The 111,390-nt window shown below is 64.2% G+C and carries 110 protein-coding genes, 1 tRNA gene and 1 pseudogene (1 of these 112 running past the window's edge); 55 read left to right on the forward strand and 57 right to left on the reverse strand.

Going from position 1 to position 111,390, the window contains the following annotated elements; all coding sequences use genetic code 11:
- Positions 1-184 precede the first annotated feature (184 nt).
- From rpoN to GGD61_RS19530, 6 genes are all read right to left on the reverse strand, one after another.
- Positions 185-1,801, reverse strand: coding sequence for an RNA polymerase factor sigma-54 (rpoN, locus tag GGD61_RS19505; protein ID WP_092251417.1), 1,617 nt, complete (start codon positions 1,799-1,801; stop codon positions 185-187).
- An 89-nt stretch (positions 1,802-1,890) separates the two neighbouring features.
- The gene (lptB, locus tag GGD61_RS19510) at positions 1,891-2,895 is read right to left on the reverse strand and encodes an LPS export ABC transporter ATP-binding protein (RefSeq protein ID WP_092251416.1); all 1,005 of its coding nucleotides are present in this window, start codon (positions 2,893-2,895) and stop codon (positions 1,891-1,893) included.
- 223 nt (positions 2,896-3,118) lie between these two features.
- Positions 3,119-3,829, reverse strand: coding sequence for an LptA/OstA family protein (locus GGD61_RS19515; protein WP_183231017.1), 711 nt, complete (start codon positions 3,827-3,829; stop codon positions 3,119-3,121).
- A gap of 4 nt (positions 3,830-3,833) precedes the next feature.
- Positions 3,834-4,568, reverse strand: a complete 735-nt coding sequence (lptC, locus tag GGD61_RS19520; RefSeq protein WP_104465930.1) for an LPS export ABC transporter periplasmic protein LptC — start codon at positions 4,566-4,568, stop codon at positions 3,834-3,836.
- Positions 4,569-4,742: 174 nt separating this feature from the next.
- Positions 4,743-5,357 carry a ribonuclease D gene (locus GGD61_RS19525; RefSeq protein ID WP_018323452.1) on the reverse strand — a complete coding sequence of 205 codons (615 nt, stop codon included), beginning with the start codon at positions 5,355-5,357 and terminating at the stop codon, positions 4,743-4,745.
- 104 nt (positions 5,358-5,461) lie between these two features.
- Entirely contained in the window at positions 5,462-6,787 is a 1,326-nt protein-coding gene (locus GGD61_RS19530) for a UbiA family prenyltransferase (protein WP_183231018.1), read from the reverse strand.
- 262 nt (positions 6,788-7,049) lie between these two features.
- On the opposite strand from GGD61_RS19530, the gene GGD61_RS19535 reads away from it, so the two are divergent.
- Complete coding sequence (locus GGD61_RS19535) at positions 7,050-8,321, forward strand: MFS transporter (RefSeq protein ID WP_183231019.1); 1,272 nt, start codon at positions 7,050-7,052, stop codon at positions 8,319-8,321.
- 380 nt (positions 8,322-8,701) lie between these two features.
- Here GGD61_RS19535 and GGD61_RS19540 read toward each other — a convergent pair whose 3' ends face one another.
- Together GGD61_RS19540 and GGD61_RS19545 are read right to left on the reverse strand one after the other, a co-directional pair.
- Positions 8,702-10,147, reverse strand: coding sequence for an HD domain-containing protein (locus tag GGD61_RS19540; protein WP_183231020.1), 1,446 nt, complete (start codon positions 10,145-10,147; stop codon positions 8,702-8,704).
- Positions 10,148-10,152: 5 nt separating this feature from the next.
- Positions 10,153-10,638 (reverse strand): hypothetical protein, encoded by a 486-nt coding sequence (locus GGD61_RS19545; RefSeq protein ID WP_183231021.1) that lies wholly within the window; start codon positions 10,636-10,638, stop codon positions 10,153-10,155.
- 365 nt (positions 10,639-11,003) lie between these two features.
- Between GGD61_RS19545 and GGD61_RS19550 the strand changes: the two genes are divergently transcribed.
- Both GGD61_RS19550 and GGD61_RS19555 read left to right on the forward strand, forming a co-directional pair.
- The gene (locus GGD61_RS19550) at positions 11,004-11,642 is read left to right on the forward strand and encodes a recombinase family protein (RefSeq protein ID WP_183231022.1); all 639 of its coding nucleotides are present in this window, start codon (positions 11,004-11,006) and stop codon (positions 11,640-11,642) included.
- Between the two features lie 617 nt (positions 11,643-12,259).
- Positions 12,260-12,961 (forward strand): hypothetical protein, encoded by a 702-nt coding sequence (locus tag GGD61_RS19555; RefSeq protein WP_183231023.1) that lies wholly within the window; start codon positions 12,260-12,262, stop codon positions 12,959-12,961.
- A gap of 112 nt (positions 12,962-13,073) precedes the next feature.
- Here GGD61_RS19555 and GGD61_RS19560 read toward each other — a convergent pair whose 3' ends face one another.
- Entirely contained in the window at positions 13,074-13,310 is a 237-nt protein-coding gene (locus tag GGD61_RS19560; protein ID WP_183231024.1) for a helix-turn-helix domain-containing protein, read from the reverse strand.
- 114 nt (positions 13,311-13,424) lie between these two features.
- Between GGD61_RS19560 and GGD61_RS19565 the strand changes: the two genes are divergently transcribed.
- Positions 13,425-13,853: a hypothetical protein gene (locus GGD61_RS19565; protein ID WP_183231025.1), complete on the forward strand. Its 429-nt coding sequence runs from the start codon at positions 13,425-13,427 to the stop codon at positions 13,851-13,853.
- A gap of 28 nt (positions 13,854-13,881) precedes the next feature.
- On the opposite strand, the gene GGD61_RS19570 is transcribed toward GGD61_RS19565, so the two are convergent.
- Positions 13,882-14,550, reverse strand: coding sequence for a hypothetical protein (locus GGD61_RS19570; protein WP_183231026.1), 669 nt, complete (start codon positions 14,548-14,550; stop codon positions 13,882-13,884).
- 159 nt (positions 14,551-14,709) lie between these two features.
- Here GGD61_RS19570 and GGD61_RS19575 point away from each other — a divergent pair, with 159 nt between their 5' ends.
- The gene (locus tag GGD61_RS19575) at positions 14,710-15,597 is read left to right on the forward strand and encodes a hypothetical protein (RefSeq protein WP_183231027.1); all 888 of its coding nucleotides are present in this window, start codon (positions 14,710-14,712) and stop codon (positions 15,595-15,597) included.
- 71 nt (positions 15,598-15,668) lie between these two features.
- On the opposite strand, the gene GGD61_RS19580 is transcribed toward GGD61_RS19575, so the two are convergent.
- From GGD61_RS19580 to GGD61_RS19585, 3 genes and pseudogenes are all read right to left on the reverse strand, one after another.
- Entirely contained in the window at positions 15,669-16,964 is a 1,296-nt protein-coding gene (locus tag GGD61_RS19580; RefSeq protein ID WP_246785963.1) for a tyrosine-type recombinase/integrase, read from the reverse strand.
- A gap of 111 nt (positions 16,965-17,075) precedes the next feature.
- A pseudogene (locus GGD61_RS41435) lies at positions 17,076-17,303 on the reverse strand (DUF6538 domain-containing protein); the annotation flags it as partial.
- A gap of 112 nt (positions 17,304-17,415) precedes the next feature.
- A tRNA-Leu gene (locus GGD61_RS19585) sits at positions 17,416-17,502 on the reverse strand.
- A gap of 151 nt (positions 17,503-17,653) precedes the next feature.
- Between GGD61_RS19585 and GGD61_RS19590 the strand changes: the two genes are divergently transcribed.
- Entirely contained in the window at positions 17,654-18,619 is a 966-nt protein-coding gene (locus GGD61_RS19590; RefSeq protein WP_092251411.1) for a complex I NDUFA9 subunit family protein, read from the forward strand.
- Between the two features lie 153 nt (positions 18,620-18,772).
- Here GGD61_RS19590 and GGD61_RS19595 read toward each other — a convergent pair whose 3' ends face one another.
- The 3 genes from GGD61_RS19595 to GGD61_RS19605 form a co-directional block, all read right to left on the reverse strand.
- Entirely contained in the window at positions 18,773-19,513 is a 741-nt protein-coding gene (locus GGD61_RS19595; protein ID WP_092251410.1) for an SDR family oxidoreductase, read from the reverse strand.
- A gap of 3 nt (positions 19,514-19,516) precedes the next feature.
- Positions 19,517-20,842, reverse strand: coding sequence for an FAD-binding oxidoreductase (locus GGD61_RS19600; protein ID WP_092251409.1), 1,326 nt, complete (start codon positions 20,840-20,842; stop codon positions 19,517-19,519).
- A 186-nt stretch (positions 20,843-21,028) separates the two neighbouring features.
- On the reverse strand, positions 21,029-21,835 hold the full coding sequence (locus GGD61_RS19605; protein WP_092251408.1) for an undecaprenyl-diphosphate phosphatase: 807 nt from the start codon (positions 21,833-21,835) through the stop codon (positions 21,029-21,031).
- A gap of 169 nt (positions 21,836-22,004) precedes the next feature.
- On the opposite strand from GGD61_RS19605, the gene GGD61_RS19610 reads away from it, so the two are divergent.
- The 3 genes from GGD61_RS19610 (at position 22,005) to GGD61_RS19620 (ending at position 24,819) form a co-directional block, all read left to right on the forward strand.
- The gene (locus tag GGD61_RS19610) at positions 22,005-22,697 is read left to right on the forward strand and encodes a glutathione S-transferase family protein (protein ID WP_092251407.1); all 693 of its coding nucleotides are present in this window, start codon (positions 22,005-22,007) and stop codon (positions 22,695-22,697) included.
- Complete coding sequence (gene queG / locus GGD61_RS19615; protein WP_092251406.1) at positions 22,646-23,821, forward strand: tRNA epoxyqueuosine(34) reductase QueG; 1,176 nt, start codon at positions 22,646-22,648, stop codon at positions 23,819-23,821. Before GGD61_RS19610 ends, queG begins: the two co-directional genes overlap by 52 nt.
- 200 nt (positions 23,822-24,021) lie before the next feature.
- Entirely contained in the window at positions 24,022-24,819 is a 798-nt protein-coding gene (locus tag GGD61_RS19620) for an acyl-CoA thioesterase domain-containing protein (RefSeq protein WP_092251405.1), read from the forward strand.
- 102 nt (positions 24,820-24,921) lie between these two features.
- Here the strand turns inward: GGD61_RS19620 and GGD61_RS19625 are convergent, their stop codons facing one another.
- Entirely contained in the window at positions 24,922-25,389 is a 468-nt protein-coding gene (locus tag GGD61_RS19625) for a nuclear transport factor 2 family protein (protein WP_092251404.1), read from the reverse strand.
- Between the two features lie 28 nt (positions 25,390-25,417).
- On the reverse strand, positions 25,418-26,206 hold the full coding sequence (locus GGD61_RS19630) for a carboxylesterase (RefSeq protein ID WP_092251403.1): 789 nt from the start codon (positions 26,204-26,206) through the stop codon (positions 25,418-25,420).
- A gap of 246 nt (positions 26,207-26,452) precedes the next feature.
- On the opposite strand from GGD61_RS19630, the gene infC reads away from it, so the two are divergent.
- Positions 26,453-26,992, forward strand: a complete 540-nt coding sequence (gene infC / locus GGD61_RS19635; protein ID WP_080670072.1) for a translation initiation factor IF-3 — start codon at positions 26,453-26,455, stop codon at positions 26,990-26,992.
- Positions 26,993-27,104: 112 nt separating this feature from the next.
- Here the strand turns inward: infC and GGD61_RS19640 are convergent, their stop codons facing one another.
- Positions 27,105-27,509 carry a hypothetical protein gene (locus GGD61_RS19640; RefSeq protein ID WP_092251915.1) on the reverse strand — a complete coding sequence of 135 codons (405 nt, stop codon included), beginning with the start codon at positions 27,507-27,509 and terminating at the stop codon, positions 27,105-27,107.
- 269 nt (positions 27,510-27,778) lie between these two features.
- On the opposite strand from GGD61_RS19640, the gene rpmI reads away from it, so the two are divergent.
- Together rpmI and rplT are read left to right on the forward strand one after the other, a co-directional pair.
- Positions 27,779-27,979, forward strand: a complete 201-nt coding sequence (gene rpmI / locus GGD61_RS19645; protein ID WP_008143958.1) for a 50S ribosomal protein L35 — start codon at positions 27,779-27,781, stop codon at positions 27,977-27,979.
- An 80-nt stretch (positions 27,980-28,059) separates the two neighbouring features.
- Positions 28,060-28,419, forward strand: coding sequence for a 50S ribosomal protein L20 (gene rplT, locus GGD61_RS19650; protein ID WP_027561620.1), 360 nt, complete (start codon positions 28,060-28,062; stop codon positions 28,417-28,419).
- Between the two features lie 11 nt (positions 28,420-28,430).
- Here the strand turns inward: rplT and GGD61_RS19655 are convergent, their stop codons facing one another.
- Positions 28,431-28,925, reverse strand: a complete 495-nt coding sequence (locus GGD61_RS19655) for a hypothetical protein (RefSeq protein WP_312012688.1) — start codon at positions 28,923-28,925, stop codon at positions 28,431-28,433.
- A gap of 69 nt (positions 28,926-28,994) precedes the next feature.
- On the opposite strand from GGD61_RS19655, the gene pheS reads away from it, so the two are divergent.
- The 4 genes from pheS (at position 28,995) to GGD61_RS19675 (ending at position 33,974) form a co-directional block, all read left to right on the forward strand.
- Positions 28,995-30,077 (forward strand): phenylalanine--tRNA ligase subunit alpha, encoded by a 1,083-nt coding sequence (pheS, locus tag GGD61_RS19660; RefSeq protein ID WP_183231029.1) that lies wholly within the window; start codon positions 28,995-28,997, stop codon positions 30,075-30,077.
- Between the two features lie 221 nt (positions 30,078-30,298).
- A complete protein-coding gene (locus GGD61_RS19665; protein WP_092251909.1) occupies positions 30,299-30,745 on the forward strand; it encodes an endonuclease domain-containing protein in 447 nt (148 codons plus the stop codon).
- Positions 30,742-33,150, forward strand: a complete 2,409-nt coding sequence (pheT, locus tag GGD61_RS19670; RefSeq protein ID WP_092251402.1) for a phenylalanine--tRNA ligase subunit beta — start codon at positions 30,742-30,744, stop codon at positions 33,148-33,150. The genes GGD61_RS19665 and pheT overlap by 4 nt, the downstream gene beginning before the upstream one ends.
- Positions 33,151-33,203: 53 nt before the next feature.
- Positions 33,204-33,974 carry a sulfite exporter TauE/SafE family protein gene (locus tag GGD61_RS19675; RefSeq protein WP_092251400.1) on the forward strand — a complete coding sequence of 257 codons (771 nt, stop codon included), beginning with the start codon at positions 33,204-33,206 and terminating at the stop codon, positions 33,972-33,974.
- 179 nt (positions 33,975-34,153) lie between these two features.
- Here the strand turns inward: GGD61_RS19675 and GGD61_RS19680 are convergent, their stop codons facing one another.
- A complete protein-coding gene (locus tag GGD61_RS19680; RefSeq protein WP_092251398.1) occupies positions 34,154-35,539 on the reverse strand; it encodes an NAD(P)/FAD-dependent oxidoreductase in 1,386 nt (461 codons plus the stop codon).
- A 192-nt stretch (positions 35,540-35,731) separates the two neighbouring features.
- Between GGD61_RS19680 and GGD61_RS19685 the strand changes: the two genes are divergently transcribed.
- Entirely contained in the window at positions 35,732-36,709 is a 978-nt protein-coding gene (locus tag GGD61_RS19685; RefSeq protein WP_183231030.1) for a YiiX/YebB-like N1pC/P60 family cysteine hydrolase, read from the forward strand.
- A gap of 258 nt (positions 36,710-36,967) precedes the next feature.
- Here the strand turns inward: GGD61_RS19685 and GGD61_RS19690 are convergent, their stop codons facing one another.
- On the reverse strand, positions 36,968-37,243 hold the full coding sequence (locus GGD61_RS19690) for a metal-sensitive transcriptional regulator (RefSeq protein WP_007598521.1): 276 nt from the start codon (positions 37,241-37,243) through the stop codon (positions 36,968-36,970).
- 64 nt (positions 37,244-37,307) lie between these two features.
- Between GGD61_RS19690 and GGD61_RS19695 the strand changes: the two genes are divergently transcribed.
- The 3 genes from GGD61_RS19695 (at position 37,308) to GGD61_RS19705 (ending at position 41,328) form a co-directional block, all read left to right on the forward strand.
- Positions 37,308-39,770, forward strand: a complete 2,463-nt coding sequence (locus GGD61_RS19695; RefSeq protein ID WP_092251394.1) for a heavy metal translocating P-type ATPase — start codon at positions 37,308-37,310, stop codon at positions 39,768-39,770.
- Positions 39,771-39,906: 136 nt separating this feature from the next.
- The gene (gene nikR, locus GGD61_RS19700) at positions 39,907-40,353 is read left to right on the forward strand and encodes a nickel-responsive transcriptional regulator NikR (protein ID WP_092251392.1); all 447 of its coding nucleotides are present in this window, start codon (positions 39,907-39,909) and stop codon (positions 40,351-40,353) included.
- 234 nt (positions 40,354-40,587) lie between these two features.
- Entirely contained in the window at positions 40,588-41,328 is a 741-nt protein-coding gene (locus tag GGD61_RS19705) for a sulfate transporter family protein (protein WP_092251391.1), read from the forward strand.
- 6 nt (positions 41,329-41,334) lie between these two features.
- Here GGD61_RS19705 and GGD61_RS19710 read toward each other — a convergent pair whose 3' ends face one another.
- The 3 genes from GGD61_RS19710 to nth are packed head-to-tail and all read right to left on the reverse strand — an operon-like array spanning position 41,335 to position 44,873.
- Entirely contained in the window at positions 41,335-42,963 is a 1,629-nt protein-coding gene (locus GGD61_RS19710) for an MFS transporter (protein WP_092251390.1), read from the reverse strand.
- Entirely contained in the window at positions 42,950-44,086 is a 1,137-nt protein-coding gene (locus GGD61_RS19715; protein WP_092251387.1) for an HlyD family secretion protein, read from the reverse strand. The genes GGD61_RS19710 and GGD61_RS19715 overlap by 14 nt, the downstream gene beginning before the upstream one ends.
- Positions 44,087-44,120: 34 nt before the next feature.
- Positions 44,121-44,873 (reverse strand): endonuclease III, encoded by a 753-nt coding sequence (gene nth, locus GGD61_RS19720; RefSeq protein ID WP_177236838.1) that lies wholly within the window; start codon positions 44,871-44,873, stop codon positions 44,121-44,123.
- Between the two features lie 22 nt (positions 44,874-44,895).
- On the opposite strand from nth, the gene GGD61_RS19725 reads away from it, so the two are divergent.
- Both GGD61_RS19725 and GGD61_RS19730 read left to right on the forward strand, forming a co-directional pair.
- On the forward strand, positions 44,896-45,426 hold the full coding sequence (locus GGD61_RS19725; RefSeq protein WP_092251385.1) for a DUF2244 domain-containing protein: 531 nt from the start codon (positions 44,896-44,898) through the stop codon (positions 45,424-45,426).
- 54 nt (positions 45,427-45,480) lie between these two features.
- Entirely contained in the window at positions 45,481-46,377 is an 897-nt protein-coding gene (locus tag GGD61_RS19730) for a bifunctional helix-turn-helix domain-containing protein/methylated-DNA--[protein]-cysteine S-methyltransferase (protein ID WP_092251384.1), read from the forward strand.
- A 119-nt stretch (positions 46,378-46,496) separates the two neighbouring features.
- Here the strand turns inward: GGD61_RS19730 and GGD61_RS19735 are convergent, their stop codons facing one another.
- From GGD61_RS19735 to dnaK, 8 genes are all read right to left on the reverse strand, one after another.
- A complete protein-coding gene (locus GGD61_RS19735) occupies positions 46,497-47,120 on the reverse strand; it encodes a 2,3-bisphosphoglycerate-dependent phosphoglycerate mutase (RefSeq protein WP_092251382.1) in 624 nt (207 codons plus the stop codon).
- Positions 47,121-47,143: 23 nt separating this feature from the next.
- Complete coding sequence (gene dapB, locus GGD61_RS19740; RefSeq protein ID WP_026202940.1) at positions 47,144-47,959, reverse strand: 4-hydroxy-tetrahydrodipicolinate reductase; 816 nt, start codon at positions 47,957-47,959, stop codon at positions 47,144-47,146.
- Between the two features lie 284 nt (positions 47,960-48,243).
- Positions 48,244-48,555, reverse strand: a complete 312-nt coding sequence (locus GGD61_RS19745) for a DUF1330 domain-containing protein (RefSeq protein WP_092251380.1) — start codon at positions 48,553-48,555, stop codon at positions 48,244-48,246.
- A gap of 23 nt (positions 48,556-48,578) precedes the next feature.
- Complete coding sequence (gene pyrF, locus GGD61_RS19750; RefSeq protein ID WP_018323494.1) at positions 48,579-49,289, reverse strand: orotidine-5'-phosphate decarboxylase; 711 nt, start codon at positions 49,287-49,289, stop codon at positions 48,579-48,581.
- A 6-nt stretch (positions 49,290-49,295) separates the two neighbouring features.
- Positions 49,296-49,874 carry an NADPH-dependent FMN reductase gene (locus GGD61_RS19755; protein ID WP_092251379.1) on the reverse strand — a complete coding sequence of 193 codons (579 nt, stop codon included), beginning with the start codon at positions 49,872-49,874 and terminating at the stop codon, positions 49,296-49,298.
- A 57-nt stretch (positions 49,875-49,931) separates the two neighbouring features.
- Positions 49,932-50,531, reverse strand: a complete 600-nt coding sequence (locus tag GGD61_RS19760; RefSeq protein WP_018323496.1) for a class I SAM-dependent methyltransferase — start codon at positions 50,529-50,531, stop codon at positions 49,932-49,934.
- Between the two features lie 85 nt (positions 50,532-50,616).
- Positions 50,617-51,744, reverse strand: coding sequence for a molecular chaperone DnaJ (dnaJ, locus tag GGD61_RS19765; RefSeq protein WP_018323497.1), 1,128 nt, complete (start codon positions 51,742-51,744; stop codon positions 50,617-50,619).
- 245 nt (positions 51,745-51,989) lie between these two features.
- Positions 51,990-53,891, reverse strand: a complete 1,902-nt coding sequence (gene dnaK, locus GGD61_RS19770) for a molecular chaperone DnaK (protein WP_092251376.1) — start codon at positions 53,889-53,891, stop codon at positions 51,990-51,992.
- A 393-nt stretch (positions 53,892-54,284) separates the two neighbouring features.
- Here dnaK and GGD61_RS19775 point away from each other — a divergent pair, with 393 nt between their 5' ends.
- Both GGD61_RS19775 and pncA read left to right on the forward strand, forming a co-directional pair.
- The gene (locus tag GGD61_RS19775; protein WP_177236837.1) at positions 54,285-55,226 is read left to right on the forward strand and encodes a hypothetical protein; all 942 of its coding nucleotides are present in this window, start codon (positions 54,285-54,287) and stop codon (positions 55,224-55,226) included.
- A 263-nt stretch (positions 55,227-55,489) separates the two neighbouring features.
- A complete protein-coding gene (gene pncA, locus GGD61_RS19780; protein ID WP_092251374.1) occupies positions 55,490-56,212 on the forward strand; it encodes a bifunctional nicotinamidase/pyrazinamidase in 723 nt (240 codons plus the stop codon).
- Between the two features lie 148 nt (positions 56,213-56,360).
- Here pncA and grpE read toward each other — a convergent pair whose 3' ends face one another.
- A complete protein-coding gene (grpE, locus tag GGD61_RS19785) occupies positions 56,361-56,978 on the reverse strand; it encodes a nucleotide exchange factor GrpE (RefSeq protein WP_018323501.1) in 618 nt (205 codons plus the stop codon).
- 96 nt (positions 56,979-57,074) lie between these two features.
- The gene (gene hrcA, locus GGD61_RS19790) at positions 57,075-58,163 is read right to left on the reverse strand and encodes a heat-inducible transcriptional repressor HrcA (RefSeq protein WP_018323502.1); all 1,089 of its coding nucleotides are present in this window, start codon (positions 58,161-58,163) and stop codon (positions 57,075-57,077) included.
- Between the two features lie 182 nt (positions 58,164-58,345).
- Between hrcA and rph the strand changes: the two genes are divergently transcribed.
- From rph to hemW, 3 genes are read left to right on the forward strand one after another with little or no spacing between them, the layout of a single operon-like run.
- Positions 58,346-59,059, forward strand: coding sequence for a ribonuclease PH (gene rph / locus GGD61_RS19795; protein WP_018323503.1), 714 nt, complete (start codon positions 58,346-58,348; stop codon positions 59,057-59,059).
- Between the two features lie 11 nt (positions 59,060-59,070).
- Positions 59,071-59,706, forward strand: coding sequence for an RdgB/HAM1 family non-canonical purine NTP pyrophosphatase (rdgB, locus tag GGD61_RS19800; RefSeq protein WP_092251373.1), 636 nt, complete (start codon positions 59,071-59,073; stop codon positions 59,704-59,706).
- A 16-nt stretch (positions 59,707-59,722) separates the two neighbouring features.
- Positions 59,723-60,907, forward strand: coding sequence for a radical SAM family heme chaperone HemW (hemW, locus tag GGD61_RS19805; protein ID WP_092251371.1), 1,185 nt, complete (start codon positions 59,723-59,725; stop codon positions 60,905-60,907).
- Positions 60,908-61,025: 118 nt separating this feature from the next.
- Here hemW and GGD61_RS19810 read toward each other — a convergent pair whose 3' ends face one another.
- Positions 61,026-62,258, reverse strand: a complete 1,233-nt coding sequence (locus GGD61_RS19810; protein ID WP_177236836.1) for a penicillin-binding protein activator — start codon at positions 62,256-62,258, stop codon at positions 61,026-61,028.
- A gap of 339 nt (positions 62,259-62,597) precedes the next feature.
- Between GGD61_RS19810 and rsmI the strand changes: the two genes are divergently transcribed.
- The 7 genes from rsmI to GGD61_RS19845 all read left to right on the forward strand — a co-directional run bounded on the left by rsmI (position 62,598) and on the right by GGD61_RS19845 (position 69,787).
- The gene (gene rsmI / locus GGD61_RS19815; protein WP_092251369.1) at positions 62,598-63,548 is read left to right on the forward strand and encodes a 16S rRNA (cytidine(1402)-2'-O)-methyltransferase; all 951 of its coding nucleotides are present in this window, start codon (positions 62,598-62,600) and stop codon (positions 63,546-63,548) included.
- Complete coding sequence (locus tag GGD61_RS19820) at positions 63,535-63,936, forward strand: YraN family protein (RefSeq protein WP_092251366.1); 402 nt, start codon at positions 63,535-63,537, stop codon at positions 63,934-63,936. Before rsmI ends, GGD61_RS19820 begins: the two co-directional genes overlap by 14 nt.
- Before the next feature lie 10 nt (positions 63,937-63,946).
- Positions 63,947-64,891: a glutathione synthase gene (gene gshB, locus GGD61_RS19825; protein ID WP_092251365.1), complete on the forward strand. Its 945-nt coding sequence runs from the start codon at positions 63,947-63,949 to the stop codon at positions 64,889-64,891.
- Between the two features lie 467 nt (positions 64,892-65,358).
- Positions 65,359-66,180 carry a Flp pilus assembly protein CpaB gene (gene cpaB, locus GGD61_RS19830; RefSeq protein WP_018323511.1) on the forward strand — a complete coding sequence of 274 codons (822 nt, stop codon included), beginning with the start codon at positions 65,359-65,361 and terminating at the stop codon, positions 66,178-66,180.
- Between the two features lie 13 nt (positions 66,181-66,193).
- Positions 66,194-67,711 (forward strand): type II and III secretion system protein family protein, encoded by a 1,518-nt coding sequence (locus GGD61_RS19835; protein ID WP_092251361.1) that lies wholly within the window; start codon positions 66,194-66,196, stop codon positions 67,709-67,711.
- 55 nt (positions 67,712-67,766) lie between these two features.
- Complete coding sequence (locus tag GGD61_RS19840) at positions 67,767-68,501, forward strand: CpaD family pilus assembly protein (protein ID WP_092251359.1); 735 nt, start codon at positions 67,767-67,769, stop codon at positions 68,499-68,501.
- Positions 68,498-69,787, forward strand: coding sequence for an AAA family ATPase (locus GGD61_RS19845; protein ID WP_092251357.1), 1,290 nt, complete (start codon positions 68,498-68,500; stop codon positions 69,785-69,787). The genes GGD61_RS19840 and GGD61_RS19845 overlap by 4 nt, the downstream gene beginning before the upstream one ends.
- A gap of 21 nt (positions 69,788-69,808) precedes the next feature.
- Here the strand turns inward: GGD61_RS19845 and GGD61_RS19850 are convergent, their stop codons facing one another.
- Both GGD61_RS19850 and GGD61_RS19855 read right to left on the reverse strand, forming a co-directional pair.
- Positions 69,809-70,582, reverse strand: a complete 774-nt coding sequence (locus GGD61_RS19850; protein WP_092251356.1) for a tetratricopeptide repeat protein — start codon at positions 70,580-70,582, stop codon at positions 69,809-69,811.
- Positions 70,583-70,761: 179 nt separating this feature from the next.
- The gene (locus tag GGD61_RS19855) at positions 70,762-71,007 is read right to left on the reverse strand and encodes a PilZ domain-containing protein (RefSeq protein ID WP_011083489.1); all 246 of its coding nucleotides are present in this window, start codon (positions 71,005-71,007) and stop codon (positions 70,762-70,764) included.
- A 228-nt stretch (positions 71,008-71,235) separates the two neighbouring features.
- On the opposite strand from GGD61_RS19855, the gene GGD61_RS19860 reads away from it, so the two are divergent.
- From GGD61_RS19860 to GGD61_RS19880, 5 genes are all read left to right on the forward strand, one after another.
- The gene (locus tag GGD61_RS19860) at positions 71,236-72,774 is read left to right on the forward strand and encodes a YifB family Mg chelatase-like AAA ATPase (RefSeq protein ID WP_018323516.1); all 1,539 of its coding nucleotides are present in this window, start codon (positions 71,236-71,238) and stop codon (positions 72,772-72,774) included.
- A 96-nt stretch (positions 72,775-72,870) separates the two neighbouring features.
- The gene (locus tag GGD61_RS19865) at positions 72,871-73,344 is read left to right on the forward strand and encodes a hypothetical protein (RefSeq protein ID WP_092251340.1); all 474 of its coding nucleotides are present in this window, start codon (positions 72,871-72,873) and stop codon (positions 73,342-73,344) included.
- Positions 73,345-73,468: 124 nt separating this feature from the next.
- The gene (locus GGD61_RS19870) at positions 73,469-75,706 is read left to right on the forward strand and encodes a PAS domain-containing hybrid sensor histidine kinase/response regulator (RefSeq protein ID WP_183231031.1); all 2,238 of its coding nucleotides are present in this window, start codon (positions 73,469-73,471) and stop codon (positions 75,704-75,706) included.
- 104 nt (positions 75,707-75,810) lie between these two features.
- Positions 75,811-76,440, forward strand: coding sequence for a histidine phosphatase family protein (locus tag GGD61_RS19875; RefSeq protein WP_092251338.1), 630 nt, complete (start codon positions 75,811-75,813; stop codon positions 76,438-76,440).
- A 226-nt stretch (positions 76,441-76,666) separates the two neighbouring features.
- Positions 76,667-77,725 (forward strand): AI-2E family transporter, encoded by a 1,059-nt coding sequence (locus tag GGD61_RS19880; protein ID WP_092251336.1) that lies wholly within the window; start codon positions 76,667-76,669, stop codon positions 77,723-77,725.
- 4 nt (positions 77,726-77,729) lie between these two features.
- Here GGD61_RS19880 and GGD61_RS19885 read toward each other — a convergent pair whose 3' ends face one another.
- The 8 genes from GGD61_RS19885 to hisB form a co-directional block, all read right to left on the reverse strand.
- Positions 77,730-77,969, reverse strand: coding sequence for a hypothetical protein (locus GGD61_RS19885; RefSeq protein WP_092251335.1), 240 nt, complete (start codon positions 77,967-77,969; stop codon positions 77,730-77,732).
- 100 nt (positions 77,970-78,069) lie between these two features.
- Entirely contained in the window at positions 78,070-79,026 is a 957-nt protein-coding gene (gene coaA, locus GGD61_RS19890) for a type I pantothenate kinase (protein ID WP_018323521.1), read from the reverse strand.
- 27 nt (positions 79,027-79,053) lie between these two features.
- Positions 79,054-79,374 carry a phosphoribosyl-ATP diphosphatase gene (locus tag GGD61_RS19895; RefSeq protein ID WP_018323522.1) on the reverse strand — a complete coding sequence of 107 codons (321 nt, stop codon included), beginning with the start codon at positions 79,372-79,374 and terminating at the stop codon, positions 79,054-79,056.
- Positions 79,375-79,464: 90 nt separating this feature from the next.
- Positions 79,465-80,238 carry an imidazole glycerol phosphate synthase subunit HisF gene (gene hisF / locus GGD61_RS19900; protein ID WP_018323523.1) on the reverse strand — a complete coding sequence of 258 codons (774 nt, stop codon included), beginning with the start codon at positions 80,236-80,238 and terminating at the stop codon, positions 79,465-79,467.
- Positions 80,239-80,241: 3 nt separating this feature from the next.
- Positions 80,242-80,979 carry a 1-(5-phosphoribosyl)-5-[(5-phosphoribosylamino)methylideneamino]imidazole-4-carboxamide isomerase gene (hisA, locus tag GGD61_RS19905; RefSeq protein ID WP_092251334.1) on the reverse strand — a complete coding sequence of 246 codons (738 nt, stop codon included), beginning with the start codon at positions 80,977-80,979 and terminating at the stop codon, positions 80,242-80,244.
- 166 nt (positions 80,980-81,145) lie between these two features.
- Positions 81,146-81,796: an imidazole glycerol phosphate synthase subunit HisH gene (hisH, locus tag GGD61_RS19910; RefSeq protein WP_092251333.1), complete on the reverse strand. Its 651-nt coding sequence runs from the start codon at positions 81,794-81,796 to the stop codon at positions 81,146-81,148.
- Positions 81,793-82,323 carry a DUF2628 domain-containing protein gene (locus GGD61_RS19915; RefSeq protein WP_018323526.1) on the reverse strand — a complete coding sequence of 177 codons (531 nt, stop codon included), beginning with the start codon at positions 82,321-82,323 and terminating at the stop codon, positions 81,793-81,795. Before GGD61_RS19915 ends, hisH begins: the two co-directional genes overlap by 4 nt.
- A gap of 65 nt (positions 82,324-82,388) precedes the next feature.
- The gene (gene hisB / locus GGD61_RS19920) at positions 82,389-82,982 is read right to left on the reverse strand and encodes an imidazoleglycerol-phosphate dehydratase HisB (protein ID WP_092251332.1); all 594 of its coding nucleotides are present in this window, start codon (positions 82,980-82,982) and stop codon (positions 82,389-82,391) included.
- 191 nt (positions 82,983-83,173) lie between these two features.
- On the opposite strand from hisB, the gene hslV reads away from it, so the two are divergent.
- The 5 genes from hslV (at position 83,174) to GGD61_RS19945 (ending at position 87,525) form a co-directional block, all read left to right on the forward strand.
- Positions 83,174-83,734 (forward strand): ATP-dependent protease subunit HslV, encoded by a 561-nt coding sequence (hslV, locus tag GGD61_RS19925; RefSeq protein ID WP_092251331.1) that lies wholly within the window; start codon positions 83,174-83,176, stop codon positions 83,732-83,734.
- Positions 83,735-83,737: 3 nt separating this feature from the next.
- Positions 83,738-84,220, forward strand: a complete 483-nt coding sequence (locus tag GGD61_RS19930) for a GNAT family N-acetyltransferase (protein WP_092251330.1) — start codon at positions 83,738-83,740, stop codon at positions 84,218-84,220.
- Positions 84,217-84,834 (forward strand): DUF2585 domain-containing protein, encoded by a 618-nt coding sequence (locus GGD61_RS19935; RefSeq protein ID WP_092251329.1) that lies wholly within the window; start codon positions 84,217-84,219, stop codon positions 84,832-84,834. Before GGD61_RS19930 ends, GGD61_RS19935 begins: the two co-directional genes overlap by 4 nt.
- Before the next feature lie 49 nt (positions 84,835-84,883).
- Positions 84,884-86,188 (forward strand): ATP-dependent protease ATPase subunit HslU, encoded by a 1,305-nt coding sequence (gene hslU / locus GGD61_RS19940; protein ID WP_092251328.1) that lies wholly within the window; start codon positions 84,884-84,886, stop codon positions 86,186-86,188.
- Positions 86,189-86,400: 212 nt separating this feature from the next.
- Complete coding sequence (locus GGD61_RS19945) at positions 86,401-87,525, forward strand: hypothetical protein (protein WP_183231032.1); 1,125 nt, start codon at positions 86,401-86,403, stop codon at positions 87,523-87,525.
- Here the strand turns inward: GGD61_RS19945 and GGD61_RS19950 are convergent.
- From GGD61_RS19950 to GGD61_RS19960, 3 genes are read right to left on the reverse strand one after another with little or no spacing between them, the layout of a single operon-like run.
- The gene (locus GGD61_RS19950; RefSeq protein ID WP_183231033.1) at positions 87,522-88,112 is read right to left on the reverse strand and encodes a Smr/MutS family protein; all 591 of its coding nucleotides are present in this window, start codon (positions 88,110-88,112) and stop codon (positions 87,522-87,524) included. The genes GGD61_RS19945 and GGD61_RS19950 overlap by 4 nt on opposite strands.
- Positions 88,109-89,647 (reverse strand): murein transglycosylase A, encoded by a 1,539-nt coding sequence (locus GGD61_RS19955; protein ID WP_183231034.1) that lies wholly within the window; start codon positions 89,645-89,647, stop codon positions 88,109-88,111. Before GGD61_RS19955 ends, GGD61_RS19950 begins: the two co-directional genes overlap by 4 nt.
- Positions 89,625-90,332, reverse strand: a complete 708-nt coding sequence (locus GGD61_RS19960) for a Tim44/TimA family putative adaptor protein (protein WP_183231035.1) — start codon at positions 90,330-90,332, stop codon at positions 89,625-89,627. The genes GGD61_RS19955 and GGD61_RS19960 overlap by 23 nt, the downstream gene beginning before the upstream one ends.
- 411 nt (positions 90,333-90,743) lie before the next feature.
- Here GGD61_RS19960 and secB point away from each other — a divergent pair, with 411 nt between their 5' ends.
- Positions 90,744-91,226: a protein-export chaperone SecB gene (gene secB / locus GGD61_RS19965; RefSeq protein ID WP_018323536.1), complete on the forward strand. Its 483-nt coding sequence runs from the start codon at positions 90,744-90,746 to the stop codon at positions 91,224-91,226.
- Here secB and dnaQ read toward each other — a convergent pair.
- From dnaQ to GGD61_RS19985, 4 genes are read right to left on the reverse strand one after another with little or no spacing between them, the layout of a single operon-like run.
- A complete protein-coding gene (gene dnaQ, locus GGD61_RS19970; RefSeq protein ID WP_092251323.1) occupies positions 91,223-91,936 on the reverse strand; it encodes a DNA polymerase III subunit epsilon in 714 nt (237 codons plus the stop codon). The genes secB and dnaQ overlap by 4 nt on opposite strands.
- Before the next feature lie 55 nt (positions 91,937-91,991).
- Positions 91,992-92,591, reverse strand: coding sequence for a dephospho-CoA kinase (gene coaE / locus GGD61_RS19975; protein WP_018323538.1), 600 nt, complete (start codon positions 92,589-92,591; stop codon positions 91,992-91,994).
- A gap of 23 nt (positions 92,592-92,614) precedes the next feature.
- Complete coding sequence (locus GGD61_RS19980; RefSeq protein ID WP_018323539.1) at positions 92,615-93,223, reverse strand: nucleoside triphosphate pyrophosphatase; 609 nt, start codon at positions 93,221-93,223, stop codon at positions 92,615-92,617.
- Positions 93,224-93,231: 8 nt separating this feature from the next.
- Positions 93,232-94,071: a pyruvate, water dikinase regulatory protein gene (locus GGD61_RS19985; protein ID WP_183231036.1), complete on the reverse strand. Its 840-nt coding sequence runs from the start codon at positions 94,069-94,071 to the stop codon at positions 93,232-93,234.
- On the opposite strand from GGD61_RS19985, the gene GGD61_RS19990 reads away from it, so the two are divergent.
- From GGD61_RS19990 to GGD61_RS20025, 8 genes are all read left to right on the forward strand, one after another.
- Positions 94,045-94,353 carry a hypothetical protein gene (locus GGD61_RS19990; protein ID WP_245323710.1) on the forward strand — a complete coding sequence of 103 codons (309 nt, stop codon included), beginning with the start codon at positions 94,045-94,047 and terminating at the stop codon, positions 94,351-94,353. The genes GGD61_RS19985 and GGD61_RS19990 overlap by 27 nt on opposite strands.
- A 177-nt stretch (positions 94,354-94,530) precedes the next feature.
- Positions 94,531-94,965, forward strand: a complete 435-nt coding sequence (gene hemJ / locus GGD61_RS19995; protein WP_092251322.1) for a protoporphyrinogen oxidase HemJ — start codon at positions 94,531-94,533, stop codon at positions 94,963-94,965.
- 247 nt (positions 94,966-95,212) lie between these two features.
- Complete coding sequence (gene rho / locus GGD61_RS20000; RefSeq protein WP_008133567.1) at positions 95,213-96,478, forward strand: transcription termination factor Rho; 1,266 nt, start codon at positions 95,213-95,215, stop codon at positions 96,476-96,478.
- Between the two features lie 313 nt (positions 96,479-96,791).
- On the forward strand, positions 96,792-98,141 hold the full coding sequence (gene mnmE / locus GGD61_RS20005) for a tRNA uridine-5-carboxymethylaminomethyl(34) synthesis GTPase MnmE (protein ID WP_092251321.1): 1,350 nt from the start codon (positions 96,792-96,794) through the stop codon (positions 98,139-98,141).
- Positions 98,142-98,632: 491 nt separating this feature from the next.
- Positions 98,633-100,513, forward strand: coding sequence for a tRNA uridine-5-carboxymethylaminomethyl(34) synthesis enzyme MnmG (gene mnmG, locus GGD61_RS20010; protein ID WP_092251320.1), 1,881 nt, complete (start codon positions 98,633-98,635; stop codon positions 100,511-100,513).
- Positions 100,514-100,621: 108 nt separating this feature from the next.
- A complete protein-coding gene (gene rsmG, locus GGD61_RS20015; RefSeq protein WP_177236883.1) occupies positions 100,622-101,296 on the forward strand; it encodes a 16S rRNA (guanine(527)-N(7))-methyltransferase RsmG in 675 nt (224 codons plus the stop codon).
- A 31-nt stretch (positions 101,297-101,327) separates the two neighbouring features.
- A complete protein-coding gene (locus GGD61_RS20020) occupies positions 101,328-102,194 on the forward strand; it encodes a ParA family protein (protein ID WP_091965364.1) in 867 nt (288 codons plus the stop codon).
- A 144-nt stretch (positions 102,195-102,338) separates the two neighbouring features.
- Entirely contained in the window at positions 102,339-103,226 is an 888-nt protein-coding gene (locus tag GGD61_RS20025) for a ParB/RepB/Spo0J family partition protein (protein WP_177236834.1), read from the forward strand.
- Between the two features lie 150 nt (positions 103,227-103,376).
- Here the strand turns inward: GGD61_RS20025 and holA are convergent, their stop codons facing one another.
- The 3 genes from holA to leuS form a co-directional block, all read right to left on the reverse strand.
- The gene (holA, locus tag GGD61_RS20030; RefSeq protein ID WP_183231037.1) at positions 103,377-104,405 is read right to left on the reverse strand and encodes a DNA polymerase III subunit delta; all 1,029 of its coding nucleotides are present in this window, start codon (positions 104,403-104,405) and stop codon (positions 103,377-103,379) included.
- A 132-nt stretch (positions 104,406-104,537) separates the two neighbouring features.
- Positions 104,538-105,089 carry an LPS assembly lipoprotein LptE gene (gene lptE / locus GGD61_RS20035; protein ID WP_092251312.1) on the reverse strand — a complete coding sequence of 184 codons (552 nt, stop codon included), beginning with the start codon at positions 105,087-105,089 and terminating at the stop codon, positions 104,538-104,540.
- Positions 105,076-107,700 carry a leucine--tRNA ligase gene (gene leuS / locus GGD61_RS20040; protein ID WP_092251311.1) on the reverse strand — a complete coding sequence of 875 codons (2,625 nt, stop codon included), beginning with the start codon at positions 107,698-107,700 and terminating at the stop codon, positions 105,076-105,078. The genes lptE and leuS overlap by 14 nt, the downstream gene beginning before the upstream one ends.
- 191 nt (positions 107,701-107,891) lie before the next feature.
- Here leuS and GGD61_RS20045 point away from each other — a divergent pair, with 191 nt between their 5' ends.
- Positions 107,892-108,938, forward strand: a complete 1,047-nt coding sequence (locus GGD61_RS20045; protein ID WP_177236882.1) for a GGDEF domain-containing protein — start codon at positions 107,892-107,894, stop codon at positions 108,936-108,938.
- Here GGD61_RS20045 and GGD61_RS20050 read toward each other — a convergent pair.
- A complete protein-coding gene (locus GGD61_RS20050) occupies positions 108,935-110,638 on the reverse strand; it encodes a diguanylate cyclase domain-containing protein (protein WP_092251310.1) in 1,704 nt (567 codons plus the stop codon). The two genes, GGD61_RS20045 and GGD61_RS20050, sit on opposite strands and share 4 nt — an antisense overlap.
- A gap of 108 nt (positions 110,639-110,746) precedes the next feature.
- Here GGD61_RS20050 and GGD61_RS20055 point away from each other — a divergent pair, with 108 nt between their 5' ends.
- Positions 110,747-111,390 carry the 5' portion of a YggS family pyridoxal phosphate-dependent enzyme gene (locus tag GGD61_RS20055; protein ID WP_092251309.1) on the forward strand. The gene runs 46 nt beyond the window's last position, so the window shows 644 of its 690 coding nt (coding positions 1-644); the start codon lies at positions 110,747-110,749; its stop codon lies off the right edge, out of view.

The following is a 111,390-nucleotide window of genomic DNA, read 5'->3' on the forward strand; positions in this document are numbered from 1 at the left end:
CACGTGCTCGCGGTGCGATGCCACGTCATCGCACCTCTGGAAGATTCCCTGCGCATGATCTCCCCGCAAACGCCTTCGGCGTTTGTCGGGAAGGAAAACCGCTGGACACTTTTCCGGATCATGCGCCTGCTTGGATCCGTCTCGACGGGGGGGGCGAGAGTAGCGCGATTTCGCGCCAGCGCAATCAGGCCGGTTCGGTGTTGCGGGAGCGATCGGACAAGGCGGTGGTGAGGACGTTACCAAGAGCGCTCTGCTTGTCGCGGCGACGTTGCACCGAGGAAGGAATGCGCATGGCTTCGCGGTACTTCGCGACCGTGCGGCGGGCAATATCAATGCCCGAGGCGCGCAAGCGTTCCACGATGGTGTCGTCCGACAGGATCGCCGCGGGCTCCTCCGAATCGATCAGCTGCTTGATGTGGTGGCGGACGGCTTCGGCGGAATGCGCCTCGCCGCCGTCGGCCGAGGCGATCGAGGCCGTGAAGAAATATTTCAGCTCGAACGTGCCGCGATTGGTCGCCATGTACTTGTTGGCGGTGACACGCGACACCGTGGATTCATGCATCTGGATGGCATCGGCCACGGCCTTCAGATTGAGCGGCCGCAAATGCGCCACGCCATGGGTGAAGAAGCCGTCCTGCTGGCGCACGATCTCGGTTGCAACTTTCAGGATGGTGCGGGCGCGCTGGTCGAGCGCGCGCACCAGCCAGGTCGCGTTCTGCAGCGCGTCGGTGAAATAGGACTTGTCGCCGTCCTTGCCGATCTTCTTCGACAGCTCGGAATAGTAGGTCTGGTTGACCAGCACGCGCGGCAAGGTGTCGCTGTTGAGCTCGACATGCCAGCCGCCGTCGGGACCCGGGCGGACATAGACGTCGGGCACCATGGTCTGCAGACGCGCCGAGCCGAACTTCATGCCGGGCTTGGGATTGAGGCGGCGGATCTCGCCGATCATGTCGGCGATGTCCTCGTCATCGACGCCGCAGATCTTGCGCAGGGCCACGATGTCGCGCTTGGCCAGGAGATCGAGATGCTCGACCAGAGCCTGCATCGCGGGGTCGTAGCGGTCGAGCTCGCGGAGCTGGATCGCCAGGCATTCGCTCAAATTGCGCGCACAGACCCCGGGCGGATCGAATTTTTGCAGCACGGCAAGGACGCTCTCGACGTCGGCTTGCGTCGCGCCAAGGCGCTCGGCGGCCTGGCCGAGATCGCCCGGCAGATAGCCGGCCTCGTCGACGAGGTCGATCAAATACTGGCCGATCATGCGCTGGGCAGGCGCGGTGAAGGCCACCGAGAGCTGCTCGGCGAGATGGTCCGAGAGCGTCAACTCGGCCGCGACAAAGGCCTCGAGATTGTAGTCCTCGTCGCCGGAGGCGCCGCCGCCCCATTCCGTATAGGTGGTCGGCGCGGCATCCTGGGCGTTGCGCGCCGCGGCCTCGGCCGGTTCCTCGGAGAAGACGTTGTCGAGGCCCGTGTCGAGGGTCTGCTCGATCTCGGCGCGGGTGCCGAGATCCTTGCTCATCCATTCTTCCTGGCCCGGCTCGAAGGCGTCGCCGCCGCCAAAGCCGTCATCGCCCTGGCCGCCGGACTCCTCGCCATCGCTGTACTGGCCGGCCTCGGCCGGGGGCTCGCCCGCGGGGGCCTCGTCATTGGCCCGTTCCAGCAGGGGGTTACGCTCGAGCTCCTCTTCCACGAAGGTCGTGAGATCGAGATTGGACAGTTGCAGCAGCTTGATCGCCTGCATCAACTGCGGCGTCATGACCAGCGACTGCGACTGCCGGAACTCTAATCTCTGCGTGAGAGCCATGAAGCAAGAACCGTTCCCAAAAATTGGTCCGATTTTTGCTTATCTTAGTCCGAGCCCGATGTACACGTCTTGACGAACGCAAAAACGGGCTAGAGGCGGAATTCCTCGCCAAGGTAAAGGCGGCGCACGTCCGGATCGGCGACGATCTCATCCGGGCTCCCCTCGGTCAAGATTTCGCCGGCATAGACGATGTAGGCGCGGTCGGTGAGGCCGAGCGTCTCGCGGACATTGTGGTCGGTGATGAGGACGCCGATGCCGCGATTGGTGAGATGGCGGACGAGGTCCTGGATGTCGCCGACCGCGATCGGGTCGATGCCGGCGAAGGGCTCGTCGAGCAGCATGTAATTCGGCCGCGTCGCCAGGGCGCGCGCGATCTCGACGCGGCGGCGCTCGCCGCCCGACAGAGCGATTGAGGGCGATTTCCTGAGCCGCGTGATGTTGAACTCGTCGAGCAGCGAATCGAGCTGCTGCTCGCGCTTCTTGCGCGAGGGCTCCACCACTTCGAGCACGGCGCGGATGTTCTGCTCGACGGTGAGGCCGCGGAAGATCGAGGCTTCCTGCGGCAAATAGCCGATGCCGAGCCGCGCGCGCTGATACATCGGGAGCTTGGTGACGTCGTGGCCGTCGAGCTCGATGGCGCCGCGATCGGCCTTGATCAGGCCGGTGATCATGTAGAACACGGTGGTCTTGCCGGCGCCGTTCGGACCGAGCAGGCCGACTGCTTCGCCGCGGCGCACATAGATGCTGACACCGCGCACGACCTGGCGGCTGCCGAAGGCCTTTTCCACGCTATGCACAGCCAGAAAGCCGGGCCGCTTCAGGAGCTGCGGCCCACCGCCGTTCGGCTTGGCGGCGGCCCTGACGGGGTGAACTGCCGGCTGACGCGGCGCCTCGGCTTGATAGTCGCCTTGATAGTCACCCTGGAACTGATCGGGCGCATGGATCGCCTGGTCGCGGGCCATCGGCGCGTCCCGGATCGGGCTCGTCACGAGCCCGCCGACGCCGTCACCAAGCGCGGTGATGTCCTGACGCGCAAATCCTGGCCGGCCGCGCTTGGCGGGGCGCCGACGGAACATGCTGAAGAGATCGACCATCCCCGCCTTCTAAGCCTTTCGCGACGATCCTGCGCGAATTCGCGCGATCTGCCGCACCGGCCGTTCGACTGGCCGATGCAGCATGAGTGAAGGGATGTCTCATGCCCAGTGAAACACGCCCGAAAAGCGGCGGACCCCGCTTCGAAAGCCCTGCGCGCTAGATACAGTCTCACCGGCCAAGCTTCAACCTCGGTTCGGGAGCGTCCGATCCAAGTCGTTGAATTCATTTCGATTTAGTTCCGCCGGGCAATTGCAAAGGCGGCGCTCCGCCGGGCTTGCCCGAACCGCAATCGTTGCCGCCGCCCTGCGGCAGCAGGGCCTGAACCCGGCCGTTGTCGGATTCCACCCGCGACACGCCCGTCGTCATGTCGACCATCAAACGGTCGCCGCGCAGCACGTTCTTGCACTGCGTCAGGACGACCTGGCCGCCGCCGCCCAGCATGGTGATGAGATTGGTTCTGGTGTCGAACACGGCGGTCTCGCCGGTCACCACCTGGTCCTTCTGGGTGACCACGACATTGCCGCGCGCCTCCAGCCGTTTGATCGAGGAACTGCCGCCGGGGCCCGGCTGCGCCGACTGCATCGGCGCGCCCTTGGTCGCCTTGGCCGCAGGCTGGGGCGTGGCGGGCTTGTCGCCGCCCGATTCGTAGAACACCACCAGCGTCTTCGAGGTCATGGTGGTGTCGCCTTGGATGACCTTCACATTGCCGGCGAAGGTCGCCTCCTTCTTCTTGTCGCGCATCTCGAGCGAGGCCGCCTCGATCTGGATCGGCTGATCGCGGTTCTGCGAGAAACCCTGCATCGCGTTCGGCACGCCCTGCATCGTGCTCTGCGCAAAAGTGGCGCCGGTTGCCGCAAGCACGACAGTGGCGGCGAGCGCAGCTGCACTGACGATGGCATTGCGCGTGTGGTTGCGCGGAAAAAACCTGATCATGAAATCACTTTGAATTGGCAGATTTGTTCTTTGACTTGGCCGGCGGCGCCGCCGGCGCGGGCTCGGCCGGCGCAGGCTGAGCGGCGGCGGGGTCATCCAGCTTGTCCAGATGCATCACCACATTGCCCTCGAAGCGGATGACGTCGCCGCCTTCCGTGATGCGCAGCTTGTCCGCGGTCAGCGTGCCGTTGGTCAGCTTGACGTCGACACGCTCGTCCGAGGAGACCGTGCCCTTGCCCATGTCGACGAAGGCCGAGTTCAGCCGCGCCTCGTAGCCGGTCGAGGTGCGCAGGAAGATGTCCTTGTGCAGATCGAGCTGCTGCTGCTTGTTGTCGAAGCGGCCGGTGCGGGCATCGAGGAACAGGGTGGATTGATCCTCCATCAGCACCTTCGCGCGCAGGTCGGAGAGATCGACATGATCGGGATCGGTGATGTCCTGCGTCGCGGTCTTGGCCCAGAGCTCGTAGGGCCGCTGGTCCGGCGTGTAGCCCGCCAGATGCGGCGATTCCATCGTGATCTTGGTGCCCGACACCACCAGGTTTCCGGAATCGAGCGGCAGCTTCGGCATCAGCATGCGGAACGGATTGAAGACCGAGACGCCGACGATGGCGGCCATCGACAACAGCACTGCAGCCGGCACCGCGAGGCGCAGAATCCGCACCAGACGGCTGTGGCGCGCCGCGCTGGCAAACTTCGCCGCAAGCGCGGCGTCGTAGGTGGGATTATGGGCCGAATTCACCTGAGCTCCTGAGGTGCCGCTCGCCAGGCCGGGTCGCAGGCCGCTCCATTGTACCCGTCAGCGCCGCAATATGCAGCCTTGTACATATCAGCCTTGGACATATCAGGCTTGGACAGGCCGCACGAAAGTGTCCGAAACGGGGCGCAGCCCGAAGTCTAACCGGCGGTCGAGGGCTCAGGAATGCGCGAAAATGTCCTCCTCCGCCCAGCCCTGGAGGTCGAGCAGGGCGCGGGTCGGCAGGAAGTCGAAACAGGCTTTGGCCAGCGCGGTGCGGCCCTCCCGCACCAGCATTGCATCTAACCGTTCGCGCAAGGCATGCAGGTGCAGCACGTCCGAGGCGGCATAGGCGAGCTGCGGCTCGGTCAGGCTGTCGGAACCCCAATCGCTGGATTGCTGCTGCTTGGAGAGATCGACATTGAGCACCTCGCGCACGAGGTCTTTCAAGCCGTGGCGATCGGTGTAGGTACGGGTCAGGCGCGAGGCAATCTTGGTGCAATAAATCGGGCCGGTCATGACGCCGAAGGTCTGGTACAGCACCGCGACGTCGAACCGCGCGAAGTGGAAGATCTTGGTGATGGCGGGATTGGCCAGCAGCGCCTTCAGGTTCGGCGCGTCGGTGTGGCCCTTGGGGATCTGGACCACGTCGGCGCTGCCGTCGCCGGGCGAGAGCTGCACCACGCAGAGCCGGTCGCGGTGCGGATTCAGCCCCATGGTCTCGGTGTCGATCGCCACCGCTCCGGTGTAGCGGGACAGGTCGGGCAGGTCGCCGCGATGCAGGCGTACGGTCATGGCGTTTCAAAACCTCGGGTCTAATCGGTGCGTCGGCACAATAGCTAATTCGGATTGCCCGCGATGTAGCCATTGCCGGCGGGCCGCGCAAGCACGGGCTTCGCTCAGATCGCCGCCAGCATGATGCAGATCATGGCCGCAACCGCAATGCGGCTGGGGCCGTCGCGGAAAGCGTACAGAATCGGGTCGTCGGGCATCTCGCGGCGATGCGCCATCATCAGGGCGCGGCCGAACCAGTAGAGCAGCAGCGGATTGAGCAGCCACAGCATCCAGGGACGGCTGTACAGCGGCGTCACCGCGGTCGAGGAGACGTAGAGCGAGAACACGGTCACCGCGTTCATCGCGCTCGCCGCCGCCATCGCGGCGATGATTTGCAGGTCGGTGACGCGATAGTCGCGGTTGGAGGGATCGGCAAGGCCGGCGCTCTCGCGCATGCTGAGCTCGCTGAAGCGCTTGATCAGTGCCAGCGAGGTGAACACGAACAGCGAGAAGATCAGCAGCCATTCCGACAGCACCACGCCGACGCCGACCGCGCCGGCGACGATGCGAAGCGTGTAGAGACCGGCGAGCGTGACAATGTCGACCAGCATCTTGCGCTTCAGCGCGAGCGAGTAGGCGATGGTGGTGACGAGATAGGCGCCGAGCACGCCGAGAAACAGCGGCGAAATGCAGAGACCCGCCACGACCGCGAACAGCCACAACGCAGGAATCGCTGATAGCGCGGACGAGATCGGCAAATCTCCGGCCGCCAGCGCGCGATGGCGCTTGGTCGGATGCTGCCGGTCCGCTGCGAGATCCAGGAGATCATTCATCAGATAGGCGCCAGACGCACAGGCCGAGAACGCCAGGAACGCCAGCAGCGCGGAGCCGAAGCTGGCAAAATTCAGCTGATGCGCGGTGATGACAGGCACGAACACCAGCGTGTTCTTGGCGTATTGATAGACGCGCAGCGCCTTGGCCCAGATCTTGAGGCTCGCACGCTTGCTGCTGCGCGCGGCGATGCGCTCGATAGCGCCGGGATCGAACGGCAGCTTTTCGCCTGCAGCCAGATCAGCCGGCGCAACGACGCCGTCAAAGCCGAGATGTGCGGCAACGCCGGCGGCATGGTGGGTGAACCGGCCGGCCACCAGATAGATCTTCGCGCCCCGCGCCCGCGCCGCGAGAGCCCGGTTCAGCACGTCGGGCTCGTAGGGCAGATGGGCGTAGTCGATCTCGGCGCGCGCCAGGATATCCGTGAGTGCCGCCATGCCCGGACGTCCGCCAGCGCCGAAGCGGGCGAGCATACGGCCGGGGCTGGAGAACAGCGCCTCCATCAGCAGCTCGGACCGCAGCAGGCCGCCTTCGAGATCGATGACGAGCGTCCGCGTAGCCGCCGCCGTGACCAACGGCTCGGGCACGCCAGGATCATACTGCCGGTCAGGCTGCTCCATCCGAATACGCTCTGACTTGCCGCAAACTGACCGGCTCAGGGCCGGGGAGCAGGGAAATGGACGGTCATGACACTAGGGGAGCATTCGCTAAGGGCGGCTTAATCGGGCTGCCGGAAGCCGCGAGAACAGGGCTGTTGCACGGAACCCACAGCGGCGCGCGAACTGCCCGTTTCGGCGGAGCCTGTGGCGCGCGGCCCGTGGAAATCGTGCGGGCCCACCCCATCTGCCAGTTTCCCTCCCCGCGACCCATGAATCGAGATCCATGACCGAACAGACGCTCGCCGCGCCGATCGACAACCCGTCAGAACGCCAACGCGGCTTCTCGCGCTACCAGGCGCTTCTGATCGCGCTGCTCGCGTTCACGCAGTTCACGATCATCCTCGACTTCATCATCATGTCGCCGCTCGGCGCCATCCTGATGCCGGCACTCAACATCACGGCCGCCCAGTTTGGCGTGGCGGTGTCGGCCTACGCGTTCAGCGCGGGCATTTCGGGGGTGCTGGCCGCCGGCTTTGCCGATCGCTTCGATCGCAAACTCCTGCTGCTGTTCTTCTATGTCGGCTTCACGCTCGGGACCCTGCTCTGCGCGATCGCGCCGAATTATCACGTGCTGCTGATCGGCCGGATCGTGACCGGATTGTTCGGCGGCGTGATCGGCTCGGTGGTGCTCGCCATCGTCACCGATTTGTTCGCGCTGCATCTGCGCGGCCGCGTGATGGGCTTCATCCAGACCGCATTTGCAGCAAGCCAGGTGCTCGGCATTCCCGCCGGCCTGTTTCTCGCCAATCACTGGAGCTGGCACGTCTGCTTCATTGCGATCGTCGTGGTGTCGATCGCGGCGATCGCCATCATCGCCTTCGCCATGGAGCCGGTCGACGCGCATCTGAAGCGGAAACAGGACAAGAACCCGTTCCACCATCTGATCTCGACCGTCGGGCAGCCGCGCTACACGCTGGCCTTCTTCGTCACGACGCTGCTGGCGACCGGCGGCTACATGCTGATGCCGTTCTCCAGCGCCTTCACCGTGCACAATCTCGGCATCGACATCACGCATCTGCCGACGATCTATCTCGTCTCAGGCCTGTTCAGCATCGTCACGGGGCCGCTGGTCGGCAGGGCGAGCGATGCGTTCGGCAAATACCCGACCTTCGTGTTCGGCAGCGTGGTATCCGTCATCATGGTGCTGATCTACACCCATCTCGGCCACGTCGCGCTGACGACCGCGATCCTCGTCAACGTGCTGATGTTCGTCGGCATCTTCTCGCGCATGATCCCGTCGCAGGCGCTGATGTCGGCGATCCCCGATTCCGACCAGCGCGGCTCGTTCAGCGCAATCAGCGCCTCGCTGCAGCAGCTCTCCGGCGGCCTCGGCTCGGTGCTCGCGGGCGCGATCATCGCGGAAGGACCAGATGGCGCGCTGCTCCATTTCGACCGGATCGGCTACGTCGTCGTAGCATCGGCGATCGTCTCGCTGGTAGCTATGTATTTTGTGCAGAAGGCGGTGGCGGAGCGGACGGGGAAAAGGGTGGTGTAAGGGGAAACGGGACGAACTGGCGTACCGGGGGACCGTCGCGACGGCGATGCAGCAATCGCCGCTCCGCTATCTTCGCGGATCGGGAGCCGTCTTAATTTGCGTCCGAATTCCGCAAAATGGTGCCCAGGAAAGGATTGGCTGTCGCGTCGCCCTTGCTATTGAAAGTATGAGACTTTTCAGCCGCGTATCAAGGATGTTACACAGCTAAGTTACGGCTCAATCCGGCCTGATAGGCATCCTCTGCTTGCCGAAACTGCCTTGGAAGCGGCTCTTTGCTGGTCAACGGACAGGACAGGATAGCTCGACGATGGCCGACGCATTCACGACCCCGGAAGGCAAGGGTCTGGCCGACGGCAGGCGCGATTGTTTACCAAGGCCGCCTAATCGGAGAAGGGGAAGAACTGTAGGTCTGACTTGATCTTGCTGGTTATCTCCTGCCGTAGCTGCGCTGGGTTGGCGCAGTCCTCGGGCAAATGCACGTACAATCGCATTGAATACAGGCGGACGTCGGATAGCTGCTTCATCAATGCGAAGTCGTGCTCAATCAGTGGCTTGCTCTTGCTCGCTGGATCTTCTGGGTCGGTCGTCAGGATTCTGACAACCTGCTGACGTTCTTCTTCGAATTCGTCGTCAATCGTGCTGCCCGTCGAAACCGTCGAACCGATTTTGGTCAAGTTAAGTTTGGCTTTCCACAAATGCCAAAGACGCGGGTCAATCGAAAAGTGCTGTGCCCACTGAGCAACGCTCTTCTTTAGCTGATCGACGTTGTTTAGATAAGCGTGTTCCTCCGAGCGCGGCGCGATCCTCTCAGAAGAGGCGATGAGCTTCGGCGCCTCCCGGCGAAGAACGGATTTCAGCTTTCTGCTCAGGATTCTGTCTTGATCGCCCAGGTCGTTCAAGCAATTGCGCATCTCGCTAACAATCGCCTGATCGTCGAAGGCGCTGATTGAGCCATCACTGATCCTGCGACGCATCGCTGCGCTGGAACAATCAAGGCCTCTCGACACCAACCCCGAAATCACGTCCCGCAATACTTGCTCAAGGCCAACGACGGTCTTGTGGTAAGCAACTTGGGTATAATCATAATAGCGCGATACCAAGAAATGGTCCGCCGCCCGCAGTGCCTTCTTCGTGAGACATAGATGCCCCTCAGAATCGATGCACAACTGGGTTGTTAGATACTCGGCATCTACCCCGCCATAGGGAATTCCCGCCCCATGAGCGGTTCTCATTAGGTAGTCTAACCGATCGCAGTCTAGATCGGAGCTGACGAGGTTTGACAGCACCCCGGGCGTTTCACGACTAAAGACGGCCTTTATCTCCTCCCTGGTAAAGCTGTGCCGCTGGAGGACTTGACCAATTTGCTCATCAACTTCGATGATTTTCCGGCCTAGGGTTTCATGGTCGAATGCTGGCGGGTCTTCCGAGATCGCGCTCGTCTGAGGACCGAACGAATCATCGCTCAGAAACTGCGCCGCTTTGTAGTGATCTTGAAGTACGTGCTCCATCGCATGTGAGAACGGATAGTGGCCGATATCATGCAACAGGGCAGCGAGCCGATATAACTGTATCTGATGTTCGTCTAGCTGGTGCGCACAGTTATGTGCGATTGCCCTGACCATGCGCCCCGCCACATGGCAGGCACCGACCGAGTGAGCGAACCTAGAGTAGCCGGCCCCTGGATAAACTAAGTGGGCGAGGCCGAGCTGTTTTACATTATGGAGTCGCTGGAAGACGGGCGTCGATAAGATGTCCGATTCTAGTTCACTGATCCCAAAGGTGCCGTGGACCGGATCAGTTATGCGGCTGAAATGGAACGTATCCATATCATTCAGTCGATGAGGTGCTGGTCTCTCAGCACTGCCTCGGCTTGCGCAATGTACGGGACTAGATTTGGCTTGGATCGCTCCATCGTCTGGCGAGCATCCTGAGGTGTCATCCGGCTAACCTTGAGCAGGTAATGCCAGGACGCTAGGAGCTCATACCAAGACGATGCGTCAAGGTTCACACCGAAGGGAGTTGCGAAAAGATTCCTGATTGATTGCAGCTTGCCTACAATCTCAGGCTTCAGGAATTTATCTGCTGGCGCTACTTCTCCCGACTGCTGAGCAGCAGCGAGAGCGTAGTAGTCCTTAGTCAACGCTGTTGAGTACGGCCCCCGCACATACCAGCTGTAGCGATACCCGAGATCGACACCAGTCAGTTGGCCTAGGTAGACCGCCTTTTGGAAACGCTTACGACTGTCAATGCTGCTGATATCAGCAGGCTCTCCAAGCGCCTCAATGAAACGCTGAAGGACAAGAAGTCTGCCGTCCATAGTGGGAGTCCTTCTGGCAGCGAATAGCCGCCTTCTGATTCATGATTCGTTCTAACGTATAGTTAAGCCCGGCGTCAAATGCGCTTTTGGGTAGCTAACGTAAGAGGTGACTTCGTGGGGACAACTGGGCGACTTCCCCCCGTACCCTGTCCCTGCGAACCGTCCCAGCTTGGCGCCTCCTAGTTTCGAATTGTGATTATCGGACTTCGCCGCCGGCAGGGTCCGGCACCGTCTAGTGTCCGCTAAGGTATACCCTATCAGACATCCGGAAGGCCGCCCGGAAGGCGTCCGCTAGACTTGTTTTGAATCAACGGACATGATATTCAACGGACACCATCCTATCGGACAACAGGAGGCAGACCCCGATGGCCGTGATTTTCTATGCCCGTGTTTCATCCGCTGACCAAACAATCGAGCACCAGCGTCAGCACGCTGAGGCTGCCGGCTTTAAGATTGACCGGGTGGTGGCCGATCATGGGGTTTCGGGCATCAGCACGCGCCTCGCCGAAAGGCCTGAGGGAAAGCGCCTGTTCGACATTCTCCGTAGTGGTGACACGCTGGTGGTGCGCTGGGTTGATCGGCTTGGCCGCAACTACGGTGATGTATGCGACACTATCCGGCAGTTTATGCGGCAAGGCGTTGTCATTCGCACGGTCATTAACGGACTTACCTTCGATGGGGCGACAAAGGACCCGATGCAGCAAGCCGTCAGAGACGCGCTTATTGCCTTTATGGCGGCCACCGCTCAGGCGAATGCTGAAGCCTTGAAGGAGGCGCAGCGCAGTGGAATTGCTCTGGCTCGGTCAACAGATCGCGGGGGCAAGTACCGCGGCCGAAAGCCCAGCTTCAGCAAGGAGCAGTTCTCAACCGTCTGCGAAATGTTGGAGCTTTCAGCCGGGATCGGGGAAATCGCCAACGCAACGGGCCTGAGTCGGCAAACGATCTACCGGATCCGAGATGACCGGGCGATGGCGGCGAGTGCACTCCTGCGGTGGCAAGGTTGAGGGCATGCTCGTCCCCGGCTGCCGCTGCATTTGACATCGCGCCCGGGATCTCTCGTTGCGGATGCGAGTATACACAACTTTAAGCCGCCAAAAAATTGAAGATCGGGGCGAAAAAGCGCAACAATTCCATGGGGTTGATTACACGCCACTATGGAAGACCTCCCCCAGGGTATTACCGAAGCTTCGACCACCATGCTTGCGCCAAGCGGGTGACACCCCCCAGTACTTCAGAACGGCAATCGGAACCGAAATATCTCAGCAAATTCAGTGCCCTCTGGGTCGCTCTCTATTGACCCGGAGCATTTAACACAGCAGCCCTGGGGCAACCGGTAACGCCGAGCGAGACTCGGGGAATTCCTCAGTGCTTTCAATAAGCTGCGATATTCCCTCTATAGACCGGAGGGTATCGGGCGCCAGGGTCTCTTAGGCGGAATTGCGAGGCTAAATTCCTAAGCAATCGCAAAGGCCTGTGAGTACGCCTCTATAGAGCCCGGGAGCATTTGGAAGCCTCAGGGGTCCCGTGCGGCACCACCTCTGTCGTGCACTTCTCGAAAACACCCTCTACGGCCCCCTTAGGGGTCACCAAGCCACCCAAAATCAGCCAAAGGAGAACCACAATGGCGAAGCCCCCGTCAGACCGAACCCGCATGCCTGTCTATCCGCCCATGTCGAAGGAGGGATATGAGGCGCTGTGCACCTATCTCGACCAAGCGCAATCCCACCGGGAGAACCCATCAAAGCCCGAGCCTGACCTTTCCCTACTTTGGGTCGGAATACCGCAGGGCTCTGTCTTGGCGCTTACACCCGAGCTAGGGATTCAGGTGAAAGACACTGGCCCCGAAGGCGTCCTCCGTAGCCCCCGGTATGTTGACCCGGAGACCGTCGTCGCCCTGCGCCTGCTACTCCTCCCAGGAGGCTCAGTCGGGCTGAACCGCAAGAAGATGGATCAGCCCGGCCGGAGGGATTACCCGCATCTCCGGTGGTGTATCGATGGGCAGGACTACAAAGTGCCGTTGCTCCGTCTGATCGCGGATACCCAAGCTGGCTATCAGACCCCTAGCGGGGATAATCACTACTACCTGCGGAGGGCAGACATACCCGACCGCGAGGTGCATCCATCAAGCTCCGACCTTACGCAGTCAGGCAAGCCAACCAAGTCGCCCTACTTGGACCGGGACTACGCCATTGACCTCGCATGTCGGCTGCTTCGCCAGAACGCCGATAGGATCGACTTTAAGGTGACACCCGAGGAGCTACGGCGCCGAATAGCCCAGGCATTGGCTCTCCTCGACCGACGCCCCCTAAAGCGCTCCTCCTGAAGGGGCAATGAGGCGGGGACTGCGCATGCAGATCGGCCCAACTGAGGTTCACCATAAGGCCCGGGGGTCAGTGCTCAGTGTTACGTAGCACTCGCTCCGGCCAAGATTGCGACTACCCCCGGGTCTTCTTATGGGGGACCAGGAGTCGGTCCGGGGTAGTCTTCAGAGCACGCGCCAAGCGGGCCAGAACGATAATGGTGCAGTTGCGGGTCCCGCGCTCAACCTGACTGACATAGGTGCGGTCTAAGCCGGCCTCTAAGGCTAGATCCTCTTGGGACAGGCCCAGCCCTTTGCGGGCTCTCCGTACAGCCGCAGCCAACACGTCAATGATGCCTGTCTCGTCTTCCATCGCGGGAAGCAGGCCGTCTTGATGACTATTGGTCTACGGACTATGAGTCCCATTTTTTCATTGAGTCGTGATGACTATCGTCTACAATCGCCTCACGCCATGAGGTATTCAGGAATGACCGTGACCGGAAGCACCGCCGCTAAGTCGCACGACGACGACCCCATTAAGGTCATCTTCGACTTAGCAAGCTACTGGGCGACAGTCTGGGGATTCATCGCGCTTTGCCTCTGGCTCGAACATCAAGTTCTCAACCGGCTGGATATCGAGTCGGGCAGCATCCAAGTTGCCATCCTCCTCGTGAGCACACCGGCCATCTTCTTGGCGACGGTCACTCGCATTGAGAAGGACCCTAAGGCGCGGCTGATTTTGGAGCGGGCCCGTTACGTCGTGATCTTGGTCGCTGCGGCCTTGCTTGGGGCCTATCTTCACGCGAATCACAATGACAATTCGTATGAGAATGCCCTGCGCGATGGCGCCTTGCTGGCCTGCTCAAGGATCGAGGCTTGTAAAGCGGCGGCAACCGAATATGCCAACAGGCGCTAGGCTCGTCCTAGGGCGGCTCGTACAATTGCTATTTGGCGGTGGTCGCCTTTTCCTCGTATCTCGACTGCAATTTTTGCGAGCCAAGCTCGACCGAAATCCAGGCAAATGCGAGCGAGGAGAGCGCCGCCAATAAAATCGTAATCGCCGTTTTCCATCGATTGCGTCGATCCATCTTTTGGTACTGCTCTGCGGCTGTCGATATCTCAACCTCCGTGTCCGGCAGACGGCATGCGATCTCAAGGTTCGAAACGCCGCCGTTGTACAGAATCTTCAGGTGGAACCGTTCCCGCACATTGAAGTAGGGCAGTTTGACGAAGAACTCTGGAGAATCCTCGTCGGGGGCTACGCGGACAATTGCTACCTCGGAGGCAAGCGCCTTGTCGTCGCTAAAGCAGCTGGCCTTGGCGAACGGGTGGCGGCCTGGAAGCTTTACGCTGAAGAGCACATCGCTCAGCGAGCGGTTGCCCATGTTTCGTACGGATAGCGTAGAGAGAATCAGCTCGCTCGTGGTGTAACGGTTAAAGGTGAACTCAAAGTCCCCATGCTGCCGGAGGGTGGCAGATAGGTCCTCGGTCTCCATAGTAACGATGCGCAGGTGGCGCCGCTCGCGCTGGTAGCGGGCCAAAAAGTAGCCCCCGACTACGCCAATGATGGCCGCGATTACGCTTGCTGTTGCGGCTACCCAGTCCCCGTGCATCCCCGAATCCCCAGTTTCATCCCCATGGCAATTTGCACTGATTTCAACTTGTGGTTCAATAGGAGCGTTCGGATTGCCACGCTGGAAGGCGGTACGATGCGAGCACAGCACTTTATGAATTTGGCTCGCCCATATTCGGCTCTATTGGGGGAAGGGGCTATGGCCGTAAAACCACGTTTGGATGCTGACGCGCGTAAGGCTGCGAGCGAGTTTTTCGATAAGCAAGTTCGGAGGATTTACCTTGTTTGGGTGCTGGGCATTGCAGCCGGCGCTATCGAAGTGCAACTCGACAAGGTGTCCTATGCCGGCATTTCGTTTTCTATCAATAGCGTCGCGAAGCTCCAGGGCTTAATCTATTGCGTGGTTGTCCTGATGTATTTCGCCACGATCGGTATGGCTGCAGTCATGATGTTGCAGTTCATCACGCTCGAAAGGGATATGCTGCGACGGTGTGTTTATCGAGCCTTGGGAAAAAAGAAGACGCTTCTTGGCTTCACGCCAGCGCAACATAAGGCGGTTCGCGTGGGTGCGATCACTTACTTGATTGCGACGAGAATAATCCTTGGAATTGCCTTCGCGATCCCTCTCGCTCACATCGTTCTGTTGCAGCAGCCAACGCTGCTATCGGGTCTCGACCTTGTTTTTCATACACACTCGATCCTGCCTGACGGGAGGATCAATCTCGCATCGCCGGCCCTGTTTGGCATTACAGTCCTTCAGGTGACGCTTTGGACGATGGTACTGTACCGCCTTATCGGGCGGGACTATCCCGGAGTATGGAGCGCAGCCACCGGCGTTTCTATTCCCTCAATTGGATCGTTTGCGCTGATCGACAGCTACGCTCGTGGCATTCCCTTCAATGAAGCGATTGGACGGGTGATCCTCGCACAGATGCTGGTGTATATCCTCTGGGTTTTTCCCACAGCTATTGGGACTCCGTTCCTGCTATGGCAGGATGCGCGGTTAGCTTACTATCGATACAAGCTTAGGCGGATCAAGGAGAAGCAGGGAAAGTCCGGCGAGCAGGGCGATCAAGAATCATCGTAGTTCAGGTGGCTTCTGTAAGCTCTCTCCATGACCGGGAGTTTATTCAGCGTCGCATATGTCTGCATGGGCGCTCATCCGACCTCGATATCCGGAAACTTTGCGACGGCGTTGGCCTTCGCCTTGATGGTCACGTCTCCGTAACCCTCCGAGACATTGCGCGGCGCATGTCCCTGGATGGCATCCAGCACGCGCATCTCAACACCCTGATCGATGCCAACGGTCTTGAAGCGATGGCGCCAGCCGTGGCTAGGATCAACATTCTTGTCCATCACCACCTCACGGACGAACTCATTGACCTTGTTGCGCACCGTCTTCACCGCATTGCGGACCCCTAACTCACCAGCCTTGGGGTCAATGAACAGATAGCCTCCCTTCGACTTCTCAAAGAACCGCAAGAAGCCTTCTTCAACAATTTGCCGATGCAGCACGACATCACGCGCTTCATCCGTCTTCACGGGCCCCGCCTCAGGCGTGACATGCAGCACCCAGAGCTTGCCTTCGCGCCGGAGATCCTCCTTGCGAATCTGGATCATTTCACCCACACGGGCCCCCGTGAAGGCACATAGCCATGGCACCCACCGCTTGGCCGCTGCAAGCTTCGGGGCTTCCCGACCGGGCACGAACTCGCGGGCATGCTTCAGGATGGCGATAGCCTCCGAATCGTAGAAGCCCTTGGACCGGAGCTTTCGCGATTTTCCGACCTTGATGGTGATCCCCTCGGCCGGATTGCTCGGCAGACGACGATTGACCACCGCCCAACCGAACACCGTCTTCATCCCCGCGAGGTCGCTATCCTTCACGGTCTTGGGACTCACCCCGCTCTGCACGCGATAGTCCTTGAAGCGAACGATGTCCTCCGGCGTCACCCGGCTCGCCGTGTCGTGCTTGAGGAATGTCACGAGACGCGCCATCGAGTTGCGATAGCTTTCATAGGTGCTCTGCTTGCGGCCGGCCCGCTTGGCTTCCTTCCACCAATCCTCGACTAGCCCGGTGAGGGAATTCTTAGAGGCTCCCCGCTTTAGGTTCTCCTTCGGCGCACCTTCAGGCGCCTGCCAATCCGGAAAGCGGGCCGCCTTGGGGTCCGGCGCATAGTCCCCTCCGGCATTACGCTGACGGCTCACGAAGGCGTCTCGCAACGCCATCCAAAACGCGACGAGCAACATGGCGCGCGTTTCGCTGTCCGCGCGGCGGATGCCTCTGGTCAGCAAGAGGCGGTCCACGATGGGGCCAAGCGGCTTCTCCAATTGCTGATGGTCGCCGTCCTTGCCAACCTTCTCCCACATCGCCACGACGGCCGCCCAATGGGCTTCCTGCTCGTCCTGACTATCGGTGTCTGGCGCCCAGCCGACTCCGGGCGTGTGCACCATGGCGACGCTCCGGGCGCGGCTCTCGCTATCTGCCCAAATGCGATAAAGGTCGCCGGCAAGGGCCGTCGCCTGCCGATGCGAAAGACGCATTGGAACGTCGGTGCGGCATGCGTCCCAAACGGACTCTAGGAACGCCGCAGCAGCCGCGTGACGCCTCTTTGCTTCGCTGGGGTCTGCGGTGCCGAGCGAGAAACGAACCGCCTGAGCCCTCTCGCTGGGCGTTACAAAGGCGAAGCTATCTCCGAGTGGGATCGCGAGCGTCTTGCCGATAATCTGTGACCTGACATCGCGCGGAATGCGCTGCACGAATAGCAGAGAGCGAGACCCAACCCGGCGCATTGGCCGAACAACCCTATACAGCAATGTTACGCCCCATTGTTACACAGTCGGGGCCGGCGCAACACTCTGATGGGCTTTAACTATCTGGAATAGCTTGCTGTCCAGAAAAGCATGGTGCCCAGGAAAGGACTCGAACCTTCACGGCCGTTAAGCCACTGGCACCTGAAGCCAGCGCGTCTACCAATTCCACCACCTGGGCATGCCGTTTGGGGCACGGAGGCGGTTACTACGGTTCGGTGACGCCGTTGTCAATTCATGCGTGACCCGGGTTTGGGGATGCCGATTGCGCATCGCAAACCGGCCCGATACAAGCCTGACAAGACGCACTCTTTTCCGCAGGAACGGCTCCCATGGCATCGAATCTGGACACGCTCGTCACGGTTTTCGGCGGATCGGGGTTTTTGGGCCGGAATGTCGTCCGCGCGCTGTGCAAGCGGGATTACCGGGTCCGGGTCGCGGTGCGGCGGCCGGAACTCGCCGGATACCTCCAGCCCTCCGGCAAGGTCGGGCAGGTCCATACCGTGCAGGCGAATTTACGCTATCCGGCCTCGGTCGAGGCGGCGCTGCGTGATTCGCACGTCGTCATCAACCTCGTAGGCGTCCTGACCGAGAGCGGCGCGCAGACCTTTGACGCGGTCCAGGCCAAGGGCGCCGAAACCGTCGCCAAGGCGGCGGCCGCGGCCGGCGCCAGCCTGGTGCATGTCTCGGCGATCGGGGCCGATGCCGAATCGCCCTCGCGATATGCCAAGGCCAAGGCGGCCGGCGAAGCCGCGGTGAGGGCAGCGGTGCCGTCGGCGACGATCTTCCGCCCCTCCCTGATGTTCGGCCCCGAGGACCAGTTCACCAACCGTTTTGCCGCGCTGGCCCGGATGTCGCCGGTGCTGCCGCTGATCGGCGGCGAGACCAGGATGCAGCCGGTCTATGTTGGCGACGTCGCCACCGCGATCGCGGACGCCGTCGACGGCAAGGCCAAGGCGGGCGCGACCTACGAGCTCGGCGGGCCGGAAGTGCTGACCATGCGCGAGATCATCGAGGCCATCCTCGAGATCACCGCGCGCAAGCCGGCGCTGATCCCGCTGCCGTTCGGCCTCGCCCGCTTCCAGGCGAACTTCCTGCAATTCGCGCCGGGCGCCTTCAAGCTGACGCCGGACCAGGTCACGATGCTCGAGCGCGACAATGTGGTGTCGGACGCGGCCAAGGCCGCCGGGCTCACGCTTGAAGGGCTCGGCATTACGCCGGATTCGCTGGAAGCGATCGCCCCGCAATATCTCTGGCGCTTCCGCGCCGCCGGTCAGTTCCAGCGTATGAGCGTGTGAGGGTGGTGTCACCTCTCCCGCTTGCGGGAGAGGTCGGATTGCGAAGCAATCCGGGTGAGGGCTTTCTCCTCTTGGGGGTTCTCGCCCGCGGAGCTACCCCCTCCCCAGCCCCGCAAGCGGGAGAGGGAGTGCACCACCGGCGCGGCCGGCGACTTAGAACTTCAGCTTCTTGAATACCGCTTCCGGCAGCGTCTTAATGATCAGCATCACGAGGCGCCATTTGCCGCTGACATAGACGACGTCGGTCTTGTTCTCGACCGCCCGGAGAATGGCATCGCCGACGACCGGCGCTTCGACGGTGAGCGGGCCGATCAGCTTCATGCCATCAGTCATCTTGGTGCGGACGAAGCCAGGCTTGACCGTGACGACATGCACGCCGCCACGGCTGGCGCGGGCGCGCAGGCCCGACAGGAAGGCGGAGAAGCCAGCCTTGGCCGAGCCATAGACATAGTTCGAGGCACGGCCGCGGTCGCCGGCGACGGAGGACACGCCGACAAGCGTGCCGCTGCCGCGGCCCAAGAATTTTTCGGCGAACAGGCCGAGGATCAGCGACGGGCCCTCGTAGTTCGAGCGCATGATCGCGGTGGCGTGGGCGAGATCGCTCTCGGCATTTTGCTGCATACCGAGCAGGCCGACGATCGAGATGACGACGTCGGGCAATGCCGGCAGGCCGTTCACAAAGCTTTCGAACGTGGCGGTGTCGAGCACGTCGAACTTGTAGAGACCGACGTCGACATTGTAACGCGCGCGCAGATCGGCCGCGTCAGGCTCCAGCGCGGCGACGTCGCGGCCTGCGAGGCCGGCATCGTAGCCGGCTTTGGCAAAGGCACGCGCGGCGGCGCGGCCGATGTCGGAGGAGCCGCCGAGCACCAATACAGATTTGCGTGACGTCACGGCCTAGACCTCATCAAACAGACGCTGTGAAAGTTTCGAGCGGATGTTGCCGGCGGGATCGAGCGATTTGCGGATCGCGTTGAAACGCGGCACGGCAGGATAGCCCGCCGCGAAGGTCGCACGCGACTGGCGTGCGTCTTTCGCCAGATACAGCCGGCCGCCGGCGGCGACGACGAGCCGATCGATCTCGTCGAGGAAATTCAGGATGTCGCCCTTCACCGGGAAATCCAGCGCGAGCGTGTAGCCGGGCAGCGGGAACGACAGGATGCCGTCGCCCTGTCCGAGCTTCTTGAGCACGGCGAGGAAGGAGGCATCGCCGCGCCGTGCGACGCGATCGAGGATATCGCCGAGCACGGCGCGCGCGCCGGCTTGCGGGATCACGCATTGATGCTGCAGGAAGCCGCGCTTGCCATAGATGCGATTCCACTCACCGACGCTGTCGAGCGGAAAGAAATACGGATAGAGCGAGACCACGTGGCTGCCGCCGGCGCGCCGCGCGCCCATGCGATAGTAAAGCTCGTTGAAGGCGCGGACGCTGGTGCGGTTCAGCGCCATCGACGGCAGGTCGACCGGCACGCTGAGGCGAGACTCCTTGCCGACCGGAAATGCATCGACGCCTTCCGCCAGTTCGCCCCTGCCCGCGTGCTCGCCGAGATAGATCAGCGAACGGCCGAGATCGCGCCCGCGTGCCGCGCAATCGATCCAGGCCACCGAATAGGTCGCGGCATCCCCCGCCTCGAGCGCGCGCATCGCGGCATCGAGATCGGACGCGGAGATCACCCGCTCGCGGATCCACCCGGTCTCGACCCGGCGCAGCCGCATCGTCGCTTCGAGGATGATGCCGGTCAGGCCCATGCCGCCGACGCTCGCGAAGAAGGCGTCGGAGTTCTGTTCGCGCGAGGCCTCGATGACCTCGCCCTGCCCGGTGCGCAGCAGGAGGCTGTCGACATAGCGGCCGAAGCCGCCCTCGCAATGATGGTTCTTGCCGTGGACGTCGGCGGCAATGGCGCCGCCGATCGAGACGAAGCGGGTGCCGGGCACGACGAAGGGCAGGAAGCCGCGCGGGCCAAAGGTGTCGATCAGGTCCGACAGGAGAACCCCGGCTTCCAGGCGGATGCGCCCGGTTGCCGGATCGAACGACCTGACCCGGTCGAAGCCGGTCATCGTGACGGTCCTGACGGCGCCGATCGCGGCATCGCCATAGGCGCGGCCATTGCCGCGCGCGACGGTGCCGGCCGAGACAGCCTCGCCGACCGCCGCGAACGAGCGCGGGCGCAGCACGTCGCTATCGACGACCGGGAAACGGCCCCAGCCGCTGACGAGGGTCATGGCTCAGCTCCTGTGCCGGGCGCGCGCCGCCCGGCGTTGGAACTGACTACCGATCAAAAGCTTATTTTGCGTTGAAGGCCTGGTGGAGTCGTAGCCCGGATGGAGCGCAGCGCAATCCGGGGATCCTGCCACAAGGAACGCTGGCCCCGGATTACGCTGCGCTTCATCCGGGCTACAGGCCTACACCTACCGCCCCAGCGCCAGCGCGATCAGGCCGAGCGTGCCGACGATGACGCGCCACCAGGCGAACACCACGAAGCCGTGGCGGGTGACATATTCCAGGAACGACTTGACCACGATGATCGCGGTGATGAACGACACCACGAAGCCGATCGCGACGATGCCCATATGGTCCATCGTCATCTCGGAGCGGCTCTTGTAGAAGTCGTAGGCGAACGCACCGATCATGGTGGGGATGGCGAGGAAGAATGAGAACTCCGCCGCCGCGCGCTTGTCGGCGCCGAGGAACATCGCGGCTACGATGCTGGCGCCGGAACGCGACACGCCCGGGATCATCGCCACGCACTGCGCGATGCCGATATAGAGATACATCAGCAGCGGAAACCTCGTGGCGTCATGCTCGCGCGGCTTGAGATCGAGCTTGTCGACCCAGAGCAGGATGGCGCCGCCGACGATCAGCGTGAAGCACACGACCCAGGGATTGAACAGCACGCTCTTGATGTATTTGCCGGCGACGAGGCCGACGATCACAGCGGGCAGGAACGCGACCAGCACGCCGAGCACGAAGCGGCGCGAATAGGTGTCGCCCGTGAAGAAGCCGATCACGACATCCCAGAGCTTCTTGAAGTACAGCCCGACGATCGCGAGGATCGCACCCAGCTGGATCAAAACCGTAAACGAATCCCAGAAGGCGCCTTCGCCGAGATGGAAGAAGCGTTCCGCGAGCAGCAAATGGCCGGTCGAGGATACGGGAAGGAACTCGGTCACACCCTCGATGATGCCGAGGATCACTGCCCGTATTGCGTCTGACATATTTACGGTCCATTTCGGCTGGAAAAGCGGGGCCCTTCTCGCCTATTCGTCCCCATGCCGCAATCGCAAAATGCGAAATCACGCCCTTGCCTCGCGGTTTTGAAGGACTAGTGTGGCGCCGCACAAACATTGATGGAATCTTAAGCACCATCAAATAGTCAAAGGCTTCATGTTTACGCTGTTTCATCATCCGTTCTGTCCGCATTCGCGTTTCATCCGCCTGATCGCGGGCGAATACGGGCTCGACCTCAAGCTGGTCGAGGAGCGCAGCTGGGAGCGGCGCGAGGCGTTTCTGTTGCTCAATGCGGCAGGCACGACGCCTGTGATGGTGGACGACGAGCAGCCGCCGATCCCGGGCGCTGCGATCATCGCCGAATATGTCGACGAGACCTATGGCGCCGAGATGGGACCCAAGCGCCTGATGCCGGAATCCATCGGCGAGCGCGTCGAGGTTCGCCGGCTGATGGCCTGGTTCAACGAAAAATTTTTCGAGGAGGTCTCGCATCCTCTCGTCACCGAGCGCATCTACAAGCGCTTCATGAGCGAGGAGAACGGCGGCGGGCCGCCCTCGGCCGACGTAATGCGCGCCGCCAAGGCCAATGTGCGCTATCATCTGGCCTATATCGGCTGGCTGGCGCAGACCCGTAATTTCCTCGCCGGCGACCGGCTCACTTACGCGGATCTCGCCGCCGCGGCGCATCTCTCGGCGATCGACTATCTGGGCGACGTGCCATGGAGCGAGGACGACGCAGCAAAGGCGTGGTACGCGCGGGTGAAATCCCGCCCGTCGTTCCGTCCGCTGCTGAGCGAATGGCTGGCCGGCGTGCCGGCGTCGCGGACCTACGTGGACCTGGATTTCTGAACTCCGATCCGACTGAACTGAAGGCGGCGCTCACGCGCGAGGCGCGCGCGCTCGGCTTCGACTGCATCGGCATCACGATGCCAGGCACGATCGAGAGCGCCGGCAAATACTTTCTGGAATTCATTGCCTCCGGCGGTCATGGCGACATGGACTGGCTCGCAGCGCAGCCGGAGCGTCGTGTCGATCCGCGCGGGCTGTGGGCTGACGTGCGCTCGGTGATCATGCTCGGGGTCAATTACGGCCCGGACCAGGATCCGCTCGCGATTCTCGAGCAGCGCGCGCGCGCGGCGATCTCGGTTTATGCGCAGGGCGACGACTATCACGATCTCATCAAGAAGCGGCTGAAGGCGCTGGCGCGCTGGCTGGTCGCGACCGCGCCGTCAGACGTGAAGGTGTTCGTCGACACCGCCGCGGTGATGGAGAAGCCGCTGGCGCAGACCGCGGGTCTCGGCTGGCAGGGCAAGCACACCAACCTCGTCTCGCGCGAATTCGGCTCGTGGCTGTTCCTCGGCGCGATCTACACCACGCTGGAGCTGCCGCGCGACGCCGCCGAGATCGATCATTGCGGCTCGTGCCAGGCCTGTCTCGACATCTGCCCGACGGCGGCGTTTCCCGCGCCGTACAAGCTCGATGCGCGGCGCTGCATTTCCTATCTCACCATCGAGAACAAGGGACCGATCCCGCACGAGTTTCGCAAAGCCGTCGGCAACCGCATCTATGGTTGCGACGATTGCCTCGCTGCGTGTCCCTGGAACAAGTTCGCGCGGGAGGGGCGCGAAGCCAAGCTCGCCGCGCGCAGCGAATTGCGCGCGCCTGGACTCGCCGAGCTGGCACGCCTCGACGACGCCGCGTTCCGCGCGCTGTTCACGAAGTCGCCGGTGAAGCGGATTGGTCGCGATAGGTTCTTGCGGAATGTGCTGATTGCGATTGGTAACTCGGGCGAGGCGGCGCTGGCCGAGGAAGCGCGACGGTTGCTGGAGGATGCGAGCCCGCTGGTGCGTGGCGCTGCGGTGTGGGCGCTGGGGCAGTTGCTAGGACGGGAAGAGTTTGAGGCAATGAAGGTCGCTGCATTAGATCACGAACGCGACGACAGCGTGCGCGAGGAGTGGCAGACCGTCGCCTAATCCTCGGTGTCATTCCCCGCGAAGGCGGGGAATCCAGTACGCCGCGGCTTCTCGACTCAATCACCGCGGTCTCGGAGTACTGGATCGCCCGCCTTCGCGGGCGATGACACCTGTTGTTGTGGCGATAGCTTGCGCGGCCTGACTCTCACGACGGCACCACCACCCTTGATTTCCCCGCGCGTTTCTTCAATCTCGCGCGCATGACAAACTTGCCTTTCTTCACCCGCAACAGCGATACATTCCATCCGACGGAAGCCGCCAACGGTCCGTGGGATCCGAAATCGCTGCACGGGCGCGTCGTCGTCGGGCTGCTCGGCTTCGCCATCGAGGAGCGCCATTCGGGTCCCGAATTGGTGCCGGCGCGGCTCACCGTCGACATGTTTCGGCTGCCGACCATCGACAAGCCGATCGAGGTAACGACGCGCCTCGTGCGTGACGGCCTGCGCATCCGCGTGGTCGAAGCGGAATTCGTCTCCGGCGGCGTCAGCATGGCGCGGGCCTCGTGCCAGCTGCTGCGCAAGACGCAAAATCCTGATGGCAATGTCTGGTCGCCGCCGAACTGGGACGTGCCGAAGCCGGCCGACATTCCAAAACCCACCGATCCCAGGCTCGGCATGAACGGCAAATGGACGACGCGCCCCATTGTCGGTCATATGGGCTCGCTCGGTCCGCGAAAACTCTGGATGAGCGAGGTGCGCGAGCTCGTCGCTGGCGTGCCGATGACGCCGTTCGTCCACGTTGCCACCGGCGCCGATTTCGCCAGCCCCTTTGCCAACGCCGGCGACAACGGGCTCGGCTACATCAACAGCGACGTGACGATCTATCTGCACCGCCTGCCGGTGACGAACTGGATCGGCTTCGAGGTGGTGAACCATCACGCCACCGACGGCGTCGCGATCGGCGAATGCTGGCTTTATGACGAACAGGGTCCGATCGGCACCGCGACGGTGGCCGCGCTAGCGCAGCGCAAGCCGATGGCCAATCCTTCGAAGCGATAGGAGCTTGCCGTCATTCCGGGGCAGCCCGCAGGGCTGAACCCGGAATCTCGCGCAGCAAGCTCGAGATTCCGGGTTCGCGCTCCGCGCGCCCCGGAATGACGACTAGGCGAGATGCCGCTGCATCTCCGGCCGCGCCTTCAGCGCCGCGCCCTGCTTGGCGACGATCTTGGCAATCCGCTCGGGTGCGAACTTCAGGTCGATGAATGCCGGCGCGGTATTGGCGACCTCGTGATAGCTCACGATCTTGCCGCCGTTCAGCGTCATGATCGCAACGCCCTCGAACATCGCCCGCGCACCGCCAGCTTCCGGCAAGATCGAGCGATAGCTGAAGGTGTAGCGCGCATAGAGCGTGGTGCCGTCGGTGACGGGATCGTGCATGTCCCAGCGGAAATCGGTCGCCGTGCGATAGAACCAGTCGTCGATCAGCTCGGCGATCTTCTCGCGGCCTGCGAAGGCGCCGTAGAACACGTCGTGATAGACGCCGTCCTCGGTGAACAGCTCGGCGAACGCTTTGCCGTTGCGCTGCTCGACAGCATCGCAGAAGGCGCGCAGCATGGCGGTGGTGGTCATTGATTGCCTCCTGAAGGAAGAAGGCACTTCACCCGATCTCAGCCACCGCGGCAAGAATGCGCGCGATGTCTTGCGGGCGCGAGAGGCGGTGATCGCCGTCCTGGATCATGGTCAGCACGACGTCGTCGGCCGGCAGGCGATGCGTCAGCGCAAAAGCGTGCTGCCAGGGGACATCAGGATCCTTCGCACCTTGCAGGATGCGGACCGGGCAGCCGAGATCGATGGCGCTGCCGAGCACGAGATGATTGCGGCCTTCCTCGATCAGGTTCCGCGTGATCGGATAGGGCGAGCCGTCGCCATATTCGGATGGCCGCAGCCAGAGACCCTTGGTCTCGATCTCCTGCTTCACCGCTGGCGAAAAATTCTTCCACATCAGCTCTTCGGTGAAGTCCGGCGCCGGCGCGATCAGCACGAGGCCTGCCAGCGATCCCTTGCTGGATCGCTTCCTGATCTCGCGCGCGAGCAGCAACGCCATCCAGCCGCCCATGGAGGAGCCGATCAGGACCTGCGGGCCGTCGCAGAACCGTTCGAACACCGCCACGCACTCCTCCAGCCAGCGTCCGATGGTTCCATCGGCGAAATCGCCGCCGGATTCGCCGTGACCGGAATAGTCGAACCGGACCATGGCGCGGCCGTGGTCTCGGGCCCAGGCGTCCAGTGCCAGGGCCTTGCTGCCCTGCATGTCCGATTTGAATCCGCCGAGCCAGACCAGCCCGGGCCCCTGCCCGCGCCGGCTGCGCACCGCGATCCTGCGTGCTGACGGGCCCTCACCCACGTCGATGGTATCGAGTACGGCATCGGGAATTGCATGGCTCATGGAACGTTTAACCTGGCTGCGCGGTTTGAACTGTCGGGTCGTCTTCCGCAGCGCCGGAGACCGGCATTGTCCCTTTGGGACGCTTGCGGAACGGAAGCAAGGTGTCTATGTCGGTCAGCGTGCCCAGGCGTGGCCGAAATACCTCGCATTTGAGGGTTTTTCGTTTCGCGCAGGAGCGAATTGCTTGCCGGCAAACGCATCTTCCTGCAAAATAGCAGCCTCTTTCACAACTTTGGAGAACCACCCATTCGCCGTCCCAATAAAGCCCCGCCCGTCGCCAGCAAAGATGGGCCGCGCATCAATGATGATATTCGCAATGCGCAGATCCAGCTGATCGATCAGGCCGGTGACAACAAAGGCACGGTCGAGACCGTCATGGCCATCCGGATGGCCCAGGAAGCCGGCATGGATCTGGTCGAGATCTCGCCGAACGTCAGCCCTCCCGTCTGCAAGATCATGGACTACGGGAAGTATAAGTATTCGGCCCAGAAAAAAGCCGCCGAAGCCCGCAAGCGGCAGAAGATCGTCGAGATCAAGGAGATCAAGCTCCGCCCGATGATCGACGACCACGATTACGACGTGAAGATGCGCGCGATGCAGCGGTTCTTCGAAGAGGGCGACAAGGTCAAGATCACGCTGCGCTATCGCGGCCGCGAAATGGCGCACCAGGAGATCGGCACCAAGTTGCTCGACAAGATCAAGACCGACGTCGCCGAGCTCGCCAAGGTCGAGCAGGACGCCAGGTTCGAGGGCCGTCAGGTCGTCATGGTTCTGGCGCCGCGCTGACGCCGGTTGTTTGGAACTCAAGAGTTCAACGGCCCGTCCGGATCTCCGGCGGGCCGTTTTGTTTTCACCTCCCTGCAGGCAGGGAGGTGCGCAGCAGCTTTCCCGGCGACAGCTACGTCCGTGTCGCCTGCCAGGTGCCGCTGCACTGGTCACCGGAAATGACACCTCTCCACGAGCCGGCTCCGTTCACGCCGGCGAGCCGGCCGCCGCCGCTGGCATGGGACGCGCCGACCGAGACCTGGACCGCAACGGCACCGCCGCGATTGATCTTGCCGGAGACCCGGCCGCCGCCGGCGGACGACACCCGGCTGCCGGTCACCGTGAAGGGGACGCTGTAGCCGGAGCTGCAATTGCCCCGCGTGGTGGCGAAGGTGACATTCCAGACGCCGTCATAGCCGCCGACGCGGGCATCGGCCGTCGACGGCAGCGCGGCCGTGGCGAGCACGGCCAGAAGCGCCAGATGGCGCGGACGGGCGAAAGCAGGCAAAGAGGGAAGTGATCGGGAAAAATGGGCCATTTTGGTCCTGCTCCAGGCGACGGGCTTGGACATGAGGGTCGCAATTCCGAATAGTCGCCGGGCTGGTTCTGCCGGTTCATCGTTGCCAATCGGCCTGTCCTCTGTCATAAGCCCAGCCTTCATCGCCCGGCTGATTAAGGGCTGCCGTGGCGGTGTTTCGTGCGGGTTTGCGCTTGTTCGTAAAACCTGAGCACAATCAACGCTCTAACGAGCATTTTGACGGCCAGCCGCCTTCGCGGGCGGAACTCTGTGGCCATTAGGAGAGCCAAATGCCCAAGCTGAAGACCAAATCGGGCGCTAAAAAGCGCTTCAAGGTGACTGCCACCGGCAAAGTGATGTTCGCCCATCGCGGCAAGCGTCACGGCATGATCAAGCGGACGAAGAAGCAGATCCGTCAGCTGCGCGGCACCGCGGTGCTGTTCAAGACCGACGGCGACAACGTCAAGAAGTACTTCTTGCCGAACGCCTGATCGCGTCCACGATCATTGCCAACCGTGCCGCGTCTTGCGCGGCAATCCGATAACCAAAGTCACCTCTGAAGGATTTTGTCATGTCTCGCGTCAAACGCGGTGTGACCGCCCACGCCAAGCACAAGAAAGTCTACAAGGCCGCCAAGGGTTTCTACGGCCGCCGCAAGAACACCATCCGCGCCGCCAAGCCGGCCGTGGAAAAGGCCCAGCAGTACGCGTTCCGTGATCGCAAGCGCAAGAAGCGGACCTTCCGCGCGCTCTGGATCCAGCGCATCAACGCTGCCGTCCGTCCGTTCGGCCTGACCTACAGCCGATTTATCGACGGCATGGCCAAGTCCGGGATCACCGTGGACCGCAAGGTGCTGTCGGATCTCGCGATCAGCGAGCCCGCGGCGTTCCAGGCGATCGCCGAGAAGGCCAAGGCTGCGCTCGCCGCCTGAGCCCTGCGGCGCTAGCGGCCGGCTTTGCCGGCCTTCAGCGCATGTTGCGAGTAGCGCTGGGCGACCTCCGCCCGGCAGAAGGCCGTGGCCGAGATATACATGGTGCCGGACTTGCTCCGGTACTTCTGGTCGCAGACCCGCAACTCGCGTTGGTAGCTGAGCTTCTGTGGCGGCTGCAGCTGACCGATGAAATCGGCCTCGCACTTCTTCTCGACCACCTCACCGAACTGTACGTCGCCGCTGGCGCCGTATGCGCAGGCTTCGAACTGCTTCATGGCACGCTCGCAGCCCGGCGCCGCGTTCAGGGCCACGATGATGTCATCCATCGACGTGGATTTGGCCTGGCATTCTTCGGCGGCGAGAGCTGCGCCTCCCAGAAAGCCTTGCAAGAGAACCAGGGCCAGGCCGGCCACGCAGGATCGCAAACGCATCGTCCCCTCCTTCGCGTTCAGGTTGGTGCCAGCCATGCCTTTACGGTTCAAATGCCCCGCATTTACGACGTCCATTCGGCTTGACGTTCCGCCCCGGCTGCGGCCACAACCCGGCAGCCTTTTGCAAGTTTGAGGGATCCGACCGTGTCCGACCTCGCCAGTCTCGTTCAATCCATCCTCGCGCAGATCAGTGCTGCCGGCGACGAAGCGGCCCTCGAAGCCGTCCGCGTTGCCTCGCTCGGCAAGAAGGGCTCGATCTCAGCCTTGCTTGCAACGCTCGGCAAGATGTCGCCGGACGAGCGCAAGACGCAAGGCGCTGCGATCAACCAGGCCAAGGACGAGGTCACCCAGGCGCTCGCCGCCCGGCGCGACGTGCTGAAATCGGCCGCGCTCGATGCGCGGCTCGCCTCCGAGACCGTCGACGTCACACTGCCGCTGCGCGATGCGCCGACGGAAGCCGGCCGCATGCATCCGCTGAGCCAGGTCTGGGACGAGCTGACCACCATCTTCGCCGACATGGGATTCTCGGTTGCCGAAGGCCCCGACATCGAGACCGACGATTACAACTTCACCAAGCTGAATTTTCCGGAAGGCCATCCGGCGCGCGAGATGCACGACACCTTCTTCTTCCATCCGAAGGAGGACGGCTCGCGCATGCTGCTGCGAACCCACACCTCGCCGGTGCAGGTGCGCACGATGCTGAGCCAGAAGCCGCCGATCCGCGTGATCTGCCCGGGCCGCACCTACCGCATCGATTCGGACGCGACCCACACGCCGCAATTCCACCAGGTCGAAGGCCTCGTCATCGACAAGACTTCGCATCTCGGCCACCTCAAGTGGATCCTGCACGAGTTCTGCAAGGCGTTCTTCGAGGTCGACCACATCAACATGCGCTTCCGACCGTCGTTCTTCCCGTTCACCGAGCCGTCGCTGGAAGTCGACATCCAGTGCCGCCGCGACAAGGGCGAGATCCGCTTCGGCGAGGGCGAGGACTGGCTGGAGATTCTCGGCTGCGGCATGGTGCACCCGAACGTGCTGCGCGCCTGCGGCATCGACCCCGACGAGTATCAGGGCTTCGCCTGGGGCATGGGCATCGACCGCATCGCCATGCTGAAATACGGCATCGCCGACCTCCGCCAGCTGTTCGACAGCGACGTCCGCTGGCTGACCCACTACGGCTTCAAGCCGCTGGAGGTGCCGACGCTGGCTGGGGGGCTGAGCTCGTGATGCTCGCCCTCGCGCCAGAGCTTGCGAAGACTCTCTCCGTTCCCTCTGCGGAGACAGCCCTCTCCCTGCCCCTCCCCCGCAAGCGGGGGAGGGAATGGATAGAGCGAGTGTGTGGCGTTCGTCGTATGGGTACGTATTCTCCTGTCGCTCGACAGGTCGAGCTCCCTCCCCCGCTTGCGGGGGAGGGTTGGGGAGAGGGTTTCTCCGCAATGGGGCTGCCGATGGTTGATCCCAAGCATCCGGACTGGAAGATCTCGGCCAAGCTGCGAACCAATGCTCGTGCGCTCAGGCGCGACTCAACAGATGCAGAGCGAATCCTCTGGTCGGAGCTACGTGGCAACCGGCTGAATGGCGTGAGCTTTCGCCGCCAAGTGCCGATCGAGAATTACATCGCCGATTTCATCTGCCACGCAGCCAAGCTCGTCATCGAGCTCGACGGCGGCCAACACTTCTCGAATGATGGCGAGCGCGCCGACGCGCGTCGCTCTACCGCAATCGAAGCGATGGGCTTCAAGGTGCTCCGCTTCAGCAATCTCGATGTCATGACAAATCGTGGCGGCGTTCTCGAAACCATCGCGACCACCGTCGCGGAGAGAGCCCCCACCCCAACCCTCCCCCGCAAGCGGGAGAGGGAGCAGACCGTCTCCGTGGAGAAGAAACAGCCATGAAATTCACCCTCTCCTGGCTGAAGGATCATCTCGAGACCGACGAGCCGCTCGACAAGCTCGCCGAGAAGCTCACCATGATCGGGCTCGAGGTCGAGAACATCGAGGACAAGGCGAAGGCGCTGAAGCCTTTCACGATCGCGAAGGTGATCTCGGCCGAGCAGCATCCGAATGCGGATCGCCTGCGCGTCTGCATGGTCGATACCGGCGACGGCGGCGCGCCGGTGCAGGTCGTCTGCGGCGCGCCGAATGCGCGTGCGGGTCTCGTCAGCGTGTTCTCGCCGCCCGGCACCTACATTCCCGGCAAGGACATCACGCTGGGCGTCGGCACTATCCGCGGCGTCGAGAGCCGCGGCATGCTGTGCTCGGCGGCCGAGCTGCAGATCTCCAACGACCATGACGGCATCATGGAATTGCCGGCGGATGCGCCTGTTGGCGCCGGCTATGCCGACTGGGCCGCGCTCGGCGATCCCGTGGTCGAGATCAATCTGACGCCGAACCGGCAGGACTGCACCGGCGTGCACGGCATCGCGCGCGACCTTGCCGCCGCCGACATGGGCAAGTTCAGGGATCCCGCGATCAAGCTGATCAAGGGCGAATTCGCGTGCCCCGTGAAGGTTACGGTCGAGGATTCCACGCTGTGTCCGGGCTTCGCGCTCCGCCTCGTGCGTGGCGTCAAGAACGGTCCGTCGCCGGAATGGCTGCAGAAGCGGCTGACCGCGATCGGGCTGCGCCCGATCAACGCACTGGTCGACATCACCAACTTCATGACCTACGACCGCGCGCGGCCGCTACACGTGTTCGACGCCAGGAAGGTGAAGGGCAATCTGGTCGTGCGCCGCGCGCGTGAGGGCGAAACCCTGCTCGCGCTCGACGGCCGCACCTACAATCTCGATCCCGCCATTTGCGTGATCGCGGATGAGCACGGCGTCGAATCGCTCGCCGGCATTATGGGCGGCGAAGCCTCCGGCTGCGACGATGACACCACCGACGTGCTGATCGAATCGGCGCTGTGGAACGAGATCAACATCGCCCAGACCGGCCGCAAGCTCGGCATCAATTCAGACGCGCGCTACCGCTTCGAGCGTGGCGTCGATCCGGCCTTCATGGTGCCGGGTCTGGAGCTGGCGACCAAGCTGGTGATGGAGATGTGCGGCGGCACGCCGTCCGAGACCGTCGTGGTCGGCAAATCCTTCGGCGACGACCGCGTGATCGACTTCCCTGTGACGGAGGTCAAGCGCCTCTCCGGCATCGAGGTGCCGCAGGTCGAGATGAAGCGCATCCTGACCCATCTCGGCTTCATGATGGCGGGCCCCGGCCCCATCGTGAAGGTCGCGGTGCCCTCCTGGCGCTCGGACGTCCACGGCAAGGCCGACATCGTCGAGGAGATCGTCCGCATCTTCGGCGTCGACAAGGTGCCGATGACGCCGTTCGAGCGCGGCGAGGACGCGCGCAAACCGGTGCTGACGCCACTGCAGCTGCGCACCCGCCGCGCCAGGCGCGCGCTCGCGAGCCGCGGCATCATCGAGGCGGTGACCTGGTCGTTCATCACGAAGTCCGCGGCAAAATTGTTCGGCGGCGGCCAGCGCGAGCTCGAAGTCGCCAACCCGATCGCGTCTGATCTCTCCGACATGCGCCCGACGCTGCTCGCGGGCCTGATCGCGGCCGCACAAGCCAACGCCAATCGCGGCGTCAGCGATGTCGCGCTGTTTGAAGTCGGCCAAATTTTCAAGGGCGATCGCCCGCAGGATCAGTTCATGGCGGCGAGCGGCGTGCGCCGCGGCTTTGCCTCTTCTGAAGGTCTCGGACGGCACTGGTCGGGCTCGGCCCAGGCTGATGTGTTCGACGCCAAGGCGGACGCGCTGGCCGTGCTGGCTGCGGCCGGTGCGCCGATGCAGGCGCTGCAGATCGTCGCCGGCGGTCCGGCATGGTTGCATCCGGGCCGTTCCGGCACGATCCAGATCGGACCGCAGAACGTGCTCGGCCATTTCGGCGAGGTACATCCCAGAGCGCTCGAGGCGCTCGGCGCCGACGGCCCGCTGATGGTGTTCGAGGTGATCCTCGACCGTATTCCGGAAGCGAAGAAGAAGCCGACCCGCGCCAAGCCACTGATCGAGCTCTCGGCGTTCCAGCCGGTCTCGCGTGACTTCGCCTTCATCGTCGATCGCACCGTGAAGGCGGGCGACATCGTTCGCGCCGCGCAGGGTGTCGACAAGAAGCTGATCACCGGCGTGAACGTGTTCGACGTCTACGAGGGCAAGGGCATCGACGACGACAAGAAGTCGATCGCAATCGCGGTGACGATCCAGCCGCGCGAGAAGACGCTGACCGATCAGGAGATCGAGGCTGTCGCGGCGAAGGTCGTGGCCGAGGTCACGAAGAAGACCGGCGGCACGCTGAGAGCATGATGCCGAAAAGTGCGAAGCGGTTTTCGGACAACATCATGCTCCAGAAATAAAGCATGACCCTTGCGGACTTCCTTCCGAAGGACGTCAGCCTCACCATTGCGATGGCGCTTTGCGCCGTCGCCTTCGTTTCCGGCACTGCACGCGGCTTCTCGGGCTTCGGCTCGGCGCTGATCTTCATGCCGCTGGCAAGCAGCATTGCTGCGCCACGGCTCGTCGCCGCCTTGCTTCTGGTGATCGATTTCGTCGCGGCGGCGCCGCTGCTGCCGGACGCGTGGCGGAAGGCGGACCGCAAGGCGACCGCGGTGATTGTGCTGGGCGCGCTGGTCGGCGTGCCCGTCGGCACATACTTTCTCAGCGTACTCGAACCCGTCACCACGCGCTGGATCATCTCCTGCTTCGTCGCGGCGCTGTTGCTCCTGCTGCTGTCGGGCTGGCGCTATCGTGGCAAGGACCACACCTGGCTTTCGGTCGGCATCGGCGGCCTCTCCGGCTTCTGCAGCGGTCTCGCGCAGACCGGCGGCCCGCCGATCGTCGGCTATTGGCTCGGCCGTCCGATCGCGCCGATCGTCGCGCGCGCCAACATCGTGCTGTTCTTCGGCGCGTCTGACTTCTTCTCGATGATCAGCTACGCGGCCACGGGGCTGATCAGCCGCGAATCGCTCGCGCTCTCGCTGATCGTCGGCCCGGTCTATGCGATCGGCGTCGCATTCGGCGCCTCACTGTTCGGCCGCGCCAGCGAGCAGGTGTTTCGCAGCATCTGCTATGCGCTGATTGCGCTGGCGGTGATTGCAGGGCTGCCGGTGCTGGACGGGGTGTTGCGGTAATTACCGCTGTCGTCCCTGCGAACGCAGGGACCCATACCGCGTGATCTATCGATAAGACACAAGTGACAGTCCCGACGACGATCTCTCAACTGCGAGGCTTCGTCAAACGTCTCCCTGTGGTTATGGGTCCCTGCGTTCGCAGGGACGACGGCGGAGTGTTTGGCGGCTTGACTGCCTTACTACCTTGGCGCCCGCCGCTTCTTCGTCGACTGCGTCGGCACATCCGCCGAATCGTCCTTGAGCGCACCGATCTTGCGCAAGGCTGCGTCCGCGGCGCGCTCGCCGCTTTCCCAGGCGCCGTCGACGGTGCCCCACAGCGTCTCGTGCGTAGCTTCGCCGGCGAGGAACACATTGCCGATCGGCTCGCTCAGGATTTTTCGCGACAGCTGACCGCCGGGGGAAGCCGCCGACATCGCACCCAGGACGTAGGGCGAGGCGTTCCAGCGCGTGGCGCTGGTCTTCCCGACGGTAGCCGCAGCCTCGCTACCGAACAATTTCGTGATCCATTCCCTGGCGAAGGCGACCATTGCCTTCTCACCCTGCTCGGAGAGATCGCGGCCGAACGCGCCGCCGACGTCGATCGAGCACAGCGAAGAGCCGCCGATATTGGCGAACATCAGCGCCGTGCGTGTCGAATTGCTTTGCTCGATGAGGATATCGTCGCGCGACAGGCCGAGCGGATTGCCCGGCAATTGCAGCACGATGCGATCATAGCTGCCGAGGCCGAGCTTCGACGCCGCGTCTAACGTGCGTTTGGGAATGTCGGGCGTGAACTTGATCGCGCCCGATGTCAGCACGTTGGTCGAGACCGTGACGATGGCGGCGCGTGCGGCGATCTTGCCGGCTTGCGTTTCCACGCTGACGTCGCGGTTGCTCCAGCTGATGCGGCTCGCCGGCGTCGACAGCGCCACCGGCGCCTGCTCCCCGAGTTTGGTGATCAGCGTGCCCAGACCCTGACGGCAGGCGATCGCCGCGTTGCGATCCTGCGCGCGTCCCTTATCGATCGCGGACAGCTCCTTCAGGTCCTTGCCGGCAAAGCCCGCGCCCAGCATGAACTCGGCCGCGCCCGCCCAGTCGCCGAGATCCTTCGGCAGCACGGAGGCGCAAGAGGTATCCAGCTTAGCCCGCGAGGCATCGTCGATGGCGCGGTTGGCGCGCACCAGCGCCGCCAGGAATTGCTCGGTCTCGCCCGCGCGCGCGTTACGGCGGCCGATGCGCATCTTCTGGCCCGATGGCGCCGACAGCACGTCCAGCCCGACACTGCGCGCCAGCCGGATCATCGGATTGGTGTCGGGATTGTGCATCCAGCGTGCGCCGCGGTCGAACGGCACCTCGAAGGTTGTGCTGTCGGTGATACAGCGGCCGCCGACTTGCGATGCCGCTTCCATCACGACGACCTTGCGGCCCGTCGCCATGATGCGCCGCGCCGCAGCGATTCCCGCGGCTCCCGCACCGATCACGACGATGTCGGCCTCGCGCGGCAGAGGCGCGGCGGATGCGCGCAGGACCGGCATCGCGGCAAGGCCCGCCGACGCGACAAGAAAACCGCGGCGCGTGATTGTCATGTCATGGTTTCCGAGGACTTGCGGCGAACGGGAACAGTCAGCGAACCTTGCCGCATCTGATGTTGCACGGCAACCATCATGGTGAATCAATCGTGCTTGATGTCACGGAGTGATGAACCGAATTGCAACACGTTTCGACCATGATAGAGAAGGGAAAAAGACGGCCGCAAAAGGCCGTGGGGGGAGTTGGAAATGGGGACGGTCCTAGATTCAGTCGGCAAGCTGATTGCCGCGTACCTCTCCAAGGAGGTGCCGGGCTACGAGCCGTTCACGCCGAGCGACCCGGAGCACCTGCGCGGCGTGATCGAGCCAGGCGACGTGCTGCTGGTCGAGGGCAACAACCGCATCTCCGGCATCATCAAATATCTGACGCAGTCGACCTGGTCGCATGCCGCGCTCTATGTCGGCCCGGTCGAGGGCGCCGCGGAGCCTGACGGCGAACCGCATGTGCTGATCGAGGCCAATATCGGCGAAGGCGTCACCTCTGCGCCGCTGTCGAAATATTTGCCCTATCACACCCGCCTCTGCCGCCCGGTCGGGCTGTCCTACGAGGACCGCACCACCGTCTGCCGCTATGCGATCAACCGCATCGGCTTCGGCTACGACACCAAGAACATCGTCGACCTCATGCGCTTTCTGTTCCCGTTGCCGGTACCGCAGCGCTGGCGGCGACGCATGATCGCGATCGGCTCGGGCGATCCGACCAAGATCATCTGCTCGGCGCTGATCGCACAGGCGTTCGACGCGGTGCGCTATCCGATCCTGCCCAAGATCACCAAGGCCGGCAGCCGCGCCGCCCGCCGCGAGATCCTGCACATCCGCGATTCCTCGCTCTACATGCCCCGCGACTTCGACATCTCGCCCTATTTCGAAGTCGTCAAACCCACCATCGTGCACGGGTTCGACTACACCGCCCTGCACTGGGCCGACAAGCAGAAGCCGCTCGAGGAGGTAGCGGGCACATTCAGTGTGTTTCCAGAAACGATCAGTGCGCCGCCGCTCGTTCCTGAGGCGGTTGACCAAGAAGCGCCGGCTGAAATTCCGGCTGCGCAAATGAGTGAGTGCCTTGCGGGGACGTCTGAACGCGTTCCCGGGCATGTCCCGCTGCTGAAGAAGCTGGCGATGTACCGCCCGAGGCGCCGTGGCCGGGTGCGCGAGAGGGCGGCGTAACGGCTGTCGTCCCTGCGAAAGCAGGGACCTATACCGCGTGATCTATCGGCTGCGCACGGTAGAAATCCCGAACTCCCAGTCTTCGTCAAACCCTTCCCTGGGGTTATGGATCCTTGCGTTCGCGGGGACGACGCCTGTGAGTGTGGCGCGAGCACCTCAACGACCGTCATTGCGAGGAGCTCTTGCGACGAAGCAATCCAGACTACTTTCTCGGGGGACAGTCTGGATTGCTTCGCTCGCAAGGACGGGAGTAAAGACCTACCGCTCCGCCCGTCCGATCACCGCCATCAGCTCCGCGATCTTCTCGCGTTGGTCGGCCTTGTCGCCGCTCGCGATCGCGTGCTCGACGCAATGGGCGACGTGATCCTTCAGGACCTCTTCCTCGACCCGGCGCAGTGCGGCTCGCACCGCCGAGATCTGCGTCACGATGTCGATGCAGTAGCGGTCCTCCTCTACCATTTTCGAGAGGCCGCGAACCTGGCCCTCGATCCGGCCGAGGCGTTTTCCGACAGATGCCTTGATGTCCTTGCGCATGGGGTCTATATACCCCTACCGGGTATGGGTTGCAAGACCCAGGGTACAAGGCCGGAGCAAGGCAATGAACGAACACAGGCATCATCAGGGCGCGGACGGACATTCCGGATGCGGTTGCTCCACCAAATCGGAAGCGGCCAAGACGGAAGCGGCCGAGCCGGCGGCCTCATGCTGCGGCGGGCACGGCGATCATGCCGGCCACGACCATCATCACGCGCATGACCATGGCGATGCGGTCAGTAAGGTGCACGATCCCGTCTGCGGCATGATTGTCGATCCCACGACCTCGAAGCACCGCTTCGATCATCACGGCGAGACCTTCCATTTCTGCTCGGCCGGCTGCCGCACCAAGTTCGCCGCCGATCCCGCAAAATATCTCGCCAAGGACAAGGCGCCGGAGCCGGAGATGCCGGCTGGCACGATCTACACCTGCCCGATGCATCCGGAGATCCGCCAGGTCGGCCCCGGCAGCTGTCCGATCTGCGGCATGGCGCTGGAGCCGGAAGTGGCAAGCCTGGAGACCGGCCCCAACCCCGAGCTTGCCGACATGACGCGGCGGTTCTGGATCGGCGCCGCGCTGGCGCTGCCGGCCGTGGTGCTGGAGATGGGCGGCCATCTCGCGGGCCCGCACAGCTGGATCGATCAGACGCTGTCGAACTGGATCCAGCTCGCCTTCGCCACCCCCGTGGTGCTGTGGGCCGGCTGGCCGTTCTTCGTTCGCGGCTGGCAGTCGCTGCTGACGCGCAACCTCAACATGTTTACGCTGATCGCGATGGGCACGGGCGTTGCCTATGTCTACAGCATCATCGGCACCGTCGTGCCGCAGATCTTCCCCGCAACGTTCCGCGGCCATGAGGGTGCGGTCGCCGTCTATTTCGAGGCGGCTGCCGTCATCACCGTGCTGGTGCTGCTCGGCCAGGTGCTGGAGCTGCGCGCCCGTGACGCAACCTCCGGCGCGATCAAGGCGCTGCTTCAGCTTGCGCCGAAGACCGCGCGCCGCGTCGATGACGACGGCAGCGAGCACGAGGTCGAAATCGATGCGCTCCATGCCGGCGAACGTCTGCGCGTCCGTCCGGGCGAAAAGGTGCCGGTCGACGGCGTGATCCTCGAGGGCCGCTCCTCGCTCGACGAATCGCTCGTCACGGGCGAATCCATGCCCGTCACCAAGGAGAGCGGCGCGAAGGTGATCGCCGGCACGCTGAACCAGTCGGGCAGCTTCATCATGCGCGCCGACAAGGTCGGACGCGAGACGCTGCTGTCGCAGATCGTGCAGATGGTCGCAGACGCGCAGCGCTCGCGCGCGCCGATCCAGCGGCTGGCCGATCAGGTCGCGGGCTGGTTCGTGCCGATGGTGATCGTCGTCGCCCTCGCCGCCTTCGGCGCCTGGGCCTGGTTTGGTCCGGAACCGCGGCTGGCCTTCGGTCTCGTCGCCGCCGTCAGCGTGCTGATCATCGCCTGCCCCTGCGCGCTGGGCCTCGCAACCCCGATGTCGATCATGGTCGGCGTCGGCCGCGGTGCGCAAGGCGGCGTGCTGATCAAGAACGCCGAGGCGCTGGAGCGGATGGAGAAGATCGACACGCTGGTGGTCGACAAGACGGGCACGCTGACCGAGGGCAAGCCCAAGGTGGTCGCGATCGTGCCGGCGTCAGGCTTTGCGGAGGATGATATCGTCAAGCTTGCCGCCAGCATCGAGCGCGCCAGCGAGCATCCTTTGGCTGATGCCATCGTGCGCGCGGCCAAGGAGAGGCAACTGGCCCTCGGCCAGGTCGAGCACTTCGACTCGCCGACCGGCAAGGGCGCCACCGGCAAGGTCGACGGCAAGACCATCGTGCTCGGCAATGCCAGGTATCTGACGTCGATCGGGATCGACACCAAAACGCTCGACGCCGAGGCCGAGCGCCTGCGCGGCGATGGTGCCACCGTGATCAACATGGCCGTCGACGGCCGGCTCGCCGGCCTGTTCGCGATCGCCGATCCGGTCAAGGCCTCGACCCCGGAGGCACTGAAGGCGTTAGCTGCCGAAGGCATCAAGGTCATCATGCTGACGGGCGACAACCGCACCACGGCGGAAGCGGTGGCGCGCCGGCTCGGCATCGCCGAAGTCGAGGCCGAGGTGCTGCCGGATCAGAAGAGCGCGGTGGTGACGAAGCTGCAAAAGGCCGGCCGCAGCGTCGCCATGGCCGGTGACGGCGTCAACGACGCGCCGGCGCTGGCCGCCGCGGAAGTCGGCATCGCCATGGGCACCGGCACGGATGTGGCGATGGAGAGCGCCGGCGTGACCTTGCTCAAGGGCGACCTCGTCGGCATCGTCCGGGCGCGAAAGCTGTCGCAGGCGACGATGAGCAACATCCGGCAAAACCTGTTCTTCGCCTTCATCTACAACGCCGCCGGCATTCCGATCGCGGCCGGCATCCTTTATCCGGCGTTCGGTCTGTTGCTCTCGCCGATCATCGCCGCGGCGGCGATGGCACTGTCCTCGGTGAGCGTGGTCGGCAATGCGCTGCGGCTGCGGGCGACGCGGCTGTGAGGACACTGCGTAGCCCGGATGGAGCGCAAGCGAAATCCGGGGGTCCTGCCCGCAAATTGGCACCGTCCCGGATTGCGCTCCGCTACATCCGGGCTACGGTTCACGGGACACAGGCGAGGCACGCGGGGAATATCTGATGCAGCGAATTACCATCACGATCGAGGACGATCTGTTGGCCGAGATCGATGCGGCGGCGGAAGCGCGCGGCTACCAGAACCGCTCCGAGATCATCCGCGACCTCGCCCGCGCCGGCCTGCAGCAGAGCACCGAGGACACCGCCCAGACCGGCCAATGCGTGGCCGGTCTCGTCTATGTCTACGACCACGCCGCCCGCGATCTGTCAAAACGCCTGGTGCAGGAATTCCACGGTCATCACGACCTCGCGCTGGCGACCCTGCACGTCCATCTCGACGACAACAATTGCATGGAGATGACGGCGCTGCGGGGGTCGGCGGATGAGGTCAAGCATTTCGCCGACCATATCATCGCCGAACGCGGCGTCCGCTACGGCCGCGTGATGATGATCCCGACCGGCGAAGGCAAGGCGGTGAAGGCGCGAAAGCATGGGCACCGGCACGAGTAGGCTATTCTAGGAGAGCGTAGCGGCTCTTCCCCTCCCCTGGAGGGGGAGGGTCGATCGCGCGCAGCGCGAGCGGGGTGGGATGACGGTCTCTCCGCGTCGAACAGTGCCCGTGGGGAGGGTAAGCAAGGGCTCGCGCCGCGTTTGCGGCCGTCAGCAGCGCGGCAAGCCCGCCCTTGCCGAACCCGCATTGGGTGTCTACCTCTCGCGCAGTGTTTACCTCAGAGGGCCCCTCCGATGCTGGACGCCGCCGTGAAGGCGCTGTCGCAAATGATCTCGCCGCCGATGCGCTCGATCCTGTGGCGGTCGATCGGGCTTGCGCTCGTGCTGATCACCGCGCTGGCGATCGGCTTGCAGCGGCTGCTCAGCTGGTTTGCGACCCATGGCGAGGTCTGGTTGGAAGGCCTGCTCGGGCCGGGCTGGCACACCTCTCTCGAGGTCTTGTCCTGGATCGTCTCGATCGCGGCGGGCCTCGGCGTCGTGTTCGGCGGCGTCTTCCTGATGCCCGCGATCACCTCGCTGGTGGCGAGCCTGTTCGTCGACGACGTCGCCGACATCGTCGAGCGCGAGCATTATCCCGCCGAGCAGCCGGGGCTCGCGCTGCCGTTCAGCCAGGCCATCTTCGAGGGCATCAAGACCGCGCTCCTGACCATCCTGGTCTATCTGATCGCGTTGCCGTTGGTGCTTTTCGCCGGCGCAGGCTTCCTGATCTTCTTCATCGCCGCCGCTTGGCTGCTCGGCCGCGAATATTTCGAGCTCGCCGCGATGCGCTTCCGACCGCCGGAAGAGGCCAAGGCGATGCGGCGCGAAAATGCCGCCACGATCTTCACCGCCGGCCTCTTCATCGCCGCCTTCGTCTCGATCCCGATCGTGAATCTGGCGACGCCGATCTTCGGCATGGCCTTCATGGTCCACATGCACAAGCGGCTGTCGGGCCCGAGGCCCGAGCTGATCGAGCCGGCGCGGCAGATGCGGTAACGCGCTTCACGTCACCTGCATCCCGCACTTCCGCAGCACCGTCTTGGCGAAGCCGAATGGCGCCGGCGTGAACGGGCCGGCCGGCGCACGGGTGATCAACGCGAGGACACCGAGCGCGGCCACCGCGAGCCAGAAGCACAGCCAGAATCCGTCGATATAGGCGAGCACATTGGCCTCGCGCTGCACGATGCCCGCCAGCGTGCCGAGCGCGCGCGGCTGCGCCAGCCCGGCACCGTGGGCAGCGAAGTGATCGGCAAGCTGCTTCAGGACGCGGACCACATCGACGTCGCCGACGCCGAGGTTCTGGCCGAGATAGAAGGAATGGACCTGCTCGCGCACGCGCAGCCATGTTCCCATCAGCGCCACACCGATCTCGGCGCCGCCGAGCCGCATGATCTGGATATAGGCGGCAAAGGAAGTGGCGCGGCTCGGATCGGAGTTCGACAGCAGCGTGATGATCAGCGGCAGCAAGGTCAGCGACTGCCCGATCGCCTGGAGCAGCACGATGCCGACAAAGTCCTCGCGCGCCCAGTCATGGGTGAGCTGCGTGCCCCAGAGATTGGCGGCGGCGAAGCAGGCGAAACCCACGACAATCACGGTGCGCGTATCGAAATGCCTGAGCAGCCAGATCGAGAGCGGCACCAGCACGAACATCGGCAATGCGCCATAGGTGAGCAGCAGCAAGCCGCTCTGCTCCGGCCTGAGCAGCGCGATGGCGGCAAGGAAGTTCGGCACCAGCGAGGCGTTGGACAGGCTCGTCAACGTGTAGAGCAGGATCAGCACCAGCCCCAATCCGATATTGCGCGAAAACAAGACGTTCACATGCGCCCAGGGCTGCCGCACCAGCGACTCGTTGAGGAGGAAGCCTGCGAACAGCACCGCGCCACTGGCGAGCAGCGCCATCACCGTCCCCGAGCCGAGCCAGTCCAATCGATTGCCCTGATCAAGCCCGGCATAAATCATCGAAACGGATGCGCCGAGCAGCAGCATGCCGCCCCAATCGGCCTCGCGCAGCAGCGCGCGATTCACGGGCTCGTTCGGTGTGCCGAGATAGACCATCAGCCCCATCAGGGGCGCGATCACGACGCTCTGCCAGTACAGCCATTGCCAGCCGAGATGGTCGACATAGAAGCCGACCAGCGAGCTCGAGGTATCGAGCGCAAAGCCGACGCGGATCGAATAGATCGAGATCGCCGGCAGCCACCACCGGATCGGCAGATTGCGGAACACGATCATCAGCGTCGCCGGCACGAAGGTGCCGAGCAGGAGGCCATGCACGACGCTGAGCGCGAGCAGCGTTGGATAGTCGTGCACGAAGGGAACGATCAGCGAGACGACGGCATAGATCAGGCTCGGAATGCCAAGCACGCGGCGCAGCCCGAACACGGTCGCGAGCCATGCCACTGCGGGCGCGATGAAGATTTGCGAGCCGATGCCGGCGGTGGAGAGCCAGGCGCCTTCGTCGAAGCTGAGCGAGAACGCGCCGCGCAAATCGGGCAGGCCAACCGTGGTTAGCCGGCTGTCGAAATTGGCGAGGAAGGAGCCGAGCAGCACCGCCGCCACGGCGAACAGCGGCCGCGGCGCGACGCCGCCGCGCGAGAGCGGTCCGCGATCGGCGTCGTCATTTTCCGCCATTCGCAGCCTTGGTGTCGATACGGGTGACGACCGACATGCCCGGCACCAGCCGCGCCAGCAGCGGCTGGCCGTCGTCGAGCTGAATCCGCACGGGAATGCGCTGCACGACCTTGGTGAAATTGCCGGTGGCGTTATCAGGCGGTAGCAGCGCGACCTGTGATCCCGTCGCCGGCGCGATGCGCTCGACCTTGCCGCGCAGCGTCTCGCGCGGAAAGCTGTCGACGGTGATCTCGACCGGCTGGCCCGGCGCCACGTGCGTGAGCTGGGTCTCCTTGTAATTCGCGATCACATAGACCTGCGGCAGCGGCACCACGTTGATGAGGTTGGTGCCGATATTGACGTAGTCGCCAGGTTGCACCTGGCGCTCGCCGACGACGCCGTCGAACGGCGCCGATATTCTGGTGTAGCCGAGCTTGAGCTTCGCACCCGCCAGCGTTGCCTTGGCCGCTGCGACATCGGCGGCGCGCTGCTTCCGGGTGCCTTGCAGGACTTCGAGCTGGTGCTGCTGGGCGGCGATCACGGCGCGGCTCGCACGCACATCGGCCTGCGCCTTGGCGTAAGCAGCCACCGCCTGCTCGAGCCGCTGCCGCGTGCCGGATTCGGTCTGCGACAGCGATTGCTGACGCTCCTGCTCCTGCCGTGCCTCGACTTCCATGGCTTCCGCGGAAAGCCGCGCCGCCTGCGCCTGCGCGATCGTCGCATATTGCAGCTCGACCTGGTTGGCCAGATTGTCGAGCGCGGCCTGAGCGGCGGCGACCGAAGCTTCGGACTGCGCGACCTGGGCCTCGTAATCGGCGGGATCGATCTGGATCAGGAGATCACCGGCCTTGACCCGCTGGAAGTCGGTGACGGCGACGGTCAGCACTTCACCCGAGACGCGGCTCGAAAGCCGTGTCAGCTCGGCGCGCACATAGGCATCATTCGTGGTCTGGATCACGGCATTGCCGACCCATTCGTCGAAGCGCAGCGTCGCCAGCGCGACGAAGCCGAGCGCGACGATCACAGCGAATAGCGGGATCGCGAACCGGCTCCCCAGCGAAGTCGCTGGCCGCTGCGTCGGCTTCGGTGGTGGGACAGGCGTTGCAGCGGCAGCCGGGGGTGGGACTTGTTCCTGTTGACTCACGATTTTACCCCAAGACGCTCTGCTCTCACCGCCATCACACCGTCTTCTCCGGCCACCGGCACAGATCGTTGATCAGACAGACCTCACAGCGCGGCTTGCGCGCGAGGCAAGTATAGCGGCCATGGAGGATCAGCCAATGATGGGCATGCAGCATGAACTCGGCCGGGATCACCTTTTCGAGACCAAGCTCGACTTCGAGCGGCGTCTTGCCGGGCGCAAGTCCCGTGCGATTGCCGACGCGGAAGACATGCGTGTCGACCGCCATGGTGTGCTCGCCGAAGGCCATGTTGAGCACGACGTTGGCGGTCTTGCGGCCGGCGCCGGGCAACGACTCGATCCCGGCGCGCGTGCGCGGCACCTCGCCGCCGAACTCGCTGAGCACCTTGGCCGACAGCGCGATCACGTTCCTGGCCTTGGTGCGGTAGAGGCCGATCGTCTTGATGTACTCGCGTAAAGACTCCTCGCCGAGATCGAGCATCTTCTGCGGGGTGTCGGCGACCTCGAACAAGGCGCGCGTCGCCTTGTTGACGCCGGCATCGGTTGCCTGTGCCGACAGCACCACGGCGACCAGCAGCGTGAACGGATTGACGTGCTCGAGCTCGCCCTTCGGCTCCGGATTGGCCTTGCGGAAACGGCTGAAGACTTCATGGACCTCGGCGGGCGTCCAGCGCTTTATCGCCTTGAGCGTCTTTTTGGTGGGCGCGTTCGGCTTTGCGACGACCGCCTTTGCCTTCTTCTTCGGCACCGGCGCTTTGCGCGGAGCCGGCTTGCGGGTGATTTTCGCCATGATCGGGATATACTGAGGGACGATGAGCACAGGCAACGAAATTGACGGCAGCGATCCTGATCCGCGCGACGCGCAGATCTTCTCCGCGCTGCTGACGCCGCACCGCTCGCTGAACCGCACCGGCTTCCTCGCCGTGATGCTGTTCCTGAGCGTGGTCAGCTTCGTCACGGGCCTCGCCTTCCTGATGATGGGTGCCTGGCCGGTGTTCGGTTTCTTCGGCCTCGACGTTCTCGTGATCTGGTGGGCCTTCAAGGCCAATTTCCGCGCGGCGCGGGCCAGCGAGGAGATCGTGGTCACGCCGTCGGAGCTGCGCGTGCGCCGCGTCAGCCATCGCGGCCAGGTCTCGGAATGGACGTTCAATCCGCTCTGGGTCCGGATCGACCAGGAGGTCGACGAGGAATACGGCATCGAGCACCTCTATCTGATCTCGCGCGGCCGCCGGATTCTCATTGCCGGCTTTCTCGGGCCGGAGGAAAAAGCGAGTTTTTACAATGCTTTGGTCGGCGCCCTGAATGCCGCCCGGCGCGGCCCGACCTACAATCCGGTGACCTGAGCGCAGTCAGAAATCGGGTGGTTTCCCACCCGTCCCTCTCCTACATTTCCAGTCATGATGACACTCGCCATACATGACCAGCGCCTGGCCAGGCCGGGCACCCAGAACGCCGCGCTGCGCGACTATGATTCGGTGCGCCGGGCGATCGCCTTCATCTCGGAGAACTGGCGCGCGCAGCCGACCATCGAGGCGATGGCGGATGCGGCCGGGGTCACGCCGGATGAGCTGCACCATCTGTTCCGCCGCTGGGCCTCGATCACGCCGAAGGCTTTCATGCAAGCGCTGACGCTCGATCACGCCAAAGGCCTCTTGCGCGATTCCGCGAGCATTCTCGACGCCGCGCTCGACTCCGGGCTGTCAGGCCCGGGACGGCTGCACGATCTCTTCGTGACCCACGAAGCCATGTCGCCAGGCGAATGGAAGAACGGCGGCGCTGGCCTGACCCTGCGTTACGGCTTTCACCCCTCGCCGTTCGGCACCGCGATCGTGATCGCGACCGACCGCGGCCTGTCGGGGCTTGCCTTCGCCGATCACGGCGAGGAGAAGATTGCGCTCGCTGACATGACCCGGCGCTGGCCGAACGCCACCTATGTCGAGGATCACGAAGGCACGGCGCCGCTCGCTGCGCGCATCTTCGATACGAAGCTGTGGCGGCCGGACCAGCCGCTGCGCGTGGTGATGATCGGCACCGATTTCGAGGTCCGGGTGTGGGAGACGCTGCTGAAAATCCCGATGGGGCGCGCGGTGTCCTATTCCGACATCGCCTGCAACATCAACAGCCCGAAGGCCTCGCGTGCCGTCGGCGCGGCAGTCGGCAAGAACCCGGTCTCGTTCGTCGTGCCCTGCCACCGCGCGCTCGGCAAGAGCGGCACGCTCACCGGCTATCACTGGGGCATCACCCGCAAGCAGGCGATGCTGGGCTGGGAGGCCGGACAGCTGGGGATGCAGTAGGCACCGCAAGCACACTGCCGTAGGGTGGGCAAAGCGAAGCGTGCCCACCTTACGTCAGCTATCATGGAAAGATCGTGGGCACGGCGCTGTGCGCCTTTGCCCACCCTACGGGACCGTCCTTAACCCGCCAGATCGAGCTTCGAGGCCACGGTCGAATCCGCGTTGAGGCGGTAGATGATCGGCACACCCGTCGCCAGCTCGCGCTTCAAGATGCCTTCGGGCGAGAGCTTTTCCAGCACCATGATCAGCGCGCGCAGCGAATTGCCGTGGGCGGCGACGAGGGTACGCTTGCCGTTGAGCACGCCGGGCAGGATCTCCTGCACGTAATACGGCAGCGCGCGCGCGAGCGTATCCTTCAGGCTTTCGCCGCCGGGCGGCGGCACGTCGTAGGAGCGGCGCCAGATCAGCACCTGGTCCTCACCCCATTTCTTGCGCGCGTCGTCCTTGTTGAGGCCGGAGAGATCGCCGTAGTCGCGCTCGTTCAACGCGAGGTTCTTGGCCGTCGGCAAGCCCTCCTGGCCGAGCTCGCCGAGAATGAGGTCGAGCGTGTGCTGCGCGCGCGTGAGCACCGAAGTGTAGGCGACGTCGAACACGAGGCCCTGCGCCTTCAGCTTGCGGCCGGCTTCCGTGGCTTCTTTGACGCCGAGCTCGGTGAGGTCAGGGTCCTTCCAACCCGTGAACAGGTTCTTCAGATTCCATTCGCTCTGGCCGTGGCGCACGAGCACGAGAAGACGTTCGCTCATTGACTGCTTTCCGTTAAGTTCGATTAGATGTCGGACAGGCCGAGCACGTCGGCCATGGAGTAGTGCCCGGGCTTCTTGCCGTGTGCCCAGAGCGCCGCCTTCAGCGCGCCATGGGCGAACAGCATGCGGTCCTCGGCCTGATGCGACAGCGTCAGGCGCTCGAACGGGCCGAGGAAGGTGACGCTGTGATCGCCGGCGACGGTGCCGCCGCGCAACGAGGCGAAACCGATATTGCCCGGCCTGCGCGCGCCGGTGATGCCGTCACGGCCGCGCTCGGAATGGTCATCGAGGGTGACGCCGCGACCGCTGGCTGCGGCCTGCCCCAGCATCAGCGCGGTGCCGGATGGCGCGTCGACCTTCATGCGGTGATGGGTCTCGACGATCTCGATATCAAAACTCTGGTCGAGCGCCTTGGCGACGCGCTTGACCACGGCGGCCAGCAGATTGACGCCGAGGCTCATATTGCCTGATTGCACCACGACGGCGCGGTTGGTGACGCTCTTGATCACGGCGTTGTCGGAGCCGGACAACCCGGTCGTGCCGACGACATGCACGATCCCGCGCTGTGCCGCGATCGCGACATTGGCGATGGTCGCCGCCGGAACGGTGAAGTCGAGGATGCCGTCGGCCTCCTTCGACATCGCCCAGAGGTCAGCGGAGAGCTTGATGTCGTTGGCCGGCAGCCCTGCGAGCACACCGGCATCCTTGCCGAGCAGCTCCGAGCCGGGGGCCTCGAGCGCGCCGGCCAGCACCGCGCCTTTGCTCTCGGCAATCGCCCGCACCAGCGCGCGGCCCATCCGGCCACCGGCTCCAGCAACAATCAGGCGCATGTCGGACATGGTGTGATCCTCTCACGGCCGTTGTAGCGGGGGGACGCAGTTCCGGCAACCGAGGGGCAGGAACGCGCGGCATGCTTGCACCCTCCCCTGGGAGGGGTCCGAGACGAGCGTAGCTCGCTCGTGGGTCGCTGGGCATGCAGCGAAGCGGAATGCACAGCGGGGTGGGGTGACGGTCTCTCCCCGGCGCACAGTGCCCGAGTGGAGAGATCACCCCACCCCGCTCGCGCTGCGCGCGATCGACCCTCCCCCTCCAGGGGAGGGTAAGAGAGCGCCGCAGTCGAAATCTACGAGTCAGACGGCTGCGGACCGTCATAGCCCTCGATGATGATGAGATCGGCGACCGAGTGGGGCTGGCGCACCTTGATGTTGGCCTGGTACTCCGGCGAATTGTAGCAGGCGATCGCGGTCTCGTAGTCCGGGAATTCGATCACGACGTTGCGGGTGCGGCTAGCGCCTTCGACGGTGGTGAACTTGCCGGCGCGGACAACAAAGCGGCCACCCCACTTCTTGAAGATCGGACCATTGGCGACGGCATAGGGCTTGTAGCCCTCGTCACTGCTCACATCGACGCGCCCGATCCAGTAGCCTTTTGCCATTGTTCTTCTCCCTTGTTTGTTGATTAGCCGAGCGCTTGCGCGATCTCGGCCTGGATGGCTTCCGCAATCGCCTTCGGATCGGCGGCTTCGACGACCGGCCGTCCGACGACGAGATAATCGGCGCCGGCCGCGATCGCGCGGCCCGGCGTCATGATGCGCTTCTGGTCGCCGGTCGCCGAACCGACCGGCCGGATGCCGGGGGTGACGAGATGCATCTGGTGCCCGACGATCTTGCGCAAGGCCCCAACCTCCTCAGGCGAGGACACCAGTCCGTCGATGCCAAGCACCTGGGCCTGCTGCGCGCGGGCCTCGACCAGCTCGGAGACGCCGAGCCGATAGCCGGCCGCGTGCAGATCGTCCTCGTTGTAGGAGGTCAGCACCGTGACGGCGAGGATCTTCAGGCTGGAATTGCCGCGGCCTTCGACCGCGCCCTTCATGGTCTGCGGATAGGCGTGCACGGTGAGGAATGTGGCGCCAAGCCTGGTGATGCTTTCGACGCCTTGCATCACGGTGTTGCCGATGTCGTGCAGCTTGAGATCGAGAAAGACCTTCTTGCCCTTGTCGGCGAGCCTGCCGACCAGCGGCAATCCGCCGGCATAAGCGAGTCGGTAGCCGATCTTGTAGAAGCTGACGCTGTCGCCGAGGCGGTTGATCGTCGCCTCCGCGGCATCGACGCTGGGCAGATCGAGCGCGACGATCAGGCGGTCCTTGGGGGCGATCTCGGCTGGCGTCATGTCACCTCACATCATGCGTTGAGAAATGTCGATCAATCGCGCCACCAGCTCCTTCAACGCGGCGATGTCGCCCTCGTTCTTGAGCCTGTCCATATCGTCATAGGCCTGGTCGGCAAAGGCGAGCGTGAGCTGGCTGGCAATCACATTGGCGTGGCAGGAGGTCAGGATCAGCCGCAACGCCTGCAGCGCGCGAGCCGCACCGAGCCGGCTCTGCGAGGCGCCGGCGAGCGCGAAGGCGCGGTTGCGAAACACATCGCCGCGCGCCTCGTGCAGATCGTGCACGCGGCTGACCCAGTCGATCGCGTTCTTGAGCAGCGGCGGCACCGAGGCATTGTATTCGGGCGAGACGATCAGCACGCCATGATGCGCGCCGATCATGCGCTTGAGGTTGATCGCGTGCTTGGGCAGGCCGGACTTGGCCTGGAGATCGCCGTCATAGATCGGCAGCGGAAAATCGGCGAGCGAGATGCGGGTGACGTCGACGCCGGCCCGGGCGAATTCATAGGCTATGACGGCCGCCAGCTTCGCATTGTGCGAGCCGGTGCGCAGCGAGCCGGGAATGATCAGGATCTTGGGAGCTGACATTCAATCCAATGCGTTCGGCGAAACGAGCCCGCCGCGCAAAGAACCAAGCCGGCGGAATTAGTCCTTGCGATACACCCAGACGCGGGCCGGCGGAAGGTTCATCCAGATCCGTTCCGACGCCTCTGTGGACACGCCGGGCAGCGATTTCGGGATCGGCGGTACCACCGCATAGGTGAACTGGACGAAGGGCGCGCCCGGCGCGAGCGCCGTGAAGGCGTCGCGGATCAGCCGCAGCCGCGTCAGCATCGGTTTTGTCACGAGCGGCAGGCCGGAGACGACCGCGGAGGCCGGCGCGCTCAGGACGTTCCAGAGCGTGTCACGCAGGCGATAGGCGTCGCCCTGCACAACCTTGGCCTGCGGATAGCGGTCGCGCAGCAGCGCGCAGAAGCCGGGATTGTATTCGACGAGGACGAGACGTTTCTGGTCGACGCCGCGTTCGATCAGGGCTGAGGTGATGGCGCCGGTGCCAGGCCCGAGCTCGACCACGGGCGCGTCTGAATCGACATCGACATAATGGGCCATGGTCCGGGCCAGCAGCTTGCCCGACGGCATCACGGCGCCCATGTGCAGGGGCTTTTCGATCCATGATCTGAGGAAGCGCACCTCGTCATCGAGACGAGGCTTCTTCAACGCACGCGCGGACGATGGCAATGGCATGTCAGGACCGGACGGGACCGCGGGACCGCGTGTCAGAAAATGGTCATAAAGACGTATAGGCCGAAAGCGGTATGGTCAAGCCGGGTCAACTCGCCCGATTACCGAAGAAATCCTTGACCTTGGCGAAGAAGCCCTCGGATTCCGGTTGGGTGTTGCCGGAGGACAGCTTTTCGAACTCAGCCAGCAATTCCTGCTGCTTCTTGGTGAGGTTCTGCGGGGTCTCGACCACGACCTGAACATACATGTCGCCCATCTGGCGCGACCGCAGCACCGGCATGCCTTTTGATGCAATGCGGAACCGGCGGTTCGACTGGGTCCCGGCCGGCACCTTCACCTTGGCCTTGCTCTTCTCGATGGTCGGCACCTCGAATTCGCCGCCGAGCGCGGCCGTCACCATCGAGATCGGCACACGGCAATGCAGATCGGCGCCATCGCGCTGGAAGAACTGGTGCTGGGCCAGCGACAGGAAGATATAGAGGTCGCCGGGCGGACCACCGCGAACCCCGGCCTCGCCCTCGCCGGCGAGCCTGATCCTTGTGCCGTCCTCGACACCCGGGGGAATGTTGACCGAAAGATTCCGCTCGCGGGTCACGCGGCCTTGGCCCGAGCAGGACGGGCAGGCATCCTCGATCATCTGGCCGCGGCCCTGGCAGCCCGGACAGGTGCGCTCCAGCGTGAAGAAGCCCTGCGACTGCCGCACGCGGCCGGCGCCGCCGCAGCTCGAACAGGTCTTCGGCTTGGTTCCCGCCTTGGCGCCGATGCCCGAGCAGGCCTCGCAGGTGACCGAGACCGGAATCTCGATCTGCGCGGTCTTGCCGCCGAAGGCTTCCTCGAGCGTGATTTCCATATTGTAGCGCAAGTCGGCGCCGCGCTCGCGGCCGCCGCGGCCGCGCTGCCCGGCCATGCCGAACAGATCTTCGAAAATGTCGGAGAAGGAAGAGGCAAAGCCCGCACCGAAGCCGGCGCCGCCGCCGCCCTGCTCGAAGGCGGCATGGCCGTAACGGTCATAGGCGGCGCGCTTGTCCTTGTCCTTGAGGACCTCGTAGGCCTCGTTGATTTCCTTGAACTTGACTTCGCTGGTGTCGTCCCCGGGATTGCGGTCCGGATGGAACTTCATCGCCAGCTTGCGGAACGACGATTTCAAGACGGATTCGTCGGCATCGCGCTCGACTTCGAGGGTTTCGTAATAGCAGCGCTTGGTGGACGTGGACATGTGGGACTCGGTCTATCCAATCGCGATTCAAGTCGGAGCGAAACGACGTCGCCACACGACGATATAGGCAGCCTTCTGCTTGGCGGCAGAGGGCGGCGTGGCGGCGTTCAGCATAACGGCTGGGAATTGATCGATCGTAACGGGCGACCCGCCCGTCCGTCCCGACACGGCGGCCTCCCCCGCGAAGGAGGAGGCCGGTAGAGCGTGTGGGGTCCAAGCCGTCCGCATCATGACCCTCTTGGGGTTCAGGCGGACTTCTTGTTGTTCTTGTCGTCGTCGACTTCGGTGAATTCCGCGTCGACGACGTCGTCCTTGGCCGCGTCCTTCTTGGCGTCGGCCTCGGCCTGCTGCTTGTACATGGCCTCGCCGAGCTTCATCGAAGCCTGGGCCAGCGTCTGGGTCTTGGCCTTGATCGCCTCGGCATCGTCGCCCTTCAGCGCTTCCTTGAGGTCGCCGACGGCATCCTCGATGGCGCGGCGCTCGGTCTCGCCGACCTTCGAACCGTGCTCGGCCAAAGCCTTCTCGGTCGAATGCACCAGACCATCCGCCTCGTTCTTGGCGGTGACGGCCTCGCGGCGCTTCTTGTCGGCCTCGGCATTGGCCTCGGCGTCCTTGACCATCTTCTCGATGTCGGCTTCCGACAGGCCGCCGGAGGCCTGGATGCGGATCTGCTGCTCCTTGCCGGTGGCCTTGTCCTTGGCCGAGACGTTGACGATGCCGTTGGCGTCGATGTCGAAGGTCACCTCGATCTGCGGCATGCCGCGCGGAGCCGGCGGAATGCCCATCAGGTCGAACTGGCCGAGCATCTTGTTGTCGGCCGCCATTTCACGCTCGCCCTGGAAGACGCGGATGGTGACCGCGTTCTGGTTGTCCTCGGCGGTCGAGAACACCTGGCTCTTCTTGGTCGGGATCGTGGTGTTGCGGTCGATGATGCGGGTGAACACACCGCCCAGCGTCTCGATGCCCAGCGACAGCGGGGTGACGTCGAGCAGCAGCACGTCCTTGACGTCGCCCTGGAGCACGCCGGCCTGGATCGCAGCGCCGATCGCCACGACTTCGTCCGGGTTGACGCCCTTGTGCGGCTCCTTGCCGAACAGCTGCTTCACGACTTCCTGGACCTTCGGCATGCGCGACATGCCGCCGACCAGAACCACTTCGCCGATCTCACCGGCGGTGACGCCGGCGTCCTTCAGCGCCTTGCGGCAGGGCTCGACGGTCTTCTGGACGAGGTCGTCGACCAGCGCTTCGAACTTGGCGCGGGTGAGCTTCATCGTCAGATGCTTCGGGCCGGTCTGGTCCGCGGTGATAAACGGCAGGTTGATCTCGGTCTGCGTCGTCGAGGACAGCTCGATCTTGGCCTTTTCAGCGGCTTCCTTCAGGCGCTGCAAGGCGAGCTTGTCGTTGCGCAGGTTGATGCCCTGCTCCTTCTGGAATTCGTCGGCGAGATAGCCGACCAGGCGCATGTCGAAGTCTTCGCCGCCGAGGAAGGTGTCGCCGTTGGTCGACTTCACCTCGAACACGCCGTCGCCGATCTCGAGGATCGAAATATCGAACGTGCCGCCACCGAGATCGTACACGGCGATCGTGCCGGTCTTGGTCTTGTCGAGGCCATAGGCGAGCGCGGCCGCGGTCGGCTCGTTGATGATGCGCAGCACTTCGAGGCCCGCGATCTTGCCGGCGTCCTTGGTCGCCTGGCGCTGGGCGTCGTTGAAGTAGGCGGGAACGGTGATGACGGCCTGATCGACTTTCTGGCCGAGATGGGCTTCCGCGGTCTCCTTCATCTTCTGCAAGATGAACGCCGAGACCTGCGAGGGCGAGTAGGTCTGGCCGTCGGCCTCGACCCAGGCGTCGCCGTTGGAAGCCTTCACGATCTTGTAGGGGACGAGCTTCTTGTCCTTCTCGACCATCGGGTCGTCGTAGCGGCGGCCGATGAGGCGCTTCACTGCGAAGAAGGTGCGCTCGGGATTGGTGACGGCCTGGCGCTTGGCCGGCTGGCCGACGAGGCGCTCACCGTCGTCCGTCACGGCGACGATCGAAGGCGTCGTGCGCATGCCTTCGGAATTCTCGATGACTTTGGCGTTCTTGCCATCCATCACGGCGACGCACGAGTTCGTGGTGCCGAGGTCGATCCCAATGACCTTTCCCATGGTCCTGATATCCTTGTTTTTGCGGCAGGTTGGCTGGGCCCAGAAGGCACCCGACCGAAACCCCCTAAGATCAAACATCCGCGATATTGCGATGATTGAGGCTCATATAGGAGGGGGGGAGGGGCCCGCAAGGACCGAAGCTACGTTTCTGCCGTGAAAACATTGGGTTTTGGACGATGATATCCGGGCTCAACCGCCCTTGCGGGTGAGGAATTATTAACAGGTTCAGGCTTCAGCAAGCCCCCGCTACCGCAAGTCCGCCCGCCCTGTTGCCGCACGCCCAAACCCGGTAAAAGGCGGACCGGCCGGTCAGCCGCCGCAGCTGCTTCGCGCGACAATGCGGCCCGGTGGCCGACCATCGAACGGCCTCAATGTGAACCAATCAGAGTGCCCATGAAGCTGAACCGCCCCCTCGCCGCGCTCGCCCTCCTGATCGCCTCCGCGTTTCCGGCCCTCGCCGCCGATGCCGTGTTTCCGCCCGGCTTGCGCCTCGGCATGGTGCCGCTGGTCGGTCTCAGCACGGCAAAAACCTTTCCGGGCTTCGAGAGCGAGGACGGCAGCGTCAAGGTGTTGATCACCGAGCTGCCGCCGGCGGCCTATGGCGAGGTCGTGAGCGCCTTCAATTCCAATCCGGCCGGCGCCGGCGGCGTCAAGCAGGACAAGATCGAGACGCCGGCGGGCCTCGCCTATTTCACCACCGAAAGCGGCAAGGCCGGCGACACCCCGGTGAAGCGCTATTCGATGATCGTGCCGGGCGCCGGCTTCTCCGGCTATGTCGCGGTGCAGGTCCCGGAGAATGCGACCAAGATCTACACGGATGAGGCGGTGCGGCAGATGTTCGCCAGCACCGTCACCCGCAAGCAGGTCTCGGTCGAGGAGCAGATCGCGCTGATGCCGTTCAGGATCACCGATCTCGCCGAATTCAAGGACATCCGGACCCTCGCGCCGGGCAGCAGCATCATCCTCGCCGACGGCAATGAGAGCGCAGGCTATGAGTCGAAGCCATTCATGATCCTCGGTCTGATCGGCGCCACGCCGCAAGCCGCCGACGACCGCGCCCGCTTCGCCCAGGAGGCGGCGCTGCAGATCCCCGGCGTGCGTGAATCGCGCGTCACCATGTCCGAGCCGATCCGCATCAACGGCCAGCAGGGCTTCGAGACCCGGATCGACGGCGTCAGCGGCAAGGACAAGGTCCCGGTGACCGTGGTGCAGTGGATCCGCTTCTCGAGCGGCGGCGCCTCGCTGCGCATCATCGCCAGCGCGCCGCGCGACCAGTGGCTGGCCGCCTTCACCCGCTTCCGCGCCGTGCGCGACGGGATTCAGCCGAAGGGCTAGGCTACATCTCCGAACGAAATGCGCTCCCTCCCCCGCTTGCGGGGGAGGGTTGGGGAGAGGGTGCTTCCGCATAGGGGCACTCCCGATGTGGAGAGAGCCCCCACCCGGCCCTTCGCGCGACCTCCCCCGCAAGCGGGAGAGGTTGCACCGAGCACGCGGCAAGAGCCCCCCTCGCCACTACCGGCCGCATTTTCGGGCTTCTGTTCGTATACGAACGGAACTAGGCTTCGTCTCCGTTGGATCATCCTGGAGGGAGGCGAACGATGCTGGATCGGCGACAAGTCTTGGCAATGCTTGGAACGACGGCGCTGGTGACTCTCGCGCCCAACGCGCTCTTTGCAGCGGCATCGATCAAGCCGGACGATGCCTCCGCGCTGCTCGTGATCGACGTGCAGAACTGCTTCCTGCCGGGCGGCAGCCTCGCCGTGAAGGAAGGCGAGCAGGTGGTGCCCGTCATCAACAAGATCTCGAAGGCGTTTGCCAACGTGGTGATGACGCAGGACTGGCACACGCCGGGCCACATCTCGTTTGCGTCGGTGCATTCCGGCAAGAAGCCGTTCGAGACCGTCGACCTTCCCTACGGCAAGCAGGTGCTGTGGCCCGACCATTGCGTGCAGGGCACCGACGGCGCTTCGCTGTCGAAGGACCTTGCGATCCCGCACGCCGAGCTGATCATCCGCAAGGGCTTTCACAAGGACGTCGACAGCTATTCGGCCTTCCTCGAAGCCGACGGCAAGACCTCGACCGGACTTGCCGGCTATCTCAAGGGGCGCAAGATCAAGCGCGTCTTCGTCGCAGGGCTCGCGACGGATTTCTGCGTCGCCTGGACCGCGCTCGACGCGCGCAAGGCTGGCTTCGAGGTCTATGTGGTGGAAGACGCCTGCCGCGGCATCGACAATCAGGGCTCGCTGGCAAAAGCCTGGGCCGATATGGCCAAGGCCGGCGTGAAGCGGATTCAGTCTGCGGACATCGCGGTGAGCGCGTAGGACACGCGCGACACTGTCAGACCCTCATCCTGAGGAGCGCGCTTCTTCGCGCGCGTCTCGAAGGATGAAGGCCCCGCCGTTACATCTTGGCCTTCATGGTTCGAGACGCCGCGCAAACGCGCGGCTCCTCACCATGAGGGTCTGAAACTCAATTCGCCGCGCCGCTCGACTCGTTGTTGTTCGCCGCGGCCGCCGCCTTCGCGCCGCCCTTGGCGACACCGACCAAGGCCGGGCGCAGCACGCGCTCGCCGATGGTGTAGCCGGCCTGCATGATCTGCACCACGGTGCCTGACGGCACCGACGCATCGGGCACTTCGTACATCGCCTGGTGGAAGTTCGGGTCGAACTTCTGGCCCTGCGGATCGAGCTTCTTGACGCCGTGCTTTTCCAGCGCGTTGAGCAGCGAACGCTCGGTGAGCTCGACGCCCTCGATCAGCGCGATCAGGCCGGGATCGGCCGCGGCACGGGCCTCGGCCGGGACGGCATCGAGCGCGCGCTGGAGATTGTCCGCGATGTCGAGCACGTCGCGGGCAAAGCCGGTGATGCCGTAGAGCCGGGCGTCAGCGACCTCCTTGGTGGTGCGCTTGCGCAGATTCTCCATCTCGGCCAGCGTCCGCAACATGCGGTCGCGCGCCTCGGCGGCTTCCTTCTGCAACAGCTCGACCGAGCCGGGCTCGGGATCGTCGGGCATGATGTAGGGTTTTGACACCACGGGCTCGCCGGTCGCTGCAGTCGTGTCTTCGGGTTGCCGGTCTTGCTCGGTCATCGGCTCTAATCTCGAACTCGTTTCCAGGGATTGTTGGCCCGGATATCGTGCCTAAAGCGCCGAAAATCAAGCGCCCGTGATCGGCGGAAACGCCGGTCAGCCTCCCAAAAGGCGGCTGACGATGCGGGCGGCGTAGTCCACGGTCGGGATCACACGGGCATAATTCAGCCGTGTCGGCCCGATCACGCCCAGAACGCCGACGATATGGCCGGCGGCATCCCGATACGGTGAGATGATGGTGGAGGATCCCGACAGCGAAAACAGCTTGTTCTCGCTGCCGATGAAGATGCGCACGCCCTCGGCGGTCTCGGCGCGTCCCAGCAGGTCGATCACGCCGCGCTTGGTCTCGAGATCGTCGAACAGCAGGCGCACCCGTTCCAGATCCTCCAGCGCGTGCAGGTCTTCGAGCAGATTGGCGTGGCCGCGGACGATGAGCTGGCGATCCTCGTTCTCGCCGCCGGACCAGCTGGCGATGCCGGCGGAAATCACCTTCTGTGCAAGCTGATCGAGCTCGGCGCGGGCCTGTCCAAGTGCCGTCTCGAGCTCGAGCCGCGCCTCGGCCAGAGTGCGGCCACGGATGCGCGCATTGAGGAAATTGCCGGCTTCGGTGATTGCCGAGGAGGGAACTCCGGGGGGTAGCGACAGCACGCGGTTTTCGACCTGGCCGTCCTCACCGACCAGGATCACCAGCGCCCTCTCGGGTTCCAGCCGGACGAATTCGATGTGCTTCAGCCGCGCATTGGATTTCGGCGTCAGCACCACCGCGGCGGCCCGCGTGAGGCCGGACAGACGCGTCAGCGCCTGGTCCAGCGCTGCCTCGACCGATTGGGCCTGGCCGACGGAGGTGAGCTGGCTCTGGATCGACTGCCGCTCGGCCTCGTTGAGGTCGCCGACCTGCATCAGGGCATCGACAAAGAAACGCAGGCCGAGTTCCGTCGGCAGCCGGCCGGCGGAGGTGTGCGGGGCGTAGATCAGACCGAGCTGTTCCAGATCGGCCATGACGTTGCGGACCGAGGCCGGCGACAGCGGCATGGCGATAAGGCGCGAGATATTGCGCGAGCCCACGGGCTCACCGGTCGCGAGATAACTTTCGACAATTTGACGAAAGATGTCGCGAGAACGCTCGTTGAGCTGGGCGAGGCCTGCGCGCGGCGCGATCAGATGGATCGGATCGTGATGGGCCACAGACGGTAACTCCTCTCAGATGCTCATAATTTGTCCATCCAGGAGGGTTCTGACAAGCGTCGCGTTTGCAGGGTGGAAAACCGAGGGTGAAAAAGCCTTGTCCTTTCCCCTTGCCGCATACCCTCACCCCACCTACAAGCACCGCGAACAGCCCTATACCGACGAGTTTTGGAGGATTTCCCATGCGGCCAAGCCGCCGTGCGCCCGACGAATTGCGCCCCGTGACGCTGGAGCGCGGCGTGGTCAAATATGCGGAAGGCTCCTGCCTGGTGAAGTTCGGCGACACCCATGTGCTGGTCACCGCCACGCTGGAAGATCGCCTGCCGCCGTGGCTGAAGGGCCAGGGCCGCGGCTGGGTCACCGCCGAATACGGCATGCTGCCGCGCGCGACCTCCGAGCGCACCCGCCGCGAGGCTTCCGCCGGCAAGCAGAGCGGCCGCACCGTCGAGATCCAGCGCCTGATCGGCCGCTCGCTTCGCACCATCGTCGATCTCGAAGCGCTCGGCGAGCGCCAGATCACGGTCGATTGCGACGTGCTCCAGGCCGACGGCGGCACGCGCACGGCCTCGATCACCGGTGCCTGGGTCGCGCTCGCCGATTGCATCAACTGGATGAAGGCGCGCAACATGATCAAGGCCAACGTGATGCGCGACAACGTCGCCGCGATCTCCTGCGGCATCTACAACGGCACGCCGGTGCTCGATCTCGACTACGCCGAGGATTCGGAAGCCCAGACCGACGCCAATTTCGTCATGACCGGCGATGGCCGCATCATCGAGGTGCAGGGCACCGCGGAACGCGAGCCTTTTACGCAGGACGAGTTCCTGAAGCTGATCGCCTTGGCGCAAAAAGGCATCGCGCGTCTCGTGGACTTGCAGAAACTGGCTGTGGCGTAGTCAATAGGCCCATGCACCGCCGAATCACCGGAAAGCTCGTCATCGCCACCCATAATCCCGGCAAGCTGGCCGAGATGAAGGAGCTGCTCGCGCCGTACGGCATCGAGGCGGTGTCGGCCGGTGAGCTCGGCCTCGCCGAACCGGACGAGACCGGCAACGATTTCCGCAGCAATGCCGCGATCAAGGCGATCGCGGCGGCGCAGGCGACCAGGCTTCCCGCCTTTGCCGACGATTCCGGCATCGTGGTCGACGCACTGGATGGTGCGCCCGGCATCTACAGCGCGCGCTGGGCCGGCCCAGGCAAAGACTTCAACGCGGCGATGGCACAGATCGAACGCCTGCTGCAGGAGCGTGGCGCGACGAGCCCGGAGAAGCGCAAGGCGCATTTCGTCTCCGCGCTCTGCGTCGCCTGGCCCGACGATCATCTCGATGAGGTCGAGGCGCGCGTCGACGGCACGCTGGTCTGGCCGCCGCGCGGCACCGCCGGTTTTGGTTACGATCCGATGTTCCTGCCTGACGGATATGATCGCACCTTCGGCGAGATGGAGAGCATCGAGAAGCACGGCCTGCCGCCGCTTGGCCTCGGCCTGTCGCATCGCGCCCGCGCCTTCGTGAAACTGGCGGAGATCTGCCTTGAGCCGCGATAGAGCGTTTTCGAGCGAAGTGGATACCGGTTCGCGCCAGGAAAACGCGTCAAAACAAGAATCCGCAGCCTTCGGCGTCTACGTGCACTGGCCGTTCTGCCTGTCGAAGTGTCCCTATTGCGACTTCAACAGCCATGTCCGTCACGCCGCGATCGACGAGGCGCGCTTCGCATCCGCCTTCGCGCAGGAGATCGCGGCCACCGCCGAGCGCTCGCCCGGCCGTGAAGTCACCTCGATCTTTCTCGGCGGCGGCACGCCCTCGCTGATGCAGCCCGCAACCGTCGGCGCGGTGCTCGACGCGATCGGCAAGCACTGGACCGTCGCCGGCGATGTCGAGGTGACGCTGGAGGCGAATCCGACCAGCGTCGAAGCCACGCGCTTTGCCGGCTATCGCACCGCCGGCGTAAACCGCGTTTCGCTCGGCGTACAAGCGCTCGATGATGCCTCGCTGAAAGCTCTGGGCCGCCTGCACAGCGCGCGCGAGGCGCTCGATGCGGTCGCGATCGCGCGCCGCTCGTTCGATCGCTATTCGTTCGATCTGATCTACGCCCGTCCCGACCAGACGCCGGCGATGTGGGCCGATGAACTGCGTCTCGCTATCGACGAAGCGGCCGAGCATCTGTCGCTCTATCAATTGACGATCGAGGAGGGCACGCCGTTCTTCGGCCTGCACCAGGCCGGCAAATTGAAGACGCCGGACGAAGCGGTCTCGCGCGCGCTCTACGACGTCACGCAGGAGACCTGCGACAAGCTCGGCCTGCCCGCCTACGAGATCTCCAATCACGCGCGGCGCGGCGCCGAGTGCCGGCACAATCTGGTCTACTGGCGCGGTGAGGAATATGCCGGCATCGGCCCCGGCGCGCATGGCCGGCTCGACATCGACGGCGTCAGGCATGCGACCGCCACCGAGAAGCGTCCCGAGGCCTGGCTGATGCGGGTCGAGACCAACGGCCATGGTGTCGTCACCGACGATCTCCTCAACAGCGAAGAGCGCGCCGACGAATTCCTGCTGATGGGATTGCGTCTCGCCGAAGGCATCGACCCCGAGCGCTACAAAGCCCTCTCCGGTCGCCCGCTCGATCCGAAGCGCATCGCGCTCCTGCGCGAGGAAGGCGCGATCACGGTGGATGCGACGGGCCGGCTGCGCGTGACCAGCAGCGGTTTTCCGGTGCTGGATGCGGTGGTCGCGGATCTCGCGGCGTAGCGAGATGCCGTAGGGCGGGCAAAGGCGCACTTGCGCCGTGCCCACCTTCTCTCAGCAATTCGCATGAAGTTCGTGGGCACGCTTCGCTTTGCGCACCCTACGGCACCGTCGTCCTGAGCTACGCCCCAAAACTCTTCGGCGAGCCCGCGACCGCAACGCCGCCGCCGTTCGTCACTTTCATCACCGCAAGCCCGCGCTCATTGGTGCCATCCGCGCGGAAACGAAACAGGCCGTCGATGCCGGCGAAGCCGGACGGATTGGTCAGCACGTCGGGCGAGAAGCGCGTGGTGCCTTGCGTCCGCGCCAGCGCGGCGACCAGAGCGACCGCGTCATAGGCCAGCGTTGCGGTGCGAATCGGCTCCGCGCCGTATTTGGTGCGGTAGCGACCGGAGAAGGCGCGGAAGCCGGCCGGGTCGGGCGCGGCATAGAGGCCGCCTTGCAGGTTCGCATTCGCATAGACCCGCGGATTGTCCCACAGGCCGGTGCCGAGCAGCTGGATGTTGCGTAAGTTCGCGCCCGCCGCGGTCATCGCATCTGCGACCGTCACCACGGCATCGCCGTCATCGGCAATGAACAACGCATCCGCGCTGCCGAGCTGCTGCGCCACGGTGCGCGCCGGTGTGGCGCGATCGGCGCCGTATTTCTCGAAGGCGACGATGCGCCCGCCCCGGCGCGGCACGGCCGCCTTCACCGCGGCCTCGACGACATTGCCATAGGCATTGTCGGGCACCAGCACGGCGACGGAACGCTTTCCGATGCTGGCGGAATATTCGACGATGCGATTGACGTCGGACTCTGGCAGGAAGGAGAGCAGATAGACGCCGCGGCCGGCGATGCTGGAATCGGTCGAGAACGCGATCACCGAGATGCCGCGCGTGCGCGCGACCTGCGCCACCGCCGGCACCGATTGCGCGAACAGCGGTCCCAGAATGATCTCGGCGCCTTCGTCGACGGCCTGCTGCGCGGACGCCTGCGCGCCCTGCGGGCTGCCATTGTCGTCCTTGATCAGCAGCTGGATGTTCGGGTTCTGGAACTCGGCCAGCGCCATCTCGGCGGCGTTGCGCATGGATTGTGCGGCCAAGCCGGCATTGCCGGCGGCCGAGAGCGGCAGGATCACGGCGACCTTCACGCCGCCGGTGCCGGCGGTCGTCGCCTGTTGCGGGGGACCTGCGGGTTGAGCCGGCGGCGTCGAGCTCGAGAACGGGTTGGAGAACTGGCTCAGGCTCTGCTGCACGCCGGCGCAGGCCGACAGCAGGGGCGTGCCGAGCAACAGGCCGAGCGCGCTCCGGCGGGTCGCCCCTGACATCAGGGACCCCGGAACGGGAGATTTTGGATGAAGCGGGCCCACCATTTCAGCTTCTCTTCTGACCCGCCGGCGCCGGCCAGTCACGACATTCTTTCCACGACACAAGCCGCGGATTCAGGCATATTGTCGGCAAATAGTTAACCGAAACAAAAGGATAATAGCCGCTTAACGCGGCCGCCTTGCTGTCCCGGCAGCTGTTTGCCCTCGCTCATTCAGCATCAAGGCGGCGTTTCGGTCGCGAATATGGCGTGAGAGCCCTCACTCCCCCTCGACGTGATCCTGGATCGATCACATTCCCGTCCGTTCCTCGCCCCTCACCTCGGCACGATCTTTTTCGGCGAGCCGGTTCCCAGCCCTGCGGATCGTGCCTAAGTTGCTTTCATTATGCGCGCAAAGCCGGCCCCGATAAATACGCCTGAAGCTCAAGACGCCGCCTCGCGCGGTTTCTCCATCGATGCCCATCGGCTTGCGGCGCCGAAGGCGGCACCGGGCCTCCATCTGGTCGCAACCCCGATCGGCAATCTCGGCGACATCACGCTGCGGGCGCTCCAGACCCTCGCTGGCGTCGATGTCATCGCCTGCGAGGATACCCGCATCACCCGGCGCCTGACCGAGCGCTACGCCATCGCCGCGCAGCTCAAGCAATATCACGAGCACAATGCGGAAGCCGCGCGTCCAAAAATCCTGGAGGCGCTGGGGCAGGGCGGCTCGATTGCACTGGTCTCCGACGCCGGCACGCCGTTGATCTCCGATCCCGGCTTCAAGCTGGTGCGCGAGGTCTGCGCCGCCGGCCATGCGGTGTATGCCCTGCCCGGCCCGTCCTCGGTGCTGGCGGCGCTGTCGGTCGCGGCACTGCCGACCGACCGCTTCTTTTTCGAAGGCTTTTTGCCGGCGAAGTCAGCCGCGCGAAAGGCGCGCTTGACCGAGCTCGCGCGCATCGATGCGACGCTGGTGATGTTCGAGTCCGGCAACCGCGTGCAGGACACGCTCGCAGAGCTCGCCGAGATCATGGGAGCGCGCGAGGCCGCGATCTGCCGCGAGCTGACCAAGCTGCACGAGGAGATTTCGCGCGCACCGTTGAGCCAGCTGGCGCGCGAGGCCGATACGCTGGAGACGCGCGGCGAGTTCGTGCTGGTGATCGCTCCGCCAGCGGCCGACGCCGAGATGCTGACATCGGATGCGCTGGACGATCTCCTGCGCGAACAGCTTGCCGCGCACAGCGTCAAGGACGCCGTGGCGCATGCGGTCGCGCTCTCGGGCCGGCCGCGCCGCGAAGTCTATGCCCGCGCGCTCGAGCTTGCCAAAGACTTAAGGGGCGGCGATGGCAAAGACTGAGGTCCCGGCGGAACCGAAGGTCGCCTCGCCCGAGCGCGTCGCCGCGTTTCACACCGGCATCTCCGCGGAGAGCCGCGCAGCGGCCTATCTGATGGCCAAGGGTTACCGCATCCTGGCCAAACGCTACCGCACCCCGCATGGCGAGATCGACATCGTGGCACGCCGCCGCAATCTGATCGCCTTCGTCGAGGTCAAGGCGCGGGCCACGCTGGATGACGCCGCCTTCGCCGTGACGCCGCGCCAGCAGCAGCGCATCATCGCCGCCGCGCAAGGCTGGCTCGTGGCGCATCCCGAGCATGCCGAATTCGAATTGCGATTCGACGCCATGCTGATTGCGCCGCGCTCACTTCCGCGCCATGTGTTGGCGGCATTCGACGCCTCGACCTGAAAGGCAGACCATGAAACTGAACGTCGCCGTCCAGATGGACCCCATCGCCCGCATCAACATCAAGGGCGATTCCACCTTTGCGCTGCTTCTGGAGGCGCAGAAGCGCGGCCACGGCCTGTCCTATTATACGCCCGACAAGCTCTCGATGGTCGGCGAGGAGATCGTGGCGCCGGTTCAGCTCCTGACCGTGCGCGACGAGTCCGGCGACCATTTCACGCTCGGCGAACCCAGGCGCGAGGCGCTGAACGGCTTCGACGTGGTGCTGCTGCGCCAGGACCCGCCGTTCGACCTCGCCTACATCACCTCGACGCATCTTCTGGAGCGCATCCATCCGAAGACGCTGGTGGTCAACGATCCCGCCTCGGTGCGCAACGCGCCGGAAAAACTGTTCGTAATGAATTTTCCGCAGTTGATGCCGCCGACCCTGATCTCGCGCGACTTAGATGAGATCAACGCGTTCCGCGACAAGCACGGCGCCGTCGTCATGAAGCCGCTGCACGGCCATGGCGGCGCGGCGGTATTCCGCGTGATGCCGCAGGACATGAATTTCGGCTCGCTGTTCGACATGTTCTCGGTGACGTTCCGGGAGCCCTGGGTGATCCAGCAATTCATCCCCGAGGTGAAGCACGGCGACAAGCGCATCATCCTGGTCAACGGCGAGTTCGCTGGCGCAGTGAACCGCGTGCCGGCCACCGACGACCTCCGTTCCAACATGGTGCGCGGCGGCGCGGCGCAGGAGACCGAGCTCACCCCGCGCGAGCGCGAGATCTGCGCCACCGTCGGCCCGGCGCTGCGCGAGAAGGGCCTGCTGTTCGTCGGCATCGACGTCATCAACGGCAATCTCACCGAGATCAACGTGACCTCGCCGACCGGCATCCGCGCGATCGCGCGGCTTGGCGGGCCGGATGTGGCGGCGAAGGTGTGGGACGTGATCGAGCAGAAGCGGGCGAAGTAGCACTCTGCAATGATGACGTTGGGGAGCGCGCGAACTCTCCTCAACGTCGTCCCGGCGAACGCCGGGACCCATACTGCGGAATCTATCCGGGGAGCTTGGTCGCGGTACCGGGCGCTCAATCTTCGTCAAACTGCTCCCTGGGGTTATGGGTTCCGGCGTTCGCCGGGACGACACCGATGTTGTGGAGCGCTGCTGCGATCCCATTGGCATGATCGCACCCACCCACCACTAACCACCCATTCACCATGACGCCGCGCATGTCATTCGAACGGACGCTCCGTACTGCGTGAATCTACGGGGCCGCTGGCCGACCGGATAACGCCGCGTTCACCATCTGCCGAAAACCAGCATCGTGGCCGGCCATCGCATTCGGCCTCGCAACACCCCTTATACTTTTACTCCCTACTCATCGACGCGGGGGAACACGCCAGGTGCGGTTCGAGTGCCCCGCGTATGAGTAAAAGCGTATGAATACCGCACGCATTGTCGTTCTCGTCATCGCGCTGGGCGCCGGCGGCGTCGCGGCGTATCTGGCGAGCGGCTTCGACAACAAGCCCGCAACCGTTCTGCCCGCCGCCGAGAAGCTGCCGACCGTCGAGGTCCTCGTCGCCAAGTCCGACATCGGGCTCGGCCAGGCCGTGAAGCCCGAGGACCTGCAATGGCAGGCCTGGCCGGCAGCGACCGCGAGCAGCGCCTTCATCCGCCGCGACAGCAGGCCCGAGGCGCAAACCCAGATCGCCGGCTCGATCGCCCGCGTCCCGCTGATGCAGGGTGAGCCGATCCGCGAGCAGAAGCTGGTCAAGGCCGACGGCTCCGGATTCATGGCCGCGATCCTGCCCGCCGGGATGCGCGCCGTTTCCACCGAGATCTCAGCCGAGACCGCCGCTGGCGGCTTCATCCTTCCGAATGACCGCGTCGACATCGTCCTGACCCGCCGCCTGAAGAACCCCGACGGCGCCAACAACAACGGTCCGACCGGCGGCAACGATCTCGTCCTGTCCGAGGTCATCCTGACCAATATCCGCGTGCTCGCGATCGACCAGGCGCCGAAGGAGAAGGACGGCCAGAACGCCGTCGTCGGCAAGACCGTCACGCTTGAGCTCCGGCCCGACCAGGTCGCAGTGCTCGCAGCCGCGCGTCAGGGCGGCACGCTCCAGCTCGCGCTGCGGAGCATCGTCGATGCCAACGCAGTGGACGGCACGCCTGAGGACCAGGGGATCAAGCGTGCGGGCGGCGTGAACGTAATCCGTTACGGGGTGCAGGCACGGCAATTGACGTCACAGAAGTGATGATGGGGATAGCATGAACTACGGGGATGATCGGACGGGCGTGCGCCCTCGGGGGAAGCGCACGCGCTCGTTCTGGACGGGGACGATGCTGATGCTGGGGCTGCTCGCAGCCCCCGACCTGGTCAGCGCGACGGATGCGCCGGTCGGCGACCAGGCGCCGATGCAGGCACCGGATTTCGGCGTGTCGTCGGTCGCGACCATCGCACCGGCGAAGACGCGTTTTCTCTCGCTTGGCGTCGGCAAGTCCGTCGTCATCGACCTGCCTCGGGAGGTCAAGGACGTGCTGGTGGCCGATCCCAAGATCGCCAATGCAGTGATCCGCTCGGCCCAGCGCGCCTATATCATCGGCGGTCAGGTCGGCCAGACCAACGTCGTGTTCTTCACCGCCGACGGCCAGCAGGTCGCCTCCTATGACATCGCAGTGAAGCGCGACCTCAACGGCATGCGCGCGGCCCTGCGCCAGTCGCTGCCGGGCGTCCAGATCGAAGGCGTCGGCGACAGCGTGATGCTGACCGGATCGGTGTCGAGCCCGGTCGAGGCCCAGCAGGCCGGCGAGGTCGCCGCAAAGCTGGTCGGCGGCTCGGACAAGGTCGTCAACAGCATCGTCGTGCGCGGCCGTGACCAGGTGATGCTCAAGGTCGTCGTCGGCGAAGTGCGCCGCGACATCGTCAAGCAGCTCGGCGTCGATCTCAGCGCCAGCCTGAACGCCGGCACCGCGGTGGTGAATTTCAACAATTCCAACCCGTTCTCGGTCTCGGGCGGCCCGATCGTCGGCAGCAACGGGCTCGGCGTTGCCGGCCTCGCCAAGGGCGTCGCCACCGTCAGCGCCACCATGCGCGCAATGGAAAGCGCCGGCGTCATGCGCACGCTCGCCGAACCGAGCCTGACCGCGATCTCAGGCGAATCCGCCACCTTCATTGCCGGCGGCGAATTCCCGATTCCGGCAGGCTATTCCTGCGATCCGGTCACCCACGTCTGCACCACCCAGGTCACCTACAAGAAGTTTGGCATCTCCCTGAACTTCACCCCGGTCGTGCTCAGCGAAGGCCGCATCAGCCTGCGCGTGATGACCGAGGTCTCGGAGCTGTCGAATACGAATTCGATCACGTTGACGCAGGCGGTGTCCTCGACCTCGAGCAACTCGATCACCATCCCCTCGATCCAGACCCGCCGCGCCGAGACGACGCTGGAGATTCCCTCCGGCGGCTCGATGGCGATGGCCGGCCTGATCCAGCAACAGACCAAGCAGGCGATCAACGGCCTGCCCGGCGTCGACCAGGTGCCGATCATCGGCGCGCTGTTCCGCAGCCAGGACTTCGTCAACAACGAGACCGAGCTGATGGTGATCGTGACGCCCTATGTGGTGCGCGCGGTTGCTCAGAAGGAATTGGCGCGGCCCGACGACGGCTTCGCCCCGGCCTCGGACGCGCAGACCGCGCTGCTCGGCCGTATGAACCGCCTCTATGGCATCGCGCGTCGCGTCGATCCGATCGCCGGCGCGCCCGGCGATTTCGGCTTCATCATCGACTGAGACGAACGGACGGCTGGGGAACGGGGCGGGATTTGGGGCAAGAGGGGATGAAGCGATGACGAAGACGACAGCCGATCGACGTCGCAATCTGGGCGTCGCGCTGGCACTGACGGGACTCTCCCTCATGCTGGGCGCCTGCAACACCACCGGCGAGATCGTCACCCAGACGGTGCCGACCGACTATCGCCAGCGCCACCCGATCGCGGTGCAGGAAGGCAAGAAGTCAATCGTGATCTTCGTCGGCAAGGCGAGGGGTGGCCTGTCGGCCGCGCAGCATTCGGACGTCGCGGGCATCGCCCGGGACTGGGTGCGAGAAGGCACCGGCTCCGTCGTCGTCGACGTTCCCGTCGACAGCGCGAATTCGCGCGCGGCGGCTGCGACCTATCGGGAAATCCGTTCCGTGCTCGCATCCGGTGGCGTGCCGTCGCGTGCCATCGTCCAGCACCCCTATCGCCCTGAGGATCCCGGGCTGCTGCCCACCATCCGTCTGAGCTATTCGAAGATCGCCGCGGTCGCCGGCCCTTGCGGGCTGTGGCCGGAAGACCTCGGTCCTAACATCCTCGATCCCGGCTACAACGAGAATCGGCCCTACTTCAATCTGGGCTGCGCCAGCCAGCGTAATCTCGCCGCGATGATCGACAATCCGGCCGACCTGGAGCAGCCGCGATCCGAGACGCCGGCCTATACCGCGCGGCGCGACATCGCCTTTGATCGCTATCGCAAGGGCACTGCGATCTCGACTCCCAATTCCGAGGCCGACAAGGCCAAGCTCAGCGACACAGGCAAATGACGGGCATTCACGACGAAGAAGCGGACGATCCGCAGCACCCCGAGGAACACATTGCGCCGGTTCCCCGCATCTCGGTGCAGGCTTTTTGCGAGACCGATAAGACGCTCGCCGCGGTGACCGCGGCAGGGCAGGACCGCCGGCTCGCCAAGGCGCACCTCACCGCCAAGGACGGTGGCCTTGCCGCGGCGATCGAAGTCTATGAATCGATGCCGACGCCGAACGTGATCGTGATCGAATCCGACGGTACGCGCGACATTCTCGAGGGACTGGACGACCTCGCCGGCGTCTGCGACCCCGGCACCCGCGTGGTCGTGATCGGCAATCCCAACGACACCGCGCCCTATCGCGAGCTGGTGCGCCGCGGCGTCAACGATTACGTGGTGGGACCGGTCGAAACCCTCGACGTCGTCCGCTCGATCTGCAGCCTGTTCTCGGCCTCCGAGGCCATCATCACCGGCCGCGTCATCGCGGTGGTCGGCGCCAAGGGCGGCGTCGGCGCCTCCACGGTCGCGCACAATGTGGCCTGGACCATCGCGCGTGACCTCGCGCTCGATTCCGTCGTGATTGACCTCGACCTCGCCTTCGGCACCGCGGGCCTCGACTACAACCAGGACCCCGTGCAGGGCATCGCCAACGCGGTGCTGTCGCAGGACCGGCCGGACACGGCGCTGATGGAGCGCCTGCTCTCCAAATGCACCGAGCGCCTCAGCCTGCTCGCGGCGCCTGCCACCCTCGACCGCGTCTATGATTTCGGCGCCGAAGCTTTCGACGCCGTGTTCGACACGCTGCGCATGACCACGCCCTGCATCGTGCTCGACGTTCCCCACCAATGGTCCGGCTGGACGCGGCGCGCACTGGTGAACGCCGACGACATCGTCATCGTGGCCGAGCCCGATCTCGCCAATTTGCGCAACACCAAGAATATGCTGAGCGTGCTGAAGGCGGCGCGGCCGAACGACCGGCCACCGCTGTACTGCCTCAACCAGGTCGGCATGCACAAGCGCGCAGAGATCGAGGTCAAGGCGTTCGCCAAGACCATGGAAAGCCAGCCGATCGCGGTGATCCCGTTCGATTCGAAACTGTTCTCCACCGCAGCCAATAACGGCCAGATGATCGCGGAGGTCTCCAAGAGCCACCGCACCACCGAGCTGTTCCAGAACATGGCGAACCGCCTCGCCGGGCGCGGCGAGGTGAAGAAGCCGAAGCGCTCGCTGCTCGGACCGCTGCTGAAGAAGCTGAAGGGCAAGTCAAGCCGCAACTCGGCGCCGCATCGCAAGGCGTCGTAAGCGTACACCAAAAGGGGCGGATTACTTGTCCGCCCGCTGCTGCTTCTTCGCCAGCAGCTGCCGCAGCGCCGCGACCTTGGCCGCGGCCTGGTCCGGCGGCAAATCGGCCTTCATGAGGATTTCGGCCTCGGCCTCGCGGCCCTGCAATCCCAGCACGAGCGCGAGGTTGGCGCGGACCCGCGCATCGTTCTGATTGCGCTGATAAGCGCGGCCGAGCACCTGTTCGGCCTTCGGCAAATTGTTTTGCAGCATATAGGACAGGCCGAGATTGGACAGCACGGTCGGCTCGTCCGGCACGATCTTCAACGCCGCGGCATAATATTGCTGCGCCTCCTCGTTGCGGCCAAGCTGATCGAGCGCCGCACCCTGCGCCGACAGGATGCGCCAGTCCGGATCCTCGGGCGTATGCGCGCGGCTGAGGACGTCGAAGGCCTGCTGGAAATTGCCGCTGTCGGCGAGCGCGCGGCCATAGCCGGCGAGCAGCGCCTTGTTGCTGGGATGGGCGAGCACCGCCTGCTCCATGACCGCAACCGCCTGCGCGCGCTGGCCGGACTCGCGCAGCGCCTTGCCGTAGGCGAGCGCAATGTTGGGATCACTGGGCTTGGCGCGATAGCGCTCGCGCAACGCATCCATTTCCGGCTTGGCATCGGCCTTGACGGCCGTTTCCGATCTGACACCGAGCGCGCCGGTCACATCCTCGATGCCGGCGGTCTGGCAGCCACCCAAGGCGAGCACCAGAAGTGCGGGAAGCAGCAATCTCGCCGGGGGAGAGGCGAGGGACGAACGCTTGGACATACTCTGATCACTCGGCAACTGATCAGAGATGCTTACCGATTAACGCTAAATTCTCGTTAAGGACGCGGCTTGGGAGATCTCAAAGCATGATCCGGAAAAGTGCGCAGCGGTTTTCCGAAAAGACCTTGCTTGAACAACAACCTAAAGCGCGATGCGATTCATCCTCATCGCGTCGCGCTTTAGTCGGTGAACTCGGCACCGAATTCGCAGCCGATGCGCCAGCGCAGGCGGCACTGGCGGGAATAATCGGGTGCGAAGATGATGGTGAATTGCGGCGGCACTTCCAGGAATTCCGCCACCACTTTCACGCCGCCATCCGAAATATCGGTGATCGTGCAGTCCCGCGGCAGCGAGCCCGCGCCAAAATGGATCTTGGCGAGCCGGCTGCATACCCGACGTTCGCTTCTCCGGCGATTTGCAAGCATTTGAATTGTTCACCCGTTAGACCACGGCCCATCCCGCAGCCTTAGGAGTAGCGGACATTCGTTGGAATGTGCTGAGGACAGAAGCTGGCATTCGAGGCTTAGTGTCGGCGTGGTGTTTACGTTTGGTTAGGGCTTGCTGCCCGTTCGGGATCGTTCCCGTATTGTTCTTGCGGAAGCGGCCCGCCTCTGCTACCCCTAATTGTGCGAGAGGGGCAGGCTGGTTTGAGCATGGTTCAGCGGGTTTCCACCGTCGCCTTTGAGGGGATCGAGGCCCGTGCGGTCGACGTGCAGGTGCAGGTCGCGCCGGGCTTGCCGGCCTTCGCGATCGTCGGCCTGCCGGACAAGGCGGTGTCGGAGGCGCGCGAGCGGGTGCGCTCGGCGCTGATCGCCTCCGGCCTGGCGCTGCCGGCGCGGCGGATCATCGTCAATCTGGCGCCGGCCGACCTGCCGAAGGAAGGCAGTCATTACGACCTGCCGATCGCACTCGGCCTGATGGCGGCGATCGGCGCGATCCCGCCGGATGCGCTGACCGGCTTCACCGTGCTCGGCGAGCTCGGCCTCGACGGCTCGATCGCGCCCGTGGCCGGCGTTCTTCCCGCCGCGTTCGGCGCCAATATGCGCGAGGAAGGGCTGATCTGCCCGGTCTCGTGCGGTTCTGAAGCGGCGTGGGCGAGCCCGGACATCCAGATCATCGCAGCAAGCTCGCTGATCCAGATCGCCAACCACTTCAAGGGCACGCAGGTGCTGTCGCGGCCGTCACCGAAGGTGCATGAGCCCGCGGCCTCGACGCTCGACCTGCGCGACATCAAGGGTCAGGAAAGTGCCAAGCGCGCGCTGGAGATCGCCGCCGCCGGCGGGCATCATCTGCTCATGATCGGCGCGCCCGGCGCCGGCAAGTCGATGCTGGCGGCGCGCCTGCCCTCGATCCTGCCGCCGCTGTCACCGAGCGAACTGCTCGAGGTCTCGATGATCGCCTCCGTCGCCGGCGAGATCGAGGGCGGCGCGCTGACCGCGCGGCGGCCGTTCCGCTCGCCGCATCATTCCGCCAGCATGGCCGCGCTCACCGGCGGCGGCATGCGTGCAAAACCCGGCGAGATCTCGCTGGCGCATCAGGGCGTGCTGTTCCTCGACGAATTGCCGGAGTTCGATCCGCGCGTGCTGGATTCACTGCGGCAGCCGCTGGAGAACGGCGAAGTCGCGGTGTCGCGCGCCAATCACCGCGTCACCTATCCTGCCCGCTTCATGCTGGTCGCGGCGATGAATCCGTGCCGCTGCGGCAACGCGTTCGAGCCGGGCTATGCCTGCAAGCGCGGCCGCGTCGACCGCTGCACCGGCGACTATCAGGCGCGCATCTCCGGCCCGCTGATGGACCGCATCGACCTGCGCATCGAAGTGCCGGCCGTGACCGCGGCGGATCTGATCCTGCCACCGCCGGCGGAAGGCTCCGCGGAGGTCGCCGCCCGCGTGGCCGCGGCGCGCGACATTCAGCTCGCGCGTTATGCCGATGCCGGCCTGCCCAAGGTTCGGACCAATGCCGAGGCTCCTGCCTCCGTGCTGGAGGAGATCGCAAAGCCGGACGCGCAGGGCCAGAAGCTGCTGCGCGACGCCGCCGAGACCATGCGGCTGTCGGCGCGCGGCTATCACCGCGTGCTGCGGGTGGCGCGCACGCTGGCCGACCTCGATCGCGCCGACAAGATCGGCCGGCTGCATCTCGCCGAAGCCTTGTCCTACCGCGCACTCGCGGAGGATGTGCGGCAGATGGCTTGATCATTCCGCGCATCAACCCGGCGGTAACGAGTTTCCTTTACGCTCTGCAAACCATAAGGCCCAATGAGTTCCCCGGGCCCGGACGGGTAGAGTGTCATGTTGCGTTTCAAGTTCCTGGCCTCGGTTGTTCCCTTGTTGGCGGCTGCGGTGTTCGCCCGCGCGGAGATCGGTTCGGTCTCGCATCCCTGCATCGCCCTCGGCGAAACCTCGGTCGAGCTCACCTCCCTGTTCTGGACGGCCGCCGTCCATGTCGCCTTCACCGAAGATCCCGCCCGGGCCACAGTGCGGGTTCAGATCACCGACGATGCCGATACTGCGGACTTCGCCGTGGTCGACGACGGTCTCGGTTCCGAGCCGGATTCCTGTCAGGCCAATCCCTCGACGCGCCTGGTCTCGATTGCCGCTCAGCCCGTCGATGGCGGCCAGGTGATCTATCTCTCCACCGAAGGGCCGGCGGATTACCGCATCTATGTGCGCTCGAAGTCGTTCTCGCAGCGCGAGGCCGCGGCGCTGATCGTCGGCGCCCATGGTGGCCATCGCCCGCTCCCGCTCCAGGCCGCCTCGCTCTGAAGCGTTAACACCTCGTCAACCCTGTTTGGAGGCAGCGCCAAAGCCTCAAGCTGTTCGCAAGGTCGGCGCGACATCGTCGCAGACGGCGGGTAGCGGAATTCGAAAAAGAGTCGGGGTCGGTGCGATGGGTCGGACGTTCCGGATCAAGGTGCGCATGCGCCGTTTCAGGCGACAGCATCCCCGCATCGCCTTCGCGATCCGCTCTTTCATGATCTTCTCGGCGACGTTCGGCGGCGCCTATGGTTTCGTGTCCGGCAGCCGGTCCGAAAGTTCCGGCTACGATCCCCACACCTTTGCGATCGGCGCGAGCTTCCTGTTCGCGCTCGCCTGCCTCGGCCTTGCGACGCTGAGCATGCGCCTGCGTTTCGTGAACAAGCGGCTGCGCACCCTCGCCGCCCACAACGAGGCGCTGATCGACCGCAATTGGGAGCTGAAGGAGGCGGAAGAACGCGCCCGCAGTCTGTTCGAGCAGCAAGGCGACCTCATCGTGCTGCGCGCTACCGATGGCCGCATCACTTTTGCCAACGAAGCCTATTGCGCGCTCGCGGGACAAGCGCGCAGCGCGCTGGTCGGCACGCGTTTCGATTTCGACGTGCTGGAGCAGGGCGACAGCGCCCGCGAGAGCAGCGGCACACGCATCCACGACCAGAAGATCGCAGCCCCGCTCGGCGCGCGCTGGATCGCCTGGCGCGAAGGTTATGTCCGCCTCGATGCCGGACAGCCCGCCGAATTGCAGAGCGTGGGGCGCGACGTCACCGACCGCACCGAGAGCGAACGCGCTCTATCCGACGCGCGCGACCAGGCCGACGCTGCCAACCGCGCCAAATCGCGCTTCCTCGCGATGGCTTCGCACGAGATCCGCACGCCGCTGAACGGCATCATCGGCATGGGCGGCCTCCTGCTCGACACCAATCTGACTCCGGAGCAGGGGACGTACGCCAGGGCGGTGAAAACCTCGGGCGAAGCCTTGATGGCGCTGATCGAGGAACTGCTCGACTATTCCAAGATCGAGGCCGGCAAGCTTGATCTGGAGCAGCGTCCCTTCGCGCTCTCGACCCTGGTCGAGGAGATCACCGAGCTGCTCGCGCCCCGCGCGCAGGCCAAGACGCTGGAGATCGCCGCCTATGTCGACGAGCGCCTGCCGCTGGAGGTGGTCGGCGATGCGGCGCGGCTGCGCCAGGTGCTGCTCAATCTCGCCGGCAACGCCATCAAGTTCACCGGGAGCGGTGGCGTCGCGCTGATCGTCGAGCCCGGTATCTGGCCGAACGAGATCAGCTTCCTGGTCCGCGACTCCGGTATCGGCATTGCGCCGGAGGCGCAGCAGCGCATCTTCCGCGAATTCGAGCAGGCCGACGAGCGCGTCGCCCGCACTTATGGCGGCACCGGGCTTGGCCTTGCCATCAGCGAACGCATCGTCAAGCGCATGGGCGGCCGGATCACGCTCGCAAGCGAGCCGGGCAAAGGCTCGACCTTCGAGATCGCGGTGCCGCTTCCGCCCTCGCAAGCCAGTGCGGGACAGACGGCCTTTCCGAGCCCCGACCTCACCGGCAAGTCGATGCTCCTCGTCGCCGACGGCATCGAGGCCTCGCTGATCGCGCGGCGCCTCGAGCGCTGGGGTGGCCAGACCTGCATGGTTGCGGATGCCGCGGTCGCCGAAGCGCTGCTGCCGGAACGCTCATGGCACGCGGTGCTGATCGATCGTGCGATCGGCCCTGCCGCGGCCGACCAGCTGGGCGAACTGGCCCGCGCGCATGCGCTGCAGCGCCTCGTGCTGCTGACCTCCAGCTCGCGCCACGAAAAGCTGTCGCCGGCCTTCACCGGTTTTCTGGTGAAGCCGCTTCGGGCGGCCTCGCTTGCCGCGCGCCTTGCGATGACGCCGGAGGTGGCCTCGCCCGATCTGGCGCCGGAACCGCCGGCGGAAGCTGCCGGCGCGACACCGGCCAAAGCAGCGACCAAAGGCCTGTCGATCCTCGTCGCCGAGGACAACGAGATCAACGCGCTGTTGATGCGCTCGCTGCTGACGAAGCTCGGCCATCGCGTCGTCATCGCCGTGCACGGCGAGGCCGCGCTGGAGTCCTGGCTCGCCGCTTCATCGGCCGGCACGCCCTATGATCTCGTGCTGATGGACATCCAGATGCCGCAGCTCGACGGCATCGAGGCGACGAAGCGCATCCGCGCGCATGAGGCCGCGACCGGCGGCCACCACACGCCGATCCTCGCGCTCACCGCCAATACGCTGGTGGAGGACCGTTATGCCTGCTTCGAGGCGGGCATGAACGGATTCCTGATCAAGCCGCTCGATCGCGACAAGCTGGACGAAGCGCTGGCAGGGCTGGCGGCGTCACGGCGGCTGGCAGTCTGATCCGAAAACCTCACGGGAACCTCATCCCATCAGCAATCGATAATTGAAATCGACCGCGTTGCGCGCCACCATTCTCCGGGGGCCTTTGCAGGAGGGTTTCGCGCATGAACGTGCTTTGCCGCCTCGTATTCATTGTTCTTCTCGCTGGATTTTCCCGACACGCCGCGGCCGATACGCCGGAGCTCATCACCTCGCTCAAGCAAGGCGGCTACGTGCTGATCTTTCGGCACACCGCCACCGACGACAGTCAAAAGGACGTCTACCCCTTCAAGTTCGACGACATGAGCGCCCAGCGTCAGCTCAGCGAAAAGGGCAGGGACATGGCGCGCCAGATCGGGGCAGCGGTCAAGGACCTCGAGATCCCGATCGGCGATGTCTACACCAGCCGACTCAACCGTGCGATCGAGGCCGGCAAGCTGATCTCCGGCCGCGAGGTCAAGCCGGTTGACGCGTTGACGGACAGCAGCAACGCCAGCGCATCGGGAATGGCAAACCCGACCGGCGCCAATGCAAAGGCCGGACAGGCGGTGCGCCAGCTCGTCGACGCGCCGCCGAAAGCTGGTACCAACAATTTCCTGGTCACCCACAAGACGAACATCGCCGATGCCTTTGGCAAGGAGGCCGGCGACGTCGGGGAAGGCGAGGCTTTCGTTTACAAGGCCGGCAGCGCCGGCCCCGCCACCTTTGCCGGACGCATCAAGCCTGCGGATTGGAGCGCCAAAGCCGGCAAGTGAAGCGCCCGCATTCGACCCTGTTCGCTGGTGTGATGGAGGGGCCGGATTTCCCCGGCCTCGACGAGCCGGCTCACGTGGAGGGTATCCGGCCAATGTCTCGGCAACTGAGATTTGCCGAGACATTGCCGACACGCCGCGGACAGATTGACCTTGTCCGACTTGCCCCCGCACGATCGTCTTGTGATCCCCACGTCTTGCGAGTTCCGACTGAAAGGCTGGCGAACAGGTGAGAACATCGGAAGACCGCTCATTTCTCGCATTGCTTGCCGCAATCACGGTCGCGTTTGGCTGGGTGCTTTGGCCTTTCTCCGGAGCATTGCTGTGGGCCACGCTGCTGGCCATCATCTTCGCCCCGCTCTATCGACGCTTCCTGGAAACCCTGCCGGGAAAGCGTAACCTTGTCGCATTCTCCACCGTTGTCGTCGTGGTGGTGATCGTCTTGATCCCTGTCGCGATCGTCATCGCCTCGCTCATCGACCAGGGAGGGGAGCTGTATCAGCGGGTTCAGTCGGGGGAGATCAGCTTTGCTCATCCGCTTCAGCAGCTGAAATCCGCACTGCCTGACTGGGCTGCTCCCATGGCGGATCGCCTCGCCAGCATCGATTTTTCGGCCCTGAAGGAACGCCTGTCGGGTCTGCTCGTCCCGGCCGGCCAACAGCTGGCCGGGCACGCGATCAACATCGGTCAGTTGACCCTCGAATTCGTCGCAAGCTTGCTCGTGATGTTGTACCTGCTGTTCTTTCTGCTGCGCGACGGTGACGAGCTGAACGCGCGCATCCGCGACGCCCTGCCGCTGCGTGCGAGCCACAGCGCCGAGATTCTGACTGCGTTCACCCTGGCGGTACGCGGGACGATCAAGGGAATCATCCTCGTCGCCCTGATTCAGGGCGCGCTTGGCGGGGTGATCTTCTGGTTGCTCGGACTGACCGCACCGCTCCTGGCGGGCGCGCTGATGGCGCTGCTCTCGCTTCTGCCCGTGCTTGGCTCCGCACTGGTGTGGTTTCCGGCCGGGCTCTATCTGCTCGTGGCAGGCTCAGTCACGAAGGGAATCATCCTGCTCGCTTTTGGCACCTTCGTGATTGGCCTTGCGGACAACTTTCTTCGCCCCATCCTGGTCGGGCAGTCGATCCGGATGCCAAGCTACATTGTGTTGCTCGCCACCCTGGGCGGCCTTGCGGCTTTCGGTGCAAACGGCTTCGTCATCGGCCCACTCGTCGCGGCCATGTTCCTGACGGCCTGGCAGGTCTACGTCCGCTCGAAAGAGCAACAGGAAGCCCGGAAATGACCTGCTACGCGGCGTAAGCGATGAAGCGCGGCGCGGAGAGCTTGTCGGGCGGCCCCGGAGTGTTCTGGAAGACGGTGTCCGTTTTTGCCGCCCGCTTGCAATGCGGGCATACGAAGAGATGCGCGATCACCGGAACCGGCTCGTCCGCGAGCAGTTCCGAGCGGAACCACCTCATCTCGACATGGCAATCCGGACAGGTCGGTGCTTCGAGTTGTTCCGCAGCACTTCTGAGACGATCAACCATCGAGACCTCGCGTTTTCCAAGGTCTTAGCCCAATACCTCTCGTCGGTCTGCAACAAAAGACACCGCTGCACGAACGCGCAGGATCCGCCGACCGCCGCGATTACAGACGCCTGAGCGCCACGCTCTCCACGGTGTGGTCGGCGCCCTTCTTCAGGATCAGCGTCGCGCGAGGGCGGGTCGGCAGGATATTGTCCTCGAGATTGGCGAGGTTGGTGCGTTCCCAGATCGCGATCGCGGTGGCAGTGGCTTCCTCGTCCGACAACAGCGCATAGCGGTTGAAGTAGGACTTCGGATTGGTGAATGCGGTGTCGCGCAGCGCCAGGAAGCGCTTGATGTACCATTGCCGCAGCGCGGCTTCGTCGGCGTCGATATAGACCGAGAAATCGAAGAAGTCGGAGACCACGGGCACCGCCTTGCCGTCGCGCGGCAGCTTGCCGGTCTGCAGCACGTTGACGCCCTCGACGATCAGGATGTCGGGCTGGTCGATCTCGGCCCACTGGTTCGGCACGATGTCGTAGGTCAGATGCGAGTAGACCGGCGCACGCACATGGCGGCGGCCGGACTTGATGTCGGACAGGAAGCTGAGCAGCAGCGGCAGGTCGTAGCTTTCCGGAAAGCCCTTCTTCTGCATGATGCCCTGCCGGTCGAGCACGGCGTTCGGATAGAGGAATCCGTCGGTGGTGATGAGTTCGACCTTCGGACGCGGCGACCAGCGCGCCAGCAGGGCCTGGAGCACGCGGGCCGTGGTGGATTTTCCGACCGCGACCGAGCCGGCGACGCCGATGATGTAGGGCACCTTGCGGTCGCGGATGTTGAGGAACTGGCGCTCCGCATAATACAGGCGCTGCATCGCATCGACATAGATCGAGAGCAGGCGTGACAACGGAAGATAAATATCCTCGACTTCCTTGAGATCGAGGCGATCGTGCAGCGAGCGCAGCCGGTCGAACTCGCCCGGCTCCAGCGTCATCGGCGTATCGTCGCGCAGACGCGCCCACTCCTCACGCGAATAGATGCGGTACGGATTATACTGCTGCTCGGGTGCGCGGATATCCATAACGCGACCTTTCCGTTGCGGCTTATACTAGCCCTTACGCGACGCTTTCTCTTCCAACCCTGACATATTCGTCCGCTTGTCGAGCGCCGCTTCCACCTCTTCCAGCTTTACGCCGCGGGCCTTGAGCAAGACAAGGAAGTGATAGAGCAGGTCTGCGCTCTCCGCGATCAGATGCGCGCGATCGTTTTCGACTGCTGCGATTACGGTTTCGACTGCTTCCTCACCGAACTTCTTGGCGCAATGCTCGGCGCCCTTGTCGAGGAGCTTGCGGGTATAGGACGCTTCGCCGCCCGCCGCCGCACGGGCGTCGATGGTCTCGGCCAGATCGTGGATCGTGAAACGCGGCATCGGAATTACTCGGAAACACGCTTGGCAACACACTTGGCCACGGAGGCCATTCCCCGCTACCTCATGTAGCACTTTTATGAACGGGAGTCGTCATGCATCGAGGCGCATGGCCAGTCCGCGCCGGGCCATGTGCTCCTTGGCTTCGCGGATGGTGAATTCCCCGAAATGGAAGATCGAGGCGGCAAGCACGGCCGTGGCGTGGCCGTCGCGGATACCGTCAACGAGATGGTCGAGATTGCCGACGCCGCCCGAGGCGATCACGGGGACGGCAACGCTGTCGGCGATCGCCCGGGTCAGCGGGATGTCGAATCCCTGCCTCGTGCCGTCGCGGTCCATCGACGTCAGCAGAATTTCACCGGCACCGAGCGAGACCACTTCCTGGGCATATTCGATCGCGTCGATGCCGGTCGAGTTGCGCCCGCCATGGGTGAAGATCTCCCAGCGGTCGCCGCCGGGGCGCTTGACGCGCTTGGCATCGATCGCAACCACCACGCATTGCTCGCCGAATTTTTCGGCCGCTTCCTTGACGAACTCGCGCCGGGATACCGCGGCGCTGTTGATCGAGACCTTGTCCGCACCGGCGCGCAGCAGCGTCTTGATGTCGTTGACCTCACGCACGCCGCCGCCGACGGTCACAGGCATGAAGCAGGCTTCCGCCGTGCGCCGGACCACGTCCAGCATGATGCCGCGGTTCTCATGGGTCGCGGTGATGTCGAGGAAAGTGAGCTCGTCAGCGCCGGCGGCGTCATAGGCGATGGCGGCTTCGACGGGGTCGCCGGCATCTCTGAGATCGACGAAGTTGACGCCCTTGACGACGCGGCCGTCCTTGACGTCGAGGCAGGGGATCACGCGCACCTTGAACATGTGTCAGCTCCTGCGCGCGTCGCGGATCAAGGTGAGGGCCGCAGCTGGATCGAGCCGGCCGTCATAGAGCGCCCGGCCGGCAATCGCGCCGGCGAGCTTCCTGGCGCGCGGCGTCAGCATGGCTTTCACATCTTCGATCGAGGCGAGGCCGCCGGAGGCGATCACGGGAATCGAGATGGCATCAGCCAGCGCAATGGTCGCATCGAGGTTCAGGCCCTTGAGCAGGCCGTCACGCGCGATGTCGGTGAAGATGATGGCGGCAACGCCGGCATCCTCGAAGCGCTTTGCGATCTCCAGCACGGTCACTTGCGAGGTTTCGGCCCAGCCTTCGACCGCGACCTTGCCGTCGCGGGCGTCGAGCCCGACCGCAACACGGCCGGGGAATTTCTTCGCGGCAGCCTTCACCAGCTCCGGATCGCGCACTGCGGCGGTGCCGATGATGACGCGGGTGATGCCCTTGTCGAGCCAGGCTTCGACGGTGGCGAGATCGCGAATGCCGCCGCCAAGCTGCACCGGAATCTTGATCGTCTTCAGCATCGCCTCGACGGCCTCGGCATTCACCGGCTTGCCGGCGAAGGCACCGTCGAGGTCGACGACGTGGAGATACTCAAAGCCCTGCTCGGCAAAGCTCTGCGCCTGCGCGGCAGGATTGAGGTTGAACACCGTCGCACGCGCCATGTCGCCTTGCTCGAGGCGCACGCATTGGCCGTTCTTGAGATCGATCGCGGGAAAGAGAATCATGATTGAGCCAGAATTTTTCCGCGCACAGGGTGCGCTCCCTCCCCCCTTGTGGGGGAGGGTTGGGGAGAGGGGTAAGCCACGGGCACCGCCGTTGCCGCTACCCCCCTCCCGAATGCTGCGCATTCGACCTCCCCCACAAGGGGGGAGGTAACAAGAGCGGTAGGCATCACGGTTTCCATCGCAAAAAGTTCGAGATCAGAGCGAGGCCAAAGCGCTGGCTCTTCTCGGGGTGGAATTGGGTGCCGATGGCGGTGTCCTTGCCGACGATCGCGGTGACAGGCCCGCCATAATCGGCGCGCGCGAGCACGTCCGCTTCGTTGGCGGCGTTGAGGTGGTAGGAGTGCACGAAATAAGCGTGCTGGCCCTTCGGACCGAGCGGCAGCTTGTTCAGCACCGGATGCTCCTGCAGCACGTCGAGCGTGTTCCAGCCCATGTGCGGGATCTTCAGGCATTCGTCGCGCGGCGTGATCTTCTCGACATCGCCGCCGATCCAGTTCAGGCCATCGGTCGTGACATGCTCCTTGCCACGGGTCGCCATCAACTGCATGCCGACGCAGATGCCGAAGAACGGCCGCGCCTTGACGCGCACCGCTTCGGTGATCGCCTCGACCATGCCGTTGACGGCGTCGAGCCCGCGCCGGCAATCGGCAAAGGCGCCGACGCCCGGCAGCACCAGACGGTCGGCCTCATAGGCCTGATCGGGATCACTGGTAACGAAGACCTTCTGCGGATTTTCGAGGCTGCGCGCGGCGCGCTCGAACGCCTTGGCGGCGGAATGCAGATTGCCGGAACCGTAATCGATGATGGCGACGCTCATCTTGACCCTCCCGGTTCTGGAAACAACCCGATGATGCCGCCGGCCGGAAGCGGCGGCGGATTCGAGAATTGCTGACCCGGCACGCTGCGGGTCGGCGGCGGGCCGCCGCGATCGACGGCCCATTGATCGTTGACGATGCCGTGCTGCTTCTGGCTCCAGCGCTCGAAGAAGCGGCGCTCGGCAGTGTCCTCGTCATCGCCAACCACCACGTCGAGCTGCCGCCACTTGCCGCGCGACAGCGTCCAGCGGCGCAGGCTCGAGGCCTCGAAGCCCATCAGAAGCGCGACGATGAGATCGGCGAAGAAGATCGAGCCGCGTCCGACGCCGAGGCTGGACAGTCCGGCGTTGAACGCCGCGACGAAAACCACCCAGCCGATCAGCGCCAGCCACAGCCGATTCCACAGCAGCCAGAACGGGCCGAGGATCATCGCCCAGAAATGGAATCCGTCGCGCACGAACACGAACTTGTCGGTCGCGCGCAGATCGGCTCCGGCAGGGGAGGGAGCATGAACTGTGTAGACAGGCATGGTAATGCCCCGTTCTTAAGGATTCAGTGATGCCGCAAGCGGCGCGTGCCGCTAGCCGAAAGAGGTCAGCCGCCGAGCGAGCCCTTGGTGGACGGGATTTCTCCCGCCGCTTTCGGATCGATCGCGACCGCGGTGCGCAGCGCCCGCGCCAGGCCCTTGAAGCAGGACTCGGCGATATGGTGGCTGTTATCGCCATATAGGGTCTCGACGTGGAGAGTCACGCCGGCGTTCATGGCGAAGGCCTGGAACCACTCGCGCACCAGCTCGGTGTCGAACTCGCCGATCTTGTCGCGGGGGAAGTCGGCCTTGAACACCAGGAACGGGCGGCCCGAGATGTCGATGACCACGCGCGACAGCGTCTCGTCCATCGGCATGTGCACGCCGGCATAGCGGGTGATGCCAGCCATGTTGCCGAGCGCCTGCTTGACCGCCTGGCCGAGCGCGATGCCGGTGTCTTCGGTGGTATGGTGGTAATCAATGTGCAAATCGCCCACCGCCTTGACCGTGAGGTCGATACGGGAATGGCGGGCGAGGAGATCGAGCATATGGTCGAAAAAGCCAATGCCGGTCGTGATGTTGGCCACGCCGGTGCCATCGAGGTTCACGGAGACCTCGATGTCGGTTTCCTTGGTCTTGCGCTTGATCGTCGCGGTGCGCATTGAAACTAGCTCTCATCCTGGCTCGGGGCCGAAAACGCCGGTCTTTTAACAGCCAAATGACGCCTTCGCTACCGCGGGATCGCCTTGGCAGGCCGGCACTTCCACCTATGGTGAGCGAAATTCGGCCCGGAACGGCCCGTTGTGCCCCCGCCCCCGACCGCCTAAATCAGGCCGAACAACGAGGATCATTCATGCAGGATTCCCAGAACAGCTCGCCAGGCTGGCACGGCACCACGATCTTGACCGTCCGCAAGGGCGGCAAGGTGGTGGTCGGCGGCGACGGCCAGGTCTCGATCGGCCAGACCGTGATCAAGTCCAACGCCAAGAAGGTCCGGAAACTGGGCAAGGGCGACGTGATCGGCGGCTTTGCCGGGGCCACCGCCGACGCCTTTACCCTGTTTGAGCGGCTGGAAGCCAAGCTCGAGCAATATCCGGGGCAGCTGACCCGGGCCGCGGTCGAGCTGGCCAAGGACTGGCGCACCGACCGTTATTTGCGGCGGCTGGAGGCCATGATGATCGTGGCCGACAAGGAAGTCTCCCTGGTGCTGACAGGCACCGGCGACGTGCTCGAACCCGAGGCCGGCGTGATGGCGATCGGCTCCGGCGGCAATTACGCGCTGGCGGCGGCACGGGCCCTGCTCGACACCGACAAGGACGCCGAGACCATCGTCCGCCGCTCCCTCGACATCGCCGCCGACATCTGCGTCTACACCAACCGGAATTTGACGATCGAGAGCCTGGCAGCGGGATAGGCCATGGCGCCTGCCTACACCTTCCGCCCGATGACCGCGGCCGATCTGCCGATGATCCGGCGCTGGCTGGACGCGCCGCATGTTGCCGAATGGTGGCATGATCCGGAGACGCTCGAGCTCGTCGGCGGCGACCTCGAGCATCCCGACTTGGCGCAGTTCATCGTCAGCCTTGACGGCCGGTCTTTCGCCTATCTGCAGTGCTACCAGATGAGCGATTGGCATGTCAGCTTCGGCCCGCAGCCCGTAGGGACCCGCGGCCTCGATCAGTTCATCGGCGAGGCCGACATGCTCGGATGCGGCCACGGCTCCGCTTTCATCCGCGCTTTCATCGACCAGCTCTTTGCCCGCGGCGTGCCGCGCATCGTGATCGACCCCAGCCCCGCCAATCCGCGCGCAATTCGTGCCTATGAGAAGGCTGGATTCGTGCCGCAGCACGAGATCGTTACGCCCGATGGTCCCGCCCTCCTGATGATCCGAGAGCCATGACGCTTGCCGCAACCACCACCGTCAAGACAGCGTTTCCGCCGCTCGCCTGGGCCGGCATCGCGCTGCTGCTGCTGGCGCTGCAGGCTGCGATCCTGTTCGCGATGGGGCGGGTGCCGATCTGCACCTGCGGCTATGTCAAGCTGTGGCACGGCGTGGTGAACAGCTCGGAGAACTCCCAGCACATCGCCGACTGGTACAGCTTCTCGCACGTCCTCCACGGCTTCCTGTTCTACGGCCTGACCTGGCTGCTGTTTGCGCGATTGCCCCTGCTGTCTCTGTCCTGGCCGGCCCGCCTCATCATCGCCATGCTGATCGAAGGCGCCTGGGAGATCGTCGAGAACTCGCCCTTCATCATCGAGCGCTACCGCGCCGGCACGATTTCGCTGGATTATTACGGCGACAGCATCGTCAATTCGGTCTCCGACAATCTGGCCATGATCCTGGGGTTCCTCGCTGCACGCGCGCTGCCTGTCAGTGCGACGGTTCTGCTCGGGCTCGCCTTCGAGATCATGCTGGCGCTGCACATTCGCGACAATCTGACGCTCAATATCCTGATGCTGATCCATCCGATCGAAGCCGTGAAGCAATGGCAATCGGGTCCGCCCATCATCTGAGCTAAAAAGCGACTTGTCCTTAACCGCCTCCCGCCCTAGCTAGACAGACATGACAGACTTCTCTCCCCGCGAAATCGTTTCCGAACTCGACCGCTTCATCGTCGGCCAGGCCGACGCCAAGCGCGCCGTCTCGATCGCGCTGCGCAACCGCTGGCGCCGGCAGCAGCTGGAAGGCTCCTTGCGCGAGGAGGTGCTGCCGAAGAACATTCTGATGATCGGCCCCACCGGCGTCGGCAAGACGGAAATCGCGCGGCGACTCGCCAAGCTGGCGAATGCGCCGTTCCTGAAGGTGGAAGCGACCAAATTCACCGAGGTCGGCTATGTCGGCCGCGACGTCGAGCAGATCGTGCGCGATCTCGTCGAGGTCGCGATCGCCCAGGTCCGCGAGAAGAAGCGCAAGGACGTGCACGCCCGCGCGCAGCTCGCCGCCGAGGAGCGCGTGCTCGACGCGCTGGTCGGCGCCAATGCCTCTTCCGCGACGCGTGAATCCTTCCGCAAGAAGCTGCGTGCCGGCGAGCTCAACGACAAGGAAATCGAGATCGAGACGCAAGGCGGCGGCAGCGGCATGCCGATGTTCGAGATCCCGGGCATGCCGGGCGCGCAGATGGGCGCGATCTCGATCGGCGACATCTTCGGCAAGCTGGGCGGGCGCAGCAAGACGCGGCGGCTGACGGTCGAGGGTTCGCACGAGATCCTCGTCAACGAGGAATCCGACAAGCTGCTGGACACCGATCAGCTGACGCTGGAGGCGATCAACGCGGTCGAGAACAACGGCATCGTGTTCCTCGACGAGATCGACAAGATCTGCGCGCGCGAAGGCCGTGCCGCCGGCGACGTCTCGCGCGAGGGCGTGCAGCGCGATCTGTTGCCATTGATCGAGGGCACCACGGTCTCGACCAAGCACGGCGCGGTCAAGACCGACCACATCCTGTTCATCGCCTCCGGCGCCTTCCACGTCGCAAAGCCGTCGGACCTGCTGCCGGAATTGCAGGGCCGCCTGCCGATCCGCGTCGAATTGCAGGCGCTGACCCGCGACGACATGCGCCGCATCCTGACCGAGCCCGAGGCCTCGCTGATCAAGCAATATGTCGCCTTGATGCAGACCGAGGGCGTGACGCTCGACATCACCGACGGCGCCATCGACGCGCTCGCCGACGTCGCGGTCGCCGTCAACTCCACCGTCGAGAACATCGGCGCGCGGCGGCTGCAGACCGTGATGGAGCGGGTGCTGGACGAGATCTCCTTCACCGCCCCCGACCGCAGCGGCGAGACCGTCAAGGTGGATGCGGATTTCGTGCAGAAGCACGTGGGTGATCTCGCCAAGAACGCCGATCTGAGCCGGTTTATTTTGTAATTTGGATTCAGTCCGCTATCTATTCCGCTGTCGTCCCCGCCTAGTGCGCAATTGCGCACGGGCGCGGGGACCCATAACCACCAGCGGTCCTTGTTAGAAAAGATGGCGGCCCCAGCCTTGGCTCAAACAGCGTCCTGTGGTTATGGGTCCCAGGTCGCGCTTCGCTTGCCCGGGACGACAGCGGTGGTCGATCGCGCCAGCTCAGGTGCGGCGTGATCGCTCAAATTCAGAAAAATCCCTGGCGCCTTCTGCTCGTGGTCAACGCCGCCATCCTCGTCGGCGTGTTCGTTCACAAGATCCAGCTGCCGCCTTACGTCCCCTACATCCATCTCGTGGTCGACTACCATTTCGGCTTCATCAAGCGCGCGCTGATCGGGGCCATCGTCGCGCTGTTCACGGACAAGGTGCCGGTCTGGTCGGTGTTCGCGATCGGCGGGGTGACGTGGCTGGTGACGCTGGCCCTCTACGCAAGGCTGTTTCAGAAGAGCTTTGGCTTCACCGCGAAGACGCTGCCGCTGTTCGTCTTCATCGCGGGCTCGCCGTTCTTCCTCAAGAACTTCATGCACACGCTCGGCCATTTCGACATCTATGGTTGTGCACTGGCGATCGTCCTGCTGCTGATGCCGGCGGGATCGCTGCTGTTCGTGGCGACGGCTGCGCTGTTCTCGATCGTTCTCGTGCTGATCCACCACATTCACCTGCTGATGTATGTGCCGACGATCGTCACCATCGTCGTGATCAGGCACTATCTCGCTTGCGGGCTCAATCGCGGCAACGTCGCCTTCGGCATCGTCGCCCTGCTCATCGTCTCGGTGCTGTTCTTTGCGGCGCAATTTATGGGGACGATGCCGATTCCCGAAGCGGATTTCGTCGCGTATCTGAAAACGCGGATGGCCGACCCGTCGCGAACCGACCTGCTGCAATTCGCTTACATCTGGTACCAGCCGCTGGCGAAGGAGGTCTCGGATACCTGGGGGCGCCTGCCGCACAACATCCTCGGCGTGCCCGTGTTCGCGCTGCTGATCTGGCTGCACACGCCGCTGTGGCGCTATTTTGCCAAGCTGATCGCCGCGCTCGCAAGCGAGACGCACCGCCGCCTCGTGCTCGCGGCGCTGACCGGCGTCAGCCTCGCCTATCTCGTGATGTTCGCGATGGTGTTCGACTATTCGCGCTGGATCTCGAACTGGGCGGTCTGCATGTTCCTGATCCTGCATGCCGTGAAGATGCTGCCGGCCGCGCGTGAGACAGCGCTGATCCCGACGGAGGATCGGAAGACCAACGTCTTCGGCTTGATCCTCACGCTGATCCCGCGCGTCGGAATCATCCGGCCGTTTTAAAATCTCGCCCGCCTGATCCGCACATACAGCGCGCCCTCGCCGCCATGGCCGATATGCGCCGTCTCGAAGCCGACGACGAAGGCGCGGAATTCCGGCAGGCTCAGCCATTCCGGCACCAGGCGGCGCAGCACGCCGCTTTCGCCGCCGCTGCGGCCCTTGCCGGTGATGACGAGCACGAAGGTCATGCCGTCGTGATGAGCGCGGTGCAGGAAGCCGGTCAGGGCGCGATGCGCGCGGGTCTGGGTCATGCCGTGCAGATCGAGCCGCGCCTCGATCTCGCTGCGGCCGCGCGACAGTTTTGTACGCTCGCGCTTGCCGAGCGGCGCCAGAGGCGGGACGACCGGTTTTGCGGCGCGCGGCGCCGGTGCAGCAGCGACCGGCCGTGGCGATGACGCAGGCCGCGTGACGGGGGCTGCGGGCAAAGGCTCGGTGCGCGGAGCGGCATGCGCCTTCGCCGCGCGGTGCTTCCTCAGCGGCTTGACCTGCTTGGCAACGACCTCCCACAGCGCGCGCTCCTCCTCGCTCAGCGCGCGGCGGCGCGGCGAAGGGCGAGGCTCCAGCACGGGCGGACGGGACGATCGCTTCATTGCTGCCGATGGGGACGTTTCTTCGCCGGCCGCTGCGGTTCGGAAGCGGGCTCGATCACGGGACGCGGCGTGGGCAGCGGGACTGGACCCGCGATGGCGACCGTGTCGGTCTTGGCTTCCACAGGACCGGCGGCAGCAGCGGGCTTGGCCGTCACCTTCCCAGGATCGGTCTGCGGAAACAGCTTTGCGATCTTCTCCGAGGGCCGCGGATCGGGCACCGGCAGCCGCACAGCCCGCGCCGAGGGATCGAGGCCCTTCGGCACCAGCATCACGAAATGCATGGGATGGCGCAGCCGGCCGGAGACGCGGCCGGCCTCTTGGCCCGCGCCGAAAAACAGATCGGCGCGCGCGGGTCCGATGATGGCCGAGCCGGTGTCCTGCGCGATCATCAGCCGATGGAACGGTGTCTTGGAGCGCTCGGAATCGATCGGCAGCTCGCCCTCGATGAAGAACGGTGTGCCGTAGACATGCAGCGCCTTGTCGACCGCGATCGAGCGTCCCGCCGTTAGCGGAATGCCTTGTGCGCCCACAGCCTCGTCCTTGTCGGAGAGATTGACCTCGCGGAAGAAGATGTAGGCGCGGTTCGCGCGCCGCAGCTCCTTGGCGCCATCAGGGTTTTGCGTCATCCACTCCCTGATCTTCTGCATCGACATCTCTTCCTTCGGAATGATGCCGCGCTCGATCAGGATGCGCCCGACGGCGGTGTAGGGATAACCGTTATAAGCGTCGTAATTGAGCCGAACCGAGCTGCCGTCGTCGAACTTGATCCGCGCCGAACCCTGGATCTGCGCGAACAGCAGATCGGTCGGATCCTTCAGCCAGGCGATCTCGAGCCCGCGGCCGGCGATCTTGCCGTCCTCGATCTCGCCGCGGTCGTAATAGGGCACCAGCTTGCGGCGGCCGATCTTGCGATAGACCGGGCCCTTGTTGGGCAGGCTCACCGAATCCTGCTTGTAGCCGCGCACGAACAGATTCGAGGGACGGCGATAGACCGGAACATTGTAGATGTCGGTCTGCGTGCGCGATCCCTCCAACACCGGCTCGTAATAGCCGGTGACGAAACCGTCGGGCTCGCCGAGGCGCGAGATCCGCAGCGGTGCGAAGTTCTCCTCGAAGAAGGTCTTTGCCTTGGCGTCGTCGCTGAGCTCGAGCGCTTTCGCCGACCGGCAAGGTTCGTTCAGCGAGCCTGCCAGCGCCTTCGGTTCAGTCGCGCCGGTTTGTGCATTGATCGTCTTGCAGCTGGCGCGGAACGTCTTGTACGCCGCGAGATGATTGTCATCGCTCCAGCCCTTCACGTCCGCCCAGGCCAGCGGCAGATATTGCGCGCCGGGAATTTCGAACGGCAGCGGGAGCTGTGGATAGGGCAAGGCCCGCGGCGGAGCCGCAGGCAACGCTGGAGCATGATGGTGATGGCTGCGATAGTGGCGCCGCGCCGCCTCGGCGCCGAGCGAAAACGACGACAGCACGACGACACCTGCGCAAAGCGCCGTCGCGCCGGTCTTCAGATAGACCTTAATTCGCGCTTCCGGTGCCAACCAGCTTCCAGTTCGGATCGCGAGAGGTGACGTCGCGGGCGAAAGTCCAGATGTCGGTGATGTCGGCGACCGTGTCGGCGCTGCCGTCGACGATGTTGCCGGCCTTGTCCCGGGTGGCCGAGATCATCTGCGAGACGAAGCGGATCGTGAGCTGGGCGGTACGGTCGCGCTGCTCGGCGCCGACGAGCTCGGCCTTGTCGATCGAGACGAAGCGGGTCTCGGTCTTCTGCTCGTTCTTCTCGCGCTCCTTGATCGCGGCCTCGAAGCTGTCATAGACGTCCGACGACAACAGGTCGCGCAGCGCGCGGCGGTCGCCATTGGCAAAGGCCAGCACGATCATCTCGTAGGCACCGCGGGCGCCCGAGATGAAATGCCGCGGGTCGAAGGTGGAATCCTTTTCGACGATGGCATCGAGGCCCTGCGCCAGCGCGGTGCCCGGCTCGGTCAGGCCCTTCCAGCGATCGGAGGGTGGGGTCGGCTCGGCCGTCGGCGCCAGCGGGGCCTGGTCGATCACCTTGCCCGGCATGGTCACGACGTTGTTGTCCTGGGTACCCCCGAGCGCATTGCGGGCGGCAGTCCGATCGAACGGCGGCCGCTCGTTGCCGGTGCGCTGCCCGAGCACGCTGCGCAGCCGCAGAAAGATGAAGACCGCCAGCGCCAGGAAGATGATGGTGTAGATGTCCACGTCGGATTCGCTTTCTGGTCTTTGCTCTGGGTCTTTGCTTTGGGGTCGTCGCCGGGAAAATCAATCCGGCCAGTAGACCGTTCCATACGGGAACGGCAAGTCTACATCACCATTTTAGGTCCGCGTCAGGTCCGTGGGATGTAGGCACGAAATCTTGCCCGGCCAATGGCGCCTTTTGGCACAGCACCGAGTGTAGCGCGTTTTATGCTTAAGGGGAAACCCGATCCTGCCCGGAAATCGCGCATCTTCAATCATTTAAGGCGCAGATTTGCGGAAAAGGCAGGATGAACGCGGCAGTTGCGGCGCGGCCGGAATCCCGCCTCTGGGACCGTTCGTCCTTGTGGAACGAGGCGGCCCTATGTTAGCCAACCGCCGCGAAATTCAGCCCAAATCGGGTAAGGAGAGACTCTCATGACCAACGGTAACGGCACCCCTCCCGAGGCGGCCCAGGCTCCCCAGCTCAACGTGCTGGCGCAATATACTAAGGACCTTTCGTTCGAAAATCCGAACGCGCCCAGCTCGCTCCAGCAGCAGAGCCAGCCCCCCCAGATCAACATCCAGATCAATGTCAGCGCCAACAATCTCAGCGAACAGGAGTTCGAGGTGACGTTGTCGGTCGAAGGCAAGGCCGAGACCGCGGGCAAGATCATGTTCTCGTTCGAGCTCGCCTATGCCGGCGTGTTCCGCATCGCCAACGTGCCGAAGGAGAATCTGCATCCGCTGGTCATGATCGAGTGCCCGCGCCTGCTGTTCCCCTTCGCCCGCGAGATCATCGCGACCGCGGTGCGCGACGGCGGGTTCCCGCCCCTGATGCTGGATCCGGTCGACTTCGTCGGTCTCTACCGCCAGAACATGGAGCGGCAAATGGCCGCTCAGCCGAGCGGCCAGGCCTAACCAGCCGGAGGAGATGGAGCGGGCAAAAACTCGTTCCAGATCGCCTTGTCGCCGAGCGTTGCAATGAAGGCCTTGTGGGCCTCGCGCTCGGCATCGGAAACCCGCGGCGCGAGCGGCACCAGACGTTGCCGCCGCGGCGCATCGCCAGCCGCATTGACGCGAATCTCCTGAGCGTCCGACGCCAGGAGCAGCTGCGACTGCCGCGCCCCGACCAGATCGACATAGACCTCGGCCAGCAGCTCGGCGTCCAGCAGCGCGCCGTGCTTGGTGCGGTGTGAATTGTCGATCGCATAGCGCGAGCAGAGATCGTCGAGCCGGTTGGACACGCCGGGATGCTTGCGCCGCGCCAGCAGCAACGTATCGACCAGCCGCTCGCGCGGGATCGCCGCGCGCTTGATCTTGTCGAGCTCGGCATTGATGAAGCCGATGTCGAACGAGGCGTTGTGGATCACCAGCGGCGCATCGCCGATGAACTCCAGAAACGCATCGACGACCTCGTGGAACAGCGGCTTGGTCGACAGAAATTCGGCCGACAGCCCATGCACCGCAAAGGCTTCCGCCGGCATGTCCCGTTCAGGATTGATATAGACGTGGTACGTCTGCCCGGTCGGCATGCGATTGAGGATCTCGACACAGCCGATTTCGACCAGACGATCGCCGCGAAGCGGATCGAGGCCGGTGGTTTCGGTATCGAGAACGATTTCGCGCATGTCTTGAGATCAGTGGCGTGAGAGCAGCGTCTTGAGAGCCGTGTGCGGCGGCGAATCAGGCCCGCCGCTGCGGCATCTTAACGACCTCGGCCAGGATGTGGGCGATTTGCGCGCGCACCGGGTCAAGTCCATGTGACGTATCCACCACGAAATCGGCCCGCTTGCGCTTCTCCGCGTCCGGCGTCTGCTTGGCGATGATCGCGTCGAGCTTGGCCTCGTCCATCGTGCCGCGGGCCAGCACTCGCTCGCGCTGGAGTTCCGGCGAGGTCGAGACCACGACCACGGCGTCGACCCGCTTCTCGCCGCCGGTCTCGAACAGCAGCGGGATGTCCAGCACCACGACCGGCGCCTTGGCGGCTTCCGCCGCGGCGAAGAACTTTTGCCGGGACGCACCGAGCATCGGATGGACGATCTGCTCGAGCTGCTTGATTGCGGCCGGATCGTGCACGACGCGCGCCGACAGTTTTGGCCGGTCCACCTTGCCGTTCGCGGTGGTGCCGGGAAAAGCTGCCTCGATGGCGGGCGCCGCTTCCCCCTCATAGAGCTGATGCACGGCTGCATCGGCATCGTAGACGGGCACGCCGGCCTCCGCGAACAGTTTCGCGGTGGTGGATTTTCCCATCCCGATCGAGCCGGTCAGTCCCAGGATCCGCATCAGCGCTCAGCCCTGTCTGTCATTCACACCGCAACTAGCCGCTCGCCTCGCAGGAACGCAAGCAGCGGCAGCAGCGGCAGACCGAGAATGGTGAAATGATCGCCTTCGATCCGCTCGAACAGATGGATGCCCAGGCTTTCAAGCTGATAGGCCCCGACGCTGGTGGTGACGGCGTCACCGGCAGCGTCCAGATAGGCTGAAAGCTCGTCCTCGGTCATCTCGCGCATGGTCATGCGGGCGACCGCGACGTCTTCGAAAACAATCTGGCCGTCATGTGCCACGGCCACGGCGGAATTCAGCTCATGGCTGTTGCCGGCGAGATCGCGCAATTGCGCCAATGCCTGCGGACGGCCTGCAGGCTTGTTGAAAAGACGGTTGCCAAGAGCCAGTGTCTGATCGGCCCCGATCACGTAGCTTCCGGGATGATTGGCCGAGATCGCCTTGGCCTTTTCGCGCGCCAGCAGCAGAGCGATCTCGCGCGGATTTGAAAGCGCTGAAGCGGCTTGAATACCGCGCTCGTCGATATCGGCGGTAACAGCCTTGAACTCCAGCCCGGCATTGGCCAGCAGCATTTTTCGCGCGCTGCTCTGCGAGGCCAGGATCAACGGAGATTTGCCGAGCCACAGACCCATCGCGAAAGCTATCCGGAAGGCCGGTTGCGCTGACGATCGCTGTAGAGCTTCATGATCGCCGCCGCGGTTTCCTCAATCGAGCGTCGCGTGACGTCCAGCAGCGGCCAATCGTGCTTGGCGCTGAGCTTGCGCGCAAACGCAACTTCCTCGGTGACTGACTGCCTGTCGGTATAGGTGTCGTTGCCGGAATCGCTCCCCATCGAGAGCAGGCGATTCTGACGGATCTGGATCAGGCGTTCCGGCGTCGCGTGCAGGCTGACGACCAGCGGCCGCGTCAGCGTCTCCAGTTGCGAAGGCACCGGGATGCCGGGAACCAGTGGCACGTTGGCGGTGCGGATGCCGCGATTGGCCAGATAAATCGACGTCGGCGTCTTGGAAGTGCGGGACACGCCGACCAGCACGACGTCGGCATCGTCAAGGCCTTCGACATGCTGACCATCGTCATGGATCATGGTGTAGTTCAGCGCATCGATGCGCTTGAAATATTCTGCGTTGAGGACGTGCTGGGCGCCGACGCGGCCGGTGGTCGCAGCCCCGAGATAGGCTTCGAACAGCTGCATCACCGGACCGATGATCGACAGGCTCGGAACATTGATCTCCTTGCACTTGTCCTCGAGCCTGGAGACCAGATCCTTCTCCAGCAGCGTGAACAGTACGATCCCCGGCGCTTCCTCGATTTCGTCGAGCACGCGGTCGAGCTGCTTCTGGCTGCGCACCAGCGGATAGACGTGCTCGACCGGGGTGACGTTGGCGTATTGCGCGGCGACGGCCCGGGCCACGGTGATCAGCGTCTCGCCGGTGGAGTCGGACACGAGGTGCAGATGGAAATAATTGTTCGAGGTTGGCACGAAAACTCTTTGGATGAAGGCGGGGTGATTTGTGGATTTCTGTGGAGCTTAACCCCTCGGAAAGGGTTGCGCGACACCAGGGGCGGGACAAGTGCCAATTTTCTTCACACCGCTGCCCGTCAGGACAAGTCCGGCGCCCTCGCTGCAGGGAAACGGGATTGCGCGGACAACCCCCTTGATAAGCTGCCGACAGAAAGGCGCAAGCCTTTGAAGCTGGCCGACTTATCGCAAGTCGCCAGAGCGATCAGGGATATGTTGATGGATGTGAACAAGCGCGCGTGAATGCGCGGACGGAATTGCGTGAGTCCAATCCACGGTCACATAGACTCAAACCTTAAGAATCTAAGATTCTAGATTTGAGGAAGGCGCTACGGACGGATATGTGTGCAGGCAAGACCTTAACGAGTTCTTACTATCCCCAGCGTTCCCTCGGCTGGGTCGGAAATCCGGAAGCAGAAAATGTTTGAAGACGTCTATCTCTGGATCAAGGCGCTGCACGTGATTGCGGTCATCGCCTGGATGGCGGGCATGCTCTATCTGCCGCGGCTGTTCGTCTATCACAGCGAGGCCGAAATCGGCTCGAAACAGTCCGAGACGTTCAAGATCATGGAACGCCGGCTGCTCAAGGCCATCATCAACCCGGCCATGACCGTCACCTGGCTCGCCGGCCTTTATCTTGCCTGGTCCGGCCATTGGTTCTCATTCGGCTGGTTGCACGTAAAACTGGCACTGGTCCTGGCGATGTCGGCGGTCCACGGCTTTTTTTCCCGCTGGCTGAAGGATTTCGCCGCCGACCGGCGCTCTCGGACCCAGAAATTCTATAGAATTATCAACGAGGTGCCGACCGTTCTGATGATTTTCATCGTCATCATGGTGATCGTGAAGCCGTTCTAGGCAAGACGCGCGACGATTAGCTCAGCGCTTCGGCTTGCGGAGCGGGGAGCGATTTTCTATATTATCGATATCCCACCCAACGCAGGCGGATGTGGTTGTGTCTGAGCTTTCCAGAGGCCGGACACCGCATCAGGTTTGAAGCCTCATCGGCACTTAACCTTGCCAGACCTGCGGACCTTATCTTCTCACGTCCGCATTTCAGAGCCTCCTCGCACCCCTCCCAAGGTTACCCCACAGGACCACCCCAATGCGGGAAATTAAACTCGAAGACCTCAAGTCCAAAACGCCGGCCGAGCTCGTCTCGTTCGCGGAGGAGAATGGGGTCGAGAATGCCAGCACCATGCGCAAGCAGGAGCTGCTGTTCGCCATCCTCAAGCAGCTCGCGCTCGCCGAGACCGATATTGTCGGCCAGGGCGTCGTCGAGGTTCTCTCCGACGGCTTCGGCTTCCTCCGCTCGCCCGATGCGAATTATCTGCCGGGCCCGGACGACATCTACGTTTCGCCGTCGCAGATCCGCCGTTTCGGCCTGCGCACCGGCGATACCATCGAAGGCCACATCCGCAGCCCGAAAGAGGGCGAGCGCTATTTCGCGCTGCTGAAGGTCAATACGCTCAATTTCGAGGACCCGGAAAAGGCCAAGCACAAGGTCAATTTCGACAACCTCACGCCGCTGTTTCCGAATCAGCGTTTCCGCATGGAGATCGACGATCCGACGCGGAAAGACTTGTCTGCACGCGTGATCGACATCGTCGCGCCGATCGGCAAGGGCCAGCGCGCCTTGATCGTCGCGCCGCCGCGCACGGGTAAAACCGTGCTGATGCAGAACATCGCGCACTCGATCACGCACAATCATCCCGAATGCTATCTGATCGTGCTGTTGATCGACGAGCGTCCGGAAGAAGTCACGGACATGCAGCGCTCGGTGAAGGGCGAGGTCGTGTCATCGACCTTCGACGAACCGGCGGTGCGTCACGTCCAGGTCGCCGAGATGGTGATCGAAAAAGCAAAACGTCTGGTCGAGCATGGCCGCGACGTCGTGATCCTGCTCGATTCGATCACGCGGCTCGGTCGCGCCTACAACACCGTGGTGCCGTCATCCGGCAAGGTGCTGACCGGCGGTGTCGACGCCAACGCGCTGCAGCGCCCGAAGCGCTTCTTCGGTGCCGCCCGCAACATCGAGGAGGGCGGCTCGCTGACCATCATCGCGACCGCGCTGGTCGATACCGGCAGCCGCATGGACGAAGTCATCTTCGAAGAGTTCAAGGGCACCGGTAACTCGGAGCTGATCCTGGACCGCAAGGTCTCGGACAAGCGCACCTTCCCGGCGATCGACATCTCGCGCTCCGGCACTCGCAAGGAGGAGCTCATCACCGATCCGCAGGTGCTCAAGAAGATGTACGTGCTCCGCCGCATCCTCAACCCGATGGGCACGATGGACGCGATCGACTTCCTGCTCGACAAGCTGCGCTCGACCAAGAGCAATTCGGAGTTCTTCGACTCCATGAACACCTGATTGCAGTGCAATATGAAATTTAAGGGCGCCTTCGGGCGCCCTTTTTGTTGTGCAGCTTTGCTGCAGCGAAGGTGCAGCATGGAGCTATATCGAAGCGCAGATCCGGGCTGCTCGGAAGATGTTGATATGTCTACACAATATTTGACGTGCGTTGGGTGGACCTTCCAATCGGCGAGATTTTTGCAGCAAATTCCTGGGTCTTTGCTGCAATGCAATATGATCTTTGCTGCGGCAAAATCGCAGCAAAACCGACCCGCCGCGGTCTAGGGAATGGCCCCGTTTGCCTTTTCGTCGCGAGCCGGACAAATAGGCCATGCATCCGCGAGACCAGACCATCTTTGCACTGTCGTCCGGCCGGGCGCCGAGTGCGATCGCCGTGGTGCGCATTTCGGGTCCACAGGCCGGCTTGGCGTTGACGACCCTGGCGGGGAAGCTGCCGGCGTCGAGGCAGGCCAGCCGCCGGCTGCTTCGTGACGGCGCGGGCCAGCCGATCGACGATGCGGTCGTGCTGTGGTTTCCGGGGCCGGCCAGCGCGACCGGCGAGGACGTCGCCGAATTCCACGTGCATGGCGGCCGCGCGGTCCTGGCCGCGCTGCTTGCTGCTATTTCTGTAATTCCGAATACGCGTGCGGCCGAGCCCGGCGAATTCACGCGGCGCGCCTTCGAGAATGGCAAGCTCGACCTCACCGAAGCCGAGGGCCTCGACGATCTCATCCACGCCGACACCGACCGCCAGCGCCGTCAGGCGCTGCGCCAGCTGCAGGGCCTGCTCGGGGACCGTGCGCGCGACTGGCGCGAGCGCATCATCGAGGCGTCGGCGCTGATCGAGGCCGGCATCGATTTTTCCGATGAGGGTGATGTGCCGGCGGAGCTAAGGGCGCCGGCGGTGCAAGCGATCAAAGCGCTGCACGATGAAATTGCAGAAGTCCTTGCAGCACAGGGACATTCTGAACGTCTGCGCGAGGGCCTCGTGGTTGCGATCGCGGGCGAGCCGAATGTCGGCAAGTCGACCCTGATGAATCAGCTCGCGCGCCGCGAGGTCGCGATCGTCTCGCCCTATGCCGGCACGACGCGCGACGTGATCGAGGTCCAGCTCGATCTCGATGGTTATCCCGTCACGGTGATCGACACTGCCGGCATTCGCGAGACGGATGATCCGGTCGAGCAGGAGGGCGTGCGCCGGGCGAGGGCCCGCGCCGAAGACGCCGACCTCGTGCTGTGGCTGGTGGAGGCGGAGCAGGCCGTCGATCCCAGTGCGATGCGGTCGCCGCGGACGTCTGATGAGGGCGATCCGTCCGGTGGACCGGTCTGGATCGTCCGCAACAAGATCGACCTGAGCGAGGGCGTCGTACCGCGGGCCGAGTTCGAGATCTCCGCGAGCCGGGGGGATGGTGTCCCGGACCTTGTGGACGCGCTGGTTAAATTCGCCTCTGAGTTTTTCGGAGCCACCGAGGGCGCGCTGGTGACCCGGGCTCGCCAGCGGGATCTGTTGGTCCGGACGTCAGAAAGCTTGCGCCGGAGCCTGGACCTTGTAGAAGACGGCGAGGAGCTTGCGGCCGAAGAGCTGCGCGCTGCCGCTTATGCCTTGGGCCGATTGCTGGGCCGGGTGGATGTCGAAGACGTCCTCGGAGCCATCTTCCAAAAGTTCTGTATCGGAAAGTAAGTCTAGTTCTTCATTGTAGAACTAGCCCTTGTTCCATTCTTTGTGTTTCACGTGAAACATTCCAGGGCTCGTTGTCGCTCGATATCTGGATCCGCTTTGAAGTTCGGATGGGCACAGCGCGAGCACGGCGAATGGAAGTTCCCTCTCTCTGTGCACAAAGGACCGCTTCAGCGGCGCTACGCTCGCCCAGTCATTGCGAGGAACCTCGCGACGAAGAGACCCAGACTGCCTTCTGAGGAGGGATTCTGGATTGCGCTTTGTTCGCAATGAAGAGTGTGGCGGCGAGCGGACCCAACATCCACCGGTCGGCACTTTGTCCGGGGAATGCCGATTTCGTTTCACGTGAAACACGAGCCAATCCAACTGTCATTCTACTGTGCATGGGGTTGTTTTCGCGAAATCGCTTGGGCCCCCTGATCCGTGTTTCACGTGAAACATCCGCCCACGAGTTTCTTCTTCCGGCTTTCCCGACACTGAGCTAGAAGTCCGCCATGCGAACAGTGCGAGAAAGCTTCGACGTCATCGTGATTGGCGGCGGCCACGCCGGCTGTGAAGCCGCGGCTGCGGCCGCCCGGATGGGCGCGACGACCGCTCTGGTGACGCATCGTTTCTCCACGATCGGTGCGATGTCCTGCAATCCCGCGATCGGCGGCCTCGGCAAGGGTCATCTGGTTCGGGAGGTCGATGCGCTGGACGGTCTGATGGGTCGCGTGGGCGATGCCGGCGGCATCCAGTTTCGCGTGCTCAATCGCCGCAAAGGTCCCGCCGTCCGCGGTCCTCGCGCCCAAGCAGACCGGAAGCTCTATGCCGCCGCGATGCAGGCCGCGATCCGGCAGACCGAGGGTCTCTCGGTCATCGAGGGCGAGGCTGACGAGTTGATCGTGGCCGATAGCCGAGTCACCGGTCTGCGCCTGGCCGATGGCCGTGAGCTTCGGGCAGGGGCTGTGGTTGTCACCACGGGCACCTTCCTCCGCGGTCTCATTCATCTCGGCGAGAAGAACTGGCCGGCCGGCCGCGTCGATGAGGCGCCCGCGATGGGTCTTTCCGGCTCGTTTGAGCGCGCCGGCTTCACCCTGGGACGGCTCAAGACCGGCACTCCGCCGCGTCTGGACGGCACCACGATCGACTGGTCGGCGGTCGAAATGCAGCCCGGCGACGAGCCGCCGGAGCCGTTCTCGGTGATGACCGAGCGGATCACGACCCCGCAGATCCAGTGCGGCATCACCCGGACCACGTCCGCGACCCATGAGGTGATCCGGGCCAATGTTCATCGCTCGCCGATGTACTCCGGCCAGATCAAGAGCTCTGGTCCCCGCTATTGCCCCTCGATCGAGGACAAGATCGTCCGCTTTGGCGATCGCGACGGTCACCAGATCTTCCTGGAGCCGGAAGGGCTCGACGACAGCACGGTCTATCCCAACGGCATCTCGACTTCGCTGCCCGAGGAAGTCCAGCTCGCGATCCTCGCCAGCATTCCTGGCCTGGAGCGGGTCAAGATGGTCCGCCCGGGCTATGCCATCGAATACGACCATATCGATCCCCGCGAGCTCGATCCGACCCTGCAGACCAAGCGTCTGCGCGGCCTGTTCCTGGCCGGACAGATCAACGGCACCACCGGATACGAAGAGGCCGCCGGGCAGGGCATCGTGGCCGGCCTGAACGCGGCATTGGCTGCGAGCGGGGCCGCACTGACCGTGTTCGACCGCGCCGATGGCTATCTCGGCGTGATGATCGACGACCTCGTGACCCGCGGGATCAGCGAGCCCTATCGAATGTTCACATCTAGGGCCGAGTACCGGCTGACACTGCGGGCGGACAATGCTGATCAGCGCCTGACCGAGAAGGGTATCGCTTTGGGGTGCGTCGGCAGTGCCCGGACCCAGCATCACCGTGCCAAGATGGACGCCCTGAACGCGGCCAGGACGCTCTCGAAGTCGCTGGCGATCACCCCGAACGAGGCGATCAAGCACGGACTGTCCCTGAATCGGGACGGCCAACGCCGGTCGGCGTTCTCGCTGATGGCCTACCCGGATATCGGCTGGAGCCAGATCCGCGCGATCTGGCCGGAGCTGTCGGCCATCGACCCTGTTATCGCCACCCATCTCGAGATCGACGCCAAGTACGATGTCTACCTCGAGCGCCAGAGCGCCGACGTCGAAGCCTTCCGGCGCGACGAGGGGCTGGTGCTGGCGGACGTCGATTACCAGCAGGTGCCCGGGCTCTCCAATGAGGTGCGCGCCAAGCTGGCGAAGGCACGGCCGTTCACGGTCGGTCAGGCCGGCCGCATCGATGGCATGACGCCGGCGGCACTCGGTATTCTCGCGGCCTATCTCCGCCGCGAGGCACGGAAGACTTCCCAGGCAATCGCATAGGCGTTTCACGTGAAACAGCGCGGACCGGGCGGGGACAGACCGCTATCGCGACGACCCGGAACGGGTGAGGGCGCTGGGCGGCGTAGCGAACCGCCGGCAAGACCGAAGATCGACAAGGCCAGCAGCGCCAATGATCAGTCGCTCGATGCCATCATCGCCGCGGACAAGATCGCGGCGCTCAAACTCGCGCCCGTTTCACGTGAAACCGAGATACGGCTCGACCGCTACATTGCGCTGCTGCGGGAGTGGCAGGCCAAGACCAATCTCGTCGCGCCCTCGACCCTGCCAAACCTCTGGACCCGGCACATCGCCGATTCGCTCCAGCTTGTCGATCTCGCGCCGACCGCAAAGCGCTGGGCTGACCTCGGCAGCGGCGGCGGTTTTCCCGGCGTCGTGCTGGCCTGCGCTATGGCGGCGTCGCCGGACGCGAAAGTTCACCTCGTCGAGCGAATCGCCAAGAAGGCGGCATTTCTGCGCGAAGCAATTCGCGTCACCACATCTCCGGGAGTCGTACATCTCGCTGAGATCGGGGATAATGTGGATAGAATCACCGGCCCCGTCGATTGCGTCACCGCGCGTGCGCTGGCTCCGCTACATCAACTCATCGGCTTTGCGGAGCCGCTGATGCGCCAGGGCGCAAAGGCGTTATTTCCTAAGGGTCAAGATGTAGAGGCTGAATTGACCGAAGCCGCTAAATATTGGAATATCGAGCCTCGGCTCCACCAAAGCCGCACGGGTGACGGCTGGATCGTGGAGCTCGATGCCGCCGAACGGCGCAGCTGAGGCGCTCAGGGGTTGAGTGGGGAAAATTTCGATGACCGTGATTGACGAGCCGCAGCAAGAACAGACCCAAGAACCGACCAGCGAGGTGCCGCATGGCCATCCGCGCATCCTGGCGCTGGCGAATCAGAAGGGCGGTGTGGGAAAAACAACCACAGCGATCAACCTCGGCACGGCGCTCGCTGCGATCGGCGAGCGCGTCCTGATCGTCGATCTCGATCCGCAGGGCAACGCCTCGACCGGCCTCGGCATCGATCGCCGCAACCGCTCATGCTCGACCTATGACGTGCTGATCGGTGAAGCCCCGCTGCGCGAGGCCGTGGTCTCGACCGCGGTGCCGCGGCTGCACATCGCGCCCTCGACCATGGATCTCTCCGGCCTCGAGCTCGAGCTCGGCACCACGCCAGGCCGCGCCTTCAAGCTGCGCGACGCGATCGGAGCGCTCAACAACAACGTCTCTCCGGACGCCGACTACACCTATGTACTGATCGACTGCCCGCCCTCGCTCAACCTGCTCACGGTGAACGCGATGGCGGCGTCCGATGCGATCCTGGTGCCGCTGCAGTGCGAGTTCTTCGCGCTCGAAGGTCTGTCGCAATTGCTGCAGACGGTGGAGCAGGTTCGTTCGACGCTCAATCCGAACCTGTCGATCCACGGCATCGTGCTGACCATGTTCGACTCGCGCAACAACCTCTCGAACCAGGTCGTCGCCGACGTCCGGCAGTTCATGGGCGAGAAGGTTTACAAGACCATGATCCCGCGGAACGTGCGCATCTCCGAAGCGCCGTCCTACGGCAAGCCGGTGCTGGTCTACGATCTCAAATGCGTCGGCAGCGAAGCGTATTTGCGGCTTGCCACTGAAGTGATTCAGCGCGAGCGCGAGCTACGCGTCACGCATTGACGGTGCCGTAGGGTGGGCAAAGGCGTCTTCGCCGTGCCCACCATCTTCACCGCATAAGCAACCGGTGGGCACGCTGCGCTTTGCCTACCCTACGTTCGAAATTCAGTTCTGGAGTGCTGTAGCGTGAATCCAAGGGAGCTGGCGATGGCCGACGAAGCGCGTTCGCGACTGGGCCGGGGTCTTGCAAGTCTGATCGGTGATGTCGGCGGCGAGGCCCAGCATGTCGATCGGCCGCGCGCGCAGCGCAAGGTGCCGATCGAGTTCATCAAGGCCAATCCCCGCAATCCGCGCCGCACCTTTTCGGACACCGAGCTGAAGGAGCTCAGCGAGTCGATCAGGCAGCACGGCGTGATCCAGCCGATCGTGGTGCGTCCGGTGAAGGGCGCACAGGATCGCTTCGAGATCATCGCCGGCGAGCGGCGCTGGCGCGCCTCGCAGATGGCCGGCCTGCACGAGGTGCCGATCGTCCCGGTCGACATCAGCGACAGCGATGCGCTGGAGTTCGCGATCGTCGAGAACGTGCAGCGCGAGGACCTCAACCCGATGGAAGAGGCGCAAGGCTATCACGCGCTCGCCAACGAGTTCAAACGCAGCCAGGACGACATCGCAAAAGTCGTCGGCAAGAGCCGCAGCCACGTCGCCAACATGATGCGGCTGACGAAGCTGCCGGCGGAGGTGCAGGCCTTCATCGCGACCGGCGAGCTGACCGCAGGTCACGCCCGCGCCCTGATCGGCGTGCCGGATCCGCTCGCCGCCGCCAAGCGCATCGTCGAGGAGGGCCTCAACGTCCGCCAGGCCGAAGCGCTCGCGCATGAAGAGGGCGTGCCCGAGCGCAAGCCGCAGAAGGCGCGCGCTATCGGGGGCAAGGAAAAGGACCCCGACACGATCGACCTGGAGAAGCGCGTCAGCGACGCGCTCGGTCTCAAGGTCACCGTCAATCACCGCGACCCCGGCGGCTCGGTCCAGATCAGCTACCGCAACCTCGATCAGCTCGACGAGGTGATGAAGCGGCTGGCCAAGGGCGCGCTGTAGGCCAAGCCCTCGCTGTCGTCCCCGCGAACGCGGGGACCCATACCGCGTGATTTAGCGATCGGGCCGGGGGCGCAGTACCGGACTGCAAGTCTTCGCCAAACCACTTCCTGTGATTATGGATCCCCGCGTTCGCGGGGATGACAGCGTGGCTCAGCCCCGCCGCTTTGCATTCGCAGCAATGGCCATCAATGTCCGCTGGGCGATGGCGGCGGCTAGCGTGGACTGCTTGCGGGTGTCGAGCGCCGCGGTTGCGAGCTGCTCGATAATGGCGGCGAGCCGCGCCACGCTGAAATTTCGCAGCGCCGTTTCGACCGCGGGCTTACGTGAGAAATGCAGGCGCGGATAGCCGCCGTCGAGCACAGCGGAGGCAGGCTGACCCTCGGCGATCGCGAGCGCGGATTTGTGCAGCCACGCAGCCTGGCGCTGCGCGGCGGAAATGATCACGCCGGGATAGGTGCCGGCGATCATGGCTTTTGCGAATTCGGTCTCGACGATGTCGGGCCGTCCGGCAAAGGCGCCGTCGACGATCGGGTCGAGCTTCAGCTCGGAGGCGTCGGCGACCACGGCCATCACGTCATCCAGCGTGACCTCGCCCTTGCCGTGGGCGTAGAGCGTCAGCTTGCGCAGCTCGTTGCGCGAGGCCTGGCGGTCGCCGCCGAGGAACGACATCAGCGCCGCACGGGCATCCTGCGCGATGCGCAAATTGGCGACGCGCAATTCGTCATCCATCAGCTTGGCGAGGTCGCGCTCCGTGTCGGGATAGCAGCCGATCGCCACCGCGGCCTTGGCCTTCTCGCAGGCTTTTCGCAGCGGCGAGTCCGGACGCAGCTCGCCGGCCTCGATCACGATGCGGCAATCCTTCACGCTCATCTCGGCCAGCGTGTCGATGCCGCTGGCAAAGCTGCGCGAGCCGGCGCGGATGCGGATGGCGCGGCGGCCGCCGAACAGCGGCACCGTCATGGCCTCGTCGACGAGGCGCGAGGGCTCGGCGGAGAGCTCGTCGCCGTCGAGCTTGACCAGCGAGAACGGATCGTTGGGATCATCGACTGCCGATGCGATCAGCGCATCGGCGCGCTCGCGCACCAGGCCGGCATCGGGACCGTAGAGCAGGATGATCGGGCGGCCCGCATCGGGGCGGGCGAGGAAGGCGTCGATCTCTTTTCCACGCAGCGCGACCATGTTGCCTGTTGCCTTGTCATTCCGGGGCGCGCGAAGCGCGAACCCGGAATCCAGAGGTTGGGAAACGAGATTCTCAGGTGCGCAATTGCGCACCGTAGTTCTCGCTTCGCGAGCCCCGAATGACGGGAATAATCAGGTGCCAGCGGTGAAGAACGAGGCGAGCCGGGTCGTGATGTTCTCGGCGATCTCGTTGGCGGCACGATCCTCCGCGTCGCGGACGGCGCGGGTGCGGGAGAAGCGCTGATAGGACCCGGGCATGTCATAGGACACGCGCGAGAACGTGGTGCCGGTCATCACCGACTTGCCGGTCGCGACCTCGATCAGATTGTACTGGGCGTCGATGCCGAGGTTTTCGCTGGTCGGCAATCCCGTCGTGGCGCTGACGATCAGCGAAGAACGGCTGGAGATGAAGCGGATGTCCAGCCGATGGGTCGGTGGCATTCCCGTCGCAGTGCCGTAGAGCTTGAAGGCGAGAGCATTGCGGACTTCGACACCGATGCGGGCCTCGCGGGAGGCATTGGGCTTGGCGATCGGCGGGAGCTCGACCCCCATCAGCTTCTCGCGCAAGCCGGGGGTGCCGTCGCCACGCTCGGCATACATCGGCTGGAAGCAACCAGCCGTCAGCGCCGCCAATGCGGCGACCGCCAGCAAGCGGGCTGCGATGCGGATCCTAGCCGACAACATTTACGATCCTCTTGGGGACGATGATCACCTTGCGGACGGGCTTGCCGTCCAGGGCCAGTTTTACTGCATCGAGAGCCAAAACGGCAGCCTCGATTTCCGGATTCTGGGCCGCTGTTGCAACTGTGACGTCACCCCGCTTCTTGCCGTTGACCTGGACCACGAGGGTCACGCTGTCTTCAACCAGCAAATCGCGTTCGATTTGCGGCCAATTGGCCTCGGAAACCAGCCCGCTCTGGCCCAGAGCCTGCCAGCACTCTTCGGCAAGATGCGGCATCATCGGGGAGAACAGCTGGACCAGGATCTGGCTGGCTTCCCGGATCGCCCAGGCCAAATCTGCAGCGGGCTGGCCGGGTCGCTGCAGGATCTCCGAGAAGGTATTGGCGAATTCGCGGATATGGGCCAGGCAGACGTTGAAGTGCAGCCGCTCGATTCCGGTGGTGACCTTGTCGAGCGCGCCATGGGCGGCCTTGCGCAAGGCAGTCGCGTCCGGGCCGAAGCTGGCCGGCCGGGCCGCCGGCGCGGCTTTGCCGAGCTCAATGGAATCGTTCACCAGCCGCCACAGCCGCTGCACGAAACGCGAGGCACCCTGGACGCGCTCGTCGCTCCAGATCACGTCGCGGTCGGGCGGGGAATCCGACAGCATGAACCAGCGGGCGACATCGGCGCCGTAGGTCTCGATGATGTCATCGGGATCGACCGTGTTCTTCTTCGATTTCGACATCTTCTCGATCGGGCCGATCTGGATGTCTTCGCCCGTCGTCAATAGCGTTGCGCGGCGGCCATTTCCGCCGACCTCGACCTTGACCTCGGCCGGCTGCACATAGGTGCCGTCGGCCTTCTGGTAGGTCTCGTGCACCACCATGCCTTGCGTGAACATGCCGGCGAACGGCTCGTCCAGCGCGATGTGCCCGGTCGCCTTCATCGCGCGGGTGAAGAAGCGGCTGTAGAGCAGATGCAGGATCGCGTGCTCGACGCCGCCGATATATTGGTCGACCGGCAGCATCCGGTTGGCGACGGCGGGTGTCGTCGGCGCGGTCTCGTTCCAGGGATCGGTGAAGCGCGCAAAGTACCAGGACGAATCCACGAAGGTGTCCATGGTGTCGGTTTCGCGCTGGGCTTTGCCGCCGCATTTGGGGCAGGTGACGTGCTTCCAGGTCGGATGATGGTCGAGCGCATTGCCGGGCTTATCGAAGGTCGCATCGTCAGGCAGCGTGACCGGCAAATCGGCATCCGGTACCGGCACCACATCACATTTCGGGCAATGGATGACGGGAATCGGGCAGCCCCAATAGCGCTGGCGTGAGATACCCCAGTCGCGCAGGCGGAAATTCACCTGGCGCTCGCCGACCGGCGCGTTGCCGCGCAGCTCGCTTTCCAGACGTTTGGCGACCTCGTCCTTGGCCTGCTCGATGGTCATGCCGTCGAGGAAGCGCGAATTGATCATGCGGCCGTCACCGTCATAGGCGGTGTCGGTGATGACGAACGACGTCGGATCCTGGCCCTCGGGGCATACCACCGGCGTGTTGCCGAGGTTGTACTTGTTGACGAAGTCGAGGTCGCGCTGGTCATGCGCCGGGCAGCCGAAGATCGCGCCGGTGCCGTATTCCATCAGCACGAAATTCGCGACATAGACCGGAAGCTTCCAGGACGGATCGAACGGGTGCACGGCGCGGATGCCGGTGTCAAAGCCCTGCTTCTCCGCGGTGTCGATGATCGACTGCGCGGTGCCGATCTTCTTGATGTCGGCAATGAACTCCGCAAGCTCGGGGTTCTTCGCGGCGGCTGCCTGCGCCAGCGGATGATCTGCCGAGATCGCCATGAATTTCGCGCCGAACAGCGTGTCCGGGCGCGTCGTGAAAATCTTCAGCTCACTCTCGCCGGCGGGCGTCGTCGCCTGATCCAGCGCGAAGCGAACCAGCAGCCCTTCCGAGCGGCCGATCCAGTTGCGCTGCATCAGCCGCACCTTGTCGGGCCAGCGATCGAGCCCATCGAGCGCGGACAGCAGCTCCTGCGAGTACTTCGTGATCTTGAAGACCCATTGGCTCATCTCACGCTGCTCGACGATCGCACCGGAGCGCCAGCCGCGGCCGTCGATCACTTGCTCGTTGGCGAGCACGGTCATGTCGATCGGATCCCAGTTGAGCTTGCGCTTCTCGCGCTCGGCGAGGCCGGCGGCAAGCATGTCCAGGAACATCTTCTGCTGATGCTTGTAGTAGCTGGGGTCGCAGGTCGCGAATTCGCGTGACCAGTCCAGCGACAGCCCGATCGAGCGGAGCTGCTTCTTCATCGCGGCGATGTTGTCGTAGGTCCAGGCTTTCGGCGCGACCTTGCGCTCGATCGCGGCATTCTCGGCCGGCAGGCCGAAGGCGTCCCAGCCCATCGGATGCAGCACGTTGAACCCCTTGGCGCGCATGAAGCGGGCCAGCACGTCGCCGAGCGTATAATTCCGGACATGGCCGATATGGATGCGCCCGGACGGGTAGGGGAACATCTCGAGCACATAATATTTCGGCCGCGAATCGTCGTTCTTGGAGACGAAGATCGCCTGTTCGTCCCAGAGGCGTTGCCAGCGCGGTTCGGCGTCGCGGGCGTTATAGCGTTCGGAGGTCATGGAATCGTTGGGGTTTTCGTGGGTTCGGCCGTCTCAAGACGGCGGACTAGGCCATAGAAGTCCTTAGGGGGTCAATGGGTTGCCGCAGTTTGGAACCTTGCCGGCGCCTCCGCATAACTACGAAGGTCGACGTTGGGGTGTGATTAAGGGGTCAATGCCAATTTGCGGCCCGACGAGACCGCATGAGTGCGATGGATTCCAGCTTCGACGAGCCCGATTACGACTATGCCGCGTCCATTGCCGGACGGGCGATGCGGAGCATGGCCGAACAGCGGATTGCGCCGACCCCGGCCAATTTTGCCGTCTGGTTCCTGTATTTCGGCGACGGCCACGAGGATCTGCGCAACGCGATCGATCTCCTGATCGACCACAATCGTCCGTTCGACGCCCGAACCAATCAGGACCTGTTCAAGACCTATGTCGCGCCCCAGGTGAGTGCCGCCGTGGTCGACACGTCCGAGCGGCTGCAGGCGCTCATGGGGGCCGCGAAGGAGTTTCTGGCGACCGCGATCGCCGACAATCATTCGCAGATGCAGGTCATCAGCGAGGTGGCGGACCAGGGCAAGGCCGGCGTCGATCCGAAGGCGCTGGTTGCCCAGCTCATGAACGAGCTGGCGCGGGCCGCCACACGGGCGACACGGCTGGAAGCAGGCTTTGCGGAAAAGACCCGCGAGCTCGACGTGATCCGCGATTCGCTATCGAGGTCCGAGGAGCGCGCCCGGACCGACACGCTGACCGGCCTCGCAAACCGGCGGGCGCTCGACGAATTCCTGCGCAAGGCGCGGGCGACTGCGGCGTGGGGCGAGCCGCTCAGCGTGCTGATGCTCGACATCGACCACTTCAAGACCTTCAACGACAATTTCGGCCACGGCGTCGGCGACCAAGTGCTGCGCCTGATGGCGAAGGTGCTGCGTGAAAAGGTTCGCGAGCAGGATCTGCCGGCCCGCTATGGCGGCGAGGAGCTGATCGCGGTGCTGCCGGATGCCGATCTCGCCACCTGTGCCGAGATTGCCGAGCGGATCAGGCGCGCGCTCGCCGAGTGCACGATCACCCGCCGCTCCACCGGCGAGGTCCTGCCCAGCATCAGCGTGTCGATCGGCGTGGCGCAGTACCGGGCCGGCGAAGCGGTCAACGATCTCATCGAGCGCTGCGACCGCGCGCTCTATCTCGCCAAGGGCAGCGGCCGCAATCGCGTGGTGACGGAAACCGAGCTCGATCGCGTGGGGACTGCGGGTTAGGCGCTCGCCGCCATCATCATTTCGACGGCGCCGGTCTCGATCGCCTGCACGCCGTGCTCGACGACATTGTTGCGGCCGCGGTGTTTTGCGGCGTAGAGCGCGGCGTCGGCGGCTTCGATCAAGTCGCCGGGACGCAAGGCCTCGTTCGGCTTCGTCGCGGCAACGCCGATCGAGACGGTGACGATCATGTGGGCCGAGGTGATGTGCGGCAGGCACAGCTTCAGCACGGCCGCGCGGGCCAGCTCGCCGATTTCGACGGCGCGGTTCACGTCGGTGTTCGGCAGCAGCAGGCAGAACTCCTCGCCGCCATAGCGTGCCGCGAAGCCCATCGTGTCGGCGGCGATGCCGGACAGCGACTCGCCGAGCCTGGTCAGGCAGGAATCGCCTTCGAGATGGCCATAGGTGTCGTTGAACAGCTTGAAATGGTCGACGTCGATCATCAGCAGCGCGAGGTCGCTGCCATATTGCTGCGCGCGCATCCACTCGAAGTCGAGCCGGCTCTGGAAGCCGCGCCGGTTGGCGAGCCCCGACAGCATGTCGATCGAGGCCATCACCGTCAGCCGGTCGTTGCTCGCGATCAGCTCGCGCTCGCGCTGGCTCAGCTGCGCCGCCATCGCGTTGAACGCGCGGGCCAGCGGCACGAACTCGGCCGGCAGGCGATTGCGCGCCGCGCGCGCCGACAGATCGCCCTCGCCGAGACGCTTGGCCATGTCGACGAGCATCTCGATCGGCTTGATGACGAGCTTTTCGGCGGCGATCAGCGCGCCGAGCAGGACGAACACGACGACGAAAGCGAGCTGGAGATAGGCGGTGCGGATGTCGCGGTTGACCGCCGCGGACACCTTGTCTTCGTCGATGCTGGCGATCAGGCGGGCGTTGGTGCCGGAGATGCGGATGTAGCTGACCGCGCGGCGCGAGCCGTCGGCGGCGAGGAAAGACAGTGAGCCTTCATCCTGATCGGAACGCAGCGCCCTGTCGGCGATCGCCGACATCAGCGGCATGTTGTCGAGCGGACGGCCGACTGCGCTGTGCTGATCGGCCGGCGCGGCCAGCACGGTGCCTGCGCTGTCGACCAGCACGGCCGTGATGCCGGCGCGGCCGCCCAGATTGCTCATGACCTTCGACATCCAGTCGAGATTGACCGTGGCAAGGACGACGGCATCGGACACGCCGCTGAAGGCCGATACGGGATAAGCCGCCATCACCGTCGGTGCTGCTATCGGCCGCGACAGGATGAAATCGCTCAGCACGAAGCGGCCGCTCGTTTGGGCCTGCTGAAAGTAGGGCCGGTCGCTCAGGTCGAGGCCGACATACATATTGTTCGTCGCGCACTGGATGCGCCCGTCTGCGCCGGCGATCAAAAGCGTGCGGATCCAGGGCAGGTTCGACGGCAGGCTCGCGCGCAGCACGTCGCAGCTCTTGCTGACGCCGCCGGCGGAGGCACGAATGAAGGCCTCCGACTTCAGGATGGTCTCGACCGACGAGATCACCTCGCGTTGCGCATCGGCGCTGTGCCGCGCGACGGTGGTGAATTCAACGGTGGCCTGTGCGATCTGCCGGGTGCGGGTATCTTCGAGCGAACGGATGCGCTCGAGCATCAAGGGTGCCACCAGAATCACCGCGAGCAATGCAAGCCGCGCCCGGATTCCGAGAACCTGCTTGAGTTTCGCTCGTTTGCGGTTGAGACTGATTGTTGCCATCTTCGCTACCCACCCCGTCGGCCAAGGTAAAGCGAAGGGTTCAAAAACTCTTTCTTGAACTCGGTAAAATTGGACTTACCTCGGTCAGGATCATAGCCAATCGACGTCATGACAGAAGCCAACGCCGCGCCGGTAACCGGCCATTCACCAATCGCGCTTGCCGCGGTCGAAGCCGAAATCGCCCGTGCCTGCAAGGATGCGCGACGCGATCGCGCCTCCGTGACCCTGATCGCGGTGTCCAAGACTTTCGCCGCGGATGCAATTACCCCGGTTATCGACGCCGGACAGCGCGTATTCGGCGAGAATCGGGTACAGGAGGCCAAAGGCAAGTGGCCTGCGTTAACGTCTGTTTACTCCGGCATCGCGCTGCATCTGATCGGTCCGCTGCAATCCAACAAGGCGAAAGAGGCGGTCGCGCTGTTCGATGCGATCCATTCGGTCGACCGTCCGAGCATTTGCCAGGCGTTAGCCAAGGAAATCGAATCCCAGAACAAGCACCCGCAACTCTTCGTCCAGATCAACACCGGCGAGGAGCCGCAGAAGGCCGGCATCGCGCCCGGCGAGGCCGACGCCTTCCTCGCCAGCTGCCGCGACACCTATGGGCTGACGATCTCTGGATTGATGTGCATCCCGCCGGTCGACGAGCCGCCGGCGGCGCATTTCGCGCTGACCGCCAAGATCGCCGCGCGTAATGGATTGACCAATCTCTCGATGGGCATGAGCGCGGATTTCGCCAATGCCATCATGCTAGG

The organism is Bradyrhizobium sp. SBR1B (assembly GCF_014198205.1).
Classification (GTDB): domain Bacteria; phylum Pseudomonadota; class Alphaproteobacteria; order Rhizobiales; family Xanthobacteraceae; genus Bradyrhizobium.

Excerpts from the sequence above, each read along its gene's own strand:
- rpoN (WP_092251417.1), bottom strand. The coding sequence starts at position 1,801 with ATGGCTCTCACGCAGAGATTAGAGTTCCGGCAGTCGCAGTCGCTGGTC.
- lptB (WP_092251416.1), bottom strand. The coding sequence starts at position 2,895 with ATGGTCGATCTCTTCAGCATGTTCCGTCGGCGCCCCGCCAAGCGCGGC.
- GGD61_RS19515 (WP_183231017.1), bottom strand. The coding sequence starts at position 3,829 with ATGATCAGGTTTTTTCCGCGCAACCACACGCGCAATGCCATCGTCAGT.
- GGD61_RS19525 (WP_018323452.1), bottom strand. The coding sequence starts at position 5,357 with ATGACCGTACGCCTGCATCGCGGCGACCTGCCCGACCTGTCCCGCTAC.
- GGD61_RS19530 (WP_183231018.1), bottom strand. The coding sequence starts at position 6,787 with ATGGAGCAGCCTGACCGGCAGTATGATCCTGGCGTGCCCGAGCCGTTG.
- GGD61_RS19535 (WP_183231019.1), top strand. The coding sequence starts at position 7,050 with ATGACCGAACAGACGCTCGCCGCGCCGATCGACAACCCGTCAGAACGC.
- GGD61_RS19540 (WP_183231020.1), bottom strand. The coding sequence starts at position 10,147 with ATGGATACGTTCCATTTCAGCCGCATAACTGATCCGGTCCACGGCACC.
- GGD61_RS19545 (WP_183231021.1), bottom strand. The coding sequence starts at position 10,638 with ATGGACGGCAGACTTCTTGTCCTTCAGCGTTTCATTGAGGCGCTTGGA.
- GGD61_RS19550 (WP_183231022.1), top strand. The coding sequence starts at position 11,004 with ATGGCCGTGATTTTCTATGCCCGTGTTTCATCCGCTGACCAAACAATC.
- GGD61_RS19555 (WP_183231023.1), top strand. The coding sequence starts at position 12,260 with ATGGCGAAGCCCCCGTCAGACCGAACCCGCATGCCTGTCTATCCGCCC.
- GGD61_RS19560 (WP_183231024.1), bottom strand. The coding sequence starts at position 13,310 with ATGGAAGACGAGACAGGCATCATTGACGTGTTGGCTGCGGCTGTACGG.
- GGD61_RS19565 (WP_183231025.1), top strand. The coding sequence starts at position 13,425 with ATGACCGTGACCGGAAGCACCGCCGCTAAGTCGCACGACGACGACCCC.
- GGD61_RS19570 (WP_183231026.1), bottom strand. The coding sequence starts at position 14,550 with ATGCACGGGGACTGGGTAGCCGCAACAGCAAGCGTAATCGCGGCCATC.
- GGD61_RS19575 (WP_183231027.1), top strand. The coding sequence starts at position 14,710 with ATGGCCGTAAAACCACGTTTGGATGCTGACGCGCGTAAGGCTGCGAGC.
- GGD61_RS19580 (WP_246785963.1), bottom strand. The coding sequence starts at position 16,964 with ATGGTGCACACGCCCGGAGTCGGCTGGGCGCCAGACACCGATAGTCAG.
- GGD61_RS19590 (WP_092251411.1), top strand. The coding sequence starts at position 17,654 with ATGGCATCGAATCTGGACACGCTCGTCACGGTTTTCGGCGGATCGGGG.
- GGD61_RS19600 (WP_092251409.1), bottom strand. The coding sequence starts at position 20,842 with ATGACCCTCGTCAGCGGCTGGGGCCGTTTCCCGGTCGTCGATAGCGAC.
- GGD61_RS19605 (WP_092251408.1), bottom strand. The coding sequence starts at position 21,835 with ATGTCAGACGCAATACGGGCAGTGATCCTCGGCATCATCGAGGGTGTG.
- GGD61_RS19610 (WP_092251407.1), top strand. The coding sequence starts at position 22,005 with ATGTTTACGCTGTTTCATCATCCGTTCTGTCCGCATTCGCGTTTCATC.
- queG (WP_092251406.1), top strand. The coding sequence starts at position 22,646 with ATGGCTGGCCGGCGTGCCGGCGTCGCGGACCTACGTGGACCTGGATTT.
- GGD61_RS19620 (WP_092251405.1), top strand. The coding sequence starts at position 24,022 with ATGACAAACTTGCCTTTCTTCACCCGCAACAGCGATACATTCCATCCG.
- GGD61_RS19625 (WP_092251404.1), bottom strand. The coding sequence starts at position 25,389 with ATGACCACCACCGCCATGCTGCGCGCCTTCTGCGATGCTGTCGAGCAG.
- GGD61_RS19630 (WP_092251403.1), bottom strand. The coding sequence starts at position 26,206 with ATGAGCCATGCAATTCCCGATGCCGTACTCGATACCATCGACGTGGGT.
- GGD61_RS19640 (WP_092251915.1), bottom strand. The coding sequence starts at position 27,509 with ATGGCCCATTTTTCCCGATCACTTCCCTCTTTGCCTGCTTTCGCCCGT.
- rpmI (WP_008143958.1), top strand. The coding sequence starts at position 27,779 with ATGCCCAAGCTGAAGACCAAATCGGGCGCTAAAAAGCGCTTCAAGGTG.
- rplT (WP_027561620.1), top strand. The coding sequence starts at position 28,060 with ATGTCTCGCGTCAAACGCGGTGTGACCGCCCACGCCAAGCACAAGAAA.
- GGD61_RS19655 (WP_312012688.1), bottom strand. The coding sequence starts at position 28,925 with ATGGACGTCGTAAATGCGGGGCATTTGAACCGTAAAGGCATGGCTGGC.
- GGD61_RS19665 (WP_092251909.1), top strand. The coding sequence starts at position 30,299 with ATGGTTGATCCCAAGCATCCGGACTGGAAGATCTCGGCCAAGCTGCGA.
- pheT (WP_092251402.1), top strand. The coding sequence starts at position 30,742 with ATGAAATTCACCCTCTCCTGGCTGAAGGATCATCTCGAGACCGACGAG.
- GGD61_RS19675 (WP_092251400.1), top strand. The coding sequence starts at position 33,204 with ATGACCCTTGCGGACTTCCTTCCGAAGGACGTCAGCCTCACCATTGCG.
- GGD61_RS19680 (WP_092251398.1), bottom strand. The coding sequence starts at position 35,539 with ATGACAATCACGCGCCGCGGTTTTCTTGTCGCGTCGGCGGGCCTTGCC.
- GGD61_RS19685 (WP_183231030.1), top strand. The coding sequence starts at position 35,732 with ATGGGGACGGTCCTAGATTCAGTCGGCAAGCTGATTGCCGCGTACCTC.
- GGD61_RS19690 (WP_007598521.1), bottom strand. The coding sequence starts at position 37,243 with ATGCGCAAGGACATCAAGGCATCTGTCGGAAAACGCCTCGGCCGGATC.
- GGD61_RS19695 (WP_092251394.1), top strand. The coding sequence starts at position 37,308 with ATGAACGAACACAGGCATCATCAGGGCGCGGACGGACATTCCGGATGC.
- nikR (WP_092251392.1), top strand. The coding sequence starts at position 39,907 with ATGCAGCGAATTACCATCACGATCGAGGACGATCTGTTGGCCGAGATC.
- GGD61_RS19705 (WP_092251391.1), top strand. The coding sequence starts at position 40,588 with ATGCTGGACGCCGCCGTGAAGGCGCTGTCGCAAATGATCTCGCCGCCG.
- GGD61_RS19710 (WP_092251390.1), bottom strand. The coding sequence starts at position 42,963 with ATGGCGGAAAATGACGACGCCGATCGCGGACCGCTCTCGCGCGGCGGC.
- nth (WP_177236838.1), bottom strand. The coding sequence starts at position 44,873 with ATGGCGAAAATCACCCGCAAGCCGGCTCCGCGCAAAGCGCCGGTGCCG.
- GGD61_RS19725 (WP_092251385.1), top strand. The coding sequence starts at position 44,896 with ATGAGCACAGGCAACGAAATTGACGGCAGCGATCCTGATCCGCGCGAC.
- GGD61_RS19730 (WP_092251384.1), top strand. The coding sequence starts at position 45,481 with ATGATGACACTCGCCATACATGACCAGCGCCTGGCCAGGCCGGGCACC.
- GGD61_RS19735 (WP_092251382.1), bottom strand. The coding sequence starts at position 47,120 with ATGAGCGAACGTCTTCTCGTGCTCGTGCGCCACGGCCAGAGCGAATGG.
- dapB (WP_026202940.1), bottom strand. The coding sequence starts at position 47,959 with ATGTCCGACATGCGCCTGATTGTTGCTGGAGCCGGTGGCCGGATGGGC.
- GGD61_RS19745 (WP_092251380.1), bottom strand. The coding sequence starts at position 48,555 with ATGGCAAAAGGCTACTGGATCGGGCGCGTCGATGTGAGCAGTGACGAG.
- pyrF (WP_018323494.1), bottom strand. The coding sequence starts at position 49,289 with ATGACGCCAGCCGAGATCGCCCCCAAGGACCGCCTGATCGTCGCGCTC.
- GGD61_RS19755 (WP_092251379.1), bottom strand. The coding sequence starts at position 49,874 with ATGTCAGCTCCCAAGATCCTGATCATTCCCGGCTCGCTGCGCACCGGC.
- GGD61_RS19760 (WP_018323496.1), bottom strand. The coding sequence starts at position 50,531 with ATGCCATTGCCATCGTCCGCGCGTGCGTTGAAGAAGCCTCGTCTCGAT.
- dnaJ (WP_018323497.1), bottom strand. The coding sequence starts at position 51,744 with ATGTCCACGTCCACCAAGCGCTGCTATTACGAAACCCTCGAAGTCGAG.
- dnaK (WP_092251376.1), bottom strand. The coding sequence starts at position 53,891 with ATGGGAAAGGTCATTGGGATCGACCTCGGCACCACGAACTCGTGCGTC.
- GGD61_RS19775 (WP_177236837.1), top strand. The coding sequence starts at position 54,285 with ATGAAGCTGAACCGCCCCCTCGCCGCGCTCGCCCTCCTGATCGCCTCC.
- pncA (WP_092251374.1), top strand. The coding sequence starts at position 55,490 with ATGCTGGATCGGCGACAAGTCTTGGCAATGCTTGGAACGACGGCGCTG.
- grpE (WP_018323501.1), bottom strand. The coding sequence starts at position 56,978 with ATGACCGAGCAAGACCGGCAACCCGAAGACACGACTGCAGCGACCGGC.
- rph (WP_018323503.1), top strand. The coding sequence starts at position 58,346 with ATGCGGCCAAGCCGCCGTGCGCCCGACGAATTGCGCCCCGTGACGCTG.
- rdgB (WP_092251373.1), top strand. The coding sequence starts at position 59,071 with ATGCACCGCCGAATCACCGGAAAGCTCGTCATCGCCACCCATAATCCC.
- GGD61_RS19810 (WP_177236836.1), bottom strand. The coding sequence starts at position 62,258 with ATGGTGGGCCCGCTTCATCCAAAATCTCCCGTTCCGGGGTCCCTGATG.
- rsmI (WP_092251369.1), top strand. The coding sequence starts at position 62,598 with ATGCGCGCAAAGCCGGCCCCGATAAATACGCCTGAAGCTCAAGACGCC.
- GGD61_RS19820 (WP_092251366.1), top strand. The coding sequence starts at position 63,535 with ATGGCAAAGACTGAGGTCCCGGCGGAACCGAAGGTCGCCTCGCCCGAG.
- gshB (WP_092251365.1), top strand. The coding sequence starts at position 63,947 with ATGAAACTGAACGTCGCCGTCCAGATGGACCCCATCGCCCGCATCAAC.
- cpaB (WP_018323511.1), top strand. The coding sequence starts at position 65,359 with ATGAATACCGCACGCATTGTCGTTCTCGTCATCGCGCTGGGCGCCGGC.
- GGD61_RS19835 (WP_092251361.1), top strand. The coding sequence starts at position 66,194 with ATGAACTACGGGGATGATCGGACGGGCGTGCGCCCTCGGGGGAAGCGC.
- GGD61_RS19840 (WP_092251359.1), top strand. The coding sequence starts at position 67,767 with ATGACGAAGACGACAGCCGATCGACGTCGCAATCTGGGCGTCGCGCTG.
- GGD61_RS19845 (WP_092251357.1), top strand. The coding sequence starts at position 68,498 with ATGACGGGCATTCACGACGAAGAAGCGGACGATCCGCAGCACCCCGAG.
- GGD61_RS19850 (WP_092251356.1), bottom strand. The coding sequence starts at position 70,582 with ATGTCCAAGCGTTCGTCCCTCGCCTCTCCCCCGGCGAGATTGCTGCTT.
- GGD61_RS19855 (WP_011083489.1), bottom strand. The coding sequence starts at position 71,007 with ATGCTTGCAAATCGCCGGAGAAGCGAACGTCGGGTATGCAGCCGGCTC.
- GGD61_RS19860 (WP_018323516.1), top strand. The coding sequence starts at position 71,236 with ATGGTTCAGCGGGTTTCCACCGTCGCCTTTGAGGGGATCGAGGCCCGT.
- GGD61_RS19865 (WP_092251340.1), top strand. The coding sequence starts at position 72,871 with ATGTTGCGTTTCAAGTTCCTGGCCTCGGTTGTTCCCTTGTTGGCGGCT.
- GGD61_RS19870 (WP_183231031.1), top strand. The coding sequence starts at position 73,469 with ATGGGTCGGACGTTCCGGATCAAGGTGCGCATGCGCCGTTTCAGGCGA.
- GGD61_RS19875 (WP_092251338.1), top strand. The coding sequence starts at position 75,811 with ATGAACGTGCTTTGCCGCCTCGTATTCATTGTTCTTCTCGCTGGATTT.
- GGD61_RS19885 (WP_092251335.1), bottom strand. The coding sequence starts at position 77,969 with ATGGTTGATCGTCTCAGAAGTGCTGCGGAACAACTCGAAGCACCGACC.
- coaA (WP_018323521.1), bottom strand. The coding sequence starts at position 79,026 with ATGGATATCCGCGCACCCGAGCAGCAGTATAATCCGTACCGCATCTAT.
- GGD61_RS19895 (WP_018323522.1), bottom strand. The coding sequence starts at position 79,374 with ATGCCGCGTTTCACGATCCACGATCTGGCCGAGACCATCGACGCCCGT.
- hisF (WP_018323523.1), bottom strand. The coding sequence starts at position 80,238 with ATGTTCAAGGTGCGCGTGATCCCCTGCCTCGACGTCAAGGACGGCCGC.
- hisA (WP_092251334.1), bottom strand. The coding sequence starts at position 80,979 with ATGATTCTCTTTCCCGCGATCGATCTCAAGAACGGCCAATGCGTGCGC.
- hisH (WP_092251333.1), bottom strand. The coding sequence starts at position 81,796 with ATGAGCGTCGCCATCATCGATTACGGTTCCGGCAATCTGCATTCCGCC.
- GGD61_RS19915 (WP_018323526.1), bottom strand. The coding sequence starts at position 82,323 with ATGCCTGTCTACACAGTTCATGCTCCCTCCCCTGCCGGAGCCGATCTG.
- hisB (WP_092251332.1), bottom strand. The coding sequence starts at position 82,982 with ATGCGCACCGCGACGATCAAGCGCAAGACCAAGGAAACCGACATCGAG.
- hslV (WP_092251331.1), top strand. The coding sequence starts at position 83,174 with ATGCAGGATTCCCAGAACAGCTCGCCAGGCTGGCACGGCACCACGATC.
- GGD61_RS19930 (WP_092251330.1), top strand. The coding sequence starts at position 83,738 with ATGGCGCCTGCCTACACCTTCCGCCCGATGACCGCGGCCGATCTGCCG.
- GGD61_RS19935 (WP_092251329.1), top strand. The coding sequence starts at position 84,217 with ATGACGCTTGCCGCAACCACCACCGTCAAGACAGCGTTTCCGCCGCTC.
- hslU (WP_092251328.1), top strand. The coding sequence starts at position 84,884 with ATGACAGACTTCTCTCCCCGCGAAATCGTTTCCGAACTCGACCGCTTC.
- GGD61_RS19950 (WP_183231033.1), bottom strand. The coding sequence starts at position 88,112 with ATGAAGCGATCGTCCCGTCCGCCCGTGCTGGAGCCTCGCCCTTCGCCG.
- secB (WP_018323536.1), top strand. The coding sequence starts at position 90,744 with ATGACCAACGGTAACGGCACCCCTCCCGAGGCGGCCCAGGCTCCCCAG.
- dnaQ (WP_092251323.1), bottom strand. The coding sequence starts at position 91,936 with ATGCGCGAAATCGTTCTCGATACCGAAACCACCGGCCTCGATCCGCTT.
- coaE (WP_018323538.1), bottom strand. The coding sequence starts at position 92,591 with ATGCGGATCCTGGGACTGACCGGCTCGATCGGGATGGGAAAATCCACC.
- GGD61_RS19980 (WP_018323539.1), bottom strand. The coding sequence starts at position 93,223 with ATGGGTCTGTGGCTCGGCAAATCTCCGTTGATCCTGGCCTCGCAGAGC.
- GGD61_RS19990 (WP_245323710.1), top strand. The coding sequence starts at position 94,045 with ATGGAAATAATTGTTCGAGGTTGGCACGAAAACTCTTTGGATGAAGGC.
- hemJ (WP_092251322.1), top strand. The coding sequence starts at position 94,531 with ATGTTTGAAGACGTCTATCTCTGGATCAAGGCGCTGCACGTGATTGCG.
- rho (WP_008133567.1), top strand. The coding sequence starts at position 95,213 with ATGCGGGAAATTAAACTCGAAGACCTCAAGTCCAAAACGCCGGCCGAG.
- mnmE (WP_092251321.1), top strand. The coding sequence starts at position 96,792 with ATGCATCCGCGAGACCAGACCATCTTTGCACTGTCGTCCGGCCGGGCG.
- mnmG (WP_092251320.1), top strand. The coding sequence starts at position 98,633 with ATGCGAACAGTGCGAGAAAGCTTCGACGTCATCGTGATTGGCGGCGGC.
- GGD61_RS20020 (WP_091965364.1), top strand. The coding sequence starts at position 101,328 with ATGACCGTGATTGACGAGCCGCAGCAAGAACAGACCCAAGAACCGACC.
- GGD61_RS20025 (WP_177236834.1), top strand. The coding sequence starts at position 102,339 with ATGGCCGACGAAGCGCGTTCGCGACTGGGCCGGGGTCTTGCAAGTCTG.
- holA (WP_183231037.1), bottom strand. The coding sequence starts at position 104,405 with ATGGTCGCGCTGCGTGGAAAAGAGATCGACGCCTTCCTCGCCCGCCCC.
- lptE (WP_092251312.1), bottom strand. The coding sequence starts at position 105,089 with ATGTTGTCGGCTAGGATCCGCATCGCAGCCCGCTTGCTGGCGGTCGCC.
- leuS (WP_092251311.1), bottom strand. The coding sequence starts at position 107,700 with ATGACCTCCGAACGCTATAACGCCCGCGACGCCGAACCGCGCTGGCAA.
- GGD61_RS20045 (WP_177236882.1), top strand. The coding sequence starts at position 107,892 with ATGGATTCCAGCTTCGACGAGCCCGATTACGACTATGCCGCGTCCATT.
- GGD61_RS20050 (WP_092251310.1), bottom strand. The coding sequence starts at position 110,638 with ATGGCAACAATCAGTCTCAACCGCAAACGAGCGAAACTCAAGCAGGTT.